This is a genomic window from Streptomyces sp. NPDC127595 (assembly GCF_042671685.1).
In the GTDB taxonomy this organism is placed as follows: domain Bacteria; phylum Actinomycetota; class Actinomycetes; order Streptomycetales; family Streptomycetaceae; genus Streptomyces.
Genome location: NZ_JBHXWK010000006.1, coordinates 1 through 114,495 on the forward strand (window position 1 = coordinate 1; position 114,495 = coordinate 114,495).

Consider the following 114,495-nt stretch of genomic DNA (forward strand, 5'->3'; position numbering starts at 1 on the left):
GGCTGAGGGGGTTCAGCCCCTCCGGCGTTTGAGGAGCGGGGGTTTGGGGGCGGAGCCCCCAAGGGACGGGAATGGGCAGGGGCGGAGGGGGCGAAGAAAGCAAGCGCTTAGAAAAGTGCGGCCGGAGTCACACGCCCGGAGCGGTGACCTCGACGGTACGTACGGGTAACTTCGCAAGCAGCCATGCCCGACTACCCACCCCCCGTACGCCAATGGAGCCGTCGATGCCCGAAGCCGTGATCGTCTCAGCCACCCGCTCCCCGATCGGCCGCGCCTTCAAGGGCTCCCTGAAGGAGGTGCGCCCCGACGACCTGACCGCCACGATCATCGAGGCCGCCCTCGCCAAGGTCCCCGAGCTTGACCCGAAGGACATCGACGACCTCATGCTCGGCTGCGGCCTCCCCGGCGGCGAGCAGGGCTACAACCTCGGCCGCATCGTCGCCGTACAGATGGGCATGGACCACCTCCCGGGCTGCACCATCACCCGCTACTGTTCCTCGTCGCTCCAGACCAGCCGCATGGCCCTGCACGCCATCAAGGCGGGCGAGGGCGACGTCTTCATCTCGGCGGGCGTCGAGATGGTGTCGCGCAGCATCAAGGGCTCCAGCGACGGCCTGCCCGACACCCAGAACCCCTTCTTCGCCGAGGCGCTGGCCCGTACCGCCGCCGTGGCCGAGAGCGAGGGCGCGAGCTGGCACGACCCCCGGGAGGACGGCCTCGTCCCGGACGCGTACATCGCGATGGGCCAGACCGCCGAGAACCTGGCCCGCCTCAAGGGCGTCACCCGCCAGGACATGGACGAGTTCGGCGTCCGCTCGCAGAACCTCGCCGAGGAAGCCATCAAGAACGGCTTCTGGGAGCGGGAGATCACCCCGGTCACGACGCCGGACGGCACGGTCGTCGCCAAGGACGACGGCCCGCGCGCGGGCGTGACGCTGGAGGGCGTCCAGGGGCTGAAGCCGGTCTTCCGCCCGGACGGACTCGTCACCGCCGGCAACTGCTGCCCGCTGAACGACGGCGCCGCCGCCCTGGTGATCATGTCCGACACGAAGGCCCGCGAGCTGGGCCTGACCCCGCTCGCCCGCATCGTCTCGACCGGCGTCACCGGCCTCTCCCCCGAGATCATGGGCCTCGGCCCGGTCGAGGCGTCGAAGCAGGCCCTGAAGCGCGCCGGCCTGACCGTCGACGACATCGACCTGTTCGAGATCAACGAGGCGTTCGCCGCCCAGGTGATCCCGAGCTACCGCGACCTGGACATCCCGCTGGACAAGCTGAACGTGAACGGCGGCGCCATCGCCGTCGGCCACCCCTTCGGCATGACCGGCGCCCGGATCACCGGCACGCTCATCAACAGCCTCCAGTTCCACGACAAGCAGTTCGGCCTGGAGACGATGTGCGTCGGCGGCGGCCAGGGCATGGCGATGGTCATCGAGCGCCTCAGCTAGTCCCGTACGAGTAACCGCAGTTGAACCCAGCGTGACCGAAACGGCCCGGATCCCTGCACCCGCAGGGACTCTGGGCCGATTTGTGATCCAATCCCCCCCAAGATGTGACCTATCTCCCTCCGGAGAGCGATTTACGCAGGTCAGAGCCGTTGCGCGACTAAACACCAGGCCCAAAGTCCTGTCCCTTTCGTGACGTTACGCACTGACAGCGGGATAGTCCGCCCTTCAAGCTGATGTAGGAAGTCGGGGGTCGACTTTGAACCGGGAGTACGTCAGTGAGCGCCATGCCGATTGCTTTGCTGCTCACCACGGCCGCCACCGCGGTCGTGGGCGTCGCCGTTCTGCGCACCCTTCAGGGACTGCGCCGGCAGGTCGCGGCCCTGCACACAGAACTCGCCGCGAACCGCGCCACGGCCGCGCGAGGCCTCGTGCCCGCCGCCCGCACGGCCGCGGACACGGACGAGATACGCGCTGCCGTGGCCGAGGCGCTCGCCGAGGAGCGGGAGCGGGAGCTTGCCGAGGCGCGGGCGTTCTGGGCCGCCCAGGAGGCGCGTGACGCCTCCGATCTGCCCTCGCTGCTCGGCCTGCCCGACAGCGAACCGTTCCTGCCTCGCCACTCGGACTTCGTCGGCCTCGAGTACCTGGAGCCGGTGCCCGAGCCCGGCCCGGACGCCGACGACTTCGCCGGGGACTCCCCCGAACTCGCCGCGGCCCGCCGCCGGCACCCCTCCCACCCGGACTTCATCCCGGTGCAGTCACCCGTCGTGAACGACCACGAGCGCACGGTGGCCTGCCTGGAGGAACTCGCCGAGTCCGGCACGGAACTGGCCGATGTCCGCCCCGGCCCGCTCGGCACCCTCGACGTCTACGTCTTCACCGACGGTACGACCCTGTGCATGACGCCGGGCCACCGCGAGACCGCGGAGCAGCTCGCCGCGGCCCTCCAGGCGGGCGCCGCCCCGGTTCTCCTCGGCGGCTCCGGCGTCTCGGGCGCGTACGCGCTGACGTTCGCCTGCGGCGACGAGAACATCTACATCCTGGCGGACCGGGTCATAGCGTCGCTGTAGTCGCTGGATGACCGTCGGTGAATTAGTGGCGCGTGTCGGTCAGGAGAGGTTCGCCTGGTGCTCGTGCCACTGGAGCAGTGGTCCGGTCTGCCTGAGGCAGGATGCGCCTCCGGTTTTCGCCGATGCGGAAGAGGTGGGCGGTCAGTGAGCAGGGCAGGCCGCGCTCGTCCGGGACGGCGACCCAGGTGATGTTCTCGGTGGTGTGTTCTCGGTGGTGTGTTCTCGGTGGTGTGTTCTCGGTGGTGTGTTTGCTGTGGCGGGGTCACTGTTTCGGGGTACGTCGAGCATCGCGGATCTCGACTCCGGTGGGGCAGGAGTCGCTGTCGAGGCGGGCGGTGACGCGCAGTCCGGTCGCGGTGGTGGTGGCTGGTGGCAGCGATCAGCTTCAGCGCAACGTCGAAGCTGGTCAGCGGGCGGGCGCGCCAGTTCACGGAGGTGAAGGAGAACAGGCGGCACTCGGCCCGGTTCCACCTCGATGTTCCCGGCGGCAGGTGGCACACGGTGATCTCCAGCCCGGTCTCGGTGGCGGCACGGCGAGGCCGGCCTCCAATGCTCTGGCGCGGGAACTGTTGGAGCGGCCGCCGCCGGCGGTGACCAGCAGTTGCCTCGCGGTCCCTCGTCATCGTCGATCTCTCGGACACGTGCTCGCTCTGCCACTCGGACAGGGTGTCGAGCACACGCCGCCCGGCACAGCCTCCGGACGGTCCGTCACATCGCAACAGGGCCAACGGTGCCTGCTGCGGCACCAGTCACCCACCTGCACCTGAGACTTTCGGTTCGGGGTGACAGTGATCTCGCCGGCGGGTCCATTCCGGTGGGCCCGGTTGGCGGCGCGGCCACGCGAGGGACATCGGTGTGCACGACAACCAACTCATCGCATGCCAGACACCCTCAGACGGCGGCATCCTGGTGTCGACGAGGGGGCAGACGTGGAGAAGGGACAGGCACACACGACCGGAGACGGCAGCTTCGTCATCCACGGAGTGGACGAAGCCCAGGCGATTCTCGGCAGCAGATTCCACGACTTCCGTATGGAAGTGCTGGGGAAGGCCGAAGACTTCACCATGGACGTCGCCGTCGTCGGGCTGGGTCAGGTGACCATCGGCAGGGTCAGCCTCAACACCCCGATCAAGGCGCGGCTCGGCGAGCTGGGCGCCTACAACGTGTCGGTGCCGGTCAGCGGCTCCTACGGCGTGCGGCAAGGCCGGGGACCAACCTTTTACGCCGGTCTCGGCCGCGCGATGGTCAGCGATCCCGCGGGCGACGCCGTCCTCGGCGAATATTCGGACAGCGGTTCCAGCCTCACGGTGAGGTTCGAGACGGTGGCGCTGGTGCGGCAGTTGGAGACGCTGCTGGGCCGTCCCGTCCACCGCCGCCCGGTCTTCGCGCCGGTCATCGATGCCGGCAGCGGTCTCGGACGCAGCTGGGTGAACCTGCTGTCGTGGTGCCTGCTGGACCGGAGCGTGCCTCACGGCCTGCTGCAGCAGCCGATGTTCGTCGGCCGGATCGAGCAGACCCTGATGGAGGGCCTATTGCTGGCGGGCGACCACCAGTACCGGGAGGCGTTGGAGGCACCACCGCCGAACATGCGGCCGGTGGCGGTAAAGCGGGTGATGGACGCGGTGCGCGAGCGGCCGGCCGAGCCCTACGACGCCGCCCGGCTCGCCGCCATCGGCCAGGTCAGTGTGCGCACCCTGCAGGAGGCGTTCCGCAGGAACCTGGGCATGAGCCCGATGACGTACGTCCACGAGGTGCGGCTGCAGCGGGTGCGGGAGCATCTGAAAGTCTCGGCTCCGGGGACGGTCACGGTCACGGAGGTGGCCTACCGGTGGGGGTTCGCGCACCTGGGCCGGTTCGCACAGCGCTACCGGGCCCGCTTCGGGGAAACCCCCTCCCAGACCCTGCAGTCCGCCTGACCGGATCCGACCCGTACCCCTCCCAGGTGTTGCTGTTGACCAGCTCGTGGCAGCGGTGGCAGAGCCGGTGCGGTCTCTCGACGTCCTCGCGCCGCGCGCGCCGGCGCTCGATGCCCCTGAGCCGCGCTGCATCCGATTCATCGACAGTCCCGGTCATGGCGTCGCTCCAGGAGCTACGGGCCGTACGAACTCCCGACGCGCCGGAGGCGATCAGACTCCGGCGCGTTTCTGCGCCTCCGCGACAAGCCCCACCGCTTCCGCGAGCTCCCGCTCGTCTTTCAGTACGAGCGCCAAATCATGTGCGGCGACCGTGATTTGGTCGGCGGCGGCGAACATCCCCGCGTCGGGCATCTCACGAGGATCTCCGGAAGGGTCCTCCACACGCTGGGCCCGCAGGGCCAACTCCCTGGCCAGACCCAGCGCCTCGGCGGCAGCGCCCCGCTGGAGCCGGCTCTGCGGCGCGGCCCGCAACCGGTCGGCGAAGTGATCCACGGCACGGGTCAAAGGCGTCGTATCAAGCACGCGGCGAGCGTACGCGCCGCAGCAGGACTGTTGCCAACAACTCAACCCTCAGGCACGGTGGCGTGAAGGACCGGCTTACATCCCCATTGCGTCCGGAGGCGCCGATGTCCCAAGTGTTCTCCCAGGAGACCCATCGCAACCTGCTCGCCCGCATCCCCCATTGCACCGGTCGTGAGATCTCCGACTGGCTGCGCACCGTCGACGAAGGCCCCGCACTCTTCCGCTTCGAGGAGAAGGTCAGCTGGCTCCGCGCCGAGCACGACCTCGCGTACGGCCATGCCAAGGCGATCATTCACGAGTACGACCTGAGGAGGGCCGCGCGCAAACTGCTCTGAGCGCGCACCACCGAGACGACAGGCATCCGCATGACAAGGCATGACAAAGGGCCCGCGAACCGGTGGGTTCGCGGGCCCTTCAGTCACTGACGACCGGCTGCTACCGGTCGGCCCGGCTGGTCAATGCCGCTACCGGCTAGTCGTTGCCGCTGAAGATGGCGACCAGCCGCAGCATCTCGACGTAGATCCACACGATGGACATGGTCAGGCCGAACGCGGCCAGCCAGGACTCCTCGCGCGGCGCGCCGTACGCGATGCCGTCCTCGATCTGCTTGAAGTCGAGGGTCAGGAAGAACGCGCCCAGGATGATCGCGATGATGCCGACGATCGCGCCCAGCGGGCCCATGCTGCGCAGTCCGCCGTCCTCGGCGACACCGAAGGCGACCAGCAGCAGGTTGACCGCCATGACCAGGATGAAGGCGATGGCGATGGCCATGCCGATGCGCGCGTACCGCGCGGTCACGCGGATCCAGCCCGCCTTGTAGATCAGCAGGGTCGCGCCCGACACCGCCATGGTGCCGAGCACCGCCTGGAAGGGCGCGCCCGACCACTGGCTGTTGTACATCTCGCTGATGACCCCGAGGAAGACGCCCTCGAAGGCGGCGTAACCGAGGATCAGCGCGGGCGAGGCCTTGCGCTTGAACGACTGCACCATCGCCAGGACGAAGGCGATGAGGGCGGAGCCGATGGCGAGCCCGAAGCTGCTGCTGGTGACCGGCAGGACCGCCCAGGCCAGGATGGCGCCGACGGCGACGGTGCCGAGCGTCATACCCGAGCGCATGACGACGTCGTCCATCGTCATACGGCCGGCGGTGACCGGAGCCTGCGGCGGAGCGCCGTGCTGCAGGTCCTGCTGCGCGTAAGGGTTCTGCGCGTAGGGGTTGCCGCCCTGCTGGGCGTACGGGTTGGCCTGCGTGCCGACAGCGGGTCCCCCGGCCTGCGGCGCCGCGTTGAATCCCGCGTAGCCGTTGTCGCGGCTGAACCCCCGTCGCGAGAAGACCGGGTTGCTGCTCCTCATTTCACTCCTCCATGGCCACGGTGCGTGGCGTTGGGCTCAAGAGTAATAGGTAGGCAAAGGAAAGAGCCTAGTGCTTGGGGAGGATCTTTCCCTTGTCGTGATGCCGAACACGCTACGTGCTGGCCTCATTCCCTGCGAAGGAGCACCCAATCCATGACCGACCTGGGACCCGGCCGAGACCCGCCGATGATCGGAGCGAACGCCCGGGGTCAGTCCAGTGGAAACCCGGTGTACCCGTCCGCGAGGTCGGTCTCGGCCGCCCGTGAGCCGACGACCCGCTCCAGGCGGGCGAGCTGGAGCCGGTCCTCGAAGGGGGACGCGTCGGGGGCGCGGTGCAGCATGGTCGTCATGTCGTACGAGAACCGCTCGGCCTGCCAGACCCGGCGCAGGCAGGTCTCCGAGTAGCTGTCGAGCAGTTCGGCCGATCCGGTGTCGCGGAGCCGGACCAGGGCGCGGGCGAAGGTGACGACGTCGCCGACCGCGAGGTTGAGGCCCTTGGCGCCGGTGGGCGGCACGATGTGCGCGGCGTCACCGGCGAGGAAGAGCCGCCCGTGCCGCATCGGCTCGTGGACGTAGCTGCGCATCGGGGTGACGGACTTGGCGGTGATGGGTCCTCGCCTCAGCTCCCAGCCGTCCTCGGTCTCGAAGCGCCGCTCCAGCTCGTCCCAGATCTCCTCGTCGCCCCAGGCCTCGGCGTCCGTACCCTCGGGCACCTGGAGGTAGAGGCGGGAGACGGTGGGCGAGCGCATGCTCAGCAGGGCGAAGCCGCGGTCGTGGCGGGCGTAGACGAGCTCGTCGTGCGAGGGCGGGACATCGGCGAGGATCCCGAGCCAGCCGAAGGGGTACGTCCGCTCGAAGACGCGGGAGAGCCCGGCGGGCACGGCGTTCCGCGCGATCCCCCAGAATCCGTCACACCCCACCACGTAGTCACACTCGAGCACGTCCTCCCGCCCCTCGTGCGTGAACCGGATCCGCGGCCGGTCCCCCTCGACGCCCTCACCCTCCAGCGCCTCGGCCTCGAAGAGCAGCGGCCCGCCCTCCTTCAGCTGGAGGGCGATGAGGTCCTTGCAGACCTCGGTCTGCGCGTACACCATCACGGAGCTGCCTCCGGTGAGCCCGGGGAAGTCGACGCGATGCCGCCTGCCCTGGAACCGCAGCTCGATCCCGTCGTGCCGCAGCCCTTCCCGGTCCATCCGCTCCCCGGCACCCGCGGCCCGCAGCACGTCGACGGTCCCCTGCTCCAGGATCCCGGCCCGCTGCCGATGCTCCACGTAAGCCCGGTCCCGGCTCTCCAGGACCACGGACTCGATCCCCGCGTTGTGCAGCAGCCGCGCCAGCAACAGCCCGGCCGGCCCGGCCCCGATGATCCCGACGGTGGTACGCATCGGCACGCCCCTTCGCGTTCCTCAGTTCAGTCACGTTCGCGTTCAGTCACGTTCGTCTAGTGAAGTTCGTCTAGTGAAGTTTCCTTCACCATTCTCTGCAACTGAGTTTCCGACTGGGTACGTCCTCTGTCAACAGACTCGATCAAAGGCTGTACGGCGACCGGGGGGAACTCCTCACCCCGTCGAGTCGAGACCCGCGCCTGTGTCACAAAAGTGCGGGAGGTGCCCGGAACCGGACTTGAACCGGTACGCCCGCGAGGGGCAGCGAGGTTTAAGCTCGCCGTGTCTGCATTCCACCATCCGGGCAGGCCATGGGCTCCGCGTCGAGGTTCCGAGCCTATCGGGGCTCACCCCCTGAACTTCGGTCAGGCGGACCGATGTTGTCTTATTTTATTGATGTCTGAGGGTCCATCAGTACCCGGTACGGGCCATCCGCACATGCCAGATAGCGTTTCGGGTGACTTCCGGCGGCGCATACGGAATGACGGAATTTCACCGTCCGAACATGCGGCCCGCACAGCGCCCGTCACCGGCCTCTCAGGGACGGCCCTCATCCCTAGGTATGACACGGCCACTCCCGGTGCGACCGAAGTCGCCCCCCGGAACCGGAACAGCGGGTGACTACACGGCCCGAAAGGGCCGGGACGATGGACACACGTCCCCGGAATTCGTCGTCGTCGTCCCGACAGGAGCACCCTCCCGTGACCACCACTCCCGTGACCGCCACTCGCACCGCCGACCCCGACCGGGCCACCACGGTGGCCGCCCGTGCCACGGAACTCTCCAAGGTCTACGGACAGGGCGAAACCCAGGTGGTCGCCCTCGACCAGGTCACCGTCGACTTCCGGCAGGCCGAGTTCACCGCGATCATGGGCCCCTCTGGATCGGGCAAGTCCACGCTGATGCACTGTGTGGCGGGACTGGACTCGTTCTCCTCCGGCTCGGTGCGCATCGGCGAGACGGAGCTCGGCTCCCTCAAGGACAAGCAGCTCACCAAGTTGCGCCGGGACAAGATCGGCTTCATCTTCCAGGCGTTCAACCTGCTGCCGACCCTGACCGCCCTGGAGAACATCACCCTCCCGATGGACATCGCGGGCCGCAAGCCCGACAAGGAGTGGCTGAACACGGTCATCGAGATGATCGGCCTCGCCGACCGCCTCAGCCACCGGCCCTCCCAGCTCTCCGGCGGCCAGCAGCAGCGCGTCGCCGTCGCCCGCGCCCTCGCCTCCCGGCCCGACATCATCTTCGGCGACGAGCCCACCGGAAACCTCGACTCCCGCGCCGGCGCGGAGGTACTGGGCTTCCTGCGCAACTCCGTACGGGAGTTGGGGCAGACCGTCGTCATGGTCACCCACGACCCGGTGGCCGCCGCGTACGCCGACCGCGTCATCTTCCTGGCCGACGGCCGGATCGTCGACGAGGTGCTCAAGCCGACCGCGGACGCCGTCCTCGACCGGATGAAGCAGTTCGACGCGAAGGGCCGCACGAGCTGACGCCCGCTCACCCGCCCGCACGCCCACCAGGCCGCTCGCCCGCCCGCACGCCCACCAAGGCGAGCGTCAGTCGCGCCGCCCTGAGACAAGGCCGGGCGCCGGCCGCGCCGCCCTTGAGACAAGGCCGAGCTCCAGTCGCGCCGCCCTTGGGAAACCGCCGCGCACCCGTCGCGCCGCCCCGCAGACCTCCTACCTCCCTGGACTGAGACAACCCCATGTTCCGCACCGCCTTGCGCAACGTACTCGCGCACAAGGCCAGGCTCCTGATGACCGTGCTCGCCGTGATGCTCGGCGTGGCGTTCGTGTCCGGCACCCTGGTCTTCACCAACACCATCTCGGACGCCTACCAGAAGAGCTCGGCCAAGGGCTTCGACCAGGTCGACGTCGTCATCGAGCCGGAGTTCCAGGACGACACAGGCGACACGGTCGGCAAGGAGCAGAAGCTCACGCAGCCGCTGCTCGACAAGGCCGCCGACGTCCCCGGTGCCGCCTCAGCGATAGGTGTCGTCAACGGCTTCACCGCCATCGCCGACAAGGACGGCAAGCTCGTCGGCAGCGGCTTCCAGTCCCGCGGCGGGAACTACTGGGAGGACAAGGACCCCCGGTATCCGCTGACCGGCGGCAGCGCCCCGCGCGGCCCGAACGAGGTCGCGATCGACTCCGAGACCGCGAAGCGGGCCGGGTACAAGGTCGGCGACACCGTACGGCTGTCCGTCGACGGGCCCGTCCTCACGCCCACCATCACCGGCATCTTCACCACCGACGACGGCAATGTCGCGGCCGGCGGCAGCCTGGCCCTCTTCGACACGGCCACCGCGCAGAAGCTCTTCGACTCGGTCGGCACCTACGACGAGATCGATGTGAAGGCCGCGGCCGGCACCAGCCAGACCGCCCTGCAGAACCAGCTCGACAAGGTCGTACCGAAGGACGTCGCCTCCACCACGACCGGTGAGAAGGCCGCCGCCGACCAGGCCGAGCAGATCGCCTCGGCGATGAGCGGCATGAAGACAGGCCTGCTGGTCTTCGCCGGCATCGCGCTGTTCGTCGGTACGTTCATCATCGCCAACACCTTCACCATGCTGGTCGCCCAGCGCACCAAGGAACTCGCGCTGCTGCGCGCCGTCGGCGCCTCCCGCAGGCAGGTCACCCGGTCCGTGCTCGTCGAGGCGTTCTTCGTCGGCGCGGTCGCCGCGGTCTCGGGTCTGGTCGCGGGCATCGGCATCGGCGCCGGGATGCGCTCCCTCATCGGCACGCTCGGCGCGCCCGTACCGGACGGCCCGCTGGTGATCTCGCCCGGCACCGTCGTCACCGCCCTGATCGTCGGCATCCTCATCACGATGCTCGCCGCCTGGCTGCCGGGCCGCCGTGCGGCGAAGATCCCGCCGGTCGCCGCGATGAGCAGCGTGCACGCGCAGGCGACCACGAAGTCGCTGGTCCTGCGGAACACGATCGGCGCCCTCTTCGCGGGGGCGGGCGTCGCCGTCGTGCTGTTCGCGACGACCATGAGCGGCTCGGACGGCCAGGCCCCGATGGGTCTCGGCGCGGTCCTGCTCATCCTCGGCGTCTTCATCCTCACGCCGCTGCTGTCCCGCCCGCTGATCGCGGCCGCCGCCCCGGTGCTCCGTATCTTCGGGGTCTCCGGCAAGCTCGCCCGGCAGAACTCGGTGCGCAACCCGCGCCGCACCGCCGCGACCGCCTCGGCCCTGATGATCGGCCTGACCCTGATCACCGGGATGACGGTGATGGCGGGCAGCCTGCAGAAGTCGATCGACAAGATGGCCAGCTCGGCGATCAAGGCGGACTACGTCGTCTCGATGGCGAACGGCCGCTCCCTCTCGCCGGACGTCGAGAAGACGCTCGCCGGCCTCGACGGGGTCACGGACACCAGCTCACTGCGCAACTCACCCTCGCGCATCGACCAGCAGACCGAGTACCTGACGGGCGTCAACGGCGCTTCCATCGCCAAGCTCACCGAACTCACCCTGGACGAGGGCTCGTTCAAGGTCGGCGGCACACAGGTCGTGGTCGACGACCGCACCGCCGAGTCGCACGACTGGAAGGCCGGTTCGACGTTCACCGTCTCCTACGAGGACGGCAGGAAGCAGCAGCTCACGGTGGCCGGCGTCTACCAGGGCAACGAGATGATCTCCGGGATCATGCTCGACAACGCGACGCTCACCCCGCACACCACGGACGCCTTCGACATGCAGGTCATGCTGAAGACGGCGAGCGGCGCGTCGGACGCCACGAAGGACAAGATCGAGAAGGCCCTCGGGGACAACCCGGCCATCCAGGTCCAGGACAAGAAGGACATCTCCGACGGCATCGCGAGCATCTTCACCCTGATGCTGAACATGCTCTACGGCCTGCTCGCGATGGCGGTCATCGTCGCCGTCCTCGGTGTCATCAACACCCTGGCCATGTCGGTCTTCGAGCGCTCGCAGGAGATCGGGATGCTCCGCGCGATCGGCCTCGACCGCAAGGGCATCAAGCGGATGGTCCGTCTTGAGTCCCTGGTCATCTCGCTCTTCGGCGGCGTGCTGGGCATCGGCCTGGGCGTGTTCTTCGGCTGGGCCGCCGGTGAACTGCTCGGCAGCACCATGGCGACGTACGAACTGGTCCTCCCCTGGGCCAGGATGGGCCTCTTCCTGCTCCTCGCGGCGACGGTCGGCGTACTGGCCGCACTGTGGCCGGCGCGGCGGGCGGCTCGCCTGAACATGCTGTCGGCCATCAAGTCCGAGTAGTGGTCCACACGTTGGGGCCCTGTCCGGCTGACTGCCGGACAGGGCCCCAACTTGCTTACGGGGAAAGTCAGTTCCAGGTACGGGCCCGCAGCGGCATCCCCGATGCCCCCGAAGCCTGTGGTGTCCTGACCGCCAGCACCTGGTTGACGCCGATGCGGTTGCGCTCGAAGGCGAGTGCCGAGGCGGCCATGTACAGCCGCCAGACGCGGGCCCGGCCGGGGCTGGTGAGCCGCACGGCACGCCCCCACTGCGCTTCCAGGTTGGCGACCCAGCGGCGCAGGGTGAGGGCGTAGTGCTCGCGGATCGACTCGATGTCGCGGACCTCGAAGCCGGCCCGCTCCAACTGGGTCACCGTCGTCCCGACAGGCGCGAGTTCGCCGTCCGGGAAGACGTACGCGTCGATGAACTCGTCGACGTGGTACGCCGATTCGTCCCGGCGCGGCGGCCGCGCGATCTGGTGGTTGAGCAGCCGCCCACCGGGCCGCAGCAGCCGGTGCAGCACCTCGGCGTACTCCAAGTACCGCTCGGCGCCCACGTGTTCGGCCATGCCGATCGAGGAGATGGCGTCGAACGGCCCGTCCGTGACGTCCCGGTAGTCCTGCACCCGGATCTCCACCCGGTCGGTCAGCCCCTCGTCCGCGACCCGCTTACGGGCATACGCGGCCTGCTCCTGCGAGAGCGTCACGCCGACCACGCCGACGCCGTACTCACGGGCGGCGTGGATGGCCATGGAACCCCAGCCGCAGCCGACGTCGAGGAGCCGCTGGCCCGCCTTCAGGTCCAGCTTGCGGGCGATGAGGTCGAGCTTGTCGCGCTGGGCGTCCTCGAGGGTGGCGTCCCCGGACTCCCAGTAGGCGCACGAGTAGACCATCGACGGGCCGAGGACGATCTCGTAGAAGTCGTTCCCCACGTCGTAGTGGTGGCTGATGGCCCGCCGGTCGCTGCGCTTGGTGTGCAGATGCCGGCGCCTGCGCACCTCCTCCCCGGGCGGGGCGGGCGGCAGCGGCCCGACCAGCTTCACCAGGCCGCGCACCGCGGCCCGCACCTCGGGGTCCCGCAGGGCCTCCGCCGACCCCCTCGCGTCCTCCCCCCGCTCCCACAGGAGCCCGGACATCAGGCCGAGGGCGGTGTAGAGGTCGCCCTCCACACCGAGGTCCCCGGCGACCCACGCTCTCGCGAGACCCAGTTCTCCCGGCTTCCACAGCAGCCGGCGTACAGCCCGTCGATTCCGTACGACGAGTACGGGGGCGGCGGGCGGCCCTGCCTCCGAGCCGTCCCAGGCGCGGATGCGCAGCGGGAGCGGGGCTCCCAGCAACTGTTCGACAAGGCTCTTCAGCCGCAGCGCGGCGTCCTGCATGGCGCACACCTCCGTGACGACATTCCCGAACGCTCCAACATCCACGTAAACACCAACATGCTCTTCGCGCAGTCCCCCTTCCGCGTTACGGCTTCGCAAAACAGGTGCAGAGACCATGCTTCTGGCGTCGGAGGGGCGGTGCTTTTATCGCCGGTACGGCGGGTGCGGAAACGCCGAAGGGGCCTCCCGCACCACGGATGGCGGGAGGCCCCTTCGGGGCGTTCGGTGACCGGAGGTGACCTGGCGTGTGACCCGAGGTCAGGAGGCCTTGGCCTTCTCCTCGGTCTTGGCGGGCGCTGCCGGAGCTGCGGCCGCACGGGCCGGCGCCGGCTTCGCTGCCTCGTAGAACTCCTCGCGAGGAGTCTCCATGGCACCGAGCGAGACGACCTCACGCTTGAGGAACATCGCGAGCGTCCAGTCCGCGAAGACGCGGATCTTACGGTTCCACGTCGGCATGGCGAGACCGTGGTAGCCGCGGTGCATGTACCAGGCGAGACGGCCCTTGACCTTGATCTTCACCTTGCCCATGACGATCATCGCAACGCCCTTGTGGAGGCCGAGGCCGGCCACCGCACCCTTGTTGGCGTGCGCGTACTCCTTCTGCGGGAAGCCCCGCATACCGGAGATCACGTTGTCGCCGAGCACCTTCGCCTGGCGCAGCGCGTGCTGCGCGTTCGGCGGGCACCAGGCGTTCTCGACACCGGCCTTGCGGGCGGCGACGTCCGGCACCTGGGCGTTGTCGCCCGCCGCCCAGATGTAGTCCGTGCCCTGCACCTGGAGCGTGGTCTGGGTGTCCACGTGACCGCGCGGGCCGAGCGGCAGACCGAAGCGGGAGAGGACGGGGTTCGGCTTGACGCCGGCCGTCCAGACGATGGTGCTGGAGTCGACCTCGAGGCCGTTCTTGAGCACGACGTGGCCGTCGACGCAGGAGTCCATGGAGGTGGAGAGGTAGATCTCCACGCCCCGGCTCTCCAGGTGCTCCTTGCCGTACAGGCCGAGCTTGGGGCCCACCTCGGGAAGGATCTTGTCCGCCGCGTCGACGAGGACGAAGCGCATGTCCTCACGGGACACGCTGGTGTAGTACTTCGCCGCGTCGCGGGCCATGTCCTCGACCTCGCCGATGGTCTCCGCACCCGCGAAGCCGCCGCCGACGAAGACGAAGGTGAGCGCCTTGCGGCGGACCTCCTCGTCCGTGGTCGAGTCAGCCTTGTCGAGCTGCTCCAGGACGTGGTTGCGCAGGCCGATGGCCTCTTCGATGCCCTTCATACCGATGCCCTGCTCGGCGAGGCCGGGGATCGGGAAGGTGCGCGAGACCGCGCCCATCGCGATGACGAGGTAGTCGAAAGGCAGCTCGTACGCCTCACCCACGAGGGGGGCGATCGTCGCGACCTTGCGGTCCTGATCGATGGTGGTCACCCGACCGGTGAGGACCTCCGCCTTGGGGAGCACGCGTCGCAACGGGACGACGACATGCCGGGGGGAGATGCTGCCGGCGGCGGCTTCGGGGAGGAAGGGCTGGTAGGTCATGTACGACCGGGGGTCGACGACCGTGACGGTCGCCTCTCCGTAGCGCATCTTCTTGAGGATGCGCCGAGCTGCGTACAGGCCTACGTACCCACCGCCTACTACGAGGATCCTGGGACGCTCCGTGGTGCTCATGCCATCGAGTATCCACCTGCCCCAGGGGGGTCGCTCGTGAGCCCCTTCACAAGCATGGCCGGACCCTCTGCTACACTGCGCGGCCCACGTGACCGAGGTCATGTCGTCACGAAGGAACCAGCGGGCGGTTCGGACCGTTGTCAACACCGCGTGAGCTGCCCATCCGCCTCCGCGAGGGTCCCGCGAACGGGCCGGAGCAAGCCCCGTTTCACACGCCCGAAACACGCCCCGAACGCTCCCGTGAGCACCCCTCCCCGCCTGGTGAGCCGCCCGGAAGGGCCAGAGGAACGAAATCCTCGTCCAACAGGGCCCTTTTCCTTGTGAAGAACTTCACGAACTTTTCCGGCGGCGTGTCGCGAAGGCGTTTCCCAGCCCCCTCAAGTGCGCTCATACGTTCTTCGACCGGCTCAGGAGAGGTCGCGTACACGGCTACGCGATCGACCAGGCGATCCCGTCGAGGATGTCGTGCTCGCTGACCACGACCTCCGCCGCGCCGATCCGTTCCATGATCGAGAGCAGGACGAGGGCACCGGCGGCGATGACGTCGACGCGGCCCGGATGCATCGAGGGGATCGCGGCGCGTTCGGCGTGCGTCGAGGTCAGCAGGGACTCGGTGATCTCGCGGACCCGGTCGTAGGAGACCCGGGAGTGGTGGATGGCGGCCGAGTCGTACGCGGGAAGGTTCTGCGCGATCGCCGAGACCGTGGTGACCGAGCCCGCAAGACCGACCAGGGTGCGCGCCTCACGCAGCGGCACGGTCCGCTCGGCAAGGTCCAGGGCCGCCTCGATGTCGGCACGGATCGCCTCGACCTCGGCGGGCGTCGGCGGGTCACTGACCTTGCCGTCGTGCACGAGGTGGCGCTCGGTCATCCGTACACAGCCGATGTCGACGGATGACGCGGCCCGCACCTGCTCCTCGCCCACGACGAGCTCCGTGGACCCGCCGCCGATGTCCACGACCAGATACGGCCTGGCGAGGTCGTCCCGGCCGGTCAGCTCCTTGGTCGCGCCGGTGAAGGAGAACTCCGCCTCCCGGTCACCGGTGATCACCTCGGGCTCGACACCCAGGATGTCCAGCACCCCTCGTACGAAGTCGTCCCGGTTCTCGGCGTCACGGGAGGCCGAGGTCGCCACGAACCGCACCCGCTGGGCGCCGTGCTCCTTGATGGCCGCCGCGTACTCGCGGCAGGCGGCGAAGGTGCGCTCCAGCGCCTCGGGGGCGAGCCGCCCGGTCCGGTCGACGCCCTGGCCGAGCCGGACGATCGTCATACGCCGGTCCAGGTCGAGGAGTTCCCCCGTCGCCGGGTCCGCGTCGGCGACCAGCAGGCGGATGGAGTTCGTACCGCAGTCGACAGCGGCGACACGGGTCACTTGGCGGCCTCCTCTTCGGCGAGGGACGCCCCGGCGCCGGGCTGCTGCGTGTCCCCGGCCGACGTCACGCAGGCCCCCTTGCGCCACCACTCCGGCAGCATCGCGATGGCCTCGTCGCCCAGCGGGTTCACCCCAGGACCGGCCGCCAGCGAGTGGCCCACCAGGACATGGAGACACTTCACCCGGTCCGGCATGCCGCCCGCGCTGGGGAAACCCTCCAGGACCTCGATGGAGTCACGCCGGGCGATGTAGTCCTCGTGAGCGGCGCGATAAGCGGCCGCCAGCTCGGGATCGCTCCCCAGACGGTCCGTCATCTCCTTCATGACCCCGTTGGCCTCCAGCGTGCCGATCGCGGAGGCGGCACGCGGGCACGTGAGGTAGTACGTCGTCGGGAACGGCGTCCCGTCGGGAAGCCGGGGCGCCGTCTCCACCACGTCCGGCTGACCGCAGGGACAGCGGTGCGCGATCGCGCGCAACCCGCGCGGCGGTCGCCCCAGCTGCTGCTTGAAGGCCTCGACGTCCGCGTCGGTCGGCTCGGTGCGCGGGGTGGGCGGCGGTGGCGTTTCCATGCCGTGAGTCACATGTCTTTCTGGTCAGTCAGTCAGTCAATCGGTCAGTCAAAGGTTCAAAACAGCCGGTCCACGGATTCCAGTCAGCCGATCGCGCGAGCGGTCCGCCGGTGAACCGGTCGACCGGTTCCTTCAGCGGCCGGCGGCGTCGGCCCTGTCCACGCCGTCCCACACGTTCGAGTACCAGGGACGGTCGGCCGCCCCCTGGTCGACGCGGGACTGCTTCGCCGCGTCCGGGTCGATCACGATGTAGCCGGTCTCCCCCGGCATCACATAGTGCAGCCGGTCCCGGATCTGCTGCTCCGCGTACGCGTCGTCCTGCCAGCGCGCCTTGAGGTCACGCAGCTGCTCGACCCGCTCGCGGGCCTGCTCCCGCTGCCGCACCAGGTCGGAGACCTCGGCGCGCTGGGACACGTACTGCCTTATCGGGTACGCGAGGGCCACCACCAGCGAGCACAGGACAAGGGCGAGGAGCGCCGCTCGCCCGGTGAGCCGCGAACGGCGGGCCTGGCGCTTGGTCTGGGAGCGGTAGACCCGGGCCGCCGTCTGCTCGCCGAGCAGCTTGATCCTGGTCGCGGTGGAGAACCGGTCCCGGTCCTTCACGGCCATGAGTCCCGCCTCCCCGATCCGTCCCTGCCTGCACGTGCGTACGTCCCCGCACACGGTACGGGACCGAGTACGGGGACGTACGTACGACGCTTCCTACGAAGCCCGGGCTCAGCCCTTGCTGTGCTTACTGGTTCGCAGAGCGAAACCGGGGGAACGCGCTGCGGCCGGCGTACACCGCGGCGTCGTCGAGGATCTCCTCGATGCGCAGCAGCTGGTTGTACTTGGCGACGCGGTCCGAGCGGGCCGGGGCGCCGGTCTTGATCTGGCCGCAGTTCACCGCGACGGCGAGGTCGGCGATGGTGACGTCCTCGGTCTCGCCGGAGCGGTGGGACATCATGCACTTGAAGCCGTTGCGCTGGGCCATCTCGACGGCGTCCAGGGTCTCGGTCAGCGAGCCGATCTGGTTGACCTTGACGAGCAGGGCGTTCGCGGAGCCCTCCTCGATGCCGCGGGCCAGGCGCTCCGGGTTGGTGACGAAGAGGTCGTCGCCGACGATCTGGACCTTGTCGCCCAGCTTGTCGGTGATGACCTTCCAGCCCGCCCAGTCGTCCTCGTACAGCGGGTCCTCGATGGAGACCAGCGGGTACGCGGAGACGAGCTCCTCGTAGTACTCGGTCATCTCGGCGGCCGAGCGGGACTTGCCCTCGAACTCGTACTTGCCGTCCTTGTAGAACTCGGACGCGGCGACGTCGAGCGCGAGCCCGATCTGCTCGCCGGGGATGTAACCGGCCTGCTTGATGGCCTCGATGATGAGGTCGAGCGCGGCGCGGTTGGACTCCAGGTTCGGGGCGAAGCCGCCCTCGTCGCCGAGGCCGGTGGACAGGCCCTTGGTCTTCAGCACCTTCTTGAGGGTGTGGTAGACCTCGGCGCCCCAGCGCAGCGCCTCGGAGAAGGACTCCGCGCCGATCGGGGCGATCATGAACTCCTGGATGTCGACGTTCGAGTCGGCGTGCGACCCGCCGTTCAGGATGTTCATCATCGGAACGGGCAGCAGGTGCGCGTTCGGGCCGCCCAGGTAGCGGAAGAGGGGCAGGTCGCTGGCCTCGGAGGCGGCGTGGGCGACGGCGAGGGAGACGCCGAGGATGGCGTTGGCGCCGAGCGAACCCTTGTTGTCGGTGGCGTCCAGGTCGAACATCGCCTGGTCGATCAGGCGCTGCTCGGTGGCGTCGTAACCGACGAGCTCCGGGCCGATCTGCTCGATGACGGCGAGGACGGCCTTCTCGACACCCTTGCCGCCGTAGCGGTTGGGGTCACCGTCGCGCAGCTCGATGGCTTCGAAGGCACCCGTGGAGGCGCCGGACGGGACGGCGGCACGACCGGTGCTGCCGTCATCGAGGCCGACCTCGACCTCGACGGTGGGGTTGCCTCGCGAGTCGAGGATTTCCCGGGCTACGACGACGTCGATGGACGGCACGAGCATCTCCTTCAGGAATGTGACGCGGCTACGCGGGACTGTGGCAGCCCCGCGGGATGAGCCTAACCGGCTCCGGGGGATCGGCCAGCCGGTCTACCCCCTCTTGTGCAGAACTGAGGGCAAATATTGTTCCCGAACGGAACAAAAAGGTGATGAAAGAGGGGTGGCGACGACGACGGATGGGCCGGCGCGGGAAATGAAAAACCCCGCCCCGGTGCGTACGGGGGAACACGCACCGGAGCGGGGGGCCCGTGGGGGACGGGGGTGACCCACACGAGGCCTTCAGTATGGAGACCACGTATAGGAGCGGGCTGTGGTTCAACTGCGAAGCGGCTGTCAGTGGCCGGCCGACCGCCGTCGGCCGTCGATCCGGGCCGTCAGCTCAGGTGGAACTGCTGCCGGCCGAGGTGGAGCCGCCGTCAGCTCAGGTGGAGCTGCTGACCCGGGTAGATGAAGTCCGCGTCGTCGATGATGTCCTTGTTCAGCTCGAACAGCTTCTGCCAGCCACCCTTGACGTTCTTCGCCTCGGCGATCGCGCTGAGGGTGTCGTCCTTCTTCACCTTGTACTCGCCGTCGCCCTTCTTGACCGTCTTACCGGTCGGGGTCTCGACGGTCTCCTTCTTGGCGGTCTCCCGCTCCGAGGAACGCGAGGCGCGCTGCTCGTCGGTCTTCGCGCTCGGCGTGCTCGGCTTGCTCTGTGTGCTCGGCTGCGACGGGGTGGTGCTGCCGGAGTCGTTCGCGGCGTTCGACAGGCCCGTGCCACAGGTCGGCCAGGCACCCTTGCCCTGCGCGGCGAGAACCTTCTCGGCGACGGATATCTGCTGGGACTTGGAGGCCTGGTCGGCGGTGGAGGCGTACGAGCTGCCGCCGTACGCGGACCAGGTGGAGGCGGAGAACTGCAGGCCGCCGTAGTAGCCGTTGCCCGTGTTGATGGACCAGTTGCCACCGGACTCGCACTGGGCGACGGCGTCCCACTCGGAGGTGGTGGCGGCGGAGGCGGTACCGGCGGCCATCAGCGGGGCGGCGACGGCGACGCCGGTCACTCCGGCGAGGGCGACGATACGGGTGGCCTTGGACGGGCGACGGTGCTTGCCCTTGCACGAACGCAGCATGAAGTAGATCCCCTCACCGACGCCTACGAGGTGAGCTGTCGGGTTCGGGCGGGTGAGTGCCCGGTCGCGCACCTTGCGGTGCACGTCTTCACCCCAAGCCGCTCCCGGTCAACTACCGGGCGCAGCGCTTACCTTGGGTCCCCCGCTCCTGCCTACGGCGCTTGACGCGACGACTGTTCCCGTACGGCCGCTGGCAGGATTCGGCGTTGCGACCGTCGGGGCTCACTGTGGCGAGCGGTCACGACCGTAGGCAGGCGATCGGCGGAATATCAAAGACGATCAAGGGGTCTGAGATCCATCTCTCATTCTCGCCAAACTGGACATTCCATGGCGAACCATGACGTGAACTCCCGCTGCATTTCGCCCTATTCAGCACCAACTGCAAGGCTCTGACCGGGCAGGATGAGGTTCGCGTCGGCGCCGACCGTCTCCTTGTTCTCGGCATAGAGCTCGGTCCATCCGCCGTCGAGGCCAAGGGCGTCGGCGATGAGCGAGAGACTGTCGCCGGCACGGACGACGTACGCGCCGTCCACGACGGAGCGAGCCGCGTCGGAGTCACGCGAGGCGTGCCGCCCGGAAGTGGCGTCGTCCGTACGGCCGTCGGTCGCACCCTCGGTGGCGGTGTCACCGCGGTGACGCCCTGCACTGGTCGCCTCATCCTCGGGCGCACTCGAAGACTCGTCAGTCTGGGCGGACTTATCCGATTCATCACTGTTCGCGGCAGTTGAGCCGGTGCTCGCGTCCGCACTCGCTGCCGCGTCCGGGGTGGCGGACTTCGTGGAGTCTGTGGCGTCTGCGGCGGTCTCGGTCGCGTCCGCGGAGGGCGAAGCGGCCGGAGAGGGGGTGGACGATTCGGACGGGTCGGCGGAAGCGGACGCGTCGGGCGACAAGTCGTCCGCCACGCCCGTGTCGACCTCCACCGAGGCGGAGTCCTTGCTGAGCCCGGAGAGGGGTCCGCAGGTGGGCCAGGCGACGAGCCCCCGGCCGTCCAGGATCTTCTCGGCGACGGCTATCTGCTGCGAGCGGCTGGCCTGGTCGGCACTCGGGGCGTATTCGAGGCCGCCGTAGTTCTCCCAGTCCCACTCGGTCACATGCAGCCCGCCGTAGTAGCCGTCGCCGGCGTTCTGGCTCCAGGAGGCACCCGTCTCGCACTCCGCGACGCGGTCCCAAGTGGTGGTGTCGGCCGCGCTCGCGCTCGTGGCACCGAGCAACGGGATCGCGATGGCCGATCCGGTCACTCCTGCCGCGACGATGAGAGCCGGGGCCTGACGGGGTCGACGATGGCGGCCGTTCCCGGAGAGCATGCGGAAGCCCTTTCATGTGACAGCAGGTGACTACAGCGACATACGGCGACGTCAGACGACGCCTGCGACGCATGATCCGCGCTGTTCGTCGAACGTATCCGCACCCGAACGCTTGTCACAAGTCGATGCAGCGTAGATCACGTGAAGATCACAATGTTGATGGACCGTCAGCTTTTCGCGATCGGTCAAGTCCCTTGAGACCGCGATGGATCGTCAGCTTTTCGCGATCCGTCAAATCCCCTGCGACCGCCCGGCGGACAACCGGAGCGGAGCCGTGAACTCCACCGGAAGTGTGCGCAATCCCCGCATAATGAGCCCGCCACGCCAGCGCAAATCGGCGGAATCCCCTGCGAGTTGGAGGTCGGGGAGGCGGGTGCTCCGGCCTCCCCGGCGCGGGGAGGCCGGGTACGTCAAAGCCGGTGAAATGTGCCGGGCCACGGAGTGTCACGAATGAGCCGGCCGCAGACCCGGCACCGGGTTTGGGCTACCGCCGCGTCCCCGTGTCCTCAGCGACCGCACTACGGACTTCGACGAGCCGGCGGGCCCGGAACCGACCGGTGACTGTGAGCCGTGGCAGGGTCGGCCGCTTGTACGCGTCGACTCCGACGGTGTCGGAGTCCAAATCGGACTCGCCCTTGCGGTACTCGGCCAGCGTTCTGAGCTGGTCGGCTGAACCGGTGTAGCCGATGCCGCGCATCTGCCCGTCCACCGTCCAGATGGACACCGCGCGCGTGTCCATCTACCAGGACAGACACCGGTCGTCGAACGGCTGCGCCGCCTCGGGCCGGAAGACGACCGGCGAGCCGGTGGCCCTCCGGTCCCGCTTCGATGCCGGGCTGCCCAGCCGCCCGGCTTTGGGACTCGCCGCGAGCGCGCTATAGGCGTCGACGACCTTCTTCACCACCCGCACCGCGGGCTGCGCAGACAGCCCGAACGCCGCCTTGATGTCCGCGTAGAGCAGCTTCTGCAACCCGTTGCGGTCTCTCACACCCGTCTCGAAAGCGATCCGGGAGACGTGGTCGGCTGCCCGGTTGCAGGCACGCAGGGTCGCCTCCAGTGCTGCCGCCTGCTCCGGCGACGGCAACAGCTTCACCTGCACCACCAGCTTCACAACACCCGAACCTAGACAGCGTCCCGCACACACGGGCGAACTTCGCACACAGCCACCCGCCCTCGCGACCACCCCGCACGCGCGTGCGAAATTCCCCGGCTCCGCCGACCAGCGGGGAGACGTTGTCCTGGCCCATGATTCCGAAGTCGTCGAGCAGATCGAGGGCGGAGACGCGCGCGTATTCGGCAACGACGGCCGCAGGAACGACGAGACAAGGGTGTGCCCTCAGCGGGAAAGGTGCAGTTGAGGCGGAATTGCACGGTTCCGCGGCTTCACCCACGCGATGCGACTCCCGGTACCGTCAGCCCGTGAACGCCCCCCATAACAAACCCGAACTCTTCACCTGGGAGTTCGCCACCGACCCCTACCCTGCCTACGCGTGGCTCCGCGAGCATTCGCCCGTGCACCGAACCACGCTCCCCAGCGGGGTGGAGGCCTGGCTGATCACGCGGTACGCGGACGCCAAGCAGGCGCTCGCCGACCAGCGACTGTCAAAGAATCCCGCCCACCATTCCGAAGACGCCCACGGCAAGAGCAAGACGGGCATCCCCGGCGAGCGCAGCGCCAACCTCATGACCCATCTGCTCAACATCGACCCGCCGGACCACACGCGGCTCCGCCGACTCGTCTCCAAGGCGTTCACACCCCGCCGGGTGGCCGAATTCGAGCCCAGGGTCCAGGAGTTGACCGACCAGCTCATCGATCAGTTTGCGCACACAGGAAGCGCCGACCTCATCCACGAGTTCGCCTTCCCCCTCCCCATCTACGCCATCTGCGACCTGCTCGGCGTCCCCCGCGAGGACCAGGACGACTTCCGGGACTGGGCGGGGATGATGATCCGGCACGGGGGTGGACCCAGGGGCGGTGTCGGGCGGTCCGTGAAGAAGATGCGCAGCTATCTCGCCGAGCTGATCCAGCGCAAACGGGAGGCGCTCCCGGATACCCCCGACCCCGGCGAAGACCTCATTTCCGGGCTCATCCGCGCCTCTGACCACGGCGAGCACCTAACGGAGAACGAAGCAGCGGCCATGTGCTTCGTACTACTGTTCGCAGGTTTCGAAACGACATTGAACCTAATCGGCAACGGTATGTACTCCCTGCTGCGCAATCCGGCACAGCGGGCACGACTACAGAAGTCGATCGAGCGTGGAGACCAGGAACTGCTCGACACAGGCATCGAGGAACTACTCCGTTACGACGGCGCGGTCGAGCTGGCTACTTGGCGCTACGCAACCGAGTCCCTCACGATCGGCGGACAGAGAATCGCTTCCGGTGATCCCGTGCTCGTGGTCCTCGCCGCCGCCGACCGTGACCCGGCCCGTTTCCACGAGCCGGACACACTCGATCTCTCCCGCCGGGACAACCAGCACCTCGGCTACGGACATGGCATCCACTACTGCATCGGCGCACCGCTCGCCCGTCTCGAAGGCCGCACCGCGCTGGCCACCTTGCTGCGCCGTCTGCCGGATCTTCAGCTTGCCGCCGATCCCGCGGACTTGCGCTGGCGTGGCGGCCTGATCATGCGTGGGCTGCGGAACCTTCCTGTGGAGTTCACGGCTGCCTGACGCCGGCTGACCAGCCCGGCTCGGAGCAGCGAAAGAAGTACGGGAGCGGTACACATGGGGCAGAAGGCTCGGCTGAGCGCCCTCAGCCAACGGTACTCAGCGATCCTCTCTCGGCCTCTCACCCCCTTCACCCCTAGCTGTCCGGAAATCACCTGCTGTTTGACTTCGCGGCTCGACAAGTCCCTACAGTCGCGAAGTGGACCCCGAAATACTCAGATCCAGCTTCGCGGTCGTCGAGAGACGGGCCGAGTTCGCGGTCAAGTACTTCTACTCGCATCTGTTCCGGCACAACCCGGGCGTACGCGGGCTGTTTCCGCTGGACTTTCCGGAGGACATGGAGCGGCAGCGGGACCGGCTGTTCGCGGCGCTGACGTATGTGATGGAGCGGCTGGGGGATCCGGCGCTGCCGGGGTACCTGCGGGAGTTGGGGCGGGATCACCGGAAGTACCTGGCGGAGCCGGACCACTACGCCGCCGTGGGGGCGAGCCTGATCGCCGCCTTCACCTTCGTCGCGGGTTCGGCGTGGAACGCGGAGGTCGAGAAGGCCTGGGCCGAGGCATACGGGGCGATCGCCAATGTCATGCTCCAGGGCGCCTGGGAGTCACAGCAGGAGGGCGAACCGCCCTGGTGGGACGCCGAAGTCGTGGCCAGGACCCGGCACGGTGACGATCTCGCCGTACTGACCCTGCGGCCCGACCGACGGCTGCGCTTCTCCCCCGGCCAGTACGTCAGCGTCAACGCCCCCCATCTGCCCGGCATCTGGCGGCCGTACTCACCGGCCAACGCGCCCCGCGCCGACCACACCCTCGACCTGCACATCAGCCGGGTCGAGGGCGGCGTACTCTCCACCGCCCTGGTCCGGCAGACCCGGGAGGGGGACATCCTGCGGCTCGGCGCACCCGGCGGCGCGATGACCCTGCGGACGCCCGTCGAGCGACCGCTGACGTTCATCGCGGCCGGCACGGGGTGGGCGCCCGTCAAAGCGCTGCTGCAGCAGCTCGACGCCACCCACGAGGCCCGGCTCTTCCTCGTCGCCCGGGACACCTCCTATCTGTACGACCGGTCCGCCGTCGAACGCCTTCAGGCCCGACTCCCGCTGCTCTCCGTCACGTTCATCACCCCCGCGCCCGGCCGGCCCAAGGCGGAGGCGACCGAGCGGTTGCTGACCGCGCTGGGCAACCGTGCGGGCTGGGAGCGGCACGAGGTCTATCTGGCCGGTCCGCCCAGGCTCGTCGAGGAGATCGGCGACGAGCTTCCCGGTCTTGGCACTCCGGCCGAACGGATCCACCACGACGTCCTGGCGCCGGCCGCCGAGGACCGCACCCGGCCGCTGGGCACGGCGGAATGGCTGCTCGAACGCCCGCAACCGAGCTGGCACAACCCGGCGGGCCGCGCACCGGGTGCGTGACGCGGGGGCCGAGTGGGGGTCATACCTCCCCGGCTCGCTCCGTCGCGCGGATCGCGTCGCGGTACGCGCGGGCCGCCGTTCGTAGTGCTGTCTCCGGGTCCACGCCCTCGGCCTCGGCGCGGGTGGCTATGGCAAGGAGCTCGTAGCCGACGCCTTCTCCCCGGGGGAGTTCGACGTCAAGTCCCGCCGTGCGCACCCGGGATGCCAGCTTCGCCGCCAGAGCCAGGCCCGGCTGGCCCAGCGGGATTCCCTCTGTCACGGATGTCCGGCGCTTCTCCTCGGCCTTGGTGCGCAGCCAGTGCTCCTTGACCTCCTCGGGGGTCGTGGCGGTCTCGTCGCCGAAGACGTGCGGGTGGCGGTGGATCAGCTTCGTGACGATGCCGCCGACGACGTCGTCGATGGAGAAGGGGGTGTCCTCTTCCTCCGGACCGCCTTCCTCGGCGATCCGGGCGTGGAAGACGACCTGGAGCAGGACATCGCCGAGTTCCTCCCGCAGCTCGTCCCGGTCGCCCTCCTCGATCGCCTCGACCAGCTCGTACGCCTCCTCGATGCCGTACTTCGCCAGGCCCTCATGGGTCTGCTGGGACGACCAGGGGCACTCGACGCGAATGCGGTCCATGACCTGGACGAGGTCGAGGAAGCGGGCACCCGGCAGGTCGTACGAGGCGGGGAGCAGCTCCAGGTCCGGCATCTGTATGCGACCGGAGCCCGCGAGCCGGGACAGCCCGTCGGTCAGCCGGGGCTCACCCTCACCGGTGGCGACGACGACCACCGTGCGGCCGCCGGCGCAGGCGTCGATCAGCTCCTGCGCGTTCGGCGCTGTCTCGTCGACGGTGATGCCCGCCTCGCGGAGGTAGGGCAGCTGCGGGTGGCTGCCGTCCGCGCACAGCACCTGGTCGGCGCCGCGCAGCACTTGCCAGGCGGGCCAGGACAGCAGACCGGGGGCGACGCGGTGGCTGGTGGTGAGCAGGACGATACGGCCGGGGGCGGGGGCAGCGGTGCCGGGGGCATCTCTGCCGGGCGCGGGGGCCGCGGTGCCGGGGACCTGGGCAGCGGTGCCGGTGGCGGGGGCCGCGTCGTGCGCCGCGCAGGCAGCGGCGTCAGGGGCGGGGGCAGCGGTGCCGGGGACCTGGGCAGCGGTGCCGGTGGCGTCCGGGCCGCCGTCGAAGCTGGTTGCGTTCACCCCTCGAACGTAACCCACACCGCCGACCGCCCCGCCGGTTATCCACAGGCCGGCCGGCCATCCCGGCCGTTCCCAGGTCGGGCGGCCGCACGACGTCGGCAACGGGCCCGGACGCGGAACCGTTTATCCACAGCCCCGTGCCCGGACCCCCGGGCCGTCCGTTACGCCGTCTCCGGCGTCTGGGTCGCCGTGACCTCCCGCAGCCACGGCGTCTTCACGTCGACGCGGCTGCTCTTCTGGACGTCCCAGGCGCCGTAGCGCGGGTTCAGGTCGACGTCCAGTTTCTTGGAGGCCTCGGACATCGCCTTCCAGAAGGTGGCCTGGCCGTCGGTGGTGTTCATGTCGGCGCCGATCGCGGCGGCGAGCTTCTGGGCCTCGATCTCGGTGCGGAGGCTGTCGTCGAGACGCTTGGGGGCCACCCCGTACTGCGTCAGCCAGGCCGACTCCAGCGCCTTCGCGCCGCCCGCCTGCTGCTCCAGGGACGTACGCAGCTGCTGGGTGTCCTTGCGGGTGACGCTCACGCCCGCGCTCTTCGCGGCCTCGTCGAGGACCCGGTCGAGGACCAGAGTGTGGAGGGTGTCGCGGGTGAGGCTGCTGGTCTGGGAGACGGCCTGCTTGTACTGGGCCTCGTCCGTGGAGGCGGCGCGCTGTGCCGTGCGCACCTCGTTCACACGGTTCTCCAGCTGTGCGACGGTGATCCGCTGCCCGCCTACGACGGCCGCGGCACCGGGATGCGCCTCGCTGCCGCAGGCGGTGAGAAGGGGGGCCGCGGCAACGATCGCGGCGGACAGGACGAGCGCGGTGCGGCGGCGGTGCAAGGAAGCCTCCCGAGGCGATTGTGCGGCGGTGCACAAAGTCTTGCGGTGATCGATGGTAGGCAGTGGCCCAGCTCTCGGCCACCCATTCGACCAACGATTCGCAAGCAGTTCAGGCACCGCCGCACCGGCACGACGTCCCTAGCCCGTGTCGAGTGCCTGTCTCTTGAGCCCGCACCCGGGGCCTGTCTCTTGAGCCCGTGTCCTGAGCGCGTCCTCAGCCGGTGATCGCCACCGGCGCGTCCCACGCGTTGCGGTCCACGGTGATCGTGTAACCGCCGCGGGTCTCCTTGCTGTTCACCATGTACTGGTGGGCCCGGCTGTGGTTGGTCCACAGGCTGGCCGCGAACGGCCAGTCGGCCGTGGTGGTGTTCTGCTTGTCCCACAGGGCGTACCACATGTTGCCCGGCAGGTCCGTGCGGTCGGTCGCGACGGCGATGGCCTTGGCGCTGGAGCTTGAGAAGCCGTAGTAGCCGGAGCGGTAGATCTTGGCGCGCAGGGCCTTGTCGAAGGCGCGCACATACGTCAGCACCGCGTTGTTGCAGGCCGTGTCGGTGATGTCGTACGCCTCCATGTCCAGGTAGATCGGGCTGCCGGCCTTCATACCGAGGGCGGAGGCCTGCTTCACGGCGTCCGCGGCGTCGGTGGCGCCGAGTGAGGCGGCGGTGGCGGCGGTGATCTTCTCGGGGCTGGAGCCGGTCTGGCAGGGCGGCTGGGCGCCGACGTAGAGCGGGATGAGTTTCCAGCCGACCGTGCTGACCGACTTGACCCAGGAGGCGGTGAGGTTGGGCTGGGCGCAGCCGCGGTTCTTGCCGCCGATGTAGACGGCGGCGGCGCCGTAGAGCCCGCCGTGCCAGGCCTTCATCGCGTTGAGGGAGGGCGCGGTGCAGGCGTCGAAGGCGCGCCCGGTGTATGTCCGCTGCGCGGGCCAGGTGGTGGCCGCCATCGAGTTCTGCGCGGCGATCCCGGCTCCGGCGACCACGGCGACACCGGCCGTGGCCCATGCCACGTATCTGCGCTTCTTGGACTGACGATGGCTGGACATGCGTTACCCCACCCTTGGTTGTGCTCTGACTGTTCGCTGGCTGCGTGCCGGCTTTGCGTCCGCTGCGACGCGCAGGCGGATCGCACCGTATCCGGAACCGCACCCTCGTTCGGAAAACCCTGGGCCTGGATCATCACAAGGATCAGCCAAGCCGGCGCAAACCCCTACGTGTTCTCCCCCGTACGTGTTCTCTCCCCTCCCCTTACGTGTTCTCCCCCGTGCGCGCTCTACCCCCGGACCTGCCCCAGCCACTGCAAGGTCCGTCGGATCTCCGCCGTCATCGGATGCCCGGGCCCGCTCAGGCGTTCCACGTCATGCAGCAGCCGGGCCAGTGTGTCGTGGGCGGCGCCGCGGTCGCCGAGCGCGAGCAGCAGGTGGCCCATGCGGCGGCGGACTTCGAGGGAAAGCCCGGGGTCGCCGGCGACGTACTGGTTCTCGTAGTACGGCAGCAGCGCGCGGTACTCCGCGAGTGCGGCGGCGGGTTCGCCGAGCTGTTCGAGGCATTGGGCGGCGTCGTAGCGAAAGCGCAGGGACTGCGGGTCGGACTGGCCCGCCTCGCTCGCCCGTTCGTCGGCGAGACGGCGCAGTTCGGGCAGTGCGCGCCGGTACTGGCCGTCGTCCATGAGCGTGGCGGCGTACTGCTTGCGCAGGGTGCGTACGACGGTGGAGTGCGCGCCGTGCTCGGCGGCGGCCGCCGGAAGGATCGCACCGAGGATGTCGACGGCCTGCGTGATGCGTCCCTCCCCGAGCAGACGCTTCACCTCGTCGACGGCGCCCACGACGTCCGGCTTCTCCACGACGGGCGCGGCCTGCGGCTGGGCCGCGGGGATACGCGCGCGGTCCGGCCAGGGGGCGTGCGGGCGCAGGAAGGGGCGCGTGGGGTCGAGCGGGGCACCTGTGGGCATGCCGCGCCCCGGCAGCAGCGGGAGCAGTTGCTCGTACGTCTCCTGGGCGGACGCCGGCCGGTGCTGCGGGTCCTTGGACAGCAGGCGCAGAACGAGGGCCTCCAGGGCGGGCGGAACCTCGGCGCGCAGCCGGCGCACCGGGAGCGGCGGCTCGTAGAGGTGCCTGTGCAGGACACCGAGGGCCGTCGAGCCCGAGAACGGCACGTCCCCACTGAGGAGTTCATGGAGGAGTACGCCGAGTGCGTACAGGTCCGTGTACGGGCCGACCGCGCCGCCCATGGCCTGCTCGGGCGCCATGTAGGCCGGGCTGCCGATGGGTGAGCCGGTGTGGGTCAGGCGGGTGGTGTCGGTGTCCATGACGGAGGCGACGCCGAGGTCGAGGACGGTGACCGTGCCGTCCTGCTTGACCATCACGTTCCGTGGCTTCAGGTCGCGGTGGACGATCGGGACGGCGTGCACGGCGCTCAGCACGGCGCACAGTTGCGCGGCCACAGAGACCGCCCACTGCCAGGGGTAGGGGGTGTGTTCGGCGAGGTGGTCGGCGAGGTCGGAGCCGTCGACGTACTGCATGACGAGGAACAGCTCCTCGCCCTCGCTGCCCGCGTCGTGGACCGTGACCAGGCCGGGGTGGTCGACCTGTGCGGTGACGCGGCACTCGCGCACGAAGCGGCGCCGCAGCTCGTCGGCCTCCTGGCCCGCGACCTTGTCGGGGCGCAGCAGCTTCACCGCGACACGTCGGTCCAGACGCTGGTCGTAGGCCGTCCACACCTGACCCATACCGCCCTGCCCGATGAGCGTGGACAGTTCGTAGCGGTCGGCGACCATACGTTTTGCCGCCACGCTCACCGGCCGTCCTCGGGGTTGCTCTCGTGCTTGCGCAGATAGTCACTGAGCTCGTCGAGCTCGGCGCGCACCTGGTCGATACGGGCGGGCGCGGGGCGCTGCGGCGGCGGCGCGGGCGGCGGAACGGGGGTGTGCGGCGCGGAAGCCGGTGGCACCGGCGTCTGCGGGTGCGTGGCGGCGTACGGGGACCCGGCCTGTGGGTAGCCGTATCCGGCGACCGGCGGCCGCTGGGGTATGTAGCCGGGGAACGGCGGCCCCTGGCGGTGGTGCTGGATGTCGGCGATCAGGAAGTGCACGGAGGCGAACGCGCCGAGCAGAAGGATGACGGCCAGCGCGACATCGGTCCTGACGTCCTCCTCGGGCAGCGAGCCGATCACGGCGAGACCGCCGATCGCGAGAGGCAGACTCACCCAGGCCAGCACCCAGTCGTACGACCTGCCACGCATCACGGCCACCCTGAACAGCGGGACGCACGCGAGAAGTCCGCAGGTGAGGAACCCGGCGGCGGCGATCAGCACACGGAGGGTGATGACGGTGCCCGAACTGCGGGAGGGCGGCGCCGCGCCGTGGCCGTACATGACTTCTCCCGGTGACCTGATGAGAAACGACTGATGAGGAAGAGCTGATGATGATGGAGAGCTGATGATGAAGGACAGATAAGCTCGAAGTCCGAGCGTATAGGCCGACAAGGACAACCGGTCCCGGGTTGTACCGAACCGTTGTCGGGCCGATCACTTCGCCCGCGTCTCGGGGAGTCCCAGGGAGACCAGGGGTCCCAGGGACTCGATGGTTGCGCGGCCGGGTAGCGGTGGATAGGGCCATCGGCCGGTGCGGTGGACGGGTCAAAGCGTGTGCCGCACCCACACATTGGGCTCGACGTACACGGCGTATCCCCGGCCCGGTTCGCAGTGCACCGGCACCAGCGCGCCGGGCACTTCCACGAGGCCCTCCCTGTCGAAGGGCAGGCCCGTCCAGTCGCGCCACTCCGCCAGCGAGGCCGCCACCGTCATCGATGCCGGCGCCACCGTCTCGATGACGCCGCCGGCCCGGACGTGGACACGAAGCCACGGGTCGTGCGGCAGCCCGTCGGCCCGCTCGCGGAACGCGTACTCCTCCATCGGCGTCCGCGGTTCCAGGTGCTTGGCGCTGGGGCGGACGGGGGCGACGACCTCGCCGAAGCCCTGCGCACGGGCGTTGTCCCGCATCGCCCGGAGCATCCAGGCCGACAGACCGCCGCCCTGGGCGTGCGGGGCGACCACGATCGAGATGGCGCTCACCGTGTCGGGGGGTGTGCCGCGCCGCCGATCGGCGAAGGCACGGGCCAGTACGTCGTCCCAGCCTCGCGCGGGCAGCTCGCGCCGGGTGCCCGGGGCGACTTGGGCGAACCGGCCGACCTGGGCGACCCGGGACGCGTCACCCTCGTACTCATACTCGTACGCGCCCTCGTACTCCTCCTCGGTGAGCGCGAACGGAACGCTGTACGCGTGCGCGACCACATCCCCGTGCTCGTCCTCGGCGAACAGCACGTACTCCGGGAGCTCGGTGGCGATCCGGCCGTAGTGCGCGTTGCCGACCGGGTCGTGGAGCAGGAACTCCGGCCAGGTGTTGGCCATCCCGACCACCTGACCGAGCATCTCCGGACGCTCGGCGAGACTCGACATCTCCAGCTGCATGCGAGTCACGGTAGGCGCCGCCGGTTCACAGCGAAACGGGTTTGCGCCTGCCTCAGGTGCCGGCCCAGGCCGTCCATCAGGTGGTCGCCCGCCCAAGCGGCCGAGCCCAACGCCCGGCGCCCGTATCACCGGCGACGCCCTCAGTCCACGGGAAAGCCAGTCCGCGGGATCAGTCCGCGGAAACCGGTTCGCGGAAACCGGTCGGCGTGAATCAGTCCGCGTGAAAGCGGGCCGGGGCGCTCGTCGGGTTGCCGCCGGACGGTATTTTCTGGTCGGGGCAGCTGGAGAGCACCCGCTTCATCGCGGCCTTCTCGCTGCTGGTGACCCACAGCTCGTACTTCTTCTTGACGGCCACCTGGGCTGCGACATAGGTGCAGCGGTACGCCTTGTTGGGCGGGAGCCAGGTCGCCGCGTCGCCGTCGCCCTTGCTGCGGTTGGTGCTGGAGTCGACGGCGCGGAGGTTGAGCGGGTCGTTGGCGAGAGCTATCCGCTTGCTGGCGTCCCAGTACTTGGCGCCCTTCTGCCAGGCGTCCGAGAGCGCTATGACGTGGTCTATGTCGACCAGGCTGTGTCCTCGGGTGAACGTCACGTCCTTGCCCGTGTAGTGGTCCGGGTTGAGCTCCCCGGAGGACACCTTGCAGTCGCCGTCGCTGAACTTCACGTCCTCCAGGTCCCGTTTGAGGATGTCGTCGCGGGTGTCGCAGTCATTGGAGTCCGTGTCGGCCCAGGCCGTGCCGAACTTCTCCCTGGAGTAACCAGTCTTGGGCGCGCGCCCCTTGACGGTCAGTGAGTCCACGGCGGTGAGAGCGGCGCCGCCCGCCACCGTCTCCTCCGGGCCCGCGGCTCCGTCCTCGGGCTCGATCTTGCAGCCACTGACACCGAGGCTGACACCCACCACGAACACCATCAGCGCGGACCCCGCACCCCCACCCCGCAGACGCGCCACGACGCCCTCCCCTTGCTAGCCGGACACGCCCGGTACGAGCGCGTTTCCCCTGATCCCAAGGTAGTGGCCGCGATACCTCGGCCATACCTGCCCGCGAGGGCAAGAGGTGCACGCCGGTGTATCGCCGGTGGTGAGGCACCTCCGGAAGAAGCCCCGGGAAAGCCCAAGCAGGAGCACCGGAAGGAGCACCAGCGAAAGCACCGGAAGGAACTCTGGACGAGAGCACGGCGTAAACCCTTGCTCCTATGGGCCGTTGCCCTTCTCTCCCCTTCCTTGCCCGTCAAACCTTTCCGATGCCGAGCGTCGTCTCCGAAGGCAGCAGTCCTGAGCCGAGCACCGCGACCCAGAACTCCCCCAAAAGCTCGGCGAGTTGCCCAACGGCGTCGGGCCCGAGCGCCTGCCAGGGAGCCGCGGCCAGCTCGTCCGTGTGTAGTTCGACCTGGCGGCGCAGTTCGCGGCCGGCGTCGGTGGCGGTACCTGTCTCGGTCAGCAGGCCGCGCCCGACGAGCCGTTGGCGCGCGGCGGCCCATTCCTCGGGGCTCCACCCACGGCTCTCGAAGCGCTCCACGGAGGCCGCGCCGATCGCCGCGAAGGAGACGAGGGACTCGACGGGGTCCAGGCCCGCGACGAGCAGGGCCGCGAGGTGGCCGTCTCCCCGGTGCTCACGCAGGATCGTCGCCGCGTGCCACAGCTGGAGGTGCGGGGCCTCGGGCCATGCCAACTCCGCGTTGGCGGCGGCCAGCGGGCGGCCTGCGGTGTTCGCGGCCTCGGCGGCGCGGCGGGCCAGCGAGGCGGCCTGCGCGAGTTCGGGACTGGATAGGCGCTCGCCGAATATCGCGCGGTAAGCCCGGTCGACAGCCCGCTCCCGTGCTTTCAGCACCTGACCAGGACTCGCTGTCCGCCACGCGGAGTCCGTGTGTTCGCCGACCATGCGCGGGCTGAAGCTGTAGAAGGCGGAGGCCACGCGGCCGCTCCCGACCTCCCCCAACGGGGCGGCGCGGTAGGGGAAGTAGCTCGGCCAGCGCTCCTCGGTCCCGTACCCGAGTGCGGCCGCCTCCTCGAAGGCCTCCGGTGCGTAATAGAGCACGGCGTGCAGCGGCTCCAGCAGGTGCCACATCTGGCGCACCCGGCCAAGTTCGACACGGTCGTCTCCCAGTTCGACACGGTCGCCTTTCACCGCGCCACCCTTGCCCGCCTCACTGACGTTCTCAGACATGGCCCACCCCCTCGTCCCGCATCGACCATTGCGATGCGCCCACAACTTGACACTGACAAGATTGCCCGAACCCTCGCAACTTGTCAATGCCTAGATTCCGCGTACGCTGATGACCATGGCCCCTGCCAATACCGACACGAGTAGCGATACCGGCGCGAGTAGCAATGCCGACGCCAACAGCACAGCCGTTGACGCCAACGCCGTGACCAGTGACGCCCCCCGCCCCTACCACCACGGCGATCTGCGCCGCGCGATCCTCAACACCGCACTCGACGTCATCGGCGCCGACGGCCCGTCCGCGCTGAGCCTGCGCGACCTGGCCCGCCGCGCCGGTGTCTCGCACGCGGCGCCGGCCCACCACTTCAAGGACCGCACCGGCCTGCTCACCGCGATCGCGGCCGAGGGCTACGGGCTGCTGGCCGTCACGCTGGCGGAGGCCGCGGATCTCAAGGACGCAGGCGTCCGCTACGTACGCTTCGCGCGCGAGCACCCGGCGCACTTCCAGGTGATGTTCACGCCGGAACTGCTCCGCGCGAACGACCTGGAGCTGACCACCGCCCGGACCCTGGCAGGCGAACACCTCCGCACCGCCGTCGCCGCGGTCCCGCCCGAGGGCCGCGGTGTCGACCCCCGCCTCGCCGGAGTCGCCGCCTGGTCCCTGGCCCACGGCTTCGCCACGCTGCTCCTCGGCCACAACCTGGACGGCCCGGTCGGCGACCAGGACCCCGAGGAGGTTTTCCGCACGCTGACGGAGATGCTGTTCCGGCCCAAGTCAGCCTGACCTGTCTGGCCTTGGACGTGTGAGAGAACGAACAAGAACGTGACAGAGGAGAGCGTGACGGACAGGAACGCGAAGGACAGGAACCCGAAGGACAAGAACGCGAAGGACGAGAACGCGAAGGACGAGAACGCGAAGGACGAGAACGCAACGCACGAGAACGAGCGTGTGCAGAGCATGGTGTTGGGGGATGTCGAGGTCATCCGGGTCGTCGAGTGGCACGTACCGTTCCTGCCCACCTCCAGCATGTTCCCGGGAGCCGCTGCCGAGGTGTGGGAGGACAACAAGGACTGGCTGGCACCGGACCACTGGGAGCCGGACAGCGACTTGACGGTGATGACGCTGCAGTCCTGGGTGCTGCGCAGCGGTGGGCGGACCGTTCTGATCGACACCGGTGTGGGCAACGGGCGCGAGCGACCGGGCATGGGGCCGTTCCACCGGAGTCAGGGTGATTTCCTCGGCCTCCTGGCGAAGGCCGGTGTCCGCCCGCAGGATGTCGACGTCGTCGTCAACACCCACCTCCACGTCGATCACGTCGGCTGGAACACCGTCGACGCGGACGGAGCGTGGGTACCGACGTTCCCCAATGCCCAGTACCTCATTCCGGCCGCCGACGACTTCCACTACGGTCCGGACAACTCGTACGGGAAAGGCCTCAAGGAGGTCGACCGCCTGATCTACGAGGACAGCATCGCGCCGATCCATCATGCCGGACAGGCCGTGCTGTGGGACGGTCTCCACCGCGTCGACGAACACCTCACGCTGGAGTCCGCGCCCGGTCACACCCCCGGCTCGGCCGTGCTGCGACTCGCGTCCGGAAGCGACCGGGCGGTCTTCGTCGGAGATCTGCTGCACAGCCCGGTGCAGATCATCGAGCCCTGCTGCAACAGCAACGCCTGCCTGGCCCCGGAACAAGCGGTGGCCAGCCGCCGCCGGATCCTCGGACGGGCCGCCGACGAACGGGAACTGCTCGTCCCCGCACACTTCGGAGGTGCGGGTGCCCTGGAAGTCCGAAGGGAGGGTGCCGGGTTCGCCCTCGGCGCATGGGCAACGGCCGGCCCCCCGGTAAGCCGCAGCCGCCCCGGCTCACAGACCCGCACCGCAGCCCCCGCCTCAACACCTACAGCCCAGCAACCCTCGTAAACCCCAGGCCTCTGGCCCCAGGCCCCAGGCCCCAGGCCCCAGGCCTCTGGCCTCTGGCCTCTGGCCTCTGGCCTCTGGCCTCTGGCCTCTGGCCTCTGGCCCCAGCAACCAACCCTCGTAACCTTCCTGCCGCCTACGACCCGAGAATCGTCGCCAGGAACTCCCCGGTCCACCCCAGCAACTCGCGCCCCACCAACGGCTTTCCGCCCACCTTGGCCGTCTTCGGGCGCGGTACCAGGAGCTGGTGCGCGGTCGGCTTGATGACCGTTCCCGGGTAAAGCCGCTTCAGGCGCAGCTCCTGGGACTCCCTCAACTCCACCGGTGCGAAGCGGATGTTGTTGCCCTGGAGGACGACCTCGCCGACTCCGCAGGCGCGGGCGAGCATGCGGAGGCCCGCGACGAGCAGCAGGTTCTCCACCGGCTCCGGCAACTTGCCGTAGCGGTCGACGAGTTCCTCGCGTACGGCCTTGACGTCCTCCTCCGTGTTGGCGGAGGCGATGGAGCGGTAGGCCTGGAGGCGGAGGCGCTCGCCCGGCGCGTAGTCGTGCGGGACGTGTGCGTCGACCGGGAGCTCGATCTTGACCTCCAGGGGCGGCGCTTCCTCGACGGTGCCGTCAAGGGAGGCCCGGTAGTCGGCGACCGCCTCGCCGACCATGCGTACGTAGAGGTCGAAGCCGACGCCCGCGATGTGGCCGGACTGTTCGCCGCCGAGCAGGTTGCCCGCGCCGCGGATCTCCAGGTCCTTCATGGCGACGTACATGCCCGCGCCCATCTCGGTGTGCTGGGCGATGGTCGCGAGGCGCTCGTGCGCGGTCTCGGTCAGGGGCTTCTCCGGCGGGTAGAGGAAGTAGGCGTAGCCGCGCTCACGGCCTCGGCCGACTCGTCCCCGGAGCTGGTGGAGTTGGGAGAGGCCGAAGTTGTCGCCGCGCTCCACGATCAGGGTGTTGGCGTTGGAGATGTCGATGCCCGATTCGACGATCGTCGTCGAGACGAGCACGTCGAACTTGTTCTCCCAGAAGTCGACGACCACCTGTTCCAGGGACTGCTCGGACATCTGGCCGTGGGCGGTCGCGATACGCGCCTCCGGGACGATCTCCCGCAACCTGGCCGCCGCCCGGTCGATGGACTCGACCCGGTTGTGGATGTAGAAGACCTGGCCCTCGCGCAGCAGTTCACGGCGGATCGCGGCGCCGATCTGCTTCTCCTCGTAGGGGCCGACGAAGGTCAGCACCGGGTGGCGCTCCTCCGGCGGGGTGGTGATCGTCGACATCTCACGGATGCCCGTCACGGCCATCTCCAGAGTTCGCGGAATCGGGGTCGCCGACATCGTCAGTACGTCCACGTTCGCGCGCAGCTTCTTCAGCTGCTCCTTGTGCTCGACGCCGAACCGCTGTTCCTCGTCGACGATGACCAGGCCGAGGTCCTTGAACTTGGTCTCCGCGGAGAAGAGCCGGTGGGTGCCGATGACCAGGTCGACCGAGCCCTCACGCAGGCCCTCCAGGACCGCCTTCGCCTCCGTGTCCGTCTGGAAGCGGGACAACGCCTTCACGTTCACGGGGAATTGGGAGTAGCGCTCGGAGAAGGTCCCGAAGTGCTGCTGCACCAGCAGGGTGGTGGGGACGAGCACCGCGACCTGCTTGCCGTCCTGTACGGCCTTGAAGGCGGCGCGGACCGCGATCTCCGTCTTGCCGTAGCCGACGTCGCCGCAGACCAGGCGGTCCATCGGGACCGTCTTCTCCATGTCGTCCTTGACCTCGGCGATGGTGGTGAGCTGGTCGGGGGTCTCCGCGTACGGGAAGGCGTCCTCCAGCTCGCGCTGCCAGGGGGTGTCGGGGCCGAAGGCGTGCCCGGGCGCCGCCATCCGCGCCGAGTACAGCTTGATGAGGTCCGCGGCGATCTCCTTGACCGCCTTCTTCGCCCGCGCCTTGGTCTTCGTCCAGTCCGCGCCGCCGAGCCGGTGCAGGGTCGGGGCCTCGCCGCCGACGTACTTGGTGATCTGTTCGAGCTGGTCGGTGGGGATGTAGAGGCGGTCGCCGGGCTGGCCGCGCTTGGCGGGGGCGTACTCGACGACCAGGTACTCGCGGGTCGCGGCCTGGACGGTGCGCTGCACCATCTCGATGTAGCGGCCCACGCCGTGCTGCTCGTGGACGATGTAGTCGCCCATTTCCAGCGTCAGCGGGTCGATGGTCTTGCGGCGGCGGGCCGGCATCCGCGCGCCGTCCTTGCCGGCCGCCTTCGCGCCGGAGAGGTCGGTCTCCGTCAGGACGGCGAGCTTGAGGACCGGGTCGGTGAAGCCGTAGTCGATCGAACCGCAGGAGACATGGACGACCGAGGGGCTGATGTCCGCCACGTCCGTGTCCAGGCGGGCCGCGATGCCTTCGCCGCCCAGGACCTCGACGGTGCGCGCGGCCGGGCCGTGCGCCTCGGTGACGTACACCGTGCGCCAGCCGTCGGCCAGCCAGCCCTTGGTGTCGGCCAGCGCCCTCGCCGTGTCACCGCGGTAGGTCTCGGGGGCGTGCATGCCGAGCTTCAGGGTGTCCGCGTCCAGCTCGTCGTCGGCGGCGAAGGGCGACACCGACCACCACATCATGTCCAGCTCGCGCGCCCGGTCCCGTACGTCCGCGATGGACCACAAGGACGCCGCGTCGACGTCGATAGGTGCCTCGCCGCCGCCCGCGGTCGCCGCCCAGGACGCCTGGAGGAACTCCTGCGAGGTCGCCACCAGGTCCGAAGCCCGCGTCCGCACCCGCTCCGGGTCGCACACGACGGCCATCGAGCCCTCGGGCAGTACGTCGATCAGCAACTCCATCTCGTCCACCAGGACCGGAGCAAGCGATTCCATGCCCTCTACGGCGATACCCTCGGCGATCTTGCCGAGCAGCTCGCCCAGCTCCGGGTGCTCCTCCGCAAGCCGGGCCGCCCGCGCCCGTACGTCGTCCGTGAGCAGCAGTTCACGGCAGGGCGCGGCCCACAATCCGTGCGCGGCCACCTCCAGCGAGCGCTGGTCGGCGACCTTGAAGTAGCGGATCTCCTCGACGTCGTCGCCCCAGAACTCCACCCGCAGGGGGTGCTCCTCGGTGGGCGGGAAGACGTCGAGGATGCCGCCGCGGACCGCGAACTCGCCGCGCCTCTCGACCAGCTCGACCCGGGAGTACGCGGCTGCCGCGAGCGCTTCGACGATGTCGCCCAGGTCGGCGCTCTGGCCCGTGCGCAGGGCGACCGGCTCCAGGTCGCCGAGGCCCCTGACCTGCGGCTGAAGCACGGAGCGGATCGGCGCGACGACGACCGAGACCGGGCCGGTCTCCGGGTCGTCGGGGCGCGGGTGCGCCAGCCGGCGCAGTACCGCCAGGCGGCGGCCCACCGTGTCCGACCTCGGCGACAGCCGCTCGTGCGGGAGCGTCTCCCAGGACGGGTACTCCACGATCCCCTCCGGCGGAAGGAGGGAGCGCAGCGCGGCGGCCAGGTCCTCGGCCTCGCGGCCCGTCGCCGTCACCGCCAGTACGGTACGGCCAGCCTCCCGGGCCAGTGCCGCCACCGCGAAGGGGCGGGCCGCGGGCGGGCCGACCAGGTCGATGTGCATCCGGTTGCCGTCGCCCGCGGCCTTCACCGCTTCCGTGAGAGCGGCGTCCTTGACGACGGCGTCGAGCAGACCGTGCAGGCTCATGAAGGGCTTCCATCCCGGGGAGTGGGCAACGCGAACGACCCGACACGTGTTCCGGGCCGGGGGCCTCCAGCGTACGTCGGCGCTGCGCTCGCTGTGGGGTCGTGGGTACCCGGGGCGGGTGTGGGCGTCTCTGGGGGCTGCCGCCCCCAGACCCCCGCTGTCGCGCTGAAAGCGCTCGTCCTCGAACGCCGGACGGGCTGAAAGATCTCCCCCGGCCGGAGCTGAAAGATTTCAGCGCCCGCCGGGGAAATCTTCAGCCCCTCCGGCGTTTGAGGAGCGGGGGTCCAGGGGGCAGCGGCCCCTGGCGGGGTCTGGGGCGGAGCCCCAGGAACAAGGGACGGGTAGGGGCGGAGGGGGCGAAAAACTACCCCCAGCCGACGCACACGGCTCGGGCCCGGTGGCCGAAGGACACTCCCTCCGGCCACCGGGCCCGCTCCCCCGCGACCCCCGTACGCGGTGGCTATTCGGTTACTCAGTTACTCAGCGACTCAGTAACTCGATTACTCGATTACTCGGTGGCGATCGCGTTCAGGACGTTCATCCGGCCCGCCCGGAACGCCGGGATCAGGGCGGCGAAGAGGCCGACGAACGCGGAGCCGACGAAGACGGCGATGATGGTCGGCCAGGGGATCTCAAGGATCTTCAGGCCTTCCAGGGCCAGCAGCTTCTGGGCGGTCGCGCCCCAGCCCATGCCCAGCCCGAGCCCGAGGAGGGCGCCGAAGAGGGCGATGACGACCGACTCCAGGCGGATCATCCGGCGCAGCTGGCGGCGGGAGAGGCCGATGGCCCTCATGAGGCCGATCTCACGGGTCCGCTCCACCACCGACAGGGCCAGGGTGTTCACGACACCCAGGATCGCGACGATGATCGCCAGGGCCAGCAGCCCGTAGATGATGTTGAGGAGCTGGCTGATCTGGTCCTTCATCGCCTGCTTGTAGTCGGTCTGGTCACTGACCGTGTACTGCGGATAGTCGTGCAGCGCAGCGCTCAGCGACTTGTAGGCGGCCGCCTCCTGGCCGTCCTTCGCCGAGGCGAAGACCAGCTGGTCGAGGGGCATCCTGTCGGCCGGGACGTACTTGGCGAGAGTGTCGATCGACGTGTACATCGCACCCGTGTCGAGGACGACGTCGCTGCTGGTGATCGCGCGGACCGTCAACTGGGCCTCGGAGCCGTCCTTGAAGTCGACGCCGATCTTGGACCCGAGGGTGATGCCGTGGTCCTTGGCGAAGTTCTCGTGGACGGACATCGAGCCCGGCTTGTACGCGTCCTCGAGCTTGCCGGCGACGGTCTTGGTGGCCAGGTCCTGTGCGTACGTCGGATCGGCCGCCGTGATCGCGGTGTCCTTGACGGTCTTGCCGTCGGGGGTGCTGAAGTCGGCCTCGGTCCACTTGTACTCGGTGACGCTCTCCAGTCCCTCGGCCGCCTTCACGGCCCGCACCGCCTGCGGGGTGATCAGCTGGCCGCTGTCGGACTCGATGATGAAGTCCGTGCCGACGGTCTTGTCGAACTGGTCGGTGGCGGAGGCCACCATCGAGGAGCTGACCACGGAGAGGCAGGCGACCAGCGCGAGGCCGATCATCAGGGCCGCGCCGGTGGCACCGGTGCGGCGCGGGTTGCGCAGCGCGTTGCGCTCGGCCATCCGCCCGACCGGACCGAAGGCACGCAGCACCACCACGCTGAGCACCCGAACCACCAGTCCCGCGAGCAGCGGGCCGATGATGACGAACCCGATGAGGGTCAGCACCACACCGGCACCGAGGACGAGCGAACCCTCGCTCGCCTTGTCGGCCGTCGCCGCCGCGTAGAGCGAGGCGACTCCCGCACCGGTGAGGACCAGGCCGATCAGACCGCGCACAAGACCCGCCTTGCCGTCGGCCGGCGTACCGGCGTCGCGCAGCGCGGCCATCGGCGAGACCTTGCCGGCGCGCCGGGCGGGCACGTACGCCGCGAACACCGTGACCAGCACGCCGAGCAGCAGCCCGACCACCGGGGTCGTCCACGCGATGGTCAGGTCGGACGTCGACAGCTCCATGCCCATGGAGCTCATGAGCTCCATCAGTCCGACGGCGATGCCGACACCCGCGCCGACCCCGAGCACCGAGCCGAAGAAGCCGAGCAGCAGCGACTCGACGAGCACCGACAGGTTGACCTGCCTGCGGGAGGAGCCGATGGCGCGCATCAGGCCGATCTCGCGGGTGCGCTGGGCGACCAGCATCGAGAAGGTGTTGATGATCAGGAAGATGCCGACGAGGAAGGCGATCCCGGCGAAGCCGAGCATCGCGTACTTCATCACGCTCATGAAGCTCTCGACGTCCTTGGAGTTCGCGTCCGAGAGCTCCTTGGCGGTCTGCACCTGGTAGCCGGCACCGAGTTCCGCCACGACGTTCTGCTTGAGCTGCGCGTCGGTGACACCGGAGGCCGCGGTGACGTTGACGTTCGTGTAGACGCCGGACTGTCCGACCAGGGTCTGCTGGGCGGTCTTGGTGTCCAGGTAGAAGATCGCGGCACCGGGGTTGGTGACGGTGAAGTCGGCGATCCCGGAGATCTTCGCGAGGTGGGTGCCGACCGCGCTGATGACACCGATCTCGTCACCCAGCTTCAGGTGGTGCTTGTCGGCGGTGTCGGCGTCGACCATGACCTGGTCCGCGGTCTTGGGCGCCGCACCGGAGGTGATCTTCATGGTGCGGGCGTCGTTGCTGTTCCAGCTGCCGACGATGGTCGGCGCGCCGCTGGAGGGCGACAGGCTGTCCTTGTCGGCGTCGACGACGGTCACCGAGGTCGAGAAGACGGTGCCCTCGGCCGACTTCACACCGTCGGCCTTCTTCACCTCGCCGAGCACGGAGGCGGGTATGACCGGCGGCCTGCCGTTGTCGGACTGGGTCTCCCCGGTGTCCGAGGCGTCCTTGGCGCTGACCGTCACATCGGAGGCGGTGGCCGCGAACAGCTTGTCGAACGTCGTGTTCATCGTGTCGGTGAAGACGAGCGTGCCGCAGACGAACGCCACCGACAGCATGACCGCCACCGCCGACAGAGCCATCCGCCCCTTGTGCGCGAAGAAGTTGCGCCTGGAGGTCTTCATGACAGTCATGACGTACGCCCCCGGGCGTCGAAGTCCTTCATGCGGTCCAGGACCTGGTCGGCCGTCGGCTGGTGCATCTCGTCGACGATCCGGCCGTCCGCCAGATACAGCACACGGTCCGAGTACGAGGCCGCCACCGGGTCGTGCGTGACGATCACGATGGTCTGGCCGAGCTCGTCCACGGAGCGCCGCAGGAAGCCCAGCACCTCGGCTCCCGCACGGGAGTCCAGGTTTCCGGTCGGCTCGTCACCGAAGATGATCTCGGGCCGGGCGGCCAACGCCCTTGCCACGGCGACGCGTTGCTGCTGACCGCCGGAGAGCTGGGTCGGCCGGTGCTTGAGTCGGTCGGCGAGCCCGACGGTCTCGACGACCTGGGCCAGCCAGCCCTTGTCGGGCTTGCGGCCGGCGATGTCCATCGGCAGCGTGATGTTCTCGATGGCGTTCAGCGTCGGCAGCAGGTTGTACGCCTGGAAGATGAAGCCGATCCGGTCCCGGCGCAGCTGCGTGAGCTTCTTGTCCTTGAGCCCGGTGATCTGGGTCTCGTCGAGGTAGATCTGTCCGCTCGACACGGTGTCGAGCCCGGCGAGGCAGTGCATCAGCGTGGACTTGCCGGACCCCGAGGGGCCCATGATCGCGGTGAACTGGCCCCGCGCGATGTCCACATCGACGTGGTCAAGGGCGACGACGCGGGTCTCACCGGACCCGTACGCCTTGACGACCTGCCGCGCTCGCGCGGCAACGGCCGTACGCCCTCCAGTGCCCCCGTGCCTGGGAATGGTTACAGCCGAAGTCACGGTATGTCTCCTAAGTCGGTCAGCGGAAAAGCCACTGAGGTGGTGCGTGGATGATTCGCGTGAACTGCTTGCGTGGATGATGCGCGTGCACTGCTTGCGTGATGATTCGCGTGCACTGCTTGCGTGATTCGCGTGAACTGCTTGCGTAGATGAGTCTGCTGTCCGGAGGGTGTCCTCCGCGCTGGTGCCCGGACCCGTCTTCTGCTGGGGAAAACCCCACCCCCCAAGGTGCGGTCCGCCGCCCTCAACGGTGCTGGCGCACTGCTCTCAGCGGCATAAAGCCAGGTTAAGGAAGCACCCCGCCCCGTCTCGTCCTCCGCCGGTACGACCTCCCCCCGAGCCCTGGTAAGGAGGGACCCCTAGGGGCAGTCCACCCCCCGGTGGAGTACGCCTCAGGGTCATCTCCACCCTCGACCCCGGCCCAGCGTCCACCCTGCCGCGACGTGAGGGTCAAGTGGCAGAGTGTCCCCGGCAGATAGATGCAGGGGGAAGGAATCCAGTGGGCCGTACCCGACCTGCGATACGCGACGCCGCCCAGCACCCCGGTGCCGGCGGCGGCACCGGCAGACGCGGCCCCGTCGTCGCCGCCCTGATGCTCTCCATGGCGCTGGCCGCGCTCGACGCCACCATCGTGTCGACGGCCGTCCCGCAGATCGTCGGCGACCTGGGCGGTTTCTCGGTCTTCTCCTGGCTCTTCTCGGGTTACCTGCTGGCCGTCACCGTCACACTCCCCGTCTACGGCAAGCTCTCCGACACCTTCGGCCGCAAGCCGGTGCTGGTCGCCGGCTCCGTCCTCTTCCTCGTCGGCTCGCTGCTCTGCGCCACCGCCTGGAACATGGCCGCGCTCATCGCCTTCCGCATCATCCAGGGCCTGGGCGGCGGCGCCCTCCAGGGCACGGTGCAGACCCTCGCCGCCGACCTCTACCCGCTCAAGGAGCGCCCCAAGATCCAGGCCAAGCTGTCCACGGTGTGGGCGACTTCGGCGATCGCGGGCCCCGCGCTCGGCGGTGTCCTCGCGGCGTACGCCGACTGGCGGTGGATCTTCCTCATCAACCTGCCGATCGGCGCACTCGCCCTGTGGCTGATCGTCCGCCACCTGTACGAGCCCCGGCGCGAGCCGGCCGCCAGGCCCCGCATCGACTGGGCCGGCGCACTCGGCGTCTTCGCCTGCGGGGGCGTCCTGCTGACCGCGCTGGTGCAGGGCGGCGTCGCCTGGGACTGGCTGTCAGCGCCGTCAATCGCCCTGTTCGGTACGGGACTTGTGCTGGTCGCGGTCGTCGTGGCCGTCGAGCGGCGGGCCGCCGAGCCGATCATCCCCGGCTGGGTGTGGCGGCGGCGCACCATCGCCGCGGTGAACCTGGCGTGCGGCGCGCTGGGGCTGCTCATGGTCGCCCCGACGGTCTTCCTTCCCACCTACGCGCAGGCGGTTCTGGGCCTGGGCCCGATCGCCGCCGGATTCGTGCTCTCCGTATGGACGTTGAGCTGGCCCCTGTCAGCGGCGCTCAGTCAGCACGTCTACCGCCGCATCGGCTTCCGCAACACCGCGATGATCGGCATCGGCTCGGCGACCGTCATCCTGCTGGCCTTCCCCTTCCTCCCCTACCCGGGCGAGCCGTGGCAGCCGGCTCTCCTCATGCTTCTGCTCGGCGGCGCACTCGGCCTCTTCCAACTCCCCCTGCTCATCGGCGTCCAGTCGACCGTCGGCTGGGCCGAACGCGGCACCACCACCGCCTCCGTCCTCTTCTGCCGCCAGACCGGGCAGACTTTGGGCGCCGCGCTGTTCGGCGCCATCGCCAACGGGGTGCTCGCCACGCGGCTCGGCGGGGCGGGCGACCTGGACTCGGTGACCCGCGCCCTGGATTCGGGCGCCCCCGGCGCACAGGTGCGCCACGCGGTCGCCGAAGCGGTGCACGCCGTCTACTTCGGCGCGGCGGTGGCCGCCGGACTCGCCTTCCTGGTCCTGCTGTTCGTGGCACCGAGCCGCTTCCCGGTCCTGACGAACGACGAGGGAACGCAGGACCCCGAGGGTGCGGAGGACGCGGAGGACACCGAGGGCGCGGAGGTCACAGATCCGTCGCCTGCTCCACGTGGTGCACTTTGATGTACTTCTTCCCGAACTCCCTGTAGGCCGCCCTGCAGGCCTCCCTGAGGATGGGCCCGGGCTTCGCACGGTCGTCGACCCCCACAACGACGAAACCCCTCTCGATCCCTGTGCGCGGGCACATACCGACCACTCGGTTTGCCGAAAACCGCACATATCCCGGAAATCTGCGAGTAGCGTGCGTCGCCCGCACCCCCGGCTCCCTGCGGTCCGCACCGCACCCGAGCCACGCAAGGAGAAACGGGATGTCCGACCCGTACTCGTCCCCGCACCCGCCACCGGAGCCCCAACCACCCCACCAGTACCCGTACCAGCCACCGCGCACTCCCCAGCCCTCCCACAACTCCACGCCCTCCCACCTCACCTACCCCTGGCAGCCACCGCCCCCCGAACCCGCGAAGAGGCGTCTGCCGCGCCACCCCGCGCTGGGCCGGCACAGCGACATGCGCGTGCTGCGGACCGCGTACCGCAGACAGCGGCGCGTGGCGACGCTGACGGCACTCGGCTACTTCGTCCTCTTCCTCCTGCTGTCCGCGTACGCGCCCGGCCTGATGACCGGCAAGGTGTCCGGCGGACTGTCGACGGGCCTGCTGCTGGGCCTGCTCCAACTACCCGTGACCTGCCTGGCGATCGGGCTGTACGAGTACACGGCGCGCCGGAGTGTCGACCCGCTCGCGGACCGGATCCGCAGACAGACCGAGCTGGACGCCAGGCGGGAGGCCGCACGATGACCGGATTCAGCAGTTCGGCGCAGACGATGTCGCTGGTGGCGTTCACGACGGTGGCGACGATCACGCTGCTCCTGTGCGTGCTGACCGGGCCGGACCGCGACGACCTGGACGAGTTCTACACGGGGTACCGGTCACTGTCGCCGATGCGCAACGGCCTTGCCATCGCCGGGGATTACATCTCGGCGGCGACGGTACTGAGCGCGACCGGCGTCATCGCGCTGGCCGGCTACGACGGTGTCGTCCTGGCGTTGAGCGTCTGCCTCTCCCTCGTGCTGCTGATGTTCCTGCTGGCCGAACCACTGCGCAACGCGGGCCGGTTCACCATGGGGGACGCGCTCGCCCGCCGGATGCCGGGGCGCGCGGTGCGCATCACCGCGTGCGTCACGACGATCATCGCGCTGCTGCCGCTGATGCTGGTCCAACTGGCGGGTTCCGGCGACCTGTTGGCCTTCATCCTCGGATTCTCCGGCGACTCGCTCAAAACGGGCTGCGTCATCGGACTGGGCATGCTGATGATCAGCTACGCGGCCGTCGGCGGCATGAAGGGCACCGCGCTCATCCAGATCCTGAAGATCGTGATGCTGCTCGGCTCGGGTGTCGTCGTCGCCGTACTCATCCTGAACCGGTTCGACTGGAATCCGGGCGCGCTGCTGGACTCGGCGGCGCAGGGCAGCGGCGTGGGACCGGCGTTCCTGCAGTCGGGGATGCAGTTCTCGCAGGGGGCCAACCCCCGCCTGGACATGATCAGTTCGGAGCTGACCGTGGTGCTCGGCGGCGCGTGTCTGCCGCACGTCACCATGCGCATGTACACGGCGAGGAGCGCCCCGCAGATACGCCGCTCGATGTCCTGGGCGGTGCCGTGCGTGGCGCTGTTCGTCCTCGTCATGACGGTCATCGGCTTCGGCGCCACGGCCCTGATCGGCCGCGCGACGATCGCCGGCGCCGACCCGCAGGGCAACACGGCGTATCTCCTGGGATCGCAGGCGGCGTTCGGCCCGGACATCTCGACGGCCGAGACCCTGCTCTTCACCACCGTCACCACGGCGATCTTCCTGACCCTGCTCGCCTCGGTCGCCGGAATGATCCTGGCCTGCGCCAACTCCCTGGCCCACGACCTGTTCGCGCACGCGCGGCTCTTCCGAGGCAACCGCCGCCACTCCGACGAGCTCTCACCGCGCCGCGAGATGCTCCTGGCCCGGGTGTCCGCGCTGGCGGTCGGCGCCTTCGCCGTCCTCCTCGCCACCTTCGTCCAGCACCGCAGCCTGCAGCCCTTGATCACCCTCTCCTTCTGCCTGGGCGCCTCCGCCCTCGCACCCGCCCTGATCTACACCCTCTTCTGGCGCCGCTACACCCGGACCGGCCTCCTCGCCACCCTCATCGGCGGCACCCTCACCGTCCTCCTCCTCATCCCCGGCACCAACCTCGTCTCCGGCACCCCCACCTCCGCCTTCCCCGACGCCGACTTCAACTGGTTCCCGTTCACCACGACCGGCCTCGTGTCGATCCCGCTGGGATTCGCCTGTGGGTGGCTGGGCACGGTGGCCTCGGGGAGGAGAAAGGCGAAGGAGCAGAGGGGGCAGTACGACGCGGTGGAGGGGTGGATTCTGGCGGGGGCGGTGAGGAGGGAGAACAGTTGAGAGCCCAACTCTCCAACAGACCGAGACGGGCGGGTGGGCGGGCAACGCGCCGCGGAGCGGCGGAGATGGGGCCCGCGGAGCGGGCAGGGTGACGGCCCCTTTCGGGCGGACCGAGTCGGGCAGGTGGGCGGGCGGGAAACCCGCAGCGGAGCGGCGAAGCAGACCGCGCCCCGCGGACGGACCCGAGCAGCCGACCCCGCCGCGGAGCGGCGGAGAACCCCCGCCAAAGCAAGGCGCAGCTACTCCGCCGTGGCCCGCCCCGTCAACGCGGCAAGACTCGTCCGTACGTGGTCCATGTGAGCCCGTACGTCATCCCACTGCTCCCCGTGCTCCAACAGCACCCGCTCGGTCTCCCGAGCGATCCGCTCCTCCCGCACCCGCGCCTGCGCCAGCACCTCGGCGGCCCGCGCCGCCGCGTCCTCCTGTCCGTGCCGCGCCGACTCCTCGGCCTCGGCGAAGGCCCGCTTGGCCTCGGACAACGCCGCCTCGGCGCGCTCGACCCGCTCCACGTGGTGCGCGTCGAGCGCGGCCTCCCGGTCGGCGGCGGCCCGCTCGGCCTCCTCCCAGCGTTCGGCGTGCTCCTTCTCCTGCTCGGCGAGCAGCCCCTCCGTCCGCTGCCGCACCTCCCGGAGCGCGGCCAGCGCCTCACCGCGGTTCTCCTTGATGTCGCGCCGGGCGGAGATCCGCATCTCGTCGGCCTCGGCTCGGGCGGTGAGGAGCCGTTGCCGGGCGCGTTCCTCGGCCTCACCGCGCACCTCGTCGGCGTACGCCGCCGCAGCGTCCCGCGCCTGCCGCCCCGCCGCCTCGGCCTCGTCGACGATCCGCTGAGCGTCCCGGCGCGCGGTGTCCCGTACGGCCGCGGCCTCCTCCTCACCCAGCTCGAAGATCCGCCTGGCGCCCTCCCCGAGCGTCTCGTACGTCTGCGGGACGAGCCGCGCCACGACCTCCCGCAGCCGCTCCGCCTCCGCGTCCATCTCCTTGGCCAGTACGGTCAGCCGGGCCGCCCGTTCCCACGCGGCGTCCCGGTCCTGGGAGAGCCCCGCGGCGTACGCGTCGACCTGCTCGGGACGGTAACCGCGCCCCCGTACGGCCATGAAGCCGTGCGGCGACTGCGATGCGCTGCTCATCCTTGAACCCCTCTCCACCGGACACACACGAAATGACGAACGACTTATGACGAACGATTTCGCGCACATCTTGATGGATCACACGGAAGTGTTCATAACGCGACACTCCGCCCATCCATCCGGTCAAGGGTGCGTCATTTGAGGTCAGAAGCCGGAATCGGGGTGTCGTCGCGGAGTGCGGAGAAGAGCTGTTCGGCCTTCGCGGAGTCCCACTCGACGACATCACCGACCCCGTCGACGGAGGTCTCCTCCCCCACCGGGACGGTCGTCGTGGCCCCTTCTCCGTCCGCGAGGTCCTTCATCCGCAGCCCCATCTGCGCCAGATCCCGCACCCCGGTGCCGTCGTCCACGGTGAGCGCGTCGAACGAAGCCCCCAGCCAGGGAATCAACCGCCACGGCGGCACCACCACGGCCGGGCTCAACGCCTTGTCCGCCACCGCGCTCACCAACTGCCGCTGCCGCTTGACCCGTCCCAGGTCACCCAGCGGATCGGAGTACCGCGCACGGACGTACGCCAGTGCCTGCGTCCCGTTCATCCGCTGGCACCCGGCATCGAAGTCGGCCCCCGACTTCGTGTCGTGCAGCCCGCCTTTCGCCACGCAGATCGTGACCCCGTCGAGCGAGTCGACCACGTCGACAAAGCCGAGGAAGTTCACCTCGGCGTAGTGGTCGAGGTTCAGCCCGGTGGCCTGTTCGACGGTGCGGGTGAGTAGTTTGGCGCCGCCGAGCGCGTACGCCGCGTTGATCTTGTTCTTCCCGTGCCCCGGGATGTCGACGTACGAGTCCCTGGGGAGCGACACCAGATACGGTCCGCTCTTCCCGTAGTGCAGCAGCATGATCGTGTCGGTGTTTTGCACGTCGTCATTGCCGACGTGCAGTTCCTTGCGCTGTTCGGGGGTCAGCTCGGAACGGCTGTCGGACCCGATCAGCAGCCAGTCCGCACCGGGGTCCGCACTCGGCCGGTCCGCGTACGCGTCGAACGCGTCGGTGTGCCGCAGCCGCGAATCCCCCCAGAAGTACAGGCCGATGACGTACGCGACGCCGATCAGCACAAAGGTCAGCAGGGTCAGCGCCAGCCGCTTGGGCCACCGCCTTCGCCTGTTCTCTCGCCGACGCTCCGGCTGTTCGGGCCACGTACTCATGACCGCATGATCGAGGCGCCCGACCCGTCGCGCAGGTCGAGCGCCTCATTCGTACGTACCTCAGCGGGCCTGCAGACCTAAAGCAGCCCGTCCCACATCTGTTCCAGCAGCACCGACCACCAGCTCTCCGGCGACCCGAGGGCAGCCGGGTCGAGGGAGGCGAGCTGCGCCTGGAAGTCGACGGTCCAGCGGCCCGCCTGCTCCTGGTTCAGCCCGAAGCGCAGCCGCCACATCCGGCCGAGCAGGGCCAGGCAGCGCGCGAACTCGGGCAGCCCCGTGTTCACGAACTGCGGCGGCACCGGGGCGCCGCCCGGACCCGCCTCGACCGGCACGGCCACGATGTTCGCCGTACCGTACTGGACACAGATCGCCTTGCCGAAGTCACTGCCCATCACGAGGTACGAGCCCGCGTCCGAGGCCGGCTGCACCCCGCGCTCCATCGCCAGCTCCGCCAGCGTCGGCACCGGCCGGCCGGGCTGGGCCTGCGCCCAGAAGAACGGGCCCATGTCGACCGGCAGCCCGGCCACCACCAGCGTGTGCGCCACGACATTCGGCACACCCTGCCGCGACACCGCCACCTGGTCGAAGCGGAACACCCCCGGCCCGAACGCCGCGGCCAGCTCCTGCCCGATCGCCTCCGGCGGCAGCGGCGGCGCGGGCTGCACCGGCGGAATCGGCGCCCGCACCGGAGCGGGCCGCGCGGGCCCGTCCGCCACCTGGTGCAACTCCCCCTGGTGGGCGAGCAGTTGCCCCATTCCCTGCTGACGGCTCGCGTGATCCGTGCCGTACGGGGCGATGCTCGTGATCCGCGCCTGCGGCCAGGTCTCCCTGATCATCCGCGCGCAGTACGCGCCCGGCAGCTCACAGGACTCCAGCTCCGTGTGCAGCTCAAGCACCTGCTGCGGCGGCACGTTCATCGCCCGCAGCTCGTGCAGCATCTGCCACTCCGGATGCGGCGTACCCGGCGCCGAACGCCGGATCAGCTGCTGCTCGGAACCGTCCTGCGCGCGATACCGCAGTACGGCCTGGTACCCGGGCCCGACGGTCGGCTGCCCCGTCTGCGGATAGCCGTACGCCGGGCGCTGCTGACCGGAGTTCCCCGGCTGACCCGGGCTCCCCGGCAGACCGGGCTGACCCGGCAGAGGCTGACCGGGCAGCGGCTGGGGCGCGCCCGGGGGCATGCCGGGGGCGTGCGGGGGCGGCGGTGCGCCAGGTCCGCCGACCGGCGGACCCGAAAGCATGGTCGCGGCGTGATGAACAGCGCCGGGAGGCGTACCACCGGGAGGGTTCGGAGCCCCAGGAGCCCCAGGAGCACCGGGCACACCAGGCACTCCGGGCGGCTGAGGCGCGCCGGGTCCCCCCACAGGCGGACCCGACAACATCGTCGCCGCGTGATGGACACCACCCGGACCATTCGGTCCCCCGGGCGCCCCCGCAGGCCCTGAAGCTCCCGCAGGCCCTGAAGTCCCCGCAGGCCCCGCAGGCCCCGCAGATCCCTCGGGCCCGTTCGGACCGAGCTGCGACACAAGCTGCGTCGGCACGTACCCGCCCGCAGGCGCACCCGGCGTACCCGGCGCACCGGGCCCGGACGGCGGAGGCACACTCCCCGGCCGCGCGCCCGGCACTCCCGGCGCACTCGGCGGAGGCGGAGCGCTCGCCGCACCCCGGGCGCTCCTGGGAGGCTGCGCCTTGCTGGTCGCGGCATCGGCGATGTCACTGGCGTTGGGCCGCGAGGGCGCACCGGGCGGCGTACCAGGAGCACCCGGAACCGGCGGCGCACCGGGCGGCGGCGTCCCCGGAGCCCCACCCGACCCTTGCGGAAACCCGTACGCGGGCGCACCCGGCGGAGGAGGCGACCCCTGCGGCCCGCCCGGGACCGGCGACGCACCGGGCGGCGGCGTCCCCGGAGCCCCACCGGGCCCTTGCGGGAACCCGTACGCGGGCGCACCCGGCGGAGGGGTCCCCTGCGGCCCGCCCGGAGCTCCGCCCGGCCCCTGCGGATAGCCGTACGAGGGCGCGACCGGCGGAGTCGCGCTCCGGGGAGCGCCCGCCTGCGGCGAATGGGGGTCGTCGACCGCCGGACCCGTCGCCGTACGCGGAAGCTGACTGCCCCCGGACATCAGGGCGGTCTTGGCATGCGGCGGCGGGGTTCCGGCGTCGTCGGCGTCGGTGAGCGGCGGCGCGAACACGGTCGCCGGCAGCGGTACGGAACGGTCGTCGCCGGCATCCGCGTTGGTGTCGGTCCCGGCCCACGGGGTCACGTCGGCGGGCGCACCGGGCGCCCCCGCGTCCTGACGGCCACCGGCGGCGGGCCACGCCGGACCCCCACCGGGAACCGAGGGGGGCGCACCCGGCGCGAAGTGCGCCGGAGGCGCATCGGCCGGCGGCGCGTCAACAGGGGCCGGCGAGGACCCGTTCGGCACCCCACCCCCGACGGCCGCACTGTGCGCGGCCGCAGCCGCGCGAGACCCGGCCCCGTCGGAGGGCGAGCCCGAGGGCGCGCCCGGCGCCCCGGTCCGCCGATCCGGAATCCCCAGCTTGTCCGCGGCCTCCTGCAACCACTCAGGGGGACTGAGCAGGAAGGACGTCTGGTTCAGATCGACGCGGGCCTGGGGAACGGGCGCCGTCTCCGGAGCCGCGTCCTGCGCGCCGTACTGCTCCTCGTACCGGCGGATCACCTCACCCACCGGCAGCGAGGGCCACAACGTGGCCTCACCGCTGTCGCGGGCGATGACGAGCCGCTGCGCGCCCCCGTCGGAACGCGGACCGCCCACACGGTCCTCGGCCCACACCACGAACCCGAGTTCGAACTCCCGTACCCGCACCTCACGGTGCTGATACGCGACCACGTCCCCGTTGATCCACTCTTCCGCGCGCTCCTGCGCCTGCGCGAAGGTCACCATCGAACGCTCACTCCCCCACCGAAGTCGCGGACGCCACCGCATGGACGGGAACGGCCCGCGCGAAACCGCCGTCCACCATCAGGTTGGCCACCGTCTCCAGCTCCGGCGGATTACCCGCGAGCCGGGACAGGAACTGGTCGAAGTCGTCACCGCAGGGCAACAACAGCCGCTGCACCCGCTCCGCCGGCGGCCAGGCGTCCTGGTCGCGGACGTCGTCGTACGCGCAGAACCACACCGACCCGATCCCGTCGCCCTTCACCTTCACGGCGAGCAGACCGCCCTGCACGAATCCGACGCACAGGTAGTCCTTGGTCAGATGGTCGCGCAGGCACTTGTTGATGTAGACGAGGTCATTGAGGGCGGCCTCGTCGCGCACCGTGAAGAACGGCTGGTCCACCAGGAGGCCCAACTCGGCGTCCAGCGCGGCTCCCACCGGCGCACACCCCCCGGCCGCTTTCAGGAAGGACCGATAGGCACCCGGAAGCCGATAGCCGAGATCCTCCTCGACCCCCTGCACCTGCTGCTCGGTCACCGCGACCGACGACTTCGGCAGCCCGAAGTGCGCGGGCCACGTCTCCTGCAACGGCCGCGTCCCCCGCTTGTCATGGTCCACGAGCGCGGTCGACAGTCCCCCGTGGTGCCGCAGCAGCGCCTTCACGTCGACGGGCACGAGTTCCAGCCGCCGGGTGCCCGGCACGTGGTGCCAGGTCCAGCCGTGCGGGGTCGCCACCGCGGGGATCGTGTCCCACAGGTCGTGTCCGGAGGCGGCGAGCGCGGCGTTCGCGGAGACATAGTCCGTGAGCCGCAACTCGTCCACGCCGAACCCCTCGGGGGGCTCGGCGATCTCCGCGGCGGCACGCGCGTACGCCGAGAAGTCGGGATAGCCGTACTCGTCGACCCGCACACCCCTGGGGTGGCGGGCAGCCCGGACCGGGTCCGGGAAACGTACGACCTGCCCGGCGTAGGCCGCGTTCGGCGGCGCGGCTTGCTGCCCGAGCCGACCTGTCGTCATGGCGGTTGCCCCCTGCGGCGTCGTCAATAGCGGTATGGATCGCGGATGTCGACAGCCTATGCGGTTGTACGACCCCGGTCACCGGGCCTCCGGTTCCGTGACCTGCCGTCACCTCGCCGTGACGGTGCGACGAAGACCGGGCGTGTCGCGGAGCCCCAGCTTCCCCACTCGCCACGCCATTTGGCAGTCTGTCTCCGCACCGGGGGATGCACGGGAGGGAAACGATCATGAACGCGACGCATACAGGCACGTCCGGGGACCCGCGGGTCGGCTGGAGCAGCGACGAGACACCGCACGTCCCCACCCTTCTGCACCGCCGCGACGGCATACTCCCGACCGTCGCCGCCGCCCTCTCCGTACGCGGCGAGACCCTCACCGGGACGGCCGCGCGCGGCGACCAGCCACCTGCCCTCCACCCGCTGGTCCAGGACTTCCTCGACACCCTCACCAACGCGCAGCGCGACCGTTTCACCGGCCGCTGCGCGGAGGCGATCCTGATCTCCCGGCACATCGCCGCCGTCGACGCCGCCCGCAGCAAGCGCGCCGCACGCAAGCCACTGACCAACGGCGAGGCCCGCAAAGCCCTCAAGCAGGCCAAGCTCACCGCCCGCCGTATCCGCGAGGACGGCGACCCGCTGCACGGCAGCTTCGCCGCGCCCTGCCGCTCCTGCACGGCCCTCAGCGAGCACTTCGGCGTCCTCATCGTCGACCCGACGGCCCCCGGCGCCTGAACTCCCCGCACCCCGCGCACGTACCAATGGTGGTGACGCCCGTCCCCGTCCCCACGTGGGTCCTACGACCCCGCCTCCCCGTCACTCGACGAACTGAAGGGCAGATGCACGCCGACCGCACCTCCACCACACGCTTCCCCGTCCCCGTGGACGCCGCGCTGCGCTCCGCCGGGTGGCAGCCCGGGCGCTGGGACATAAAGCAGGCCGAGTACTGGGCCGACGCCCTGCGCGGGCATGAGTCGCCTGCCGGGCACCAGCACGCGGTGTTCCCCGCGGCGGTGGAGGCCTGGGCGGAGTTCGGCGGCCTCCACGTCACCTCGTCCGGGCCCGGCCGCCAGAACGCCCCCGCCGCCCTCCACTTCGACCCGCTCCACGGCCTCCACCTGGCCCGCACCCTCGGCGACCTCGGCCGCGCCCTCGACACCGAGGTCTGCCCCCTCGGCGAGGAGTCGGACAACCGCGCCCTCCTCGCCATCGACGCCGAGGGCCGCGTCTACACCCTCGACCACACCGGCGACTGGTACCTCGGCCCGGACATAGACACCGCCCTCAACACCCTCCTCTCAGGCACGGCCCCCACCCGCCTGACCACCGCGTAACCAGCAACCCCAAGCCAAGGACGTTTTTCGCCCCCTCCGCCCCTACCCGTCCCTTGTTCCTGGGGGCTGCCGCCCCCAGACCCCCGCTGTCGCGCTGAACGCGCTCGTCCTCAAACGCCGGACAGGCTGAAAACCTCCCACCCGGCCGGGCAGAAGAGCTGCCTCCAGGTGGGTGAGGGTTCGGGTGGCCCCCCGCCCTCAAGTGCCGACCGGACCGGGGATCTTTTCAGCCCCGCCGGACCAGAGCCGAAAAGCAATGCTGCTGCCCCCGCCACCCGCAGCCGACCCACGACGGAAGGGGGCGTGCCGGTACGTCCAAATGCCCGTCGCGTACGTTCGCGTCACCGGACCCGCCACACCACTGCCCGACGCCTGATCCGGCGGCGACGGGCGGGACGTACCGGCACGCCCCCGACCCACCCACCCGGACGCCACACGCACCGGCAAACGCACCGGCACCGGCAGGCACCCGCACCCGCACCCGCACCCGCCGGCAGGCACACGCACCCGCCCCGGCGGCCGGCAGGCACCCCGCGTCACCCACCACCCCCCGCCGGAATCACCGCAGACACCCGATACCCCCCGGCATCCGTAGGCCCGGACACAAAAACACCCCCCAGCGCACTGACCCGCTCCTTCATGCCCAGCAACCCGTTCCCCCCGCTGGGCAGATGCGCGGACGAAGCCGCCCCCGGCTCCGGCGGGCACTCGTTCTCCACCTGCATCGCGATCTCCGAGACCCGATGAGCCAACCGCACATGCGTCTTCGCACCGGCCGCGTGCTTGTGCACGTTGGTGAGGGCCTCCTGCACAACCCGGTACGCGGTCTGCTCGACCTCGCCGGCGTACCCGGACCCGGGCGAGTCCCCCTCGACCGACAGGTCGACCACCATCCCGGCCGCCGCCGACTGTCCGATCAGCTCATCGAGCTCCGCGAGCGAGGGCCCGTCCACCGCATCGTCGGCGACGCGCGACGCCGCAGCGGCCGCGGCCACAGCAACCGCGGCAAGCGGCATCGGATGGGACCGCGAGTCCAGCCCGTCCCCCGTACGCAGCACGCCCAGCATCTCCCGGAGCTCGGTCAGCGCCTGACGCCCCATGTCCCCGACGAGCGCCGCGTTCTTGACGGCCTTCTCGGGATCCTTCCGGGCGACGGCCTGAAGGGCGGCGGCATGCACGACCATCAGGCTCACCCGGTGCGCGACCACATCGTGCATCTCACGGGCGATCCGCGTCCGCTCCTCGTTACGCGCCCACTGCGCCCGCTCCTCCGCCCGCTCGGCGAGCAACTGCAGCTCCCGCTCCAGCGAGTCCGCCCGCTCCCGCAGGCTCTCCATCAGCCGCCGCCGCGCCCCGACGTACAGCCCGAGCAGCACGGGCGGAGCGGTCATCCCCAAGGCGGTCGTCAGCGAGATGAAGGGGACGAACCAGTCCCCCATCGTCACATCGCCGCGCACCATCCCCTGGTGCGCCCGCACGAACGTCACGATGAGCGTCCCGGCGAAGGACATCCCCGCCAGTGCCCCGATGATCCGCCGCGGCAGCTCGGACGCGGCCAGCGTGTACAGCCCGACGAGCCCCATCAGGAAGCCCATCTGGGCGGGCGTGATGGCGATCGACACCAGCACGACCGCGATGGGCCACTTCCGCCGCAGCAGCAGCGTCAGCCCGGCGAGCAGTCCGAACCCCACCCCGACCGGAACCGGCAGCCCCGCGTCATGGGCGAACGGGATCCCCTCGATGCCGCACTCGGCCGCCGACACCCCCGCGAGACCCGCGTCGAGCACGGCACTACGCCACCTGACCCACCACCACGGCCCGATACCGGCCGCGGTGTGCTCTTCCCCCGTCGTGGTCATACCTCCAGCCTACGGTCGCCCCCCGCCCCTTTTCCGGTGAGTTTCGCCTACTGGCCTACACCACCCCCCTCCACCGAACAGAAGCGAAACCCGCCGATATCCCTCGAACCACCGAATCGCTCACTGTTCGACGCCGGAAACGGAAGCAGAGAGGGACGGCCGATCTACCTCGTCGCGTTGAAGGCATCGGGTACGGCATAGTGTTGGGTGCCACTTCGGCGACCCGACCAGAATCTGGCCAAGAGCCCGGCCGAATGTCCGGTTTAGTCGAGTTCCATCCCCCGTGGTGTAATTGGCAGCACTGTGGCTTTTGGTGCCATCTGTCCGGGTTCGAGTCCTGGCGGGGGAGCAATGCTCGGTTCGGGCCCTGACAGCACAGTCAGGGCCCACTCCCATGTCCCCCCTGAAACACCCCGGTATCCTGCGGATGTCCACACCCCAGCCATCCGTAGCCGAAGGGCATACCCCGTGAGCGCCAATCGCCCGGCAGCCGTCGTCGTACTCGCAGCGGGTGAGGGCACCCGTATGAAGTCGGCCACACCCAAGGTTCTGCACGAACTGTGTGGCCGTTCCCTGGTGGGTCATGTGCTCGCGGCAGCGGGCGAGTTGGAGCCCGAGAAGCTGGTCGTAGTGGTCGGTCACGCCCGCGAGCAGGTCATCGCGCACCTGGGCGGGATCGACCCCGGCGTACGCACCGCCGTACAGGCGGAGCAGAACGGCACCGGGCACGCCGTGCGGATGGGCCTGGAGGAGCTGGGCGGCGTCGTCGACGGCACGGTGGTCGTCGTCTGCGGCGACACCCCGCTGCTCACCGGGGAGACGCTGCGGAACCTCGCCGCGACCCACAGCACGGACGGCAACGCGGTCACCGTGCTGACCGCCGAGGTCCCGGACGCGACGGGCTACGGCCGTATCGTCCGCGACGGCGTCAGCGGCGCGGTCACCGCGATCGTCGAGCACAAGGACGCCAACGCGTCCCAACTCGCCATCCGTGAGATCAACTCCGGTGTCTTCGCCTTCGACGGACAGCTCCTCGCGGACGCCCTCGGCAAGGTGCGTACGGACAACAGTCAGGGCGAGGAGTACCTGACCGACGTCCTCGGCATCCTGCGCGAGGCCGGGCACCGCGTCGGCGCCTCCATCGCGGGCGACCACCACGAGATCGCCGGGATCAACAACCGCGTCCAGCTCGCCGAGGCCCGCCGCATCCTCAACGACCGGCTGCTCACGCGGGCCATGCTCGCCGGGGTGAGCATCATCGACCCGGCCTCCACCTGGATCGACGTCGCCGTCACCTTCGAGCGGGACGCGATCGTGCACCCGGGCACCCAGCTCCAGGGGGCCACGCATCTCGCGGAGGGCGCCGAGGTCGGCCCCAACTCCCGCCTGAAGGACACCAAGGTGGGCGCGGGGGCGCGGGTCGACAACACCGTCGCCGACAACGCCGAGGTGGGCCCGCAGGCGAGCGTCGGCCCGTTCGCGTATCTCCGCCCCGGCACCCGCCTCGGCCTGAAGGCCAAGATCGGCACATACGTCGAGACGAAGAACGCGACGATCGGCGAGGGCACGAAGGTCCCGCACCTGTCGTACGTGGGCGACGCGACGATCGGTGAGTACACCAACATCGGTGCCGCCAGCGTCTTCGTGAACTACGACGGCGAGGCCAAGCACCACACCACCGTCGGCTCGCACTGCAAGACGGGTTCGGACAACATGTTTGTGGCGCCTGTCACCATCGGGGACGGCGCCTACACCGCGGCGGGCTCGGTCATCACCAAGGACGTACCGGCCGGTTCACTGGCCGTGGCCCGTGGCCAGCAACGGAATATCGAGGGTTGGGTGGCGCGCAAGCGTCCGGGAAGCGCCGCCGCGAAGGCCGCCGAGGCAGCCTCCCGTGAGCCCGAAGGCGAAGCCTGACCGGAAACCGGTGCGTCCGACACGGCGTACCGTGATAAACGCACATCCGCACACCCCCAGCTGAGAAGACCTCTCGTAGTAACCCGTAGTACCTCTCGCGGCAAGTTCGCACGCCGCTGACTCGTGCGAGTCGGCCGGATGCGGCGCGGCCGAGAGGTCCTCTCGCACCCAGCTGAGACACCTCTGAGGAGACAGTGCTGTGACCGGGATCAAGACGACCGGCGAGAAGAAGATGATGTTCTTCTCCGGCCGCGCCCACCCCGAGCTTGCCGAGGAGGTCGCCCACAAGCTGGGTGTCGGGGTAGTCCCGACGAAGGCCTTCGACTTCGCGAACGGCGAGATCTACATCCGCTACGAGGAGTCCGCGCGCGGCGCCGACTGCTTCCTGATGCAGAGCCACACGGCTCCCATCAACAAGTGGATCATGGAGCAGTTGATCATGATCGACGCTCTGAAGCGGGCCTCCGCACGGAGCATCACGGTGATCGTGCCGTTCTACGGTTACGCGCGGCAGGACAAGAAGCACCGCGGGCGTGAACCCATCTCGGCCCGTCTGATCGCCGACCTGATGAAGACGGCCGGCGCCCACCGCATCCTCACGGTCGACCTGCACACCGACCAGATCCAGGGCTTCTTCGACGGCCCGGTCGACCATCTCTTCGCGCTGCCGATCCTCGCGGACTACGTGGGCGCGAAGGTCGACCGCTCCAAGCTGACCGTCGTCTCCCCCGACGCCGGCCGGGTGCGCGTCGCCGACCGCTGGTGCGACCGTCTCGACGCCCCCCTCGCGATCGTGCACAAGCGCCGCGACAAGGACGTCGCCAACCAGGTCACCGTCCACGAGGTCGTCGGTGATGTGGAGGGCCGCGTCTGTGTCCTGGTCGACGACATGATCGACACCGGCGGCACGATCTGCGCCGCCGCCGACGCCCTGTTCGCGCACGGCGCCGAGGATGTCATCGTCACGGCCACGCACGGTGTGCTCTCCGGCCCGGCCGCCGACCGGCTGAAGAACTCCAAGGTCAGCGAGTTCATCTTCACGGACACTCTGCCGACCCCGGGCGAGCTCGAGCTCGACAAGATCACGGTGCTGTCGATCGCGCCGACGATCGCGAACGCGGTCCGCGAGGTCTTCGAGGACGGCTCGGTGACGAGCCTCTTCGAGGAGCAGTAGGACCAGCAGGAGCCGTAGGCCCCTGCAGACGTAGATCGATTTCTGATACGGCCTCCCCGCCCAGTAAGCTGTCACAGTTGCTCGGCGAGGGAGGCCGTACCGCTTTACGAGGCGGGTACGGCGGTCCGTTATCGACGCGCTCTTCGTAGCAGGCCGATGTTTTGGCCGGGTGACCCTTTTCCCCAACTGTTCTACGAGGAGTGACATGTCCGACGTCAAGCTCGCCGCCGAGACCCGCACCGAGTTCGGCAAGGGCGCCGCCCGCCGCATCCGCCGCGACAACAAGGTTCCGGCCGTTGTCTACGGTCACGGTGCTGAGCCCGTCCACGTCACGCTGCCGGGCCACGAGCTTCAGCTCGCCCTGCGTACCGCGAACGTCCTGCTCACCCTGGACATCGAGGGCAAGACCGAGCTGGCGATCCCGAAGGCCGTCCAGCGCGACGCGATCAAGGGCTCCCTCGTGCACGTCGACCTGCTCACCGTGAAGAGCGGCGAGAAGGTCACCGTCGAGGTCTACGTCCACACCGAGGGCGAGCTGGCCCCGGGTGCCTACCTGCTCGAGCACGTGCTGAGCACGCTGACGGTCGAGGCCGAGGCCACCCACATCCCCGAGTCGGTCACCGTCTCCATCGCGGGTCTTGAGGCCGGCGCGGCCATCCTCGCCAAGGACATCCCGCTTCCCGAGGGCACCACGCTGGTGATCGACGAGGACGCGGTCGTCCTCCAGGTCCTGGCCGCCCAGGCGGAAGAGGCCGCCGCGGACGAGGCCGAGACCACCGAGGCCTGATCCCTCACCGGGTCATAGTTTTTTGCCGGCCGCCGCTCCCCGGGGAGCGGCGGCCGACGTGTATCAAGGCCATGCGGGACACGGCGCGTATCAAGGACAGAGCGCCGCCCGTCAAGGACACATGGGAGACACGGACGTGACGACGACGACCGACGACGCAGCCGCCCCCTGGCTGATCGTGGGGCTCGGCAACCCAGGGCCCGAGTACGCCATGAACCGGCACAACGTGGGCTTCATGGTGGCCGATCTGCTGGCGGGGCGGATCGGCGGCAAGTTCAAGCGGGCCGGCAAGGCACAGGCGCAGGTGATCGAGGGGCGTATCGGTCCGCCGGGACCGGCCAACCGCCGGGTGATTCTGGCCAAGCCGATGTCGTACATGAATCTGTCCGGCGGTCCGGTGAACGCGCTGCGCGATTTCTACAAGGTGCCGCTCGCGCACGTCGTCGCGATCCACGACGAGCTGGACATCGACTACGGCGTCCTGCGTCTCAAGCTCGGTGGCGGGGACAACGGTCACAACGGGCTGAAGTCGATGACGAAGGCGATGGGTCCGGACTACCACCGGGTGCGGTTCGGTATCGGGCGCCCTCCGGGGCGTATGCAGGTCGCGGATTTCGTCCTGAAGGACTTCGGGTCGGCGGAGCGCAAGGAGCTCGACTACCTCGTGGACCGTGCGGCGGATTCCGTGGAGTGTCTGGTCATCGAGGGCCTGGAGCGGGCGCAGAGCTCCTACAACTCCTGAGGGAATTGCCCAGGGCGCCGAAAGGTACGTACAACTCAGGACTTGTCCCTGACCTGAGTTGACCAAGCGCACGGCCATGGCCAATGATCCCCGCCATGCCCGCCGCCACGTCAGGTCAGAGCTCCCGCCGGAACGCCTACGCGGCGCTGCGGTTCGGGCAGCGCGCGACGATGGGTTCGGTCGCGGTGCTGATCCTGATCGCGGGTGTCTGGGGTTCCTGGGGCACGGCTCAGCACGTGATGCTGAGCCGGGGCCGGGAGCAGGGGACGATGACCGTCACTGCGTGTTCGGGCGACACCTGCACGGGGCCGTACACGCCCACGTCGACGGGGTCGGAGGCGCGGGACCGCGTCTCCATCGAGGAGTCGGTGGCGGTGAAGAAGGGCGAGGTCTACGCGGTCACCGTGAAGCCGGGCAGCAGTGATGTGGTGCGCTCCGGTCCCGCCGGGCTCCTCTACTCGTGGGTTCCCTTCGGCGGCGCGCTGCTGCTCGCCTCGGTGGTGGTGGCGGGCGGCCTGCGGCTCACGCGGGTGGCGTGGGCGCTGGCGGCAGTGGGGTTCGTGCAGCTGACGGTGACGTTCCTGGCCTTGTCACCTCCTCGGCCGTGAACGGCCGAGCTTGTGCACTCGGCCGTTCACACCTTGTCGCGCTCCCGACTGCCCCCTACGACAGGACGGTCACGGGTCGCATCTCCCCACGATCCGGCCTATTCAGGCCGGTGCGGGGACGGGTGCGGTGACAAACACCCACGCCGAGCGTGCACGATCGCGCACGTTGACCCCGGCGACGTGGTCGGCAGGCCCAGCAAGGCCGCACCAACGACAACAGAAACGGTCCCGAGCAGGCCGGTTGGCCCTCTCGGTGTGCCCACAGCGCGGGCAGCGCTGCGAGGTGTACGCCGGATCCACCTCCAGGAACGGCACCCCGGCCCTACGGGCCTTGTAGGCAAGGTGCTGTCCGAGCTGGCGGAACGGCCACGAGGAGAGCGTGCCCCGCTGGTCGCGGCGAAGCCGTACCCGGTCCCGGATCCCGTCGAGCTGCTCGACGGCGATCCCGCAACCGGTGCTCCCCCACGCTCGGCTTCGCTCGCGCGGGAGGTGCCCCCATCGCGACGGACACGATCTCCTTTGAAATCCCGTGGTTCACATGGGCGGCATGACGCTGTTCCTTCTTCGCACGGCGGGCCAGGCGACGGGTGGCCGACCGGGTCTGTCTGGCCTGGAGTTCGGCGCGTTTGCGGGCCTGCCAGCGCCGGTACCGGTTCAGGCCTCGGCCCTGGTAGTTGGTGCCGTCGGAGGTGGTGGCGAGGTTGACGATGCCGCGGTCGACCCCGATCCAGTCGACCGGCTCGTACACCTCCGGGTCGGGAAGGTCGCAGGTGGCGGTCAGGAACCACTTGCCGCCTCGCTGGACCAGGTCGGACTCGCCCTTGCGGTATTCGGCCAGTGTTTTGAGCTGGTCCGGCGATCCGGTGTAGCCGATGCCACGCATCCGCCCGTCCACCGTCCAGATCGACACCGTGCGCGCATCCGTCTGCCAGGACAGACACCGGTCATCGAACGGCTGGGCCGCCTCAGGCCGGAAGACGACCGGCGAGCCGGTGCCTCTGCGGTACCGCTTCGATGCCGGGCTGCCCAGCCGGCTGGCTTTCAGACTCGCCGCGAGCGCGCTATAGGCGTCCACGACCTTCTTCACCACCCGCACCGCAGGCTGCGCCGACAGCCCGAACGCCGCCTTGACGTCCGCGTACACCAGCTTCTGCAGCCCGTTGCGGTCCCTCACACCCGTCTCGAAGGCAATCCGGGAGACGTGATCGGCGGCCCGGTTGCAGGCACGCAAGGTCGCCTCCAGCGCCGCCACCTGCTCCGGCGACGGCAACAACTTCACCTGCACCACCAACTTCACAACACCCGAACCTAGACAGCGGCCCCGCACACCCGGGCGAACTTCGCACGCATTCACCCACCCACGCGACCACCCCGCACACACGTGCGCATATCTCCCGGCCCCGCCGGACAGCGATGCGGACACTCCGTACCCCACCTCAACGCGGTGACGCTCCGCGTCACAGGCCGGGGATGCGATTCCTCCCGGGCGTAAACGCCGGGGCATCCTCGCAAGAATCGGGTGAAGTCATAGAGGTGCCTCCGTGTTCGTACGAACACGGAGGCACCGTCGTATGAACAGCGATCAGCCGGTGTTGCGCAGCCCCGCCGCGACCCCGTTGACCGTCAGGAGCAGCGCTCGCGAGAGCAGCGGATCCGTTGTGGAGCCGGCCGCCGCCTCGTCGCGCTGGCGCTTGAGCAGGGCGACCTGGAGGTAGGAGATCGGGTCCAGGTAGGCGTCGCGGATGGAGAAGGTCTGCTGGAGGACCGGGTTGGTGTCCAGCAGCTTTTCGCCGCCCGTGATCCGCAGGACCTCGCGGACTGTGAGCTCGTGCTCGGCCCGGATGGTGTCGAAGACGTGCTTGAGTTCGTCGGGCACCAGGGTGTCGACGTAGTGCGAGGCGATCCGCAGGTCGGTCTTCGCGAGGGTCATCTCCACGTTGGAGAGGAAGTTGCGGAAGAAGTGCCACTGCTCGTGCATCTCGTCGAGCACGCTGTCCCCCTCTTGCCGCAGGCCTGCCTCGCGCAGTGCCTTCAGGCCCGAGCCGACTCCGAACCAGCCCGGCACGATCTGCCGTGACTGGGTCCAGCCGAAGACCCACGGGATGGCGCGCAGGCCGTCGAGCGAGACGCCCGAGCCGGGGCGGCGGGAGGGCCGCGAGCCCAGGTGCAGGTCGGCGAGCTGGTCGACGGGCGTGGAGGCGAGGAAGTACGTCGGCAGGTCCGGGTCCTCGACGAGCTTGCGGTACGCGGTGTGTGCCGCGTCGGAGACGACGTCCATCGCCGCGTCCCAGCGGGCGAGTGCCTCGTCGGACTGGCGGGGGGAGGTGTGCAGGGCGGATGCCTGGAGGGTGGCCGCGACGGTCAGTTCCAGGTTCTCGCGGGCCAGTGAGGGGACCAGGTACTTGTCGGAGATGACCTCGCCCTGTTCGGTCACCTTAATCTCGCCCTCCAGGGTGCCCCAGGGCTGCGCGAGGATCGCGTCGTGCGAGGGGCCTCCGCCTCGGCCGACGGTGCCGCCGCGGCCGTGGAACAGCCTGAGCCGTACCCCGTACCGGTGGGCCACGTCACGCAGGCGGCGCTGAGCGCGGTGGATCTCCCACTGGCTGGTGGTGATGCCGCCGAACTTGGAGGAGTCGGAGTAGCCGAGCATGACCTCCTGGACGTCTCCGCGCAGCGCGACGAGGCGCCGGTAGGAGGGGTCGGAGAGCATGTCCTCGAGGATGGTGTCGGCGGCCTTGAGCTCGTCCGTCGTCTCCAGGAGCGGCACGATGCCGATCTTCGCCCAGTTGCCGTGCAGGTCGAGGAGCCCGGCCTCACGCGCGAGGACGGCCGCCGCGAACACGTCGTCGGCGCCCTGGCACATCGAGATGATGTACGACTCGATGACCTCGGGTCCGAAGATCTTCAGCGCCCGCTTGATCGTCTGGAACACGCCCAGGGTCTTCTCACCTGCCGCGTCCAGCGGAGCCGGAGTCGGGGCCAGCGGGCGCCGGGACCTGAGCTCCTTGGCGAGGAGCTTGGTGCGGTAGTCGCGGGGCATGTCGGCGTAGCGCCAAGATTCCTCGCCGAGGCGGTCGAAGAGCTGGCCGAGGGCGTGGTGGTGGGCGTCCGCGTGTTCGCGTACGTCCATGGTGGCGAGCTGGAGGCCGAAGGCGGCGAGCGTGCGGATGGTGCGGTTCATCCGGCCGTCGGCGAACAGCGCGCCGCGGTGCTCGCGCAGTGAACTCTGGATCTGGGTGAGGTCGTGGAGGAGCTCGGCGGTGCCGAGGTAGTCGCGTCCGTCCACGTGGGGGGTCCCGGTGGCCAGCCGCTTCTTGGTGTTCTCCAGCTTCTGCCGGATGCAGGTGGCCTTGAGCCGGTAGGGCTCCTCAGAGTTCAGCCGCTTGTAGCGGGGGCTGATCTCGGGGAGCCGCTCCAGGTCGGTCTGGAGGGAGGCGAGCAGCTCTTCGGTGGCGCCCGTGTACCTGATCGAGTTGGAGAGGAAGCCGCGGAGTTCGTCGATCAGCACGAGGGCGTCGTTGATGCCGTGCTCGTGCTGGAGGATCAGGACGTCCCAGGTGACGTCCGGTGTGACGTTCGGGTTGCCGTCCCGGTCGCCGCCGATCCAGGTGCCGAAGGTGAGCGGCCGGGTCTCGTCCGGCAGGGTCACGCCGACCCGCTCCAGCTCGGCGGTGAGGTCTTCGAGTACGTCACCCACGGCGCCGGCGTGCAGTTCGTCGAGGTAGTAGATGGCGTTGCGGGCCTCGTCGGCGGGCTCGGGGCGTACGACGCGCAGCTCGTCGGTCTGCCACACCAGGTCGATGTTCTCGGCGAGGCGGGTGTCGTAGCGACGGCGGTCGGCCTCGATGACCGGGGTCTCCAGGAGGGCGGCGATGCGGCGCAGCTTGTTGAGGACGGAGCGGCGCGCGGCCTCGGTGGGGTGGGCCGTGAACACCGGGCGGACGTTCAGGTTCTTGACCGTCTCGCGCAGGTGGTCGGGGTCGGCGTCCTTGAGGCGGTCGGCCGTGCGGGCGAGGAGGCCGCCCTCGGCGGCGCGCTTGGCGCGCAGTTCGCGGCCGCGGTGCACCTGCTCGGTGACGTTGGCGAGGTGGAAGTAGGTGGAGAAGGCGCGGACCAGCTTGGCCGCGGTCTCCAGTTCGGTGCCGCGCAGCAGTTCGGCGGCGGCCTCGCCGTCCTCGCGGGTCAGTCGGCGGACCTTCTCCACCAGTTCGAGGAGCTCGGGTCCCTCTTGGCGGACCAGGGTCTCCCCCAGCAGGTCACCCAACCGGCGGATATCGGCGCGCAGCTCACTGCTGGTCGTCGTGGTCTGGTCGTCGGCACTGCTCACAGGTGCGGCTCCTTGCAGTGTTGAAGCTCATCTGAAGAGTGAAAGCTCGTCTGAAGCTCGTCTGGGAGGGAACCCGGGTGGCGACCGCGCGGCGGGTGCCGCTTAGGAACGTGGCATCCGGGAACTAATCAAGACGGACCGCGCTGTCCGACCGACTCCAAGGATAGGTGTCCACACGGACGCGCAGGCTCACGGGCTCTTGCCGCCGAGCTACGCGCTGCCATACTTACGACGCCGTAGGTTACGGAAGCGTAGGGAATCCCGTCAGACAGAGGGAGGACCCTGGGCCCCGTATCCCGGTACCGGGAGGGCTGGAGGCTTCGGGGATCCGTTCCCAGGACGTCCGGCCCACCGCTCCCCGGTATCCGGCTCTCTCCCTCACCCCGGACGACCGTCTCCACCCTCGAACCCCACAGGGGACACCCATGACCACGAGTTCCGATGTGATCGACGACGCCCCGCAGGCGAACAACGACTCCCCGCTTCCACCCGCCACGCTGGGCGGCGAGAAGAAGGGGTCGCTCGAACAGTTCGCGCTTCTCCTCTTCATCGTCGTCCCGTTCCTCGCACTGGTGGCCGCTGTGCCGCTGGCCTGGAACTGGGGAGGAGTGAGCTGGCTCGACCTCGGCCTGCTCGTCTTCTTCTACTACCTGGGCTGCCACGGCGTCACGATCGGCTACCACCGCTACTTCACCCACGGCGCCTTCAAGGCGAAGCGCCCGCTGCGGATCGCGTTGGCGGTCGCCGGTTCGATGGCGGTCGAGGGACCGGTGGTCCGCTGGGTCGCCGACCACCGCAAGCACCACAAGTTCTCCGACGCCGAGGGCGACCCCCACTCGCCGTGGCGTTTCGGCGAGACGCTGCCGGCGCTGATGAAGGGCCTGTGGTGGGCGCACATCGCCTGGATGTTCGACGAGGAGCGGACTCCGCAGGACAAGTACGCACCGGATCTGATCAGGGACCCGGCGATCCGTGCGATCTCGCGCCACTTCATCTACTACACGCTGCTCTCCCTCGCTCTGCCCGCGCTGATCGGCGGTCTGGTGACGATGTCGTGGTGGGGTGCGTTCACCGGCTTCTTCTGGGGCTCACTCGTCCGGGTGGCTCTTCTCCACCACGTCACCTGGTCGATCAACTCGATCTGCCACGCGGTGGGCAAGCGCCCCTTCAAGTCGCGCGACCGTTCGGGCAACGTGTGGTGGCTGGCCGTCCTGTCCTGCGGCGAGTCCTGGCACAACCTGCACCACGCCGACCCGACCTCGGCCCGGCACGGTGTGGAGCGCGGCCAGCTCGACTCCTCGGCCCGGATCATCCGCTGGTGCGAGCAGTTCGGCTGGGCCTATGACGTGCGCTGGCCGTCACGCTCGCGCATCGATTCCCGCCGGAATACGGATGAGTCGGACTCCGGCCGCAAGACGGAAACCGCTGACGCGGCATGATTGACGGCGTGGCGACCGACTCCAGCAGCACCCCGAGCAGTAATGAGAAACCGCGGCGCGCTCGCCGCACCCGCATGACCGGCGCCGAGCGTCGTCAGCAGCTGCTGGAGATCGGTCGCACCCTCTTCGCGGCCAAGGGTTTCGAAGGCACGTCGGTGGAGGAGATCGCGGCGAAGGCCGGGGTCTCCAAACCGGTGGTCTACGAGCACTTCGGCGGCAAGGAGGGCCTGTACGCGGTGGTGGTGGACCGCGAGATGCGCCGCCTGCTCGACATGGTGACGAGTTCCCTCACGGCGGGCCACCCCCGCGAACTGTGCGAGCAGGCCGCCTTCGCGCTCCTCGACTACATCGAGGAGTACACGGACGGCTTCCGAATCCTGGTCCGCGACTCCCCGATCCCCCAGTCCACGGGCTCCTTCGCCTCCCTGATCTCGGACATCGCCACCCAGGTCGAGGACATCCTGGGCCGCGAGTTCAAGAGCCGCGGCTTCGACTCCAAACTCGCCCCGCTGTACGCCCAGGCCCTCGTCGGCATGGTCGCCCTCACCGGCCAGTGGTGGCTGGACGTCCGCCGCCCCAAGAAGGCGGAAGTGGCGGCCCACCTGGTCAACCTCGCCTGGCACGGCCTGGACGGCCTGGAGGCGAAGCCGCGCCTGATAGGCCACCGCAAGAGCTGAGGCGCGACCGACAGGCCACCGGAAAGCGTGAATCAGGGCCGAATCAATAGCCCACAAGGTTCACCTTGTGTAATCAGTGGTCATGACTGAGATCGCGATCAGCGCAGCCCGCTCCCAGCTCGGCGACCTGGTCCGCCGCGCAGCCCATGGCCGCGAGACCATCGCCCTCACCGACCACGGGCATGTGGCCGCCCTCCTGGTCTCGCCTCAGGTGATAGAGGATCTCGAAGACGCCCTCGCAATCGCCGACTACCAGCGACGCAAGGCGGAGGGAACGCTCGAAGAAGGCATCCCGCACGAGGAAGTCGGGCGGATGCTGGGGCTGCGTCCGTGACCTATCGCATCATCTGGGAACCAAGTGCCACGAACGCGGCCGTACGCTTCCTGAAGGACGACCCCACCGGGCTCACCGCCGTCTACGAAGCCGTCGAGTCGCTCGCCGAAGCACCGCGCCCGGCCAACTCCACCGTCTACGGCCCGGAGGCCCGGCGCCTCCGCGTCGCCGACTACCGAGTCCTCTACCTGATCGACGACGAACTGATCCGCATCCTCGTCACCCACCGGGGCCGGACTCCCTGACAGACAGCTCCAGGAACTCCAGCCGGTTGCCCACCGGATCCTCGGAGAAGAAGCGGCGGTGGCCCGGGAGGCCGTCGTCCCAGGTGACGGGTGCGTGGTGGGCTTCGAGGCGGGCGGCGTACGCCTCGATGTCGTGGACCCGCAGCCCCGGGTGCGCCTTCCGGGCGGGCCGGAAATCCATCTCCACCCCGAGGTGCAGTTGCACGGCCCCCGCCTGGAACCAGCAGCCCCCGCGCGCCGCGAGCGCCGGCGGCTTGGGGATCTCGGTCATGCCGAGGGCGTCGGCATAGTACGTACGGAGGCGGGGCTCGCTGCCGGGTGGCGCGGCGAGCTGGACGTGGTCGACGGCGGTGAGCATCAGTGGGCCCGCCTGGCCACGGCGAAGATGCGGCGGAACGGGAAGACCGTGCCGTGGGGCGTGGGCGGGTAGGCCTCGCGGAGGGCGGCTCGGTACTCGGCGACGAAGGCCTCCGAGTCCGCCGCCCCCAGCTCGGTGAGGACCGGCCGCAGGCCTGTCCCCTTCACCCAGTCCAGGACCGGGTCCTCGCCCTCCAGCAGGTGGAGGTACGTCGTCTCCCAGACGTCGGCCGTGCAGCCGAGGGTGGTGAGGTGCTGGAGGTAGGCGGCCGGGGTGTGCACGGCGTCGTCGTGGCGCAGGGCGTCGGCCAGGCGGTTCTTCCAGCGGGCGGAGTGGGCGAGTTCGCGCATCAGCCGGTGGCTGGGGGCGTCGAAGTTGCCGGGCACCTGGAAGGCGAAGGTGCCGCCGGGCGCCAGGCCCGCCACCCAGGTGGGGAAGGAATCGCTGTGCCCGGGGACCCACTGCAGGGTGGCATTGCTGATGATCAGGTCGTACGGGGCTGAGGGCGTCCAGGTCCGGGCGTCACCGGGGGCGAAGTCGAGGCGCCCGCCGCCGGAGGTGGGGCCCGCGAGCGCTTGGGCCTTGGCCAGCATCTCCGGGGAGTTGTCGTAGCCGGTGATGTGAGCATCGGGCCAGCGTTCGGCGAGCAGGGCCGTGACGTTGCCGGGTCCGCAGCCGAGGTCGGCGATGCGGGCGGGGGTGCGGGGCAGCTGGGGGACGCGGGCGAGGAGATCGGCGAAGGGGCGGGCGCGGTGGTCCGCGTGCCGGAGGTACTGGCTCGGGTCCCAGGTGGGGGCGGTGGCAGCGGGCATGGGTGGGCCTCCTCGAAGTCGCGGTGAAGTGATCACTTCGGGCAGGCCTCCAGCCTCACACCCCAAGTATCTTGACGTCAAGAGACTTCACATCGACACAACCACTACACTGATCGTCATGGAGGACGAGGTCGATCGGCTGGTCGGAGCATGGCGCCGGGAGCGCCCTGACCTCGACGTGGAACCGCTCGAGGTGCTCAGCCGGGTGAGCAGACTGGCCCGGCACCTGGACCGCGCCCGCAGGCTCGCGTTCTCCGAGCACAGCCTGGAGCCCTGGGAGTTCGACGTACTGACCGCGCTCAGGCGCGCCGGAAACCCCTACCAGCTCTCCCCCGGCCAACTGCTCACCCAGACCCTTGTCACCTCCGGCACGATGACGAACCGCATCGACCGGCTGACGAAGAAGGGCCTGGTGGAGCGGCTTCCCGACCCGACCGACCGCCGGGGCGTGCTGGTACGCCTGACGGACGAGGGCCGCGACCGCGCCGACCAGGCACTGGCCGGCCTGCTGGAGCAGGAGCGCGCGATCCTGGCGGAACTGAGCAGGGCGCAGCGAGGCGAACTCGCGGGCCTGCTACGCCAGTTGACCGCCCCGTTCGACAACATCCCCGGTTAGGTCGACGGGCCCGACCCCCGCACGGCGGGCGAGCGCGACGGCGGCGAGGGTGGAGTGCACGCCCAGCTTCCCCAGCACGTTCTGCATGTGGGTGCGGACGGTGTGCGGGGAGAGGAAGAGCCGCTCGGCGACGGCCTTGCGCCCCAGCCCGGCGACCATGCACCGCAGCACTTCGCGCTCCCTCGGCGTGAGCGACTCGACGAGCCGTTCGCTTTCGGTGCGGTGCTTGCGGGCGGCGGTGAGTTCCCGCAGGACCCCGGTGAGCAGGGCGGGCGGGAGATGGGTCTCGTCGCGCAGCACACCTCGTATGACGGTGAGCAGTCGCGACAGCGAGCAGTCCTTGGCGACCCACCCCGAGGCGCCGGCCTGGAGCGCGAGCGCTGCCCGGCGCGGATCGTCCTTCTCGGCGAGCACGACGGTCCGTACGGCCGGCTGCCCGGACCGGACTCCCGCGACGAGCGAGATGCCGTCCACGAGCCCGTCCTCGTTGCTCTCCTGGACGGGTACCGCCGGACGCATACCGGGCAGGTTGCCGCCCAGGTCCGCGTCGACGAGCAGTACGTCGAATCTGCGGCCTTCCGCCGCCGCCCGTTCCAGGCAGCGCAGCGCGGCTGGACCGCTGCCCGCGGCGGACACGTCGACGTCGGGCTCGGCCGCGAGGGCGGCTGCGAGCGACTCGGCGAAGATGCGGTGGTCGTCGACGACCAGTACTCGGATGCGAACCACTGAAACCCCCACTGTCGGGGGACGACCGGTGCGGGTACGGCGCCCGAAATGATCCCGAGACCGCATGTGCGACTCGGGAGGCGGGGTGCCGCAGCCGCACGGCCGCCGCCGTGCGTAACTGCTACCCCCACTTCGGGCGTCGTACCCGACTGTCTCGCCCCCTGATCAGCACCGGCCCCCACCGGCGCTGTTCACAGAGTAAGGCCGGGGGCTTGGAGAGGAAGGCAATTCACAGAACTGATTGGCCAGCCCGTTTATGGTGAGTCTTATGTTTCGTATGGAGACAGGAGACGACAAAGAGCGCCGCGATCTGCTCCGCAGGCGGCTGCTGGACGCCAACACGGCGGCGTCTCCTGTCCTCCGCGCCCTGCGTGGAACGCCGGGTGAGCGTGAAGTTCCGCTCCATATCTGGGCGTTGGACGATGCGGGAGCCCTCGCGGGCGGGCTCGTCGGCCACACCTGGGCCGCCTGGCTCCACGTGACCTATCTCTGGGTCGACGACCCCCACCGCGGCACGGGCCTCGGCTCCCGCCTCCTGGCCGAGGCCGAGCGCATCGCCCGCGAAGACCGCGCCTGCGGGGCCGCCCGCCTGGAGACCTGGGACTTCCAGGCCCCCGGCTTCTACAAGAAGCAGGGCTACGAGGTGGTGTGCGTGATCCCGGACTATCCGCCGGGGGTTACGGAGTACACGCTGACGAAGCGACTCGGCTGAGCAGAAGGGTTTTCGCCCCCTCCGCCCCTTCCCGTCCCTTGCTTCCTGGGGGCTGCCGCCCCCAGACCCCCGCGTCGCGCTGAACGCGCTCGTCCTCAAACGCCGGACGGGCTGAGGGGGTTCAGCCCCTCCGGCGTTTGAGGAGCGGGGGTTTGGGGGCGGAGCCCCCAAGGGACGGGAATGGGCAGGGGCGGAGGGGGCGAACAAACCCCACCTCAGCCCACCCGTCGCGCCCCCGCCGATGCCACCGCCGGAAACACCCGAGGCGCCGTAAAGCCCGCAGCCGCGAACGCCTCCTCCACCGCCTTGGTGACGGTGTCCACGTCAGCAGCCTCCACGAGCACGATCGCCGACCCCCCGAAGCCACCACCCGTCATACGGGAGCCGAGCGCCCCCGCGGAGTTGGCCGTGGCGACCACGAGGTCCAGCTCGGGGCAGGAGATCCGCAGATCGTCCCGCAGGGAGGCGTGTCCCTCGGTGAGGACGGGCCCGATCGCCCGGACGTCACCGGCGTCCAGCAGGCCGATGACCTGCTCGACCCGGTGGTCGTCGGACACGACATGGCGTACGTACCGGCGTACGCGCTCGTCGGACAGGCGCGCGAGAGCCGCGTCGAGCCCCTCGTACGCGACATCCCGAAGATGCGGGACACCGAGCAACCGCGCGCCCTCCTCGCACCCTTCACGCCGCTCCGCGTACTCCCCGTCGCCGAGCGCGTGCTTGACGCGGGTGTCGACGACCAGGAGTGAGAGCCCCTGGGAGGCGAGGTCGAAGGGGACCTGGCGGATGGCCAGGTCCCGGCAGTCGAGGTGCAGGGCGTGCCCGTCCGTGCAGCACGCGGACGCGGTCTGGTCCATGATTCCGCACGGCACGCCGACGAAGTCGTTCTCGGCGTGCTGGGAGAGCTTGGCCAGCTCGGGCCGGGTGAGGCCCAGTTCGTACAGGTCGTTGAGGGCGAGCGCGATCACGACCTCCAGCGCGGCCGAGGAGGAGAGGCCCGCGCCGGTCGGGACCGTGGACGCGAGGTGCACGTCCGCGCCGGTGACCGAGGTGTGGCCCGCCTCGCGCAGCGCCCACACCACACCGGCCGGGTACGCGGCCCAGCTGGTGTTCGTCAGCGGCTGAAGCCGGTCGAGGTGCAGCTCGACGAGAGGACCCTCGATGTCCGCCGAGTGGAGCCGCAGGACACCGTCGGTGCGGCGCGACACCGCTGCCACCGCCGTGTGCGGCAGCGCGAGGGGCATCACGAAACCCTCGTTGAAGTCGGTGTACTCGCCGATCAGGTTGACCCGGCCGGGAGCCGCCCAGACGCCCTCGGGGGCAGCCCCGTACAGCGCCTCGAAACCCTCGCGGACCCCGTGAACCTCGCGAACCCCCACCTACTGCTCCTTCGTGATGTGCTGCGCGAACGCCCAGGCGTCCGCGACGATCCCCGCGAGATCCGTGCGGGACGGGTTCCAGCCGAGCCGCTCGCGGGCGGTCGCGGCCGAGGCGACCAGCGCCGCCGGGTCGCCGGCCCGGCGCGGGGCCAGGACCTCGGGGATCGGGTGCCCGGTGACCTGGCGGACGGTCTCGATGACCTGGCGGACGGAGAAGCCCTCGCCGTTGCCCAGGTTGCAGATCAGGTGTTCGCCGGGCTTGGCGGCAGTAAGAGCCAGCAGGTGCGCATCCGCCAGGTCCGCGACGTGGATGTAGTCGCGGACGCAGGTGCCGTCCGGCGTCGGGTAGTCGTCGCCGAAGACGGAGATCGCCTCGCGGCGGCCCTGTGCGACCTGGAGCACCAGCGGGATGAGGTGCGACTCGGGGTCGTGCCGCTCGCCCTGACTGCCGTACGCGCCCGCCACGTTGAAGTACCGCAGGGACACCGCGCCCAGGCCGTGCGCCGCCGCCTCGCCCGTGATCATGTGGTCGACGGCGAGCTTCGAGGCGCCGTAGGGGTTGGTCGGCTTGGTCGGCGCGGACTCGACGATCGGCACCTCCTCCGGCTCGCCGTACGTCGCCGCGGTGGAGGAGAAGACGAGCTTGCGGACGCCCGCGTCGCGCATGGCGCCGAGGAGCGCCATGGTGCCGCCGACGTTGTTGTCCCAGTACTTCTCGGGCTTCACGACCGACTCGCCGACCTGTGAGAAGGCGGCGAAGTGGAGGACGCCGTCGTAGGAGGAGTCCAGCCACTTGGCGGCGTCTCGGATGTCACCCTCGATGAAGGCCGCCCCCGCGGGGACGCCCTCGCGGAAGCCGGTCGAGAGGTTGTCGAGGACCGTCACCTCATGGCCGGCCTCGATCAGGTGCTGGGCGACCACGCTTCCTACATAGCCCGCGCCACCCGTGACCAGGTACTTCCCACTCATGAACTCGCTACCTCTCGCAGTCGCTGAGCCGCGGACTCCGGCTGGATGTCGTTGATGAACACGCTCATCCCGGACTCGGATCCCGCGAGGAACTTCAGCTTGCCGGACGTACGGCGAATGGTGAAAAGCTCCAGGTGCAGCGCGAAGTCGTCGCGGTTGACGCCTTCGAACTCATCGAGCGCGCCGAAGGGCGCCTGGTGCCAGCCGGAGATGTACGGAGTCGCCGGCTCACCCTCGCCGAAGATCCGGTCGAAGCGCCTCAAGAGTTCCAGATAGACCTGGGGAAACTCTGTGCGCGCGCCCTCGTCGAGGCCGAGCAGGTCCGGCACGCGACGGCGGGGGTACAGGTGGACCTCGTACGGCCAGTGGGCCGCGTACGGCACGAAGGCGACCCAGTGGTCGGTCGACAGGACGATCCGCGAGCCGTCCGCCACCTCGCGGGCGACGATCGTGTCGAAGAGGTTCTCACCGCCCGTCGCCTCCTTATGAGTTGCCAGTGAACGCAGCATCAGCGCGGTGCGCGGCGTGGTGAACGGGTAGGCGTAGATCTGCCCGTGCGGGTGACCCAGCGTCACACCGATCTCGGCGCCGCGGTTCTCGAAGCAGAAGACCTGCTCGACGGAGGGGAGGTGGGAGAGCTCGGCCGTCCGGTCCGTCCACGCGTCGAGCACCAGGCCCGCCTGCTCCTCCGTCAGATCGGCGAAGGAGGAGTCGTGGTCGGAGGTGAAGCAGACGACCTCACAGCGGCCGGAGTCACCGGCCAGAGAGGGGAAACGGTTCTCGAACACGACGACGTCGTACGAGGAGTCCGGGATCTCGCTCAGCCGTTCGCCCTGGGAGGGGCAGAGCGGACACTCGTTCGCCGGCGGGTGGTAGGTGCGGCCCTGGCGCTGCGAGGCGATCGCGACCGAGTCGCCGAGCAGCGGGTCGCGGCGTACCTCCGACGTGGTGACGATCGGGTCGAGCGGACGCCTGTCGACCGCGTCGCGCACCGTGTCGTCGCGCGAGTCGTAGTAGATGAGCTCACGACCGTCGGCCAGCCGGGTCGAGGTCTTCTTCACCGTGGAACTCTCCATCCGCCCTCACCAAACAGAACTAAACACAATGAACCACAAATCACCACCTCCGTCAACATCACAATCAAACAAAGGACACCACGGTGAGTGTTCAGTTCTTGTAGGTGGAGGCGTAAGTTCCGTTTGGATCAGTTCACCCACCGCGCGTTGGATCAGTTCAATCACCGCACGCAACGACCGGATCAGTTCACGCAACGAAGCGAGTCCTTATGCAGTCCCCCACACAACTGGCTGCGCCGGGCATCAACCTGGCCGCTGAGCTCCGGCTCCCCACGAACGCACTCGACTACACGATCCTCGGCATCTACTTCGTCGTCGTGCTGGGCATCGGCTTCGCAGCCCGGCGCTCGGTGAAGACGAGTCTCGACTTCTTCCTCTCCGGGCGTTCACTGCCCGCCTGGGTCACCGGCCTCGCCTTCATCTCGGCCAACCTGGGCGCCACCGAGATCCTGGGCATGGCCGCCAACAGCGCGCAGTACGGCGTCTACACCGTCCACTGGTACTGGATCGGCGCCATCCCGGCGATGGTCTTCCTCGGCCTCGTGATGATGCCCTTCTACTACGGCTCGAAGGTCCGCTCGGTGCCGGAGTTCCTGCTCCTGCGCTTCGACAAATGGGCTCACCTGCTCAGTTCGATCCTGTTCGCCTTCGCCGCGGTCCTGATCGCGGGCGTGAACCTCTACGCCCTCGCGATCGTCGTGGAGGCGCTGCTCGGCTGGCCGCAGTGGGTGGCGATCGTCGTCGCCGGCCTCTTCGTCCTCGCGTACATCACCCTCGGCGGTCTGTCGTCCGCGATCTACAACGAGGTGCTGCAGTTCTTCGTCATCCTCGCCGCGCTGATCCCGATCGTCGTCATCGGCCTGCACAAGGTCGGCGGCTGGAGCGGCCTGACGGACTCGCTCGACGCGAGTCACGGCACCAACTTCACGACCGCCTGGGGCGGTACGGGCATCGGCAGTGACAACCCGCTGGGCGCCAACTGGCTGACCATCGTCCTCGGCCTCGGCTTCGTGCTGTCCTTCGGCTACTGGACGACGAACTTCGCCGAGGTGCAGCGCGCGCTGTCCGCGAAGAACCTGAGCGCGGCCCAACGCACCCCGCTCATCGCCGCGTTCCCGAAGATCTTCATCGTCTTCCTGGTGATGATCCCGGGGCTCGTCGCGGCCGTCCTGGTCCCGAAGATCGGCACCAGCGGTTCCGACCTCCAGTACAACGACGCGATCCCCTACCTGATGGAGTCGTTCCTCCCCAACGGTGTCCTCGGCATCGCGGTGACGGGCCTGCTCGCCGCCTTCATGGCGGGCATGGCGGCCAACATCTCGTCCTTCAACACGGTGTTCACGACGGACATCTGGCAGCGGTACGTGGAGAAGGACCGCGAGGACGGCTACTACGTGCGGTTCGGCCGCCTGATCACGGCGGTGGGCGTGCTGGCCTCCATCGGCACGGCGTTCATCGCCTCGTCCTTCTCCAACATCATGAGCTACCTCCAGACGCTCTTCTCCTTCTTCAACGTGCCGATGTTCGTGGTCTTCATCATCGGCATGTTCTGGAAGCGGGCGTCCGTGAAGTCGGGCTTCTGGGGCCTGCTGGCAGGCACGACAGCCGCGATGGTCAACTACTTCTGGATCTACAAGGAAGGCGTCATCAGCATCCCGAGCGACCAGGGCGCGAACTTCGTCTCGGCGATCGTGGGCTTCGTGGCGGGTGCGGTGGTCATGGTCGCCGTCACCCTCTTCACCGCCCCGAAGCCGAAGGCGGAGCTCCAGGGCCTGGTCTACGGCACCACCTCCCCCGGCATGACCGAGCCTGCCGGCGAGGGCGACGACGCCTGGTACCGCAAGCCGGCCCTGCTGGGCTGGGGCGCCGTGATCCTCGCCGCGCTCTGCTACATCCCCTTCTCCTTCTGACCCCCGGAGGCTGACCAACCATGACCGAGCTGACCGCCGGAGGCTGAGACCCAATGACCGAGAACCCCCAACACCCCGACCACCCCAGTCGCCCCGACCACTCCAGCGAGGACCTCCAGCGGGAGATCACCGAACTGGAGCGCAAGTCCGAGACCGCGGCCCGCCTCTTCGACATCCGCCGCATCATCGGCGGCCTCTTCGTCGTCTACGGCGTCATCGTCACGATCGCCGGCATCGTCGCGTCCGACGCGGACATCGACAAGGCCGAGGGCATCAACATCAACCTCTGGACCGGCCTGGGCATGCTCGCCCTCGGCCTGTTCTTCCTGGCCTGGCTCTGGCTCCGGCCGGTTGCCCCGCCGGTGGACGTACAACAACTCCTGGCCGAGACCGACAAGGGCCATCCGTCGGAGTAACGCCGATACGCGGGGCCGGAGTTCACTTGGACTCCGGCCCCGTACGGCTATGAGGGCGGCGCGTCGGGGCTGAAAAGGTCGGCGGGGTCGGCCACTTGAACGGCCCGTTCCGACCAGACCTTGAGCTGGTCGAGGTCGGAGCACGCCTGCACCCGAAGCCGGACGGAGTCGGGGACCTGAAGGCCGCGCAGCTCAAGGATCTTCACGATCATCTCGATGCGATCCTCGATGCGTCCTTCGTCCCTCACCTTCTCCGCGACCGGGTTCTTGAAGAAGTAGTTCACCGGAGCCATCAGGTCCCTCCAAATCTCCCTCGCCTGGGAATCCACCAGGCCAGACTTCACGAGCTCTACGAGTAGAGCCGCGCTTGCCGGGTCAATCGTCTCCAGAGCCACCGCGAGTGGACCCCGTATCGCAGCGGCACGCGGACCCTTGCCATGCGTAATTGCGGCGAGCACGGCGAGCGACGGGTCCTGCGTGGCCTCCTTCTCGTCCGAGATCACCGGCACGTTGTCCGGCCGAGGACCATCGGCCCGACGACGAGCGAGGACCTTTCTGACCGAAGTGGTGCGGCGCTTCATGCGACGAGCTGACCATCAGCACTCCTTCTTGAGCGACTTGATCAACGAGCTACGCGGCAGCGAGGTCACACCACACGTACTTGCCCGTGTCGCCGCCCTGCCGCAGCGGATGCCAGCCCCAGTTGTCGGCGCACGCCCGGACGAGGGCGAGGCCGCGGCCCGCCTCCGCGTCGGGGGCCACCACCGTCAGCTCGAACGGCGGCGGTTCGGGGCTCGCGTCCCACGCGCCGATGCGAAGCACTCCGTTGCGGTGGTGCAGGCGCAGGGCCGCGGGGCCCTTCGTATGCCGTACGGCATTGGAGACCAGCTCCGCCGCCAGCAACTCGGCGACGTCCGCGAGGCGGATCAGGCCGTGCATCGTGAGGACCAGCCGGACGGTACGGCGACAGACGGTCACCGCTCGGGGATCGTGGGGGATGTGGAGTACGTACTCCCAGGGTTCGTGTGTTGTTTTTGGCATGCGTGAACTCCGGTTTGAGTGAGGGGGGTTGAGGGGTCACTGCGGATAGCGGGCGGTGGCAGTTTCACCGCCGTCACGGCATGACGGGGTGGTGCGCTTCCGGGGTCCCGGGTTCCGCAGCGTGTGCGTCGCGTCACTGACAGTACGGGTAAAATTTGGAACCGTGCAAGCCATTGCCATAATCTGCCCCTCGAACGAGTCGCAACCTCAAAGCAGTTGAGGCAGGGGAGGAAGCCATGCCGCGCAGACGGCAGCCCACGGCACGCCAGGAACGTCTGGGCGTTGAGCTGCGGAAGCTGCGGGAGGTCGCAGGACTCAAGGCGCGTGAAGCCGCCGCACTGGTCGGGTCCGACTCTGCGCAGATGAGCCAGATGGAGTCGGGGATCGCTGGTGTGACCGAAGAGCGCGTACGCAGCCTTGCCGCTCATTACTCCTGCGCGGACGAGAAGTTGATCGAGGCGCTGGTGGAGATGGCGACCGACCGGACACGCGGCTGGTGGGAAAAGTACCGAGGCCTGCTGCCCACGCCATTTCTGGACATCGCCGAACTGGAGCACCACTGCACGTACCGGCTCGACGTGGAGTTTCTGCACGTCCCTGGCCTCTTCCAGACGGAGGAATATGCCCGCGCCGTCTTCTCTTACAGAGTCCCCGAACTCCCGGACAGCGAGCTTGAGTTGCGAGTCCGTCACCGGATGGAACGCAAGGTAGTCATCAAGGGCCCCGCTCCCACCCCGTACGACGTGTTGATCCACGAAGCGGCACTGCGCATCCGGGTCGGCGACCGTGCCACCACGCGCACCCAGCTCGGCCGCATCCTGGAACTCTCCGAGGCGGACCACATCACCGTGCGCGTCATCCCCTTCGACCTGGACGGCTTCGCCGGAGCCTCGAACGCGATGATGTACGCGGGCGGCGCAGTGCCCAAGCTGGACACAGCAGTACGCGATGCACCCCACGGCACGGGTTTCATCGACTCCGAAGCCCAACTCGGCGCCTTTCGAACGCTCTTCCGTATGGTGGAGGCTGTGTCACTCGAACCCGCGCGTTCACGTGACTTCATCCACCGACTGACGAAGGAACTGTGAGGCCTGCCATGACCACCCCCGCCTACTGGCAGAAGTCGTCCTTCTCAGGAAGCGGCGACGGCAACAACTGCGTCGAACTCGCCACCACCCCCAACACCATCCACCTCCGCGAAAGCGACACCCCCACCACCCACCTCACCACCACCCCCGTACCGCTCGGCCAGCTCCTCCACGGCATAAAGTCCGGCACCCTCGCCAAGGCCAGATAGTGAGACAGCTCCGCGGCCGCTGCGTCTCGCCGTCTGAGAACACATCAGCCCTGAGAGTGATGGCGCGGAGACACCTGTGCCTGGTCGTCAACCATCAGGAAGGTGGACCTGTGTTCGCCCAGGTCGGCTACGTGATGATATGAGGATGGCGAACGGTTCTTGGGGAAGCCGCGGCCGCACGCAAGGGGTGGGAGAACGTCATGGGCAAAAATGGGGCGTCCATACCGGACGAGGAGTGGGAGCGCTTCCTGCGGGAGGCCGAGGCCGGCACGCAAGGCGCGCCTGCGGAGCCGTCGGCGCGAGCCCGGATGGTCGGACGGCGTCTGCAGGAAGAGGCCGGACGTCCTGAAGGATGGCGGACTTACCAACCGCCTAGGCGCAGACGGGGCAAGGCGTGGTATGTGGTCGGACTCCTGCTTGCGGTCGGGTTGTTGGTCGTGGCGCTGGATCCGGGGCGGGTCGTTGGATGGTTCGGGGACGAAGACGGAGACGGAGGCCGCGGAAGTGCGTCGCCCGCCGCGGAGCTGGCGCCCCAACTGCCCACTCCCGAGGAGCCGTTCAGGGGATCGCCGGCGACGGGGTGGGACGACGGGACGGCCGGGATCCGCGTGCCCGCGGCGCGGGCGACCGGTTGGATGACCGAGAGACAGGTTGCGCAGGCACTCGATCAGAGCCTGGAGTTCCTTGCCGCGGCCAGTCTGGATCCTGATGTGCTGCAAGGAGAGCGGCCGGAGAAGGCGATCGCGCTGATCAATCCACACCAGCGCGATGTGCAGGACTACTTGTCGACCGCGTTCAGCGAGCCCAGCCAGGAGAATGACCCTCTGTTGTTGTTCAGCCGCTTCGCGCAGACGAAGGTGCGGCTCGTGGGGGACGTGGTCAAGACACAAGGATCGATCACGTTCCGCGAGGGCGAACGTGGCGCGGTTGAGGTCACCAGCGATGTCACCTACGTCTACCCGCTCGTCCGCGTCGCGACGGACAGCGACGAAGTCGCGCGCACCATCGTGCGCCGCGAGACGGTGATGAGCTGGGACGACCCGGAGAAGGTGATCACCGAGCAGGGGACGTTCTCGCTCGTCTCCTACAAGATGGACACCACGAACGGCGGCTGCGACAACTTCACGGGCTACTTCATCCCGGAGTTCACCGCCGACCGTGCGACAGAGGGTTCAGGGAGCGGCCCCGAGGTGGACCCCTACGACCGGAGCAAATCGATGGACGCGCGCCTGCAAGAAGCCGGCGAAGCGGAGTGCGGAACGGCCACACGATCCTGACGGACAGAACATCAGTCGCCCAGATGCAACAGGACCTTCGACGCCCTCCCACGATCGCCGTCCCCCTGGCGCACCTCGTCCACGCATGACGTCCGGCAGACGGCGTCAGACCGGCTGACGTTCGTCCCGGACCATGCGGACGCCTCTCAGATCTGGGATCGCTTCCGATCACGCGGGAGGGGCAAGCTGTTCGCGCACCCAAGCGGGATCGGGGTTGACGTGTGGCCGGCCCGCCACGACGACGGTCGGTACGGTCTCGTTGCCATCGTTGGCTGCCCGCACGGCTGCCGCTCCAGCCGGGTCGCGCCAGATGTCGACCCAATGCAACTGGCGGGCGCTACGGCCCAACCGGAGGCGCAGTCGCAGACAGTACGTGCAGCCCGACCGCCAGAAGACGACCGGCCGGCCGTCGACCGCGCTACGGCGCTGTGCCTCCAGCGCACTGATCGACCTCGGGAAGATCAGGGGCGAGACCATACCTGCGAACACCACGAGCACCAGCAGGAGGGCTGCGGCTGCAACGGGGTTCCCCTTGAGGACTTGCGCAGTCGCAAAGGCAGAACCGCAGAGCACAAGCAGCACCGGCAAGATCCAAGCACGCATCATGATGGCGCAGGCTACCGGTGAGCCGAAACGCTCCCCGAGCCAGGCCGCCCGACCGGCGAATCCCACCTGCAGCCATGGCGGTCATCGATGTCGGTCCGCGCCCCGCGACCAGGTTCTCCGGGGATGGAGACGGGGAACCGGGGAGCGCGCGGGACGCGCCGCCCCGGCCAGACCCCGGCGTGGGGACGGCACCGCTAGCGCGGATCGTGCGGGATGTCGGCGAACGACGGCGTCACCGGCCCCGCCCGGTCCAGCAACCCCGTACGGGCCGCCAAGGCCGCCGCCTCCAGCCGCGAGCCCACTCCCAGCTTCATCAGCACCCGCTGGACATGGGTCCGTGCCGTGGACGGCGCGATTCCCATGCCGGCGGCGATGAGCCGCGTGTCCTCGCCGTCCGCGACGCGGACCAGGACCTCCACCTCTCGCGGTGTCAGCATCTGGAGGAGCCGCTGGCCCTCGTCGTCGGGCTGGGCGGCCGGGTTGAGCAGTTCGCTGAAGGCGCCCTGGAGGAGCTGCGGGGCGACGGCCGCCTCGCCCGCTCTCGCCTTCATGATCGCGCGCTCGACGCCCTCGATGCGCTCGTCATGACGTACGTATCCGGAGGCGCCGGCCGCGAACGCGGCGGCGATGCCGCGCGGGTTCGGGACCGGGCCCAGGACCAGGACCGCCACCTGCGGGCGCTCCTTCTTGATCTTGATCACCGGATCGAAGATTCCCGGCTCGGCGGGTGTCGCCGTACCGATCAGGCACACCTCGGGTGCCCTTGTGATCACCAGCTCCGCCGCCCCCGCGGCAGGTGCCGCGGCGGCGAGCACCCGGTGCCCGCGCAGCTTCAACGCCGAGGCCAACGCCTCGGCGAGCAGACGGTGGTCGTCGACCACCATGAGCCGCACTCCCATCGAGCAACCCCCCAGTTCCCCCAAGCATCCCCACTGGTTCCCCGTGGATTAGGAGCCCCCCGGCTCTCCATCCACCGGAAGCTACACGCTTGTTCGACGTTGCGCTTCCCCTACTGGAGAGAAGTGCCCCGGATTATCGAAAATCATCGCATTCGGGAGTGATGAGAGGTTAAGAGTTACTCGGGCCCGAACCCGAGAGCCGTGTACTCCTTCTCGTCCGCCGAGTACGGCTTGCTGATCAGGTCCTTGCCCATGAAGAGACGGCCGCTGGTGAACAGCAGCTCGGAGCTCTTGGGGACCATGGAACTGATGGCGCTCAGGACGCTGTCGGAGGCCGGGGTCTCCAGCAGCGTCGTCTGCTTCAGCGACGTGCCGTCCACGGAGATGACCTGCGGACCCTTGTCGACCGAACCGTCCCGGTACGCGAGGACGTTGCCGCCGTCCATGCGGATCGGGAAGATCTCGTTGCCGTCGCCCGCGTCGATCCTGTCGCCGGTGGTCTTGCCGGTGGCCAGGGAGAAGGAGACGATCTCGTTGGTCTGGGTGTACTCGGCGGTGCCGTCGTGCTGCTTGGTCGGGACGTAGAGCTTGTCGTTGCCCACCGCGATCGCCTTGCAGGCGTACACCTCGCCGACACCGCAGTCGTGGGCGTACTTGCCGTCCTCCAGCGTGATCTTGACGCGCAGCTTGCCGCTGTCGTCGAGCGAGAAGACGTCCGTGGCACCGGTGACGGTGATCTCGGCGGAGTCCACGCCGAAGACGACGGGCTTGGTGGAGATCACCTTGGCGTTGTCGATGCCCTTGGGCAGCTTGTAGGTCCACTTCACGCTGCCCGACGCCGGGTCGAGAAGCTGGACCTCGAAGGTCTCGCTGCCGTAGTCACCGCACTTGCGGACCGCGACGAGCTGTTCGCCGCCCGCGTAGCCGACGTCCGCGCAGGTGTCGACCTTCGGCTGCCACAGCACCTTGCCGGACTTCACCTCGAAGGCGGCTCCGCCGTCGTAGCCGCCGCCGACCGCGACGGTGGTGCCGGAGATGGTGACCTCCTCGAACGCCACCTTCCGGCCGCTGCTCTCGGCGCTCTTCGACCAGAGCTGCTTGCCGGTGTTCAGGTCGAAGGCGGTGACCTGTGTGCAAGGCTCGTGATCACCCTTGCTGTTGCGCTCGGTCTCCTCCGAGACCACCGCGGCGATGCCGTCCTCGGTGACCTCCCGCGAGCCGGCACAGGCCTGGCCGGACAGCGGAAGCGTCCACTTCTTGCTGCCGGTGTCCGGGTCGTAGCCCACGATCTCGTTGACACCGCTCTTGGCGTACACCGAGTCGGTGAGCCAGGACCCGGCGACGCTGTCGATCTGGTCGTCCTTGACCTCCGGCGCGGGCACCTGGAAGAGGACCTCGGCACTCGGGTCTGCCGGAACCTTCTCCTTGCCGTCGCCGCCGCCCGGGGTGTCCTCACCCTTGTCGTCCTTGCCGCCGGTGCCACCCGTCGTACCCGAGGAGTTGTTCTTGCTGTCGTCCCTGCCGGAGGACTTCGCGTACCAGACACCGCCGCCGATGATCAGCGCGACCGCCACCACGGCCGCCACGATGATGACCACCGAGCTGTTGAACTTCCGCCCGCCGCCTCCGCCTTGGGGCGCCGGCGGGTAGCCGTACGGGGGCTGCTGCTGCGGGTATCCGTACGAAGGCTGCTGCTGGGGGTATCCGTAGCCCGGCTGCTGACCGCCTGGCTGGGGCGGCGGCGGGGTCTGCGGATAGCCGTACGGCTGCTGCGGCGGAGTGGGAGGAACGGGCGAACTGGGCGGACTGGGCGGACCCGCCTGCGGATAGCCGTACCCGGGGCCCTGCGCGGGCGGCGGAGGCGTCGGGACACCGAACCCACCCGGAGGCGGACTCTGAGGAGCGCCGAACCCACCGGGGGGCGGGTCCTGGGGAGCACCGAAACCACCAGGGGGCGGGTCCTGCGGTGCGCCGAAACCACCCTGCGGGGGCTGGTTCGGGGGTGGCGGGGGCGGCGGCTGGCTCATGGCGTGGGTACCTCGGTTGTCCGGACGGGAGAGGAGAGGGGAGAGGAGGAGACGGCAGCGGAAGAGGAGAGGCCGGTCACTCGCCGAACGCCAGCATCAGCTTTTCCTGCTCGTCACCCGTGCCCGTCAGCCGGGTGGTGGAGATGTAGAAGCGCCCGTCCACATAGTCGACCGCCTTCGAGTAGAAGCCGCTCTCGATGTCCGCGGTGCCCTGCGGGTTCTGCAGCAGCTTGGTGGCCTGGTGGCTGCTCCCGGTCGTCGGGATCGACACGACCTGGCCGCCGGCGTCGTACGAAGGCTGGACGTAGGCGATGAGATTCGTGCCGTCCATCTTCAGCGGCAGCATCGACTCGTCCGCCGGGGACTTGACGCGCCACTTCTCCTTGCCGGTCGCCAGGCTGATCGCGACGATCTCGTTGGCGCCGGTCGTCGCCTCGGTCGGCAGGTAGAGGGTGTCGGCGTCGGCGGCCGTGCCCGTGCAGCCCTGAAGGTCACGGGCGAGGATGGCCCAGCCGCACTCGGGCGCGAAGGACTCGTCGACGTCGACCTGGGAGCGGAGCGTGCCGTCGGCCTTCAGCGTGGAGACGTTCCACTGGTCCTTGTCCTCGTTGGTGAGGTAGAGGACGACGGGGTCGACGGAGTAAGTGCGCGCGACCGTCCAGCCCTTGGGGATCGTCTTGGTCCACTTGACCTTGCCGGTCGCCGGGTCCAGCTCCTGCACCTCGTCGTGCTCGTTGTCGGTGCTCGCGCCGCAGGAGGAGACGGTGAGCAGTTTGGCGCCGCCCGTGAACGCGGCGGGGTAACAGGCCTGCCCGTACTTCTTCTTGTCCCAGAGCTTCTTGCCGGTGCCGGCGTCGTACGCGGTGCCCGACATCGAACGGCCGACCATCAGGGTGTCACCGACGAGGGAGAGTTCGATGGACAGGGCGCTGTCGAAGAGGTCACCGTCTGCGACCTCCGCGGTCCAGCCCTTCGAACCGGTGGCGAGGTCGATCTCCTGGAGCTGGTTGCACTTGGCGCTGTCGCTCGCACCGTTCATGTAGGCGACGACGACCTTGTCCGCGGTCGTCTTCTGCGGGGTGACCGCGCAGATCTTCTGCGGGAACGTGAGCGCGTCCCAGGCAGGCTGCCCGTCACCGACGTTGTACGCGAAGACCTGCTTGTACGCCGCCTTCACCGCCGCCTTGTCGGTGATCCACTGGCCGGGGGCGTCGGCACCGGAACCGGGCGCGTCGGGCGCCTCCTTGTACCAGAGCACCTTCGACTCACCTGCCTGGCGGCCCTCGTTGAGGTTCTCCGGATCCTCACCGCCGTCGCCGCTGCCGTCACCCGGGTTGACCGGGGCCGCGGAGCCCGTGGTCTTGCCGTCGTCGCTCTTCTCCGCGACCGGCTTCTTTCCCTCGTCGTCCCCGCCGCTGCTGACGGCGAACACGGTGCCGCCGATGACGAGCAGCGCGGCCACCGCGGCACCGATGATCACCGCGGGCCTGCCCTTGAAGGGACTCTTGGAACCACCGCCGGGAGGCGGCATACCCGGTGCGCCCGGGTACTGCGCCTGCGGCGGATAGCCGTAGCCGGGCTGCTGGCCATAGGGACCGGGCTGCTGGCCGTAAGTGCCGGGCTGACCGTAGGGACCTTGGCCGTACGGGCCCGGCTGCTGCGGCTGGCCGTACGGGCCCGGTTGGCCGTGGGGGGCGGGCTGTTGGGGATATCCGTAGCCCGGCTGCGGGACTCCGGTGGGCGGCGCCTGCGGGGGCGCGGGAGCGTGCGGGGGTTGCGCGGGCGGAGGCGGGGCGCCCTGCGGTGCCCCTTGCGGCGCGCCAGAAGGCGTACTGGAAGGCGCGCTCGGAGGCGGACCCGAAGGCGCGCCCGGAGACGTGCTTGGGGGCGTACTACTGGGCGTGCTTGGGGGCGCACCGAACCCGCCCTGCGCACGCGGATCCTGCGGCGGCCCGAACCCACCAGCCCCCGACTGGTCCTGCGGCGGACCGAAACCGCCCGCTCCCGGCTGGTCCTGCGGCGGGCCGAACGCACCTGCCCCCTGCTGGTCCTGCGGCGGGCCGAACCCACCTGCCCCCGGCTGATCCTGCGATGCTCCGAAGCCGTCCTGCGGCGGCTGATTCGGCGGCTGACTCATCAGCGCGTCCCCCTGTTCACTGATGCGGCGCCCCACCGGCGGCGCTGGATTCCCGCCATACCCGGTGGTTCTCAGACTTTTCTCAGACGGCTCTTTCTATCACTGTGAGGGCCCCTGACACCGGGCCGGTGCTCCCCCTGTTCCCAAGGGAGGACCGGCCCGTAATGGGGTCGTTACGCGCCTTCACGGGCCCTTCACGCCCTGCGCGCACGGCGCACGCGCCCGGCTTGCACAGCCGGTTGGGCGTCCCGGATGCGCGTTCCGGTCACGCGTCGCGGTGGCGCGCTTCGGTCACGCGTCGCGGTGGCGCGTTCCGGTTACGCGTCCTCGGCCAACTCCATCCAGCGCAGCTCCAGCTCATCGCGTTCCACGATCAACTCCCGCAGCTCGGCGTCGAGTTCGGCGACCTTCGCGAAGTCCGTGGCGTTGTCGGCGATTTGGGCGTGCAGCTTGGTCGTCTTCTCGGAGACCTTGTCGAGCTGCCGCTCGACCTTCTGGAGTTCCTTCTTGGCGGCGCGGGTGTCCGCGGACGAGGCGGCCTTGGCGGTGGGTGCCGGCGCGGAGGCGAGAACGGTGGCGGCCGCGACCGCCTCCATCTTCTTGCGCCGCTCCAGGTACTCGTCGATCCCGCGGGGCAGCATCCGCAGTGTGGCGTCGCCGAGCAGCGCGTACACGTTGTCCGTGGTCCGCTCGATGAAGAACCGGTCGTGGGAGATCACGATCATCGACCCGGGCCAGCCGTCGAGCAGGTCCTCGAGCTGGGTGAGGGTCTCGATGTCGAGGTCGTTGGTGGGTTCGTCGAGGAAAAGGACGTTCGGCTCGTCCATCAGCAGCCGCAGGATCTGAAGCCGCCGCCGCTCACCACCGGAGAGGTCCCCGACGGGCGTCCACTGCTTGTCCTTGTTGAAGCCGAACGTCTCGCAGAGCTGCCCCGCGGTCAGCTCGCGCCCCTTGCCGAGGTCGACCCGGTCGCGTACCGCCTGGACGGCCTGCAACACCCGCCAGGTGGGGTCGAGTTCGGCGACCTCCTGGGAGAGGTAGGCGAGCTTGACGGTCTTGCCGGTGACAATCTGTCCGGCGACGGGCTGCTTCTCGCCGTCGCTGCGGGCGGCCTCGGCCATGGCCTTCAGGAGCGAGGTCTTGCCCGCGCCGTTCACGCCGACGAGCCCGACCCGGTCCCCTGGGCCGAGGTGCCAGGTCAGGTGCTTGAGCAGCACCTTGGGGCCGGCCTGGACGGTGACGTCCTTGAGGTCGAAGACGGTCCTGCCGAGCCGGGAGCTGGCGAACTTCATCAGCTCGGAGCTGTCCCGCGGCGGCGGCACGTCCGCGATCAGTTCGTTGGCGGCCTCGACGCGGAAGCGCGGCTTGGACGTACGGGCGGGGGCGCCACGCCGCAGCCAGGCAAGCTCCTTGCGCACCAGGTTCTGCCGCTTCACTTCCTCCGTGGCGGCGATCCGCTCACGCTCGGCACGCGCGAAGACGTAGTCCGAGTAGCCGCCCTCGTACTCGTACACATCGCCCTTCTGCACATCCCACATGCGGGTGCAGACCTGGTCGAGGAACCAGCGGTCGTGGGTGACGCAGACGAGGGCGGAGCGGCGCTGGCTCAGGTGCCGGGCGAGCCAGGAGATGCCCTCCACGTCCAGGTGGTTGGTGGGCTCGTCGAGGATGACCAGGTCCTGGTCCTCGATGAGCAGCTTGGCCAGCGCGATACGGCGCCGCTCGCCACCGGAGAGCGGGCCGATGACGGTGTCGAGTCCCTGCGGGAAGCCGGGCAGGTCGAGACCGCCGAACAGGCCGGTCAGTACGTCTCTGATCTTGGCGTTGCCCGCCCACTCGTGGTCGGCCATGTCCCGGATGACCTCGTGCCGGACGGTGGCCTCGGGGTCGAGGGAGTCGTGCTGCGTCAGGACGCCGAGGGTCAGCCCGCCGGAGTGGGTGACCCTTCCGGTGTCGGCCTCCTCCAGCTTGGCGAGCATCCGGATGAGGGTCGTCTTCCCGTCGCCGTTGCGGCCGACCACGCCGATGCGGTCTCCCTCGCTGACGCCGAGGGAGACCCCGTCGAGCAGCGCACGGGTGCCGTACACCTTGCTGACGGACTCGACATTGACCAGGTTGACGGCCATTTCTCTCCTGACAAGGGGGACTCAGCCTCCCAGCCTAATGTGCGCCGGCCGGTGGCCGATCCCCGCAGGTCAGCGTGACGCTGCCGCGCGTACCTCGGTGAGGAGGTCGTACATCGTCTGTCCGGGGCAGTCCGTCTGGAGCCAGTCGCGGTGGCCACTGACCGTGGTCACGTCCTTGGTGGCGCCGCTGACGGGGTTGACGAAGGTGACCTTCGCCTGGGGGTCCAGGCCCTTGAAGCGGGCGATCGCCTTGATCAGCCGGGTCAGGGACTCCTTGGCCGCGTCCGTGGGGGCCTGATCGGTCAGGGTGGCGATGAGGGCGATGCCGAGGTTGCCGGAGTTGTAGCCGGAGGTGTGGAAGGCGGTGACGAGCTTGCCGTCCGCGTCGAAGGCCGGGACGCCGTCGTCGCCGGAGTAGCGGCCCTCGTAGATGACACCCGCCTCGTCGATGAGGAAGTGGTAGCCGATGTCGCCCCAGTCGAGGGTGACCGCGTGGTACTCGTAGATGGCCCGCACGGTCGCGGCCGGGTCGGGGTCGGCGTTCGGGGTGTCGGTGTGGTGGACGGTGATCGTCTGCAACGGGTAGTACGTCTCCGGGGAGTTGACCTTCCCGTCCTTGTACCGCTTGGACTCGTCGGCGCCCCAGGCCGGCCGCGAGAGGTACCCGACGCCACGCACCCGCGTCGTCTCCGACGGCACCTGGAAGGTCTTGTCGGCCCCGCCCGTGGTGTCGATCGCCAGCGAGCGCACACCACTCGCGCCGTCCGGCGCCTTCACCTGGTACGCGGTGGCGTCCCCCGCCGCCACCAGCGCCGTCCCGCCGTCCTCGACCGTCGCGCACCCCGCGCCCAGCGTCTGCCAGTCACCAGGCGCCGCGGCATCGTCCGTGAACCGGATCCCGGCGCCGTCCTGGGCGCCGGCCCAGCGGAGGCCGACGTAGGAGATGGCGAAGCCGGCGGTGGCCTCGCCCGTACCGGTGGCCGCCTCGGTCCGGGTCGCCGGGAACTTCTCGGCCTTCGTACCCGAGTCACCCGCAGGTGCGTCGCTCGGCTCGTCGGACTCGGTCGCCGCGAACACGACCGGCGTCAGAGCGGCGGCAGCGGCCACGCCACCCGCGGCGCCGATCACGCCACGACGGGAGAGGGACCTCTTCCGGCGGTGAGCAGGGGTGGGGGAAGGGGGAGTTGCTGACACTGGGGTGCCTTCCATCGTCATTCAGCGAGGCGCTCGAAACTCAGCGAGGCGCTCGAAGGTTGATCACTACTGTCCGGCATCCCCCGCCCCATCTTCGGCGCCCCAGGCCGCGACAAGGTCAACTCCCCGTACAGGCTGGGCAAAGACGCGCCGGGCAGTGCCTCCCCGGGGCGACGAGGAAGTCCCGGTCAGTGTCCGAGGACCGTGGCGCCCGGCGCCGCCCCGGACGCCGTGCGCACTGTCCGGCAGGTGCCGGAGGCGGACAGCGCACGGGCCACCTCGGCGGCCGACTCCGGGTCGGCTGCGAGGAACGCCGTGGTCGGGCCCGAACCGGAGACTAGGGCGGCGAGGGCGCCGGCGGCGCGGCCCGCGGCCAGGGTGTCGGCAAGCTCCGGGAAGAGGGAAAGGGCCGCGGGCTGAAGGTCGTTGGAGACGGTGGCCGCGAGGGCGGCGGCGTCTCCCTTCGCGAGGGCGTCGAGCAGTTCCTGCGAGGCGACGGGCTCGGGGATCCGTACGCCCTCGTTCATCCGGTCGAACTCCCGGAACACCGCCGGGGTGGACAGCCCGCGCCCGGCCATCGCGAACACCCAGTGGAAGGTCCCGCCGACCTCCAGCGCCCGCAGCCGCTCGCCCCGCCCGAGGCCGAGCGCCGCCCCGCCGACCAGGCTGAACGGCACGTCGCTGCCCAACTGGGCGCAGATGTCGAGGAGTTCCTCGCGGGAGGCGTTCGTACCCCACAGGGTGTCGCAGGCGAGCAGGGCGCCCGCTCCGTCGGCACTGCCGCCCGCCATGCCGCCCGCGACGGGGATGTCCTTGGCGATCTGGAGGTGCACGGCGGGGTCGATGCCGTACCGGCGGGCGAGTTCGACGGCCGCGCGGGCCGCCAGGTTCGTCGCGTCGAGGGGAACCTGGCCGGAGTCGGGGCCGGTGCAGGTGATGCTCAGCTCGTCCGCCGGAGTCACCTTGACCTCGTCGTACAGGCCGACGGCGAGAAAGACGTTGGCCAGGTCGTGGAAGCCGTCGGGGCGGGCGCCGCCCACCGCGAGCTGGACGTTGACCTTGGCGGGGACGCGTACGGTCACGGGCACGGGCACGGTCACTTTGCCGTGGACTCCTTGTTCTCGGCGGCGTTCTCGGCGGCGTTCCCGTCGACGTTCTCCGCGGCACGGTTCTCGGCGACACGGTTCTCGGCGACACGGTTCTCGGCGATACGGGCGAACTCCTCGACGGTCAGCGACTCGCCGCGTGCCTGCGGTGAGACACCGGCGGCGACGAGCGCGGTCTCGGCGGCGGCCGCGGAGCCCGCCCACCCGGCGAGGGCAGCGCGCAGCGTCTTGCGCCGCTGGGCGAACGCCGCGTCCACCACCGCGAACACCTCCCGCTTCGTGGCCGTGGTCTTCACGGGCTCGGCGCGCCTGGTGAGCGACACCAGCCCGCTGTCGACGTTCGGTGCGGGCCAGAACACATTGCGCCCGATGGAACCCGCCCGCTTCACGTCCGCGTGCCAGTTGGCCTTCACCGACGGGACGCCGTACACCTTCGAGCCGGGCGGGGCCGCGAGCCGGTCGGCGACCTCGGCCTGCACCATCACCAGCGTGCGCTCGATGCTCGGGAAGGTGTCGAGCATGTGCAGCAGCACGGGGACGGCGACGTTGTACGGCAGGTTCGCCACCAGCGCGGTGGGGGCGGGGCCGGGGAGCTCCCGTACCTGCATCGCGTCGGAGTGCACGAGGGAGAAGCGGCCTGCGCGGTCCGGCATGCGTGCCGCGATGGTCGCGGGGAGCGCTCCGGCGAGTACGTCGTCGATCTCCACGGCGATGACCCTGTCCGCTGCTTCCAGCAGCGCGAGGGTCAGCGAGCCGAGCCCTGGGCCCACCTCGACGACCACGTCGTCGGGGCGGACGCCGGCGGTGCGGACGATGCGGCGCACCGTGTTCGCGTCGATCACGAAGTTCTGGCCGCGCTGCTTGGTGGGCCGCACGCCGAGGGCTCCCGCGAGTTCGCGGATCTCGGCGGGGCCCAGGAGGGCGTCGGGGGTGGGGCTGGTCACGGACCCAGGGTACGGGCTGGAGATTTCCAGCCCGTCCGGCGTTTGAGGACGAGGCCGTTCAGGCCGAAGCGGGGGTCTGGGGGCGGCAGCCCCCAGGAACAAGGGACGGGCAGGGGCGGAGGGGGCGACTGCATCCTTTGAGCGGCTCCGCCGCGGGCCGCCCCTCACCCACCCAACCGCGCCCCACAATGCGGCCAAGGACTGGCCCCCCGCCGCACGTACAGCTTCTTCGCGCGGAACGTCTGCTCCGCCGCGGGCGCGTCCTGCGGCCGCCCCGCACCCCCGAGCCCCTGCCACGTCCGGGTATCGAACTGGTAGAGCCCTCCGTACGTACCGGAGGGATCCACCGCCCCGGGCCGCCCCCCGGACTCACACGCCGCAAGCCCGGACCAGTTCAGATGATCGGCCCCGCCGACGGACGTGGGCATCGGCTTCGTACCGACCCTCACCAGCTGCGCCCGCGGCTCCCGCACCACCTCGGACCGGACACGCCGCGGCTTCTGCTTGACCCCGTTGACGGTCCGCAGGAGGTACGTGACCCGCCGGGCCCCGGGCTGCCCGGCCCGCTCCACCACCTCGGTCCCCCGGAACAGCGAGGAATCCTGGGTCCGCTCCACGGCGAACGGAATCGACTCCTCGCGGACCTCCTTGGTCCCGGTGATCCGCATGACGGTGACGGTCTGCCCGTCCCGGGGGAAACTGCCGGGCGCGACGGAGGTGGTGTCCTGCCCGCGGAGGGTGATCCCGGCCTCGTCGAGGGCCTCGCGCACGCTCGCCGCGTTCGTACGGATCGTCCGCGCCCGCCCGTCCGCCATGATCGTCACGGTGCGCTCGGTGCGGACGTGGAGGGTCAGCCCGGCGCGGCCGATCGGCTGGGAGCGCGAGGTCGACACGTACGCCCCCTCCGCGCGCACCCCGAGCTGCCGGAGCGCCCCGTCCACCGTGTGCGCCGTCGTCCACACCTTGCGCCGCTGCCCGTCGAGGGTGAGGTGCACAGGGCGGCCGTAGTGCACGGCGACCTCGTCGCCGGTCGTGAGCGCCGTGCCGGGGGCGGGCGCGACCACGTCGTGCGCCCCTACGTCGACGCCCTCGTCGGCGAGCAGTTCGGTCACGTCGTCCGCGAAGGTGTGCAGCGTGCGCGGCTTCCCGTCGACGGTGAGCTCGATCGCCTTGTCGTTGGCGACGAAGGCGGAGGTGCCGCCGGCCAGGAACGCGACGACCAGTGCCTGGGGAAGCAGCCGCCGCAGGGAGTCGGGGCGTTCGCCGGTGCCCTTGCGCCGGGCCGCGCGCCGGGCCTCTGCACGGCCACCGGGGCGCGGGGCGGCGGACCCGGCGGCGGCCTGCCGGGGCAGCCGGGGCTCGGTGGGAAGGTCGGCCTCCGGCGCGTAGGCCTCGTAGGCCTCGTAGGCGGGCGCGTACGTGTCCTCGTAACCGCCGCCAAGGCCGTACGGCGTTCCTTCGGTACCTGTGGTTCCTGCGGTTCCTGTCGTTCCGTACGTCTCGTACTGCGAGTTGCTCACGACGACACGCTCCAGGAGAGTCCGGATCGGGCGACCAGAACCTAGCGGAGCGGTCGTCACTCTCCAAAGCAACGCGGCTACGCTGTGTCGCGACACTGCCCTGAGGTGCGACCGGAAAGAACCCCCGGAAGTGTTATCCGTCAGTAATCAAACGCACGGGCGGTGTTGGCGGAGATCGAGGTCGCGAGCGCGTCCTCGTCGATGCCCCGTACCGCGGCCATCGCGCGCACCGTGACCGGAATGAGATACGGCGCGTTAGGCCGTCCGCGGTACGGCGCGGGGGTCAGGAAGGGCGCGTCGGTCTCCACCAGGACGAGCTCCAGCGGCGCCACGGCGAGCGCCTCACGCAGCGGCCGGGCGTTCTTGAAGGTCATGTTGCCGGCGAAGGACATGAAGTAGCCGGCGCGGGCGCACACCTCGGCCATCGCGGCGTCACCGGAGTAGCAGTGGAACACGGTCCGCTCGGGGGCGCCCTCCTCCTGGAGGATGCGCAGCACGTCGGCGTGGGCGTCGCGGTCGTGGATGACCAGGGCCTTGCCGTGTCGCTTCGCGATCTCGATGTGGGCCCGGAAGGACCGCTCCTGGGCGTCCTTGCCCTCGGGGCCGGTGCGGAAGTGGTCGAGCCCGGTCTCGCCGACGCCCTTGACGTGCGGCAGGGCAGCCAGCCGGTCTATCTCGGCGAGCGCCTCGTCCAGCGCGGCGTCGCCGCCCGGCGCCCGCTCGCCCTGCCGGGACCAGCCGTCGGGGTCGCCGTGCACGATGCGGGGCGCTTCGTTCGGGTGCAGCGCGACCGTCGCGTGGACGGCGTCGTACGCGGCAGCCGTCTCGGCCGCCCAGCGCGAACCCTTCACATCGCAGCCGACCTGTACGACGGTCGTCACTCCGACCGACGCGGCCTTGGCGAGGCCCTCGTCCACCGTGCCGGACTGCATATCGAGGTGGGTGTGCGAGTCGGCCACGGGCACGCGCAGCGGCTCGGGGAGGGGCGGGGCTTCGGTCGTCCGGGTAGGCATGCCCCGATCCTACGAAAGGGGCATGCCCGCACTCACCCCGATTCTCTGCCGGGGCGCCGGGTCAGCCGGCCTTGCGGTGTGCGAAGGGGTGCAGCAGATCCGAGAGGTGCCAGTGGTGCGGTTCCTTGGGCGCGTCCTGGGACTCCCCGAGTGCCTCGTCGAGCGGCGCCTCGGACTTGCGCCGCGGCTGGGCGGTCCGCTGCTGCAGGCGGTGGAGGGACTCCTGCACGGAGGACACCTGACCGGCACGCATGATGCGCACCACGTGGTTGTCGCAGTTCAGGCAGGTGGGACGGCTCAGCGGCGACGGCACGACACGGCCGTCCGCGACGTACATGACGAACTCGGCGCCTTCGGCGTCGCGGTGGTGCTCGATCTCGTACGACTGCTCCCACCCGTGCCCACAGCGCATGCAGGCGAAGGAGTACGACTCGTTGACGACGGCGGTGGCCGCTGCGCTGCGGGGACCGGTCTGTCCTGCGATCTCACTCATGCCAGCTCCTCTGTCCGCTGGACAAGCGCCTCCGGCTGGCGGAGGCGGAGGGACGGTGCGTCCCTTCATTCAGTGGACGCTTCTCCCGGCGCGAGTGCACGAGACCTGTCGAGTGTTGGAGCCGTCTTGGCCTTTCCTTGCCCCAACGCTCCTGGTGAGGGGCCTGTGCTTTGCCTTCAACGGTAGCCCTTTGCCCGCTTATGGGGCAGTGTCGACAACGCGCTTATATGGGGCTCTTCCGAGGCGTTTCCGATGGTGCCCACGGGGCCTACGATGCGCCGCTCCGGGCCGCGTTCTTCGCCGCGACCACCGCGTCGAAGACCTCCCTCTTCGGCAGCCCGGCCTCCTCCGCGACCACGGCGATCGCCTCCTTGCGCCGCTCCCCCGCCTCCTCGCGCACCTGGACCCTGCGCACCAGTTCGGCGGCGTCCAGCTGCTCGGTCTTCTCGGGAGCGCCCTCGACGACGACGGTGATCTCGCCGCGTACGCCCTCGGCGGCCCAGGCGGCGAGCTCGCCCAGCGGGCCGCGCTTGACCTCCTCGTACGTCTTCGTCAGCTCGCGGCAGACGGCGGCGCGCCGCTCCGTGCCGAAGGCCTCGGCCATCGCGGCGAGGGTGTCGTCGACGCGGTGCGGTGCCTCGAAATAGACCAACGTGCGGCGCTCGTCGGCGACTTCACGCAGCCGGGAGAGCCGTTCGCCCGCCTTCCGGGGCAGGAAGCCCTCGAAGCAGAAGCGGTCGACGGGCAGCCCCGAGAGTGCGAGCGCGGTGAGCACGGCGGAGGGGCCAGGTACGGCGGTGACCTTGATGTCCTTCTCGACGGCGGCCGCGACCAGGCGGTACCCGGGGTCCGAGACGGACGGCATCCCGGCGTCGGTCACGAGCACCACCCGCGCCCCGCCGGCCAGCGCCTCGACCAGCTCCGGCGTCCGGGCCGCTTCGTTGCCCTCGAAGTACGAGACCACGCGCCCGCCGACCTGTACGCCCAGCGCCTGGGTGAGCCGCCGCAGCCGCCGGGTGTCCTCGGCGGCGACGACATCGGCACCGGCCAGTTCCTGGGCGAGCCGGGGCGGCGCGTCCGAGATGTCGCCGATGGGGGTGCCTGCCAACACGAGGATTCCTGTCACGGTCCCATCCTCGCAGGGCCCCGGCGGGAGAACCTCATCCGGCCGGAAGGGCCCGGGCGCGGGACTCCCACAGAAGGGTTCCCTACGATGGCGCGGTGACCAGTACCGCGTCCTCCACGGACACCCGGCAGGGCCAGGCCGCCGAAGACCAGCGGCCGTCGTGGCAGCAGCGGCTGCGCCGCTTCGGATACACGGCAGGGCCGACCATCGACGTACGGGACCGGCTGGTGCCGCCGTACGCCGAGCCCAGCCCCCGTATCTGGGCGACGATCGGGCTGGGCCACAGGCTCGCCGAGCGCCTCACGCGCTGGTCGGCGTGGGTGGGACCGCTCCTGGTGACCCTGGTCGCCGGGGTGATGCGGTTCTGGAACCTGGGCAATCCCAAGGCGGTGATATTCGACGAGACGTACTACGCCAAGGACGCCTGGGCACTGTTCAACCGCGGCTTCGAGGTCAACTGGGCCAAGGACGCCAACGACCTGATCCTCCAGGGCGACGGCAACGTCCGGATCCCGACCGACGCCGCCTATGTCGTGCACCCGCCGGTCGGCAAGTACGTCATCGGGCTCGGCGAGTGGATGTTCGGGTTCAACCCCTTCGGCTGGCGCTTCATGACGGCGGTGCTCGGCACGCTGTCAGTGCTGCTGCTCTGCCGGATCGGCCGCCGCCTCTTCCGCTCGACCTTCCTCGGCTGTCTGGCCGGCGCGCTGATGGCGGTCGACGGCCTGCACTTCGTGATGAGCCGCACCGCGCTGCTCGACGGCGTGCTCATGTTCTTCATCCTCGCCGCCTTCGGCTGCCTGGTCGTCGACCGCGACAAGTCCCGCGCCAGACTGGCTGCCGCGCTCCCGCCGGACGAGGACGGTTTCGTACGCCCCGACGCGTACGTCGCCGAAACCACCCGCCTCGGCTGGCGCCCCTGGCGCTGGGGGGCCGGCCTCATGCTGGGCCTGGCCCTCGGCACCAAGTGGAACGCCCTCTACTTCCTGGCCGCGTTCTTCGTGATGGCCCTCCTGTGGGACGTCGCCGCGCGCCGCGTCGCCGGTGCCCGTCATCCGTACATCGCGGTCCTGAAGCACGACACGGGCATCACGTTCCTGTCCACCGTCCCCGTCGTGATCGTCACCTACCTGGTCTCCTGGACCGGCTGGATCCTCTCCCCGGGCAACGGCAAGGGCGGCTACTTCCGCAACTGGGCCGTGACCGACGGCAAGGGCGGCAACTTCACCTGGCTCCCCGACTGGCTGCGCAGCCTGTGGCACTACGAGAACCAGGTCTACGAGTTCCACGTCGGCCTCTCGTCCCCGCACCCCTACCAGTCGAACCCGTGGAGCTGGATCGTCCTGGGCCGCCCGGTCTCCTACTTCTACGAGTCCCCGGCCCCCGGCACCGACGGCTGCCCCACGGACGCGGGCGAGAAGTGCGCCCGCGAGGTGCTTGCCCTTGGCACCCCGCTCCTGTGGTGGGCGGCCTGCTTCGCGATCCTCTACGTCCTGTGGCGCTGGGCCTTCCGCCGCGACTGGCGCGCGGGCGCGATCGCCTGTGCCGTCGCGGCCGGCTACCTCCCCTGGTTCATGTACCAGGAGCGCACGATCTTCTTCTTCTACGCCGTCGTCTTCGTGCCCTTCCTCTGCCTGGCCGTCGCCATGATGATCGGCGCCATCATCGGCCCACCGGGCTCCACCGAACGCCGCCGCGTCGTCGGCGCCACAGCCGCGGGCGTCCTGGTCCTGCTGATCGCCTGGAACTTCATCTACTTCTGGCCGATCTACACGGGGCAGGCGATCCCCATCGACCAGTGGCGGTCGCGGATGTGGCTGGACACCTGGGTCTAGCCGGGCGGACACACGGCGGATGGCGCGGCGGACCGCCGCGCCATCCGCCGATCAGTTTCAGGCGGACTGCAGGGTCCGGGACGGCACCTCGCCGAACCGGGCCCGGTAGCGCTGGGCGAACCGGCCCAGGTGTGCGAATCCCCACTGGTAGGCCACGTCCGTGACGGTCACCGTCCCGGGGGCCGCGAGGAGCAGTTGCTCGCGCACCCGCTGGAGCCGGACCTCGTGGACGTAGTTCATCGGGGACATGCCGAGGTTCTTGCGGAACGCCTCCTGGAGGGTGCGGACACTGACCTGGGCGATGGTGGCGAGCTGGGCCGCGTCGTATGGCTCGGCGGGCCGCTCGCGTACCGCGTCCATCACCCGCTTGACCGCAGCGGGCCGCATGGACGGCGGCGGTGCCTCCAGCGCCTCGCGGTACTGGTGGTCGCTCGACAGCAACAGGCCCTCCAGCAGGGCCTGTTCGATCCGGCCGGCGAACATCGGCTGCCGCAGCAGGCCATGGGGCACGTCCCTTTCCAGCAGACACCACGAGACCAGGTTCAACCAGCTCCGCCCCGGACCGCTGCTGACGTCGAAGGACGGCGCGAGGACGGGGCGGCGGTGCACCGGACGGCCCAGCAGCGTCTCCAACTGCCTTATCATCACCGCCTTGTCGATGCTCACGTTGAGCACGTCGCAGTCGGGCGACCAGTCGTCGACAAAGTTGTCGCCCGCCGGGTCACGGACCACCGCGCGGCCGGGGCTGGCGTACGAGACCGGCTTCTGACCCTGCCGCTCGGAGAAGAAGCCGGTGATCGGCACCCCCACGTTGTAGGTACCCACTTCGCTGGTTCGCCCTCTGATCTCCGCGCCGAAGCTCATCCTGCCGACCTTCAGCGCGCCCAGATCGACGACGGAGAGGCTCGCGACAAAGGCAGTGGCGTCTCCCCGCACGCCGATCCACACATCGGTGAAGGACGTCGTGAGCACCGCCCGGATCTCGTCCACGTCGCGCGTGGAGTAGCTGCTGAACGCCACGGTCTGGGCAGCCTGTTGCACCTCCATACGAGCCCCCTCGTCCACACCAGGATGGCACCGCTGGTGCATCCCCCGCACGCGATAGGACGGTTGTCGCGACCACCGACGCCCGAGCCGCCGGACGCGCCGCGCGTTCGGGTATGCGGCTCGGCCCCCGGGCCTAACAATCGTGGAAACTTCACCCCCACATGTCACTCCCCCCGCATAGAGTGCAAAGAAGACGACTCTTTCTGAACGCGTTCAGAAGTTCGGGAAAGGGTCCACGGGGAGGGGAACGCGCGATGCGCAAGGGGGCAAAGGCCGCCATCGTCGGCAGTGTGTTCGCGGTGATGGTGGGGGGTGCCGGTTACGGCGCGTACAACGTGGTGACCGCGATCAGCGGGGACGGCGGGACCAGCGGGTCGTCCGGGCCCGCGCCGGTGAAGACCGGCCCGCCGGGCGCCGACGAGGTCGAGGACGCGTCGGCCAAGTTCTTCGCGGCCTGGGAAAAGGGCGACGCGGTCACGGCGGCGGCGCTGACGAACAACGACGCGGACGCGGAGCCGGTGCTCGACAGCTACGGCGCCGCCGGACACATCACCGGGGTGCGGATCACGCCGGGCACGCCGTCCGGTGCGTCCGTGCCCTTCTCGGTGAAGGCGACGGTGTCCTTCGACGGGAAGAGCAAGCCACTCTCGTACGACTCGAAGCTCACCGTCGTACGCGGGCTCACCACCGGGAAGGCGCTGGTCGACTGGCAGCCGTCGGTCATCCATCCCGAGCTGGAGAAGGGCGACACGTTCGTCACGGGCGAGGCGGCGGACCCGCCGATCGAGGCGGTGGACCGGAACAACGTTGTCCTGACCGCGGAGAAGTACCCGTCGCTGGGCCCGGTCCTGGACGAACTGCGCGGCAAGTACGGCGAGTCCGCGGGCGGCACGGCAGGTGTCGAGCTGGCGATCCGGCACACGGACGCGACCGCGGGCGACACCACGCTCCTGACCCTCGCCAAGGGTGAGCCGGGCAAGCTGCACACGACGCTCAGCGCGAACGCGCAGGCGGCGGCCGAGAAGGCGGTCAAGGAGTACGACAACTCGTCCGTGGTCGCCGTGAAGCCGAGCACCGGTGAGGTGCTCGCGGTCGCCAACAACCGCGAGGACGGCTTCAACGCGGCCTTCCTCGGCAAGGTGGCGCCCGGCTCCACCATGAAGATCATCACCGCGTCGATGTTCATAGACAACGGCGTGACCTCGATGAACGGCCCGGCGCCCTGCACGTCGACCGCCGTCTGGCAGAGCCAGACCTTCAAGAACCTCACCGGCATGGAGCCCAACGAGAACGCGACCCTCGCCAACAGCTTCATGCGGTCCTGCAACACCGCCTTCATCAATCTCATCGACGGCACCGACACGGCCCCGCTCACCGACGAGTCGCTGACGACCGAGGCACAGACCCGGTTCGGTCTGGGCCAGGACAACTGGAAGACGGGTATCGCGTCCTTCGACGGCAGCGTCCCCGCCTCCGGCGGCCCGGACCGCGCGGCGAACGCGATCGGCCAGGGCGAGGTCCAGCTGAACCCGCTGAACCTCGCCTCGGTGACGGCGACCGCCATCACCGGCACCTTCCGGCAGCCGGTCGTCGTCTCCCCCGAGCTCGACGACCGCCAGCTGGCCACCGCCAAGGGGCTGCCGTCGAACACGGTCTCGCAGCTCCGCTCTATGATGAACGCCACCGCCGTCAGCGGCACAGCCGCCAAGGCCATGGCGGGACTCGACGGCAGCATCGGCGCCAAGACCGGCTCCGCCGAGATCGACGGCGAGGCCGTGTCCGACAGCTGGTTCACCGGCTACCGGAACGACGTCTCGGCCGCCGCGCTGGTCCAGGGAGGCGGCCACGGAGGCGACGCGGCCGGCCCGATCGTCGCAGCTGTGCTACGAAGCGGTGGCTGAAGTCACTCCTCACAGGGCGGGACCCTAGGGTGGTGCCTCTCGTTGAGGAGCATGTGGGCACGGGGGCACCAGGGGAACCAGCGGAGGACATTTAGCTGTGGGCAACAGAAGACGCGTCGCCGAGGGCAAGAGCAACAAGAAGACGAAGCCTGCCGTCCTCGGCGGGGTGATCGCCGTCGTCGTCGCGGGTGGGGCGTTCGGCGCGTACAGCCTGTACGGCGGTGACGCGGCCGCGGAGGACAGGGCGTCGTCGACGGCCGCCGACGAGAAGGCCGTCAAGACCGGTCCGCTGTCGGCCACCGAGGTGACCACCGCTGCCACGAAGTTCCTCACCGCCTGGCAGAGCGGTGACGTCACGACGGCCTCCGCCGCCACCGACGACGCGGCGGCCGCGAAGACCCTGCTGACCGGCTACACCAAGGACGCGCACATCACCGGCGTGACGCTGACGAGCGGCACCCGGTCCGGAGCCGTCGTCCCGTTCACCGTCAAGGGCACGGTCACGTACGAGGACACGAGTAAGCCGCTCACGTACGAGTCGAAGCTGACGGTCGTACGACGGGCCAAGGACGGTGTTCCGCTGGTGAGCTGGAAGCCGTCCGTCGTGCACCCGGACCTCCAGGACGGCGACAAGCTGGTCACCGGCGAGTCCGGTACGCCCCCGATCAAGGCCCTCGACAAGCACGGCGGCGAGCTGACCACCGCCAAGTACCCGTCCCTGGGCACGGTGTTGGACGGGCTGCGCGAGAAGTACGGCAAGACGGCCGGCGGCAAGGCGGGCGTCGAGCTCCAGGTGATCCGCAAGGCCGCGGCGAAGGGCGAGGAGAAGACCCCCGACAAGACGCTGCTGACGCTCAGCGAGGGCACGCCGGGGACCGTGAAGACGACGCTCAGCCCCACCCTCCAGGCCGCCGCCGAGGAGGAAGTGGCCAAGAAGGCCAAGTCGTCGGTGGTCCTGCTGAACGCCTCGACGGGCGAGATCCTCGCGGTCGCGAACCAGAGCCACGGCTTCAACACCGCCTTCCAGGGCTCCCTCGCCCCCGGCTCCACGATGAAGGTCATCACGGCGTCGCTGCTCATCGACGAGGGCCTCGCCTCGGCGGACGAGCCGCACCCGTGCCCCAAGACCTTCACGTACGGCAACTGGAAGTTCCACAACGACGACGACTTCGAGATCAAGAACGGCACGTTCAAGGCGAGCTTCGCGCGCTCCTGCAACACCGCCTTCATCAGCCAGGCCCCCGAGCTGGAGAACGACAGCCTCACCAAGCAGGCCCAGCAGGCGTTCGGCCTCGGCATGGACAACTGGGCCATCGGCGTCCCGTCCTTCGACGGCGCGGTGCCCGTGCAGTCGGAGGCGCAGATGGCGGCCTCGCTGATCGGCCAGGGCGGGGTCCGCATGAACCCGCTGAACATGGCGTCGGTCGCCGCCACGGTCAAGTCGGGCACCTTCCACCAGCCGTACCTGGTGGCCCCGACCGTGGACGACCGCAAGCTCGCCACGGCCTCCCGCACCCTGTCCGCCGACACCCTCTCCCAGCTCCGCGAACTCATGCAGTACACCGCCTCGTCCGGCACCGCCGCCGAGGCGATGTCCGGCCTCGGCCCCGACTACGGCGCCAAGACCGGCTCCGCCGAGGTCGACGGCCAGGACAAGCCGAACGGCTGGTTCACCGCCTACAAGGGCGACTTGGCAGCCGCGGGCGTCGTCCAGCAGGGCGGCCACGGCGGCGACACGGCGGGCCCGATCGTGGCGGCGCTGCTGAAGGCGGGGAGTTAGCCGCTCCGCATCAGCTGCGGGCATGCGTGCCGCTAGGGGCGGCACGGGTGGGCGCAGGCGGCACCCCATAAGCGCCGGGCTGCGCACCCACCCCGACGCCAGCACCACCCGGGCCCACCGCCCCCCCGACGCCCGCGCCACCCCCGGCCCACCCACCGGAACCCGTTCGCATGCCCCGTACACCCACCACTACGGTGCCTTTCATGACCGCACCAGAAGAGACCGCCGCGAGCCCCCGCTTCGCCGAGGCCCTGCGCGAGCTGGGCCTCGGCGACCTGATCCCCCGGGTCCGGCGCTTCCCGGACGCGACCCGCACCGCCGCAGAGGCCGCCGCAGCGATCGGCTGCGAGCTGAACCAGATCTGCAAGTCACTGATCTTCGCGGCGGACGGCGTCCCCGTACTCGTCCTCATGGACGGCGCGTCCCGCGTCGATGTCGAGCTCGTACAGCGGGAGTTGGGCGCCAAGAAGGTGACGCGCGCGAAGGCCGACCTCGTGCGGGAGACGACGGGGTACGCCATCGGCGGCGTACCGCCCTTCGGACACCGCTCCAAGACCCGTGTCCTGGCTGACCGTTCGCTGCTCGACCACGAAACGGTGTGGGCCGCCGCGGGCACCCCGTACGCCGTCTTCCCGATGGCCCCCAAGACCCTGATCGCCCACGCGGGCGGCACGCTGGTGGACGTGCGCGAGCAGACTCCATGACCCCCCTGGTCACCGCGGCCGTCCTGCTCGCCGCGGTCACCCACGCCTGCTGGAACGCGATCGCGCACCGCATCACCGACAAGCTGGCAGGCTTCACGCTGATATCGGGCGGCGGCATGCTGATCGGGCTGGCGATGGCGCCGTTCGTGCCGGTGCCCGCGTCCGGGGCGTGGCCGTATCTGATCGCGTCGGCCGTCATCCACCTCGCGTACTACGTCCTGCTGATGCGCTCATTCCGGCTCGGCGACTTCGGCCAGGCCTATCCCATAGCCCGGGGTACGGCTCCCCTCATCGTCACCGCACTGGCTGCGGTCTTCGCGCACGAGATGCCCAACGGCTGGGCGGCGGCGGGGATCGCGCTGTCCTGCGCGGGGCTGACCGGCGTCGCGCTATGGGGCCTACGGGGCCATCGCCCCAACTGGGCAGCGATCGGCGCGGCGTTGGCGACGGGGGTGTCGATCGCCGCGTACACCGTCGTGGACGGCCTGGGCGTACGCGCCTCCGGCTCCTCGCTCGGGTACATCGCCTGGCTGATGGCCATCGAGGGCATCGCGATCCCGGTGTACGCGGCGAACCACTGGCGCGGCGAACTCCTCACCGTCCTACGCCCGTTCGCCCCCCTCGGCCTGCTCGGCGCGGCCCTCTCCGTCGCGGCGTACGGCCTGGTCCTCTGGGCCCAGACCCGCGCGGAACTGGCACCCATCGCCGCCCTCCGCGAGTCCTCGATCATCGTCGGCGCGGCCATCGGCGCGGTCTTCTTCAAGGAACGGTTCGGGGCGCCCCGGATCGCGGCGGCGGGGCTCCTGGTGGTGGGGATCGGGCTGATGCTGCACGCCGGGTGAGCGGTTGGCCGATGGTTTCTGTCAGGGGGTTGCTGTCGAGGCTGGGTCGCGCAGCCCGGCGCTCACGGGTACCGCTATTCGCGGACGGACGCCGCCCCAGCGGCACGCATACCGGGTCTTCGAAGCTAGGCGGTGAAGCCAAGCAGGATTGGCAGATCCGTACCACTCGCAGCCTCCGAACGGCCTGGTGACAACGGTCGGAGCTGGTACAGATCTGCCAATCGTCGCCATCGGCGGAAGTCGCGGTCTTACGGTCGCCGACGCGCGCACCGCTCAGGTTTGAAAACCCCGCATGCCCACAGCGGGGGACGGCTACGACAGTGCAGTCCTTACCGCCCCCACCAACGCCTGCGCCCGCGCATCCGCCGTCACGCTCTTGCGGAAGCCGTTCGTCACATAGCCGAAGGTGATCCCCGACTCGGGGTCGGCGAAACCGAGGGCGCCGCCGCGGCCGGGGTGCCCGAAGGAGCCCGGAGGCAACAGGGGGGAGGCCGTGCCGTGGAGCATGTAGCCATGCCCGAAACGGGTGTTGACGACCAGGACGCGGTCAGGTCCGGCGGACTGTTCCGTGCGGGCCGCCGAGACGGTGGCCGGGGAGAACAGCCGTACGCCGTCCACCTCCCCGATCAGGGAGGCGTAGAAGCGGGCGAGGCCCTCCGCCGTGGCGATCCCGTTGGAGGCGGGCAGGACGGCCGCCCGGTACGCGGCGTCGTTCTCGTCCGGCAGCGGGGTGATCGCGGCGAAGGCGCGGCGGGTCAGCGAGGCAGGGTTCGCGTACGCCTCGGACACCGACCGCTTGGGCCGGGTCCGCAGGCCGCCGGGCGCCGGAGGTGCCTCGACCTGCCCGACCCGGCCGACGCGCCCTGCCACCGCGTCCGGCAGCCCGACCCACAGGTCCAGTCCCAGCGGCCCGGCGATCTCCTCGGCGATCCAGTCACCGATCGAGCGCCCGGTCACCCGCCGTACAAGCTCTCCCGTCAGCCAGCTGTACGTCTGTGCGTGATACCCGTGGTCGGTGCCCGGCTCCCAGACGGGCGCCTGCGCCGCCACCGCCGCGGCCCCGAGATCGGGATCCGCCGCCTCGGCGGGTGTCAGCGGGCGGTCGAGGACGGGCACACCGGCCCGGTGCGCGAGGACGTGGCGTACGAGCGTCCGTTCCTTCCCCCGCGCCTTGAACTCCGGCCAGTACGCGCCGACCGGAGCGTCGAGGTCCAGCAGACCGCGCTCGGCCAACATGAGCAGTACGGCGGCGGCGACGCCCTTCGTCGCGGAGCGCACGATCTGCGCGGTGCCGTGCTCCCAGGGCTCGGTACCGTCCACGTCCCGCGTGCCACCCCACAGGTCGACGACCTTGCGCCCGTCGCGGTACACGGCGACGGCGGCGCCCCGGTCCCCGAGCGTGTCGAAGTTCGCCGCGAACGCCGCCCTGACCGGCTCGAAGCCCTCGGCCACTGTGCCGTTCACGTCCACGTCCGCACTCCCTGTCGCCACACGCCTGCCAACAGTGCGTGCAACACGCATCCAGAGGCCGCGATTCCTACCCGAGCAGGATCGTGACCTCGATGTTGCCGCGGGTGGCGTTGGAGTACGGGCAGACCTCGTGGGCCTCGTCCACCAGCTTGGCCGCGACGTCCTGGTCGACGACGGGGAGCGAGACGCTCAGGGCGACCGCGAGGCCGTATCCGCGCATTTTGTTGGGGCCGATGCCGACCTTCGCGGCGACCGTGGAGCCGGAGAGGTCGAAGCCGGCGCGGCGGCCGACCATGACCAGGGCGTTGTGGAAGCAGGAGCTGTAGCCGGCCGCGAAGAGCTGCTCCGGGTTCGTGCCGTTGCCGTCCCCGCCGAGCGCCGGCGGCATCGCGACCCTCAGTTCGAGCTGGCCGTCCTGGCTGGTGACGTAGCCGTCCCGGCCCCCGTGCGCGGTGGCCTCGGCGACGTACATGATCTTGGTCGGGCGGGTGTCGACAGTGGTGCCGTCGATCATGGCGGGACCTCCCCCGGGGCGGGCGGCGCAGGAGCGGGCGAATGCATCGCGCACACGTTATCGAGCGGCACGAGCATCTTGTTACCGGGGGGTAGTAAGGGAGTCGGTCGCAGCTCAACGGGGTTTCGCGACCCTGTCCTCGGTCAGGCGGGGGTCGAAGCCGAAGGGCAGTTCCAGGCGGTGGGTGCGCATCAGCTCGTCGTCGGCGAGCAGTTCGCCGGTGCGTCCGTCGGCCGCGATCACGCCGTCGCTGAGGATGAGGGCACGGGGGCACAGTTCGAGGGCGTACGGCAGGTCGTGCGTGACCATGAGGACGGTCACGTCCAACGACCGCAGGATGTCGGCGAGTTCGCGCCGTGAGGCGGGGTCGAGGTTGGAGGACGGTTCGTCGAGGACGAGGATCTCCGGCTCCATCGCCAGGACGGTCGCCACGGCCACCCGGCGCCGCTGCCCGAAGGAGAGGTGGTGGGGCGGGCGGTCGGCGAAGTCCGCCATACCGACCTGCTCCAGGGCCGTGCGGACCCGCTCCTCCAGCGCGGCGCCCTTCATCCCCGCCGCGGCCGGTCCGAAGGCGACGTCCTCCCGCACGCTCGGCATGAAGAGCTGGTCGTCCGGGTCCTGGAAGACGATGCCGACCTTGCGCCGGATCTCCGCCATGTGCTGCTTGCCGACGGGCAGCCCGGCCACCGTCACGGTCCCGGCGCCGCCGCTCAGGATGCCGTTGAGGTGCAGTACGAGGGTGGTCTTGCCGGCGCCGTTCGGCCCGAGCAGCGCCACCCGCTCACCCCGCTCGACGGTGAAGTCGACGCCGAAGAGGGCCTGGTGCCCGTCGGGGTAGGCGAAGGCCAGTCCGGCGACTTGGAGAGAGGGGGTCGTCACAGGGTCCATCCCAACAGACATACGGCGAGCGCGGCGGACGGGAGGGCGAGGGCGTACGACCACTGCGCCCGGGACGCGGTCACCTCGTCGATGACCGGCATCGAACCGGCGTAACCCCGGCTCACCATGGCGAGGTGCACGCGCTCCCCGCGCTCGTAGGAGCGGATGAACAGGGCGCCCGCGGACTTCGCGAGCACCCCCCAGTGCTTGACGCCGCTCGCCTCGAAACCGCGCGACTCCCGCGCGATCCGCATCCGCCGCATCTCGTCCGCGATGACATCGCCGTACCGGATCATGAAGGACGCGATCTGTACGAGCAGCGGCGGGAGCTTCAGTCGCTGGAGTCCGAGGAGCAGGGCGCGCAGTTCGGTGGTGGAGGCGAGGAGTACGGAGGCGGCGACGCCCAGGGTTCCCTTGGCGAGGACGTTCCAGGCGCCCCACAGCCCGTTCACGCTCAGCGAGATGCCGAGGACGTCCACCCGCTCGCCCTCGGCCACAAACGGCATGAGCACCGCGAAGGCGACGAAGGGGACCTCGATGAGGAGCCGCTTCAGGAGGAAGGGGGCGGGGACGCGGGCTTGGTGGGCGACCACCGCGAGGAGGACGGCGTACAGCGCGAACGCCCACATCGCCTCGCGCGGGGTTGAGACGACCACGATCACGAAGGCGAAGGTCGCCGCGAGCTTGGTGTGCGGGGGCAGGGCGTGCACGGGCGAGTGGCCGCGCCGGTAGAGCTTGTGGGCGTGGCCGGCGCCCATGTCAGGCGACCTGCGAAGGGGAGACTTCGCTCGTACGGCGCCTGCGGACCGCCCAGAAGACGCCGGTGCCCGCGACGACGGTGACGCCGACGCCGATGACGCCCGCGAGGCCGCCGGAGAGCCGGGCGTTCGAGACGTCCTTGACGCCGTAGTCGGCGAGCGGGGAGTCGGCCGCGGCGTGCTCCTCGGCGGCCGCGGAGATGCCCTTGTCCTCGGCGACCTTCTCCAGGCCGTCGGGGCTCGCGGAGGCGTAGAAGCTGACGAACCCGGCGAGGACCAGGGAGGCGACGAGCCCGGTGATCCACACCTTGCGGTGGGAGGTGTGGGCGGCGACAGGGACCGGGGCGGCTGCCACGGGCGCGTCGACCAGTTCGCCGTTGACGCGCAGCTTGAGCTGCTGGGTCAGGCCACGCGCTCCGTACACGAGATCCGGCCGTACGGCGATGACGGCGCCGACCGTGAGCGCGGTGATCGCGGCCTCGCCGATGCCGATGAGGATGTGGACGCCGACCATCGCGGTGGCGACCTTGTCGATCGAGACGTCGGTGGTGCCGCCGAGCGCGTAGATGAGGGTGAAGGCGACGGCGGCGGCCGGTACGGAAAGCAGCGCGGAGACGAAGGCGGCGGCCGTGATGGAGCGGCGTCCGCGCGGGAGCACCTTCACCAGGCCGCGGAAGACGGCGTACGCGACGACCGTGGTGACGATCGCCATGTCCGTGATGTTCACGCCCAGCGCGGTGAGGCCGCCGTCCGCGAAGAGGATCCCCTGCATCAGCAGGACCACGGAGACGCAGAGGACCCCTGTGTAGGGGCCGACGAGTATCGCCGCGAGCGCACCGCCCAGCAGGTGTCCGCTGGTCCCGGCGGCGACCGGGAAGTTCAGCATCTGCACGGCGAAGATGAACGCGGCGACCAGGCCGGCGAGCGGCGCGGTCTTCTCGTCCAGCTCGCGGCGCGCCCCTTTGAGGCTCACGGCGATGGCACCGGCGGCGACTACTCCGGTGACCGCGGAGACGGGGGCGTTGATGAATCCATCTGGCACATGCACCGTACGAGAATAGCGCCTTGTTGCGAACCTCTCGCAAGAGCGAGACGTCCATGAATAAGCGCGCGAGCATCGGGCAGGAGCACCGGGAGAGGCCCGACGTGCGCCCGGGAGCGGAATCCGCCGAGTGTGCGACATTGGAGAGGTGACGGATTCACAGATTCCGCACAGGTTACACAGCGTAAGGAGTCGGCTCATGTCCGCTGTCGAACAGTACGCACGCGCTCATATCGTCACCGACACCGCAGACACCGCCGCCGACGAACACCGGGCCGTCCCGATCGCCCTCCGCTACGACCCCGAAGCCGACCCCCGCCAGGTCCACGTCACCCTGCCGGGCCCGCACGAGTGGGTCCTCGCCCGCGAGTTGCTCGAACAGGGCCTCCGGGTCCCGGTCAGCGACGGCGACGTACGCGTCTGGCCGTGCGGCCGGGTCCAGGCCGTCATGGAGTTCCACTCCACGGAGGGGGTGGCGGTGGTGCAGTTCGAGTCGAAGACGCTGGTGCGGTTCTTGCGGCGGACGTATATGGCTGCGGCGCCGGTGGCTCGCTGACCTGCCACACGCACCGCTCACTGCGTCTACACCACCGCCACGTGCGCCACGAAGTCCGTCCACGCGGTGGGGTCCACGGTGAGGTGGGGACCCTGGGTGTTCTTGGAGTCGCGGACGTGGATGGTGGCGGGGGCCACGGCTATCTCGACGCAGTCACCGGGTTCGCCACTGCTGCTGTAGCTGCTCTTGAACCAGTCGTGCGCCACCTCCACGCAGTCGCCGGGTTCGGGGCCGCTGCTGTAGCTGCTCTTGAACCAGTGGAGTTCCCTGGCAGTCATAGTCTCCCCAGCAATTGCTCGATGAAGGCTTCCGACTCCCTCGGCGTGAGAGCCTGCGCCCGGATCATGCCGTAGCGCAGTTCAAGGATACGAAGATCCCTGGGACTTGAGACCGGGCGGCCGTTGAACGCGCCGTCGGAACGCCCAACCGCTGTGCCGTCGGGAAACTTCAGCACCTCGATCAGGCCATGCATTCCGGCGTGCTCCTCCCGGTCTGTCGGCATGACCTGGAGCGAGACGTTCCGCAACTGCCCGATACCCAGCAGGTGTTCGAGCTGTCGGCGCAACACCATCTTGCCCCCGAGGGGGCGTTCCAGCGTCACCTGTTCCTGGATGAAACAGAGTGCTGGAGCCGGATCCTGCTCAAAGACGGACTTGCGGGCCATGCGCGCGGCGACCTCACGCTCCATCACACCCTGGGAGAGGGCGGGCTGCCGGTTCTCGAACATGGCAGCTGCATACTCAGGCGTCTGCAACAGGCCATGGATGTGGTGGGTGCTGTAAAGCAGCAACTCAACCGCCCGCGCCTCCAGCTGAGCAAGCTCCCGCACCTTCTTCGGATAGCGGGCCTTCTCCGTGTGCACCCGCAGCACGCCGATCGCCCCGCCCGCATGCAGCACCTCGTCCGCCTGGTACAGGAACTCCAGCCGGGGAATCCGCGCCCCGCGCTCGATCTTGCGGACCATGTCCTCGCCGTACCCCATGGCCTCCCCGAAGTCGGCCGCGCTCATCCCCGCGGCCTCCCGGTGGAACTTGATGACACCGCCGACGACCTCGATCATCGGCGCCATCTCGTCCCCGGGCTCGATGCCCCAGCCGGCCTCGTCCACGCCCTCGTCCACGCCCTCGCTCATCGCCCACCTCCAACGCGCACTCGTACCCGTACGGCACGGAGACAGCCGAGACAGCCCGAGACAAACGCCGGACAGTAACGGTACGCACACGCGCCGTGACTCCTCACCGTAGGCAGAATCGGCCACGCTGAGTGATGTGAATCAAGAGACTGCCGTCCCTCACCCCCAACTCGGCCACCCCATCCGCAACTTCAGCGTCCTCCTGTCCCCCACGCCTCGCGGTGCCCGCCTGGCTCGCCTGCTCGCCGCGGAACAACTCCGCAGCTGGGAGCTTCCATTGGAGGCGGCAAGTCAGATCGTCGCCGAGTTGGCGGCCAACGCCGCGACCCACGGGCGAGTCCCGGGCCGCGACTTCCGCCTCACGCTCTACGTCGTCAGCGACACGCTCCGCATCGAGGTCACGGACACCCGCGGTGACCGCCTTCCCCGGCTCAACCCGGCAGAGCCGCAAGCCGATTCAGGGCGCGGCCTACTGCTCGTGGACGCACTGGCGGACCGCTGGGGCGTGACATCGGGACTCCCGCCCCGCAAGACGGTCTGGGCGGAGGTGGACGTTGGCAGAGCCCGTCACCCACAAGGGTGATCATCGCCCCATTGGCCGGATTTCCGACTAGTCGGTCGTCATATGCTCGCCGCCGTTCATCCCGAAAGGAGCACCATCTCCACGATGCTCAGTTCCAATCACCAGATGAAGCACCGAGTCATCCGGCACGAGTCCGGCCTCTTCCCCCGCCTCAGCCGCAAGGTAGGCATCCGAGAGATCGGAACGCCGATCTTTGCCTCCTCCACCACCACCAGGGTGTTCGCCGAAGTCCCGGACGCCAACGAGCCGGGCCAGAACCGGTGACGGCGGACTTTCCGGGCCGCGGGCCGGCCGAAGCTCTCCGCAAGGCCCTCGTGGCGTCATCCTGGGAGGAACGTTCGGACCTTCCGGCCGAGGCTGTGGCCGAGAGCATCCTCGCGGTCTTGACCCGCGTGGGCCTGCCGGTCGGCAAGGTCACCCCCCTATCCGAGGCGTTCCCCGAAGAGCCCGTACCCAACGACCTGTTCGCCCAGCGTCCTCGCCGAGCGAATGAGCGAAGAACTTGCCCGGGGCTACGGCGAGGCGTACGTCACAACCACCTCCCGGGAGTACCTCAAGGGGTTCCTCAGTTGCAGAAGGCTTGACGTCCTGTTTCTCCTCGAAGGCCGCGGCTTCGTTCTCTCCGGCGCCGACCGGGAGCGCATCGCCACCTGCAACGACCTCGGTGACCTCACCCGATGGTTCAACCGCGCCACCACCACGGCTACCTCGGCAGCAGAGGTGTTCACCGAGGACCCGGCCGACCGACAGCAGTAAGAGACACACACAAGGCGGGGCGCCCCACCACACGTGGGACGCCCCGCCAACCGCTACGCGAACCTCAGACCGCTGCCAACTCCCGGTCCTCGTCCGTGCCGCGCCGCTCCTCGTCCAGCTTGCGCAGCCCCTCGCCCTCGACGTCGACGTTGGGGAGGGCGCGGTCGAGCCACTTCGGAAGCCACCAGGCCTTCTTGCCGAGGAGGGACAGGACCGCCGGGACGATCGCCATGCGGACGATGAAGGCGTCGAAGAAGACCGCGATGGCGAGGCCGAAGCCGATCATCTTGATCATCGACTCGGTGGAGCCGATGAAGCCGCCGAAGACGGCCATCATGATGACGGCGGCGGCGGTGACGACGCGGGCCCCGTGGTTGAACCCGGTCACGATCGCCTGGTTGGGCCGCTCACCGTGGACGTACGCCTCGCGCATGCGGGTCACGAGGAAGACCTCGTAGTCCATCGCGAGGCCGAAGACGACGCCCACCATGAAGATCGGCATCATCGACATGATCGGGCCGGTCTCCTCGACGCCCAGCAGGCCGGCGAACCAGCCCCACTGGAAGACCGCGACGACGGCGCCGAGCGCGGCCAGCACCGAGAGCAGGAAGCCGAGGGCCGCCTTCAGCGGGACCAGGATCGAGCGGAAGACCACGATCAGCAGGAGGAAGGCGAGACCGACGACCAGCGCAAGGTACGGAAGCAGCGCGTCGTTGAGCTTCTGCGAGAAGTCGATGTTCATCGCCGTCGTGCCGGTGACCAGCACCTCCGCACCGGTGTCCGCCTTGATGTCGCCGGCCTCGCCACGGATGGCGTGCACCAGGTCCTCGGTGGTGATCGAGGAGGGCTTGGAGTCCGGGATAACGTTGATCGTGGCGGTGTCCCCGGCCTCGTTCAGCGGCGACGCCGTCACCGACACCACATCGTCGAGTTCCTTGATCCGGTCGGTCACCGTGGTGACGGCGGCCTCCGGGTCGTCGCTCGCCTTCACGTCCGCGACGATCATCAGCGGACCGTTGAAGCCGGGCCCGAAGCCGTCCGACAGCAGGTCGTACGCCCGGCGCTGGGTCGTGGACGTCGGCTGCGAACCGTCGTCGCCCAGGCCCAGTTCGAGCGAGGTCGCCGGAATCGCGGCGGCGCCGAGCGCGACGACACCGAAGAGGAGGACGGCGACCGGACGGCGTACGACGAAGCTCGCCCAGCGGGTGCCCATGTTGGGCCTGCCCGCCTTCTTGGCGGCCCGGCCTCCGCCCAGCAGCCTGCTCTTCTTGCCCGCGGGCTGGACCTTCTTGCCGACGTAACCGAGCAGTGCCGGGATCAGGGTGAGAGCGATCAG

101 protein-coding genes, 2 tRNA genes, 1 pseudogene and 1 riboswitch (1 of these 105 only partly in view) are annotated in these 114,495 nt (G+C 69.6%); of the genes and pseudogenes, 41 read left to right on the top strand and 63 right to left on the bottom strand.

What is annotated here, in order from left to right:
* Positions 1–224: 224 nt before the first annotated feature.
* A complete protein-coding gene (locus ACFVKT_RS19845) occupies positions 225–1,445 on the top strand; it encodes an acetyl-CoA C-acetyltransferase (protein ID WP_385733208.1) in 1,221 nt (406 codons plus the stop codon).
* Positions 1,446–1,729: 284 nt separating this feature from the next.
* Entirely contained in the window at positions 1,730–2,512 is a 783-nt protein-coding gene (locus ACFVKT_RS19850; protein ID WP_385733210.1) for a hypothetical protein, read from the top strand.
* Between the two features lie 283 nt (positions 2,513–2,795).
* Here the strand turns inward: ACFVKT_RS19850 and ACFVKT_RS19855 are convergent.
* A pseudogene (locus ACFVKT_RS19855) lies at positions 2,796–3,122 on the bottom strand (ISAzo13 family transposase); the annotation flags it as partial.
* Between the two features lie 268 nt (positions 3,123–3,390).
* On the opposite strand from ACFVKT_RS19855, the gene ACFVKT_RS19860 reads away from it, so the two are divergent.
* On the top strand, positions 3,391–4,428 hold the full coding sequence (locus ACFVKT_RS19860) for an AraC family transcriptional regulator (RefSeq protein ID WP_385733212.1): 1,038 nt from the start codon (positions 3,391–3,393) through the stop codon (positions 4,426–4,428).
* A 210-nt stretch (positions 4,429–4,638) separates the two neighbouring features.
* Here ACFVKT_RS19860 and ACFVKT_RS19865 read toward each other — a convergent pair whose 3' ends face one another.
* Positions 4,639–4,950, bottom strand: coding sequence for a hypothetical protein (locus ACFVKT_RS19865; protein WP_385733214.1), 312 nt, complete (start codon positions 4,948–4,950; stop codon positions 4,639–4,641).
* A gap of 104 nt (positions 4,951–5,054) precedes the next feature.
* Between ACFVKT_RS19865 and ACFVKT_RS19870 the strand changes: the two genes are divergently transcribed.
* A complete protein-coding gene (locus tag ACFVKT_RS19870) occupies positions 5,055–5,285 on the top strand; it encodes a DUF4287 domain-containing protein (protein WP_148008763.1) in 231 nt (76 codons plus the stop codon).
* A gap of 136 nt (positions 5,286–5,421) precedes the next feature.
* Here the strand turns inward: ACFVKT_RS19870 and ACFVKT_RS19875 are convergent, their stop codons facing one another.
* The 3 genes from ACFVKT_RS19875 to ACFVKT_RS19885 form a co-directional block, all read right to left on the bottom strand.
* Positions 5,422–6,303: a Bax inhibitor-1/YccA family protein gene (locus ACFVKT_RS19875; protein ID WP_385733216.1), complete on the bottom strand. Its 882-nt coding sequence runs from the start codon at positions 6,301–6,303 to the stop codon at positions 5,422–5,424.
* Between the two features lie 209 nt (positions 6,304–6,512).
* The gene (locus tag ACFVKT_RS19880; protein WP_385733218.1) at positions 6,513–7,688 is read right to left on the bottom strand and encodes a 4-hydroxybenzoate 3-monooxygenase; all 1,176 of its coding nucleotides are present in this window, start codon (positions 7,686–7,688) and stop codon (positions 6,513–6,515) included.
* A 223-nt stretch (positions 7,689–7,911) separates the two neighbouring features.
* A tRNA-Leu gene (locus tag ACFVKT_RS19885) sits at positions 7,912–7,994 on the bottom strand.
* Between the two features lie 410 nt (positions 7,995–8,404).
* Here ACFVKT_RS19885 and ACFVKT_RS19890 point away from each other — a divergent pair.
* Together ACFVKT_RS19890 and ACFVKT_RS19895 are read left to right on the top strand one after the other, a co-directional pair.
* A complete protein-coding gene (locus tag ACFVKT_RS19890) occupies positions 8,405–9,181 on the top strand; it encodes an ABC transporter ATP-binding protein (protein WP_385734182.1) in 777 nt (258 codons plus the stop codon).
* 215 nt (positions 9,182–9,396) lie between these two features.
* Entirely contained in the window at positions 9,397–11,925 is a 2,529-nt protein-coding gene (locus ACFVKT_RS19895; RefSeq protein ID WP_385733220.1) for an ABC transporter permease, read from the top strand.
* A gap of 67 nt (positions 11,926–11,992) precedes the next feature.
* Here the strand turns inward: ACFVKT_RS19895 and ACFVKT_RS19900 are convergent, their stop codons facing one another.
* The 10 genes from ACFVKT_RS19900 to ACFVKT_RS19945 all read right to left on the bottom strand — a co-directional run bounded on the left by ACFVKT_RS19900 (position 11,993) and on the right by ACFVKT_RS19945 (position 22,431).
* Positions 11,993–13,282 (bottom strand): class I SAM-dependent methyltransferase, encoded by a 1,290-nt coding sequence (locus ACFVKT_RS19900; protein ID WP_385733222.1) that lies wholly within the window; start codon positions 13,280–13,282, stop codon positions 11,993–11,995.
* 258 nt (positions 13,283–13,540) lie between these two features.
* Complete coding sequence (locus ACFVKT_RS19905; RefSeq protein ID WP_385733224.1) at positions 13,541–14,941, bottom strand: NAD(P)/FAD-dependent oxidoreductase; 1,401 nt, start codon at positions 14,939–14,941, stop codon at positions 13,541–13,543.
* Between the two features lie 429 nt (positions 14,942–15,370).
* Positions 15,371–16,312 carry an exopolyphosphatase gene (locus ACFVKT_RS19910; RefSeq protein ID WP_385733226.1) on the bottom strand — a complete coding sequence of 314 codons (942 nt, stop codon included), beginning with the start codon at positions 16,310–16,312 and terminating at the stop codon, positions 15,371–15,373.
* The gene (locus ACFVKT_RS19915) at positions 16,309–16,881 is read right to left on the bottom strand and encodes a DUF501 domain-containing protein (protein WP_385733228.1); all 573 of its coding nucleotides are present in this window, start codon (positions 16,879–16,881) and stop codon (positions 16,309–16,311) included. Before ACFVKT_RS19915 ends, ACFVKT_RS19910 begins: the two co-directional genes overlap by 4 nt.
* 132 nt (positions 16,882–17,013) lie before the next feature.
* The gene (locus tag ACFVKT_RS19920; RefSeq protein WP_385733230.1) at positions 17,014–17,490 is read right to left on the bottom strand and encodes a septum formation initiator family protein; all 477 of its coding nucleotides are present in this window, start codon (positions 17,488–17,490) and stop codon (positions 17,014–17,016) included.
* 124 nt (positions 17,491–17,614) lie between these two features.
* Entirely contained in the window at positions 17,615–18,910 is a 1,296-nt protein-coding gene (gene eno / locus ACFVKT_RS19925) for a phosphopyruvate hydratase (RefSeq protein WP_385733232.1), read from the bottom strand.
* A 413-nt stretch (positions 18,911–19,323) separates the two neighbouring features.
* Positions 19,324–20,016 carry a transglycosylase family protein gene (locus ACFVKT_RS19930; RefSeq protein WP_385733233.1) on the bottom strand — a complete coding sequence of 231 codons (693 nt, stop codon included), beginning with the start codon at positions 20,014–20,016 and terminating at the stop codon, positions 19,324–19,326.
* Positions 20,017–20,021: 5 nt separating this feature from the next.
* A riboswitch (cyclic di-AMP (ydaO/yuaA leader) is annotated at positions 20,022–20,186 on the bottom strand.
* 195 nt (positions 20,187–20,381) lie between these two features.
* Positions 20,382–21,254, bottom strand: coding sequence for a transglycosylase family protein (locus ACFVKT_RS19935; protein ID WP_385733235.1), 873 nt, complete (start codon positions 21,252–21,254; stop codon positions 20,382–20,384).
* A gap of 550 nt (positions 21,255–21,804) precedes the next feature.
* Positions 21,805–22,044, bottom strand: coding sequence for a hypothetical protein (locus ACFVKT_RS19940; protein ID WP_385733237.1), 240 nt, complete (start codon positions 22,042–22,044; stop codon positions 21,805–21,807).
* A gap of 15 nt (positions 22,045–22,059) precedes the next feature.
* Entirely contained in the window at positions 22,060–22,431 is a 372-nt protein-coding gene (locus tag ACFVKT_RS19945) for a hypothetical protein (protein WP_385733239.1), read from the bottom strand.
* A 308-nt stretch (positions 22,432–22,739) separates the two neighbouring features.
* Between ACFVKT_RS19945 and ACFVKT_RS19950 the strand changes: the two genes are divergently transcribed.
* Positions 22,740–23,996 carry a cytochrome P450 gene (locus ACFVKT_RS19950; protein ID WP_385733241.1) on the top strand — a complete coding sequence of 419 codons (1,257 nt, stop codon included), beginning with the start codon at positions 22,740–22,742 and terminating at the stop codon, positions 23,994–23,996.
* A gap of 196 nt (positions 23,997–24,192) precedes the next feature.
* On the top strand, positions 24,193–25,404 hold the full coding sequence (locus ACFVKT_RS19955; RefSeq protein ID WP_385733243.1) for a globin domain-containing protein: 1,212 nt from the start codon (positions 24,193–24,195) through the stop codon (positions 25,402–25,404).
* Positions 25,405–25,423: 19 nt separating this feature from the next.
* On the opposite strand, the gene ACFVKT_RS19960 is transcribed toward ACFVKT_RS19955, so the two are convergent.
* The 8 genes from ACFVKT_RS19960 to ACFVKT_RS19995 form a co-directional block, all read right to left on the bottom strand.
* The gene (locus ACFVKT_RS19960) at positions 25,424–26,587 is read right to left on the bottom strand and encodes a nucleoside triphosphate pyrophosphohydrolase (RefSeq protein WP_385733245.1); all 1,164 of its coding nucleotides are present in this window, start codon (positions 26,585–26,587) and stop codon (positions 25,424–25,426) included.
* Between the two features lie 161 nt (positions 26,588–26,748).
* Positions 26,749–27,405, bottom strand: a complete 657-nt coding sequence (locus ACFVKT_RS19965) for a SurA N-terminal domain-containing protein (protein WP_385733247.1) — start codon at positions 27,403–27,405, stop codon at positions 26,749–26,751.
* 214 nt (positions 27,406–27,619) lie between these two features.
* Positions 27,620–28,447 carry a glycoside hydrolase domain-containing protein gene (locus ACFVKT_RS19970; protein WP_385733249.1) on the bottom strand — a complete coding sequence of 276 codons (828 nt, stop codon included), beginning with the start codon at positions 28,445–28,447 and terminating at the stop codon, positions 27,620–27,622.
* Between the two features lie 227 nt (positions 28,448–28,674).
* Positions 28,675–30,177 carry a protein kinase gene (locus tag ACFVKT_RS19975; protein WP_385734184.1) on the bottom strand — a complete coding sequence of 501 codons (1,503 nt, stop codon included), beginning with the start codon at positions 30,175–30,177 and terminating at the stop codon, positions 28,675–28,677.
* Between the two features lie 17 nt (positions 30,178–30,194).
* A complete protein-coding gene (locus ACFVKT_RS19980) occupies positions 30,195–30,773 on the bottom strand; it encodes a hypothetical protein (protein WP_385733251.1) in 579 nt (192 codons plus the stop codon).
* A 264-nt stretch (positions 30,774–31,037) separates the two neighbouring features.
* Entirely contained in the window at positions 31,038–31,868 is an 831-nt protein-coding gene (locus tag ACFVKT_RS19985) for an N-acetyltransferase (protein WP_385733253.1), read from the bottom strand.
* A 211-nt stretch (positions 31,869–32,079) separates the two neighbouring features.
* A complete protein-coding gene (locus ACFVKT_RS19990) occupies positions 32,080–32,814 on the bottom strand; it encodes an HNH endonuclease family protein (protein ID WP_385733255.1) in 735 nt (244 codons plus the stop codon).
* Positions 32,815–33,094: 280 nt separating this feature from the next.
* Positions 33,095–34,030, bottom strand: coding sequence for a hypothetical protein (locus tag ACFVKT_RS19995; protein WP_385733257.1), 936 nt, complete (start codon positions 34,028–34,030; stop codon positions 33,095–33,097).
* A 115-nt stretch (positions 34,031–34,145) separates the two neighbouring features.
* Between ACFVKT_RS19995 and ACFVKT_RS20000 the strand changes: the two genes are divergently transcribed.
* Positions 34,146–34,811 carry a TetR/AcrR family transcriptional regulator gene (locus tag ACFVKT_RS20000; RefSeq protein WP_385733258.1) on the top strand — a complete coding sequence of 222 codons (666 nt, stop codon included), beginning with the start codon at positions 34,146–34,148 and terminating at the stop codon, positions 34,809–34,811.
* A gap of 174 nt (positions 34,812–34,985) precedes the next feature.
* Entirely contained in the window at positions 34,986–35,951 is a 966-nt protein-coding gene (locus tag ACFVKT_RS20005) for an MBL fold metallo-hydrolase (protein ID WP_385734186.1), read from the top strand.
* Positions 35,952–36,084: 133 nt separating this feature from the next.
* Here ACFVKT_RS20005 and mfd read toward each other — a convergent pair whose 3' ends face one another.
* The 3 genes from mfd to ACFVKT_RS20020 form a co-directional block, all read right to left on the bottom strand.
* The gene (gene mfd, locus ACFVKT_RS20010) at positions 36,085–39,615 is read right to left on the bottom strand and encodes a transcription-repair coupling factor (RefSeq protein ID WP_385733260.1); all 3,531 of its coding nucleotides are present in this window, start codon (positions 39,613–39,615) and stop codon (positions 36,085–36,087) included.
* 508 nt (positions 39,616–40,123) lie between these two features.
* On the bottom strand, positions 40,124–42,703 hold the full coding sequence (locus ACFVKT_RS20015) for an ABC transporter permease (RefSeq protein WP_385733262.1): 2,580 nt from the start codon (positions 42,701–42,703) through the stop codon (positions 40,124–40,126).
* Positions 42,700–43,488 carry an ABC transporter ATP-binding protein gene (locus tag ACFVKT_RS20020; protein WP_385733264.1) on the bottom strand — a complete coding sequence of 263 codons (789 nt, stop codon included), beginning with the start codon at positions 43,486–43,488 and terminating at the stop codon, positions 42,700–42,702. Before ACFVKT_RS20020 ends, ACFVKT_RS20015 begins: the two co-directional genes overlap by 4 nt.
* 499 nt (positions 43,489–43,987) lie before the next feature.
* Here ACFVKT_RS20020 and ACFVKT_RS20025 point away from each other — a divergent pair, with 499 nt between their 5' ends.
* From ACFVKT_RS20025 to ACFVKT_RS20035, 3 genes are all read left to right on the top strand, one after another.
* A complete protein-coding gene (locus tag ACFVKT_RS20025) occupies positions 43,988–45,589 on the top strand; it encodes an MFS transporter (protein ID WP_385733266.1) in 1,602 nt (533 codons plus the stop codon).
* Positions 45,590–45,834: 245 nt separating this feature from the next.
* Positions 45,835–46,320: a DUF485 domain-containing protein gene (locus ACFVKT_RS20030; protein ID WP_385733268.1), complete on the top strand. Its 486-nt coding sequence runs from the start codon at positions 45,835–45,837 to the stop codon at positions 46,318–46,320.
* Complete coding sequence (locus tag ACFVKT_RS20035; protein WP_385733270.1) at positions 46,317–47,957, top strand: cation acetate symporter; 1,641 nt, start codon at positions 46,317–46,319, stop codon at positions 47,955–47,957. Before ACFVKT_RS20030 ends, ACFVKT_RS20035 begins: the two co-directional genes overlap by 4 nt.
* 239 nt (positions 47,958–48,196) lie before the next feature.
* Here ACFVKT_RS20035 and ACFVKT_RS20040 read toward each other — a convergent pair whose 3' ends face one another.
* The 4 genes from ACFVKT_RS20040 to ACFVKT_RS20055 all read right to left on the bottom strand — a co-directional run bounded on the left by ACFVKT_RS20040 (position 48,197) and on the right by ACFVKT_RS20055 (position 54,141).
* Positions 48,197–49,084 carry a cellulose-binding protein gene (locus tag ACFVKT_RS20040; RefSeq protein WP_385733272.1) on the bottom strand — a complete coding sequence of 296 codons (888 nt, stop codon included), beginning with the start codon at positions 49,082–49,084 and terminating at the stop codon, positions 48,197–48,199.
* Between the two features lie 134 nt (positions 49,085–49,218).
* Positions 49,219–50,226: an LCP family protein gene (locus ACFVKT_RS20045; protein WP_385733274.1), complete on the bottom strand. Its 1,008-nt coding sequence runs from the start codon at positions 50,224–50,226 to the stop codon at positions 49,219–49,221.
* A 77-nt stretch (positions 50,227–50,303) separates the two neighbouring features.
* Positions 50,304–53,129 carry an SUKH-4 family immunity protein gene (locus ACFVKT_RS20050; protein WP_385733276.1) on the bottom strand — a complete coding sequence of 942 codons (2,826 nt, stop codon included), beginning with the start codon at positions 53,127–53,129 and terminating at the stop codon, positions 50,304–50,306.
* 7 nt (positions 53,130–53,136) lie between these two features.
* Positions 53,137–54,141 (bottom strand): SMI1/KNR4 family protein, encoded by a 1,005-nt coding sequence (locus ACFVKT_RS20055; protein WP_385733278.1) that lies wholly within the window; start codon positions 54,139–54,141, stop codon positions 53,137–53,139.
* Positions 54,142–54,368: 227 nt separating this feature from the next.
* Between ACFVKT_RS20055 and ACFVKT_RS20060 the strand changes: the two genes are divergently transcribed.
* Both ACFVKT_RS20060 and ACFVKT_RS20065 read left to right on the top strand, forming a co-directional pair.
* On the top strand, positions 54,369–54,872 hold the full coding sequence (locus tag ACFVKT_RS20060) for a YwqJ-related putative deaminase (protein ID WP_385733280.1): 504 nt from the start codon (positions 54,369–54,371) through the stop codon (positions 54,870–54,872).
* Between the two features lie 104 nt (positions 54,873–54,976).
* A complete protein-coding gene (locus ACFVKT_RS20065; RefSeq protein ID WP_385733282.1) occupies positions 54,977–55,471 on the top strand; it encodes an SUKH-3 domain-containing protein in 495 nt (164 codons plus the stop codon).
* Positions 55,472–56,007: 536 nt separating this feature from the next.
* Here ACFVKT_RS20065 and ACFVKT_RS20070 read toward each other — a convergent pair.
* Complete coding sequence (locus ACFVKT_RS20070) at positions 56,008–57,330, bottom strand: sensor histidine kinase (protein ID WP_385733284.1); 1,323 nt, start codon at positions 57,328–57,330, stop codon at positions 56,008–56,010.
* A gap of 277 nt (positions 57,331–57,607) precedes the next feature.
* Between ACFVKT_RS20070 and ACFVKT_RS20075 the strand changes: the two genes are divergently transcribed.
* The 6 genes from ACFVKT_RS20075 (at position 57,608) to ACFVKT_RS20100 (ending at position 62,558) form a co-directional block, all read left to right on the top strand.
* Positions 57,608–57,679, top strand: a tRNA-Gln gene (locus tag ACFVKT_RS20075).
* Between the two features lie 119 nt (positions 57,680–57,798).
* Positions 57,799–59,247 carry a bifunctional UDP-N-acetylglucosamine diphosphorylase/glucosamine-1-phosphate N-acetyltransferase GlmU gene (glmU, locus tag ACFVKT_RS20080; protein WP_385733286.1) on the top strand — a complete coding sequence of 483 codons (1,449 nt, stop codon included), beginning with the start codon at positions 57,799–57,801 and terminating at the stop codon, positions 59,245–59,247.
* Between the two features lie 199 nt (positions 59,248–59,446).
* Positions 59,447–60,421: a ribose-phosphate diphosphokinase gene (locus ACFVKT_RS20085; RefSeq protein WP_385733288.1), complete on the top strand. Its 975-nt coding sequence runs from the start codon at positions 59,447–59,449 to the stop codon at positions 60,419–60,421.
* A gap of 205 nt (positions 60,422–60,626) precedes the next feature.
* Positions 60,627–61,208 carry a 50S ribosomal protein L25/general stress protein Ctc gene (locus ACFVKT_RS20090; RefSeq protein ID WP_385733290.1) on the top strand — a complete coding sequence of 194 codons (582 nt, stop codon included), beginning with the start codon at positions 60,627–60,629 and terminating at the stop codon, positions 61,206–61,208.
* 121 nt (positions 61,209–61,329) lie between these two features.
* Positions 61,330–61,950: an aminoacyl-tRNA hydrolase gene (gene pth, locus ACFVKT_RS20095; RefSeq protein WP_385733292.1), complete on the top strand. Its 621-nt coding sequence runs from the start codon at positions 61,330–61,332 to the stop codon at positions 61,948–61,950.
* 83 nt (positions 61,951–62,033) lie between these two features.
* On the top strand, positions 62,034–62,558 hold the full coding sequence (locus ACFVKT_RS20100; protein ID WP_385733294.1) for a hypothetical protein: 525 nt from the start codon (positions 62,034–62,036) through the stop codon (positions 62,556–62,558).
* A gap of 102 nt (positions 62,559–62,660) precedes the next feature.
* Here the strand turns inward: ACFVKT_RS20100 and ACFVKT_RS20105 are convergent, their stop codons facing one another.
* From ACFVKT_RS20105 to ppc, 3 genes are all read right to left on the bottom strand, one after another.
* Complete coding sequence (locus ACFVKT_RS20105) at positions 62,661–62,978, bottom strand: zinc ribbon domain-containing protein (RefSeq protein ID WP_385734188.1); 318 nt, start codon at positions 62,976–62,978, stop codon at positions 62,661–62,663.
* Complete coding sequence (locus tag ACFVKT_RS20110; protein WP_385733295.1) at positions 62,881–63,981, bottom strand: transposase; 1,101 nt, start codon at positions 63,979–63,981, stop codon at positions 62,881–62,883. Before ACFVKT_RS20110 ends, ACFVKT_RS20105 begins: the two co-directional genes overlap by 98 nt.
* 159 nt (positions 63,982–64,140) lie before the next feature.
* On the bottom strand, positions 64,141–66,885 hold the full coding sequence (gene ppc, locus ACFVKT_RS20115) for a phosphoenolpyruvate carboxylase (protein ID WP_385733297.1): 2,745 nt from the start codon (positions 66,883–66,885) through the stop codon (positions 64,141–64,143).
* Positions 66,886–67,310: 425 nt separating this feature from the next.
* On the opposite strand from ppc, the gene ACFVKT_RS20120 reads away from it, so the two are divergent.
* The 4 genes from ACFVKT_RS20120 to ACFVKT_RS20135 all read left to right on the top strand — a co-directional run bounded on the left by ACFVKT_RS20120 (position 67,311) and on the right by ACFVKT_RS20135 (position 69,580).
* Positions 67,311–68,324 (top strand): acyl-CoA desaturase, encoded by a 1,014-nt coding sequence (locus tag ACFVKT_RS20120; RefSeq protein WP_385733299.1) that lies wholly within the window; start codon positions 67,311–67,313, stop codon positions 68,322–68,324.
* Positions 68,321–69,001 carry a TetR family transcriptional regulator gene (locus tag ACFVKT_RS20125; protein ID WP_384385965.1) on the top strand — a complete coding sequence of 227 codons (681 nt, stop codon included), beginning with the start codon at positions 68,321–68,323 and terminating at the stop codon, positions 68,999–69,001. Before ACFVKT_RS20120 ends, ACFVKT_RS20125 begins: the two co-directional genes overlap by 4 nt.
* Before the next feature lie 82 nt (positions 69,002–69,083).
* Positions 69,084–69,335 (top strand): type II toxin-antitoxin system Phd/YefM family antitoxin, encoded by a 252-nt coding sequence (locus ACFVKT_RS20130; protein ID WP_385733301.1) that lies wholly within the window; start codon positions 69,084–69,086, stop codon positions 69,333–69,335.
* Positions 69,332–69,580, top strand: coding sequence for a type II toxin-antitoxin system RelE/ParE family toxin (locus ACFVKT_RS20135; protein WP_385733303.1), 249 nt, complete (start codon positions 69,332–69,334; stop codon positions 69,578–69,580). Before ACFVKT_RS20130 ends, ACFVKT_RS20135 begins: the two co-directional genes overlap by 4 nt.
* Here ACFVKT_RS20135 and ACFVKT_RS20140 read toward each other — a convergent pair.
* Positions 69,555–69,938, bottom strand: coding sequence for a VOC family protein (locus ACFVKT_RS20140; protein WP_385733305.1), 384 nt, complete (start codon positions 69,936–69,938; stop codon positions 69,555–69,557). The genes ACFVKT_RS20135 and ACFVKT_RS20140 overlap by 26 nt on opposite strands.
* On the bottom strand, positions 69,938–70,750 hold the full coding sequence (locus ACFVKT_RS20145; RefSeq protein ID WP_385733307.1) for a trans-aconitate 2-methyltransferase: 813 nt from the start codon (positions 70,748–70,750) through the stop codon (positions 69,938–69,940). The genes ACFVKT_RS20140 and ACFVKT_RS20145 overlap by 1 nt, the downstream gene beginning before the upstream one ends.
* Positions 70,751–70,868: 118 nt before the next feature.
* Here ACFVKT_RS20145 and ACFVKT_RS20150 point away from each other — a divergent pair, with 118 nt between their 5' ends.
* On the top strand, positions 70,869–71,366 hold the full coding sequence (locus ACFVKT_RS20150; RefSeq protein ID WP_385733309.1) for a MarR family winged helix-turn-helix transcriptional regulator: 498 nt from the start codon (positions 70,869–70,871) through the stop codon (positions 71,364–71,366).
* On the opposite strand, the gene ACFVKT_RS20155 is transcribed toward ACFVKT_RS20150, so the two are convergent.
* Entirely contained in the window at positions 71,325–72,092 is a 768-nt protein-coding gene (locus ACFVKT_RS20155; protein ID WP_385733311.1) for a LuxR C-terminal-related transcriptional regulator, read from the bottom strand. The two genes, ACFVKT_RS20150 and ACFVKT_RS20155, sit on opposite strands and share 42 nt — an antisense overlap.
* Before the next feature lie 256 nt (positions 72,093–72,348).
* On the opposite strand from ACFVKT_RS20155, the gene ACFVKT_RS20160 reads away from it, so the two are divergent.
* Positions 72,349–72,804 carry a GNAT family N-acetyltransferase gene (locus ACFVKT_RS20160; RefSeq protein WP_385733313.1) on the top strand — a complete coding sequence of 152 codons (456 nt, stop codon included), beginning with the start codon at positions 72,349–72,351 and terminating at the stop codon, positions 72,802–72,804.
* A gap of 215 nt (positions 72,805–73,019) precedes the next feature.
* On the opposite strand, the gene galK is transcribed toward ACFVKT_RS20160, so the two are convergent.
* Genes galK through galT form a run of 3 tightly spaced genes read right to left on the bottom strand, consistent with a single transcriptional unit; the run spans position 73,020 to position 76,213 of the window.
* The gene (gene galK / locus ACFVKT_RS20165; protein ID WP_385733315.1) at positions 73,020–74,183 is read right to left on the bottom strand and encodes a galactokinase; all 1,164 of its coding nucleotides are present in this window, start codon (positions 74,181–74,183) and stop codon (positions 73,020–73,022) included.
* A complete protein-coding gene (gene galE / locus ACFVKT_RS20170; RefSeq protein ID WP_385733317.1) occupies positions 74,184–75,152 on the bottom strand; it encodes a UDP-glucose 4-epimerase GalE in 969 nt (322 codons plus the stop codon).
* Positions 75,149–76,213 (bottom strand): galactose-1-phosphate uridylyltransferase, encoded by a 1,065-nt coding sequence (gene galT, locus ACFVKT_RS20175; RefSeq protein WP_385734190.1) that lies wholly within the window; start codon positions 76,211–76,213, stop codon positions 75,149–75,151. Before galT ends, galE begins: the two co-directional genes overlap by 4 nt.
* A gap of 224 nt (positions 76,214–76,437) precedes the next feature.
* On the opposite strand from galT, the gene ACFVKT_RS20180 reads away from it, so the two are divergent.
* Positions 76,438–78,138 carry a sodium:solute symporter family protein gene (locus tag ACFVKT_RS20180; RefSeq protein ID WP_385733319.1) on the top strand — a complete coding sequence of 567 codons (1,701 nt, stop codon included), beginning with the start codon at positions 76,438–76,440 and terminating at the stop codon, positions 78,136–78,138.
* 53 nt (positions 78,139–78,191) lie between these two features.
* Positions 78,192–78,554 (top strand): hypothetical protein, encoded by a 363-nt coding sequence (locus ACFVKT_RS20185; protein WP_385733321.1) that lies wholly within the window; start codon positions 78,192–78,194, stop codon positions 78,552–78,554.
* A gap of 47 nt (positions 78,555–78,601) precedes the next feature.
* Here ACFVKT_RS20185 and ACFVKT_RS20190 read toward each other — a convergent pair whose 3' ends face one another.
* A complete protein-coding gene (locus ACFVKT_RS20190; RefSeq protein WP_385733322.1) occupies positions 78,602–79,135 on the bottom strand; it encodes a hypothetical protein in 534 nt (177 codons plus the stop codon).
* Positions 79,136–79,184: 49 nt separating this feature from the next.
* Entirely contained in the window at positions 79,185–79,595 is a 411-nt protein-coding gene (locus ACFVKT_RS20195) for an ATP-binding protein (RefSeq protein ID WP_385733324.1), read from the bottom strand.
* 236 nt (positions 79,596–79,831) lie between these two features.
* On the opposite strand from ACFVKT_RS20195, the gene ACFVKT_RS20200 reads away from it, so the two are divergent.
* The 3 genes from ACFVKT_RS20200 (at position 79,832) to ACFVKT_RS20210 (ending at position 82,169) form a co-directional block, all read left to right on the top strand.
* Positions 79,832–80,683 carry a helix-turn-helix domain-containing protein gene (locus tag ACFVKT_RS20200; protein ID WP_385733326.1) on the top strand — a complete coding sequence of 284 codons (852 nt, stop codon included), beginning with the start codon at positions 79,832–79,834 and terminating at the stop codon, positions 80,681–80,683.
* An 8-nt stretch (positions 80,684–80,691) separates the two neighbouring features.
* Positions 80,692–80,892: a DUF397 domain-containing protein gene (locus tag ACFVKT_RS20205; protein ID WP_385733328.1), complete on the top strand. Its 201-nt coding sequence runs from the start codon at positions 80,692–80,694 to the stop codon at positions 80,890–80,892.
* A gap of 200 nt (positions 80,893–81,092) precedes the next feature.
* On the top strand, positions 81,093–82,169 hold the full coding sequence (locus ACFVKT_RS20210) for a hypothetical protein (RefSeq protein ID WP_385733330.1): 1,077 nt from the start codon (positions 81,093–81,095) through the stop codon (positions 82,167–82,169).
* 168 nt (positions 82,170–82,337) lie between these two features.
* On the opposite strand, the gene ACFVKT_RS20215 is transcribed toward ACFVKT_RS20210, so the two are convergent.
* The 12 genes from ACFVKT_RS20215 to rsmI form a co-directional block, all read right to left on the bottom strand.
* Positions 82,338–82,775: a glutaredoxin domain-containing protein gene (locus ACFVKT_RS20215; RefSeq protein ID WP_385733332.1), complete on the bottom strand. Its 438-nt coding sequence runs from the start codon at positions 82,773–82,775 to the stop codon at positions 82,338–82,340.
* Between the two features lie 194 nt (positions 82,776–82,969).
* Positions 82,970–83,674, bottom strand: coding sequence for a LuxR C-terminal-related transcriptional regulator (locus ACFVKT_RS20220; protein WP_385733334.1), 705 nt, complete (start codon positions 83,672–83,674; stop codon positions 82,970–82,972).
* A 176-nt stretch (positions 83,675–83,850) separates the two neighbouring features.
* Positions 83,851–85,701: a PQQ-binding-like beta-propeller repeat protein gene (locus ACFVKT_RS20225; protein ID WP_385733336.1), complete on the bottom strand. Its 1,851-nt coding sequence runs from the start codon at positions 85,699–85,701 to the stop codon at positions 83,851–83,853.
* Positions 85,702–85,777: 76 nt separating this feature from the next.
* Entirely contained in the window at positions 85,778–87,838 is a 2,061-nt protein-coding gene (locus ACFVKT_RS20230) for a PQQ-binding-like beta-propeller repeat protein (protein ID WP_385733338.1), read from the bottom strand.
* Between the two features lie 317 nt (positions 87,839–88,155).
* Complete coding sequence (locus ACFVKT_RS20235) at positions 88,156–89,964, bottom strand: ABC-F family ATP-binding cassette domain-containing protein (protein ID WP_385733340.1); 1,809 nt, start codon at positions 89,962–89,964, stop codon at positions 88,156–88,158.
* Between the two features lie 69 nt (positions 89,965–90,033).
* Entirely contained in the window at positions 90,034–91,092 is a 1,059-nt protein-coding gene (locus tag ACFVKT_RS20240) for a peptidoglycan recognition family protein (RefSeq protein ID WP_385733342.1), read from the bottom strand.
* 254 nt (positions 91,093–91,346) lie between these two features.
* Positions 91,347–92,246: a 4-(cytidine 5'-diphospho)-2-C-methyl-D-erythritol kinase gene (locus tag ACFVKT_RS20245; protein ID WP_385734192.1), complete on the bottom strand. Its 900-nt coding sequence runs from the start codon at positions 92,244–92,246 to the stop codon at positions 91,347–91,349.
* 8 nt (positions 92,247–92,254) lie between these two features.
* A complete protein-coding gene (gene rsmA / locus ACFVKT_RS20250; protein ID WP_385733343.1) occupies positions 92,255–93,208 on the bottom strand; it encodes a 16S rRNA (adenine(1518)-N(6)/adenine(1519)-N(6))-dimethyltransferase RsmA in 954 nt (317 codons plus the stop codon).
* A 164-nt stretch (positions 93,209–93,372) separates the two neighbouring features.
* Positions 93,373–94,728 (bottom strand): ubiquitin-like domain-containing protein, encoded by a 1,356-nt coding sequence (locus tag ACFVKT_RS20255; RefSeq protein ID WP_385733345.1) that lies wholly within the window; start codon positions 94,726–94,728, stop codon positions 93,373–93,375.
* A gap of 140 nt (positions 94,729–94,868) precedes the next feature.
* The gene (locus ACFVKT_RS20260) at positions 94,869–95,741 is read right to left on the bottom strand and encodes a TatD family hydrolase (RefSeq protein ID WP_385733347.1); all 873 of its coding nucleotides are present in this window, start codon (positions 95,739–95,741) and stop codon (positions 94,869–94,871) included.
* Between the two features lie 61 nt (positions 95,742–95,802).
* Positions 95,803–96,234: a hypothetical protein gene (locus tag ACFVKT_RS20265; protein ID WP_385733349.1), complete on the bottom strand. Its 432-nt coding sequence runs from the start codon at positions 96,232–96,234 to the stop codon at positions 95,803–95,805.
* A gap of 268 nt (positions 96,235–96,502) precedes the next feature.
* Positions 96,503–97,360: a 16S rRNA (cytidine(1402)-2'-O)-methyltransferase gene (gene rsmI / locus ACFVKT_RS20270; protein ID WP_385733351.1), complete on the bottom strand. Its 858-nt coding sequence runs from the start codon at positions 97,358–97,360 to the stop codon at positions 96,503–96,505.
* Positions 97,361–97,455: 95 nt separating this feature from the next.
* Here rsmI and ACFVKT_RS20275 point away from each other — a divergent pair, with 95 nt between their 5' ends.
* Complete coding sequence (locus ACFVKT_RS20275; protein WP_385733353.1) at positions 97,456–99,195, top strand: dolichyl-phosphate-mannose--protein mannosyltransferase; 1,740 nt, start codon at positions 97,456–97,458, stop codon at positions 99,193–99,195.
* 57 nt (positions 99,196–99,252) lie between these two features.
* On the opposite strand, the gene ACFVKT_RS20280 is transcribed toward ACFVKT_RS20275, so the two are convergent.
* Positions 99,253–100,242 carry an AraC family transcriptional regulator gene (locus ACFVKT_RS20280; protein ID WP_385733355.1) on the bottom strand — a complete coding sequence of 330 codons (990 nt, stop codon included), beginning with the start codon at positions 100,240–100,242 and terminating at the stop codon, positions 99,253–99,255.
* Between the two features lie 254 nt (positions 100,243–100,496).
* On the opposite strand from ACFVKT_RS20280, the gene ACFVKT_RS20285 reads away from it, so the two are divergent.
* From ACFVKT_RS20285 to ACFVKT_RS20300, 4 genes are all read left to right on the top strand, one after another.
* Positions 100,497–102,143 (top strand): penicillin-binding transpeptidase domain-containing protein, encoded by a 1,647-nt coding sequence (locus tag ACFVKT_RS20285; protein ID WP_385733357.1) that lies wholly within the window; start codon positions 100,497–100,499, stop codon positions 102,141–102,143.
* A 97-nt stretch (positions 102,144–102,240) separates the two neighbouring features.
* Positions 102,241–103,923 (top strand): penicillin-binding transpeptidase domain-containing protein, encoded by a 1,683-nt coding sequence (locus ACFVKT_RS20290; RefSeq protein WP_385733359.1) that lies wholly within the window; start codon positions 102,241–102,243, stop codon positions 103,921–103,923.
* Positions 103,924–104,093: 170 nt separating this feature from the next.
* Entirely contained in the window at positions 104,094–104,627 is a 534-nt protein-coding gene (locus ACFVKT_RS20295) for a YbaK/EbsC family protein (protein WP_385733361.1), read from the top strand.
* Complete coding sequence (locus tag ACFVKT_RS20300) at positions 104,624–105,469, top strand: EamA family transporter (RefSeq protein ID WP_385733363.1); 846 nt, start codon at positions 104,624–104,626, stop codon at positions 105,467–105,469. Before ACFVKT_RS20295 ends, ACFVKT_RS20300 begins: the two co-directional genes overlap by 4 nt.
* A gap of 312 nt (positions 105,470–105,781) precedes the next feature.
* Here the strand turns inward: ACFVKT_RS20300 and ACFVKT_RS20305 are convergent, their stop codons facing one another.
* From ACFVKT_RS20305 to ACFVKT_RS20325, 5 genes are all read right to left on the bottom strand, one after another.
* Positions 105,782–106,939 carry a serine hydrolase domain-containing protein gene (locus ACFVKT_RS20305; RefSeq protein ID WP_385733365.1) on the bottom strand — a complete coding sequence of 386 codons (1,158 nt, stop codon included), beginning with the start codon at positions 106,937–106,939 and terminating at the stop codon, positions 105,782–105,784.
* 67 nt (positions 106,940–107,006) lie between these two features.
* Positions 107,007–107,453, bottom strand: coding sequence for an organic hydroperoxide resistance protein (locus ACFVKT_RS20310; protein ID WP_385733367.1), 447 nt, complete (start codon positions 107,451–107,453; stop codon positions 107,007–107,009).
* A 114-nt stretch (positions 107,454–107,567) separates the two neighbouring features.
* Complete coding sequence (locus tag ACFVKT_RS20315; protein ID WP_385733369.1) at positions 107,568–108,341, bottom strand: energy-coupling factor ABC transporter ATP-binding protein; 774 nt, start codon at positions 108,339–108,341, stop codon at positions 107,568–107,570.
* Entirely contained in the window at positions 108,329–109,090 is a 762-nt protein-coding gene (gene cbiQ / locus ACFVKT_RS20320) for a cobalt ECF transporter T component CbiQ (protein ID WP_385733371.1), read from the bottom strand. Before cbiQ ends, ACFVKT_RS20315 begins: the two co-directional genes overlap by 13 nt.
* Position 109,091: 1 nt before the next feature.
* Complete coding sequence (locus ACFVKT_RS20325) at positions 109,092–110,138, bottom strand: energy-coupling factor ABC transporter permease (protein ID WP_385733373.1); 1,047 nt, start codon at positions 110,136–110,138, stop codon at positions 109,092–109,094.
* A gap of 193 nt (positions 110,139–110,331) precedes the next feature.
* Between ACFVKT_RS20325 and ACFVKT_RS20330 the strand changes: the two genes are divergently transcribed.
* Positions 110,332–110,688 carry an SsgA family sporulation/cell division regulator gene (locus tag ACFVKT_RS20330; RefSeq protein ID WP_385733375.1) on the top strand — a complete coding sequence of 119 codons (357 nt, stop codon included), beginning with the start codon at positions 110,332–110,334 and terminating at the stop codon, positions 110,686–110,688.
* 26 nt (positions 110,689–110,714) lie between these two features.
* Here ACFVKT_RS20330 and ACFVKT_RS20335 read toward each other — a convergent pair whose 3' ends face one another.
* A complete protein-coding gene (locus ACFVKT_RS20335; protein ID WP_385733377.1) occupies positions 110,715–110,966 on the bottom strand; it encodes a DUF397 domain-containing protein in 252 nt (83 codons plus the stop codon).
* On the bottom strand, positions 110,963–111,820 hold the full coding sequence (locus ACFVKT_RS20340; protein WP_385733379.1) for a helix-turn-helix domain-containing protein: 858 nt from the start codon (positions 111,818–111,820) through the stop codon (positions 110,963–110,965). Before ACFVKT_RS20340 ends, ACFVKT_RS20335 begins: the two co-directional genes overlap by 4 nt.
* A gap of 136 nt (positions 111,821–111,956) precedes the next feature.
* Between ACFVKT_RS20340 and ACFVKT_RS20345 the strand changes: the two genes are divergently transcribed.
* The 3 genes from ACFVKT_RS20345 to ACFVKT_RS20355 all read left to right on the top strand — a co-directional run bounded on the left by ACFVKT_RS20345 (position 111,957) and on the right by ACFVKT_RS20355 (position 113,159).
* Positions 111,957–112,403 carry an ATP-binding protein gene (locus tag ACFVKT_RS20345; protein ID WP_385733381.1) on the top strand — a complete coding sequence of 149 codons (447 nt, stop codon included), beginning with the start codon at positions 111,957–111,959 and terminating at the stop codon, positions 112,401–112,403.
* Positions 112,404–112,487: 84 nt separating this feature from the next.
* Complete coding sequence (locus ACFVKT_RS20350; protein WP_385733383.1) at positions 112,488–112,667, top strand: hypothetical protein; 180 nt, start codon at positions 112,488–112,490, stop codon at positions 112,665–112,667.
* Between the two features lie 225 nt (positions 112,668–112,892).
* Positions 112,893–113,159, top strand: coding sequence for a hypothetical protein (locus ACFVKT_RS20355; RefSeq protein WP_385733385.1), 267 nt, complete (start codon positions 112,893–112,895; stop codon positions 113,157–113,159).
* Positions 113,160–113,223: 64 nt separating this feature from the next.
* Here the strand turns inward: ACFVKT_RS20355 and ACFVKT_RS20360 are convergent, their stop codons facing one another.
* A protein-coding gene (locus ACFVKT_RS20360; protein WP_385733387.1) for an MMPL family transporter crosses the window boundary here: on the bottom strand, positions 113,224–114,495 show its 3' portion. It continues 945 nt past the right edge of the window; 1,272 of the gene's 2,217 nt are visible here — the last part of the coding sequence; its start codon lies beyond the right edge, outside the window — the gene reads right to left on this strand; it ends in the stop codon at positions 113,224–113,226.

Coding starts and splice junctions, on each gene's coding strand:
- ACFVKT_RS19845 (WP_385733208.1), top strand. CDS start 225: ATGCCCGAAGCCGTGATCGTCTCAGCCACCCGCTCCCCGATCGGCCGC.
- ACFVKT_RS19850 (WP_385733210.1), top strand. CDS start 1,730: ATGCCGATTGCTTTGCTGCTCACCACGGCCGCCACCGCGGTCGTGGGC.
- ACFVKT_RS19860 (WP_385733212.1), top strand. CDS start 3,391: ATGCCAGACACCCTCAGACGGCGGCATCCTGGTGTCGACGAGGGGGCA.
- ACFVKT_RS19870 (WP_148008763.1), top strand. CDS start 5,055: ATGTCCCAAGTGTTCTCCCAGGAGACCCATCGCAACCTGCTCGCCCGC.
- ACFVKT_RS19875 (WP_385733216.1), bottom strand. CDS start 6,303: ATGAGGAGCAGCAACCCGGTCTTCTCGCGACGGGGGTTCAGCCGCGAC.
- ACFVKT_RS19880 (WP_385733218.1), bottom strand. CDS start 7,688: ATGCGTACCACCGTCGGGATCATCGGGGCCGGGCCGGCCGGGCTGTTG.
- ACFVKT_RS19895 (WP_385733220.1), top strand. CDS start 9,397: ATGTTCCGCACCGCCTTGCGCAACGTACTCGCGCACAAGGCCAGGCTC.
- ACFVKT_RS19900 (WP_385733222.1), bottom strand. CDS start 13,282: ATGCAGGACGCCGCGCTGCGGCTGAAGAGCCTTGTCGAACAGTTGCTG.
- ACFVKT_RS19905 (WP_385733224.1), bottom strand. CDS start 14,941: ATGAGCACCACGGAGCGTCCCAGGATCCTCGTAGTAGGCGGTGGGTAC.
- ACFVKT_RS19915 (WP_385733228.1), bottom strand. CDS start 16,881: ATGGAAACGCCACCGCCGCCCACCCCGCGCACCGAGCCGACCGACGCG.
- ACFVKT_RS19920 (WP_385733230.1), bottom strand. CDS start 17,490: ATGGCCGTGAAGGACCGGGACCGGTTCTCCACCGCGACCAGGATCAAG.
- eno (WP_385733232.1), bottom strand. CDS start 18,910: ATGCTCGTGCCGTCCATCGACGTCGTCGTAGCCCGGGAAATCCTCGAC.
- ACFVKT_RS19930 (WP_385733233.1), bottom strand. CDS start 20,016: ATGCTGCGTTCGTGCAAGGGCAAGCACCGTCGCCCGTCCAAGGCCACC.
- ACFVKT_RS19970 (WP_385733249.1), bottom strand. CDS start 28,447: ATGTCCAGCCATCGTCAGTCCAAGAAGCGCAGATACGTGGCATGGGCC.
- ACFVKT_RS19975 (WP_385734184.1), bottom strand. CDS start 30,177: ATGGTCGCCGACCGCTACGAACTGTCCACGCTCATCGGGCAGGGCGGT.
- ACFVKT_RS19980 (WP_385733251.1), bottom strand. CDS start 30,773: ATGTACGGCCACGGCGCGGCGCCGCCCTCCCGCAGTTCGGGCACCGTC.
- ACFVKT_RS19985 (WP_385733253.1), bottom strand. CDS start 31,868: ATGCAGCTGGAGATGTCGAGTCTCGCCGAGCGTCCGGAGATGCTCGGT.
- ACFVKT_RS19995 (WP_385733257.1), bottom strand. CDS start 34,030: ATGTCTGAGAACGTCAGTGAGGCGGGCAAGGGTGGCGCGGTGAAAGGC.
- ACFVKT_RS20000 (WP_385733258.1), top strand. CDS start 34,146: ATGGCCCCTGCCAATACCGACACGAGTAGCGATACCGGCGCGAGTAGC.
- ACFVKT_RS20005 (WP_385734186.1), top strand. CDS start 34,986: ATGGTGTTGGGGGATGTCGAGGTCATCCGGGTCGTCGAGTGGCACGTA.
- mfd (WP_385733260.1), bottom strand. CDS start 39,615: ATGAGCCTGCACGGTCTGCTCGACGCCGTCGTCAAGGACGCCGCTCTC.
- ACFVKT_RS20015 (WP_385733262.1), bottom strand. CDS start 42,703: ATGACTGTCATGAAGACCTCCAGGCGCAACTTCTTCGCGCACAAGGGG.
- ACFVKT_RS20030 (WP_385733268.1), top strand. CDS start 45,835: ATGTCCGACCCGTACTCGTCCCCGCACCCGCCACCGGAGCCCCAACCA.
- ACFVKT_RS20035 (WP_385733270.1), top strand. CDS start 46,317: ATGACCGGATTCAGCAGTTCGGCGCAGACGATGTCGCTGGTGGCGTTC.
- ACFVKT_RS20040 (WP_385733272.1), bottom strand. CDS start 49,084: ATGAGCAGCGCATCGCAGTCGCCGCACGGCTTCATGGCCGTACGGGGG.
- ACFVKT_RS20045 (WP_385733274.1), bottom strand. CDS start 50,226: ATGAGTACGTGGCCCGAACAGCCGGAGCGTCGGCGAGAGAACAGGCGA.
- ACFVKT_RS20050 (WP_385733276.1), bottom strand. CDS start 53,129: ATGGTGACCTTCGCGCAGGCGCAGGAGCGCGCGGAAGAGTGGATCAAC.
- ACFVKT_RS20055 (WP_385733278.1), bottom strand. CDS start 54,141: ATGACGACAGGTCGGCTCGGGCAGCAAGCCGCGCCGCCGAACGCGGCC.
- ACFVKT_RS20060 (WP_385733280.1), top strand. CDS start 54,369: ATGAACGCGACGCATACAGGCACGTCCGGGGACCCGCGGGTCGGCTGG.
- ACFVKT_RS20065 (WP_385733282.1), top strand. CDS start 54,977: ATGCACGCCGACCGCACCTCCACCACACGCTTCCCCGTCCCCGTGGAC.
- ACFVKT_RS20070 (WP_385733284.1), bottom strand. CDS start 57,330: ATGACCACGACGGGGGAAGAGCACACCGCGGCCGGTATCGGGCCGTGG.
- ACFVKT_RS20090 (WP_385733290.1), top strand. CDS start 60,627: ATGTCCGACGTCAAGCTCGCCGCCGAGACCCGCACCGAGTTCGGCAAG.
- pth (WP_385733292.1), top strand. CDS start 61,330: ATGGGAGACACGGACGTGACGACGACGACCGACGACGCAGCCGCCCCC.
- ACFVKT_RS20100 (WP_385733294.1), top strand. CDS start 62,034: ATGATCCCCGCCATGCCCGCCGCCACGTCAGGTCAGAGCTCCCGCCGG.
- ACFVKT_RS20120 (WP_385733299.1), top strand. CDS start 67,311: ATGACCACGAGTTCCGATGTGATCGACGACGCCCCGCAGGCGAACAAC.
- ACFVKT_RS20125 (WP_384385965.1), top strand. CDS start 68,321: ATGATTGACGGCGTGGCGACCGACTCCAGCAGCACCCCGAGCAGTAAT.
- ACFVKT_RS20130 (WP_385733301.1), top strand. CDS start 69,084: ATGACTGAGATCGCGATCAGCGCAGCCCGCTCCCAGCTCGGCGACCTG.
- ACFVKT_RS20140 (WP_385733305.1), bottom strand. CDS start 69,938: ATGCTCACCGCCGTCGACCACGTCCAGCTCGCCGCGCCACCCGGCAGC.
- ACFVKT_RS20145 (WP_385733307.1), bottom strand. CDS start 70,750: ATGCCCGCTGCCACCGCCCCCACCTGGGACCCGAGCCAGTACCTCCGG.
- ACFVKT_RS20150 (WP_385733309.1), top strand. CDS start 70,869: ATGGAGGACGAGGTCGATCGGCTGGTCGGAGCATGGCGCCGGGAGCGC.
- ACFVKT_RS20160 (WP_385733313.1), top strand. CDS start 72,349: ATGGTGAGTCTTATGTTTCGTATGGAGACAGGAGACGACAAAGAGCGC.
- galE (WP_385733317.1), bottom strand. CDS start 75,152: ATGAGTGGGAAGTACCTGGTCACGGGTGGCGCGGGCTATGTAGGAAGC.
- ACFVKT_RS20180 (WP_385733319.1), top strand. CDS start 76,438: ATGCAGTCCCCCACACAACTGGCTGCGCCGGGCATCAACCTGGCCGCT.
- ACFVKT_RS20185 (WP_385733321.1), top strand. CDS start 78,192: ATGACCGAGAACCCCCAACACCCCGACCACCCCAGTCGCCCCGACCAC.
- ACFVKT_RS20190 (WP_385733322.1), bottom strand. CDS start 79,135: ATGAAGCGCCGCACCACTTCGGTCAGAAAGGTCCTCGCTCGTCGTCGG.
- ACFVKT_RS20195 (WP_385733324.1), bottom strand. CDS start 79,595: ATGCCAAAAACAACACACGAACCCTGGGAGTACGTACTCCACATCCCC.
- ACFVKT_RS20200 (WP_385733326.1), top strand. CDS start 79,832: ATGCCGCGCAGACGGCAGCCCACGGCACGCCAGGAACGTCTGGGCGTT.
- ACFVKT_RS20205 (WP_385733328.1), top strand. CDS start 80,692: ATGACCACCCCCGCCTACTGGCAGAAGTCGTCCTTCTCAGGAAGCGGC.
- ACFVKT_RS20210 (WP_385733330.1), top strand. CDS start 81,093: ATGGGCAAAAATGGGGCGTCCATACCGGACGAGGAGTGGGAGCGCTTC.
- ACFVKT_RS20215 (WP_385733332.1), bottom strand. CDS start 82,775: ATGATGCGTGCTTGGATCTTGCCGGTGCTGCTTGTGCTCTGCGGTTCT.
- ACFVKT_RS20220 (WP_385733334.1), bottom strand. CDS start 83,674: ATGGGAGTGCGGCTCATGGTGGTCGACGACCACCGTCTGCTCGCCGAG.
- ACFVKT_RS20225 (WP_385733336.1), bottom strand. CDS start 85,701: ATGAGCCAGCCGCCGCCCCCGCCACCCCCGAACCAGCCCCCGCAGGGT.
- ACFVKT_RS20230 (WP_385733338.1), bottom strand. CDS start 87,838: ATGAGTCAGCCGCCGAATCAGCCGCCGCAGGACGGCTTCGGAGCATCG.
- ACFVKT_RS20235 (WP_385733340.1), bottom strand. CDS start 89,964: ATGGCCGTCAACCTGGTCAATGTCGAGTCCGTCAGCAAGGTGTACGGC.
- ACFVKT_RS20260 (WP_385733347.1), bottom strand. CDS start 95,741: ATGCCTACCCGGACGACCGAAGCCCCGCCCCTCCCCGAGCCGCTGCGC.
- ACFVKT_RS20265 (WP_385733349.1), bottom strand. CDS start 96,234: ATGAGTGAGATCGCAGGACAGACCGGTCCCCGCAGCGCAGCGGCCACC.
- ACFVKT_RS20280 (WP_385733355.1), bottom strand. CDS start 100,242: ATGGAGGTGCAACAGGCTGCCCAGACCGTGGCGTTCAGCAGCTACTCC.
- ACFVKT_RS20285 (WP_385733357.1), top strand. CDS start 100,497: ATGCGCAAGGGGGCAAAGGCCGCCATCGTCGGCAGTGTGTTCGCGGTG.
- ACFVKT_RS20295 (WP_385733361.1), top strand. CDS start 104,094: ATGCCCCGTACACCCACCACTACGGTGCCTTTCATGACCGCACCAGAA.
- ACFVKT_RS20300 (WP_385733363.1), top strand. CDS start 104,624: ATGACCCCCCTGGTCACCGCGGCCGTCCTGCTCGCCGCGGTCACCCAC.
- ACFVKT_RS20310 (WP_385733367.1), bottom strand. CDS start 107,453: ATGATCGACGGCACCACTGTCGACACCCGCCCGACCAAGATCATGTAC.
- ACFVKT_RS20315 (WP_385733369.1), bottom strand. CDS start 108,341: ATGGACCCTGTGACGACCCCCTCTCTCCAAGTCGCCGGACTGGCCTTC.
- cbiQ (WP_385733371.1), bottom strand. CDS start 109,090: ATGGGCGCCGGCCACGCCCACAAGCTCTACCGGCGCGGCCACTCGCCC.
- ACFVKT_RS20330 (WP_385733375.1), top strand. CDS start 110,332: ATGTCCGCTGTCGAACAGTACGCACGCGCTCATATCGTCACCGACACC.
- ACFVKT_RS20335 (WP_385733377.1), bottom strand. CDS start 110,966: ATGACTGCCAGGGAACTCCACTGGTTCAAGAGCAGCTACAGCAGCGGC.
- ACFVKT_RS20340 (WP_385733379.1), bottom strand. CDS start 111,820: ATGAGCGAGGGCGTGGACGAGGGCGTGGACGAGGCCGGCTGGGGCATC.
- ACFVKT_RS20350 (WP_385733383.1), top strand. CDS start 112,488: ATGCTCAGTTCCAATCACCAGATGAAGCACCGAGTCATCCGGCACGAG.
- ACFVKT_RS20355 (WP_385733385.1), top strand. CDS start 112,893: ATGAGCGAAGAACTTGCCCGGGGCTACGGCGAGGCGTACGTCACAACC.